This window comes from Brevibacillus laterosporus, assembly GCF_030489605.1.
GTDB lineage: Bacteria > Bacillota > Bacilli > Brevibacillales > Brevibacillaceae > Brevibacillus_B > Brevibacillus_B laterosporus_E.
Genome location: NZ_JAUKFY010000018.1, coordinates 1 through 98,599, shown reverse-complemented (window position 1 = coordinate 98,599; position 98,599 = coordinate 1). Strand labels below are relative to the sequence as shown.

The window sequence follows — 98,599 nt, the reverse complement described above, 5'->3', positions numbered from 1 at the left end:
TCGTTATCGTCAGTCACTTTCTCCTGCCGACAAGAATTAATTCTATCAGATTTTTTCGTTAAAGTCAACATGTTTTTTAAGAAGTTTTTTCTTAACTTCTTTAACATCTTGTCTTTATCACCCTCTCGTGAGGCGACAAGAAGTATCTTATCACGTTCAATACAGCTTTGCAACCCCTAATAATATATTCATATATTTCAAACTATAAAAGGAGTGAAAAGAGACTCTAATAGATTATCCATGCTTTCAGAATCTCTTTCCTATTAAAATAAACATCATTATATCTCTCTACTGAATCTATTATTTTTTTAATTGATTTATCATGTACACTTGTTCAATTCTTAAAGTAAAACCTAGATCAAGAAGTAGAGAATAAAGCCCTGTTTCTTCATATACAACCATATTCGTATTTCGTTCTATATGTTCTAATTCGGGACTTAGCACATAACTGAGCAATTCCTTCGTGATAACGTCCCTTTCCTCTCTGTCTAATTGAGGATTGATTTCACATTGCTGTAAAGTTATCCCCTCCATTTCACCCGACTGATTAAACATTCTTCGGTAAAGTGCATAGCCTACACATTGCCCTGCTTCATTATAAGCAATTACCGATTCGCCGTCCTGAATTCCCATAGCCTGAGCTTGATAAGGAGACCATATCTGATAAAAGGGAATAGTTAACGCCTCAAAAGCCATACCATGCTTCATGATATATGAACGGGAAGGCTTATCTGGAATAATCCCCTTCTGTAGTGCGCCGCGTTGTTTCATCAAGATAATTCTGCCTGCAATCTGATACCCCATTTTCTCATAAAGAGATATCGCACTTTTATTCTCAGCAATCGCTTCTAAGGTAGCAATATCTATATTTAGTTCCTCGTAGATGCTGAGTAATTCTTTCATCATCAGCTTTCCTATTCCACGTCCACGCCACTCAGGTTTGACTGCCGTTCCGCCATTCCAGGCCATCTTTTTCCCTTTGATCGTACGCCAGCCGGTTAGAATAAACCCAATAGGCTCCTCGTCCTTGCATGCTACAATAGATAAATCAGGAGAAAGCTCATCCTTACCTAAACGTTTCAAAAAAGAATCAGTATCAACCTGAATATCAACGAAATATTCAGAAAACCCTGCGTTCCAAAGCCGCACTGCTTCGTTAAAAGTCAGATGAGTCAATCGTTTAAAAGTAACCATCTTCATCCCCCTTTACTCAATAATAAGCTACTTCAAAAGAAACGATGCTTCTAAATTTGTAACTCTTGCACAAAACAAGTTTATTCTCTCATTGGATTCTTCTTCATTCAATAAAGGCCGGATAAAAAAACTTATTTATCAAAATAATCGCAATAAAATTCACCGTTTCACTTCATGCCTTCTGAACGACTCCACAGCCTCGGCTTACAAATTGATAAACACTATCGGTAAGCTCCATGAGATCGTAATTTTGATCGTTCATGACCCAGTTCGTCATCAAATCATCGACAACGCCAAAAACCATTCTACGAGTTACTTTAATATCTAGCTGTGGGTCAAATTCTCCATTCTCAATTCCCAGCTTTAATATCTTATCAATCATGAACAGATAATCCTTCAGAATCTTGTTAATTGTGCGCCGTACCTCTTTATTGGAATGCCTTAATTCTAATTGGGTTACCATTGCAAAATGAGGATTATTCGAGAATCGCGAAAAATGACCTTCTACAAATACGCGCAGCTTATCGGTCGCCTTGCTCGCCCGATCTATATCAGGAGACATTTCTTCTAAAAACTCCGTAATTTTATCTTCAAATAACGACAACAAAATGTCTTCTTTATTTTTAAAATATAAATAAACAGTACCGTCAGCAACACCGGCTCTTTTTGCAATCTTTGAAACGTGAGCCTGTTGAAACCCGTTTTCGGCAATAACGACAGTGGCAGCCTCTATAATCTTTTTATACTTCGGTTTTAATTTACGCACGTTAACCCCTCACCTATTGATAATGCTATATATCAATCTCCCATTATTTTAGCCTATCATAACAGGCCTATCCCAACAATGTTTATTACATGCAATGCCATAGGAAGAATGTACCCTAGTACCACCCTATTTTTACGCACTATGCAGCAAATGCTTGAAAGCAGACAAGGCTCTATACATTTATGTTGCCCTGTATTGTAAGAAAAGCTAGAAATACAATAAGTAAAAAGCCTTCTCCTAGATGCAGAGAAGACTTTTATACACCTATAGTAAAATGAAATAAATAACCCCAAACAAACTAATTATACCTAATCCAAACAGTAAAGCTATTTCTTGAACGTCCAGATTCTGTTCCTTCCACCAAAGCTGCGCATATCGCTGACACTGACAGCGAATCCACTCCATAGAAAGTCCCCCTTTCTCTTAACATATTCATTAGAGAAAAAGAAGGGCTAGACGTTTATCTGATAACGTAACACCTATCTTTCCTTATGCTTGCGGTTCCTTTGCATAATGCTCAACAATATGCTCACGTAACGCTCGTTTTAAGAATTTGCCTACAGATGTTTTGGGAATCTCCTTTACAAAGAGGACATCATCTGGCAGCCACCACTTGGCAAATTTAGGCTCCAAAAAGGCAAATAGCTCTTCCTTTGAAGCGCTTTGTCCCTCTTTTAATACAACGCACGCGATTGGTCGTTCTCCCCATTGCGGATGAGGTACACCCACGCAAGAAGCCTCTGCTATAGCCTCATGGCCCATCAGCGCATTTTCCACATCTACAGAAGAAATCCATTCTCCTCCACTCTTAATTAAATCCTTTGTGCGGTCAACTAGCTTCACAAATCCTTCTGCATCTACAGTCGCTACGTCTCCCGTATGTAGCCAGCCATCTTGGAATGTCTCTTCACTGCGCTCATCTTTATAATAGCTATCCGCAATCCATGGACCACGAATTAACAGTTCGCCCATCTCTTCTCCATCCGCCTTCACTTCTCCATTCGGTCCCACTATCTTCATCTGAAGGCAAGGAACCAATGTTCCCTGTTTGCAGAGGAAATCTAATTTTTCTTCCTCCGATAACTTTTCCTCCTGATAGCTTTTTAATTTAGAGCAAGTAACTAACGGGCTTGTTTCCGTCATCCCGTAGGCTACATAGAAGGGAATATTAAATTTTTTACGATACGTCTCCACTAAACTTCGAGGAGAAGCAGATCCACCGCAAACAACGGCTCGCAAACTGGAGGTTTCGTATCGGCCATTCTCCAATTCCTGTAAAAGACCTAACCAAATCGTTGGCACTCCGGCTGTAATGCTTACTTTTTCTGTTTCAATCAAATGAGCTAAAATCTGAGGCGTAAAGCGCGGTCCTGGCATCACTTGCGTACAACCAAACCAGGTGGCTGCAAAAGGAAAGCCCCACGCATTTACGTGAAACATCGGAACTACCGGCATTGCGACATCTTTTTCAGCCAATGCTAGTGTATCTGCTAGCCCTAGAGACATAGAGTGCAATACAATTCCGCGATGAGAATAGATAACGCCCTTTGGGTTCCCTGTAGTAGCAGACGTGTAACACATACCTGCTGGATCTCTCTCTTGGATGTCAGTTGGATATTGATAGGAAGGGTCTGCTTCTTTTAATAGCTGTTCATAGGAGTAAAGAGGTTGTAGATTTGAGGCAGGCAATTGATCGTGATCCGTCATCAGTACATATGCCTTTACAGTGCGTAAGTGATCTTTTATCTGCTCGATTAATGGAAGAATGTCATCGTCTATCAACAGAACCTGATCTTCTGCGTGATTAATGATATAGATGATATGCTCAGGAGATAAGCGGATATTAATGGTATGCAATACCGCCCCCATACTAGGGATAGCGAAGTAGGCTTCTAAATGTCGGTGATGATTCCATGCAAGGGTTCCTACTCGTTCCCCGCGTTTAATACCAAGGGCTTCAAGCGCACTGGCCAAACGTCTTGTTCTTTCTGCAATCTCTGTGTAGGTGAATCGATAGATACCAGTAGATGTACGTGATATTACCTGTTTTTTTCCAAACATTTTTTCTGCTCTTTCCATCATAGGCGCAAGTGTTAATTGTGCATTCATCAACGCAAACTCCCCCTCTTCTATTTACTTTTTGGGACCGGAGCTTTTCTAGTTGCACGAACCGCCTGCAAACGTTTGCTTCTGAATATTCATTCTTGCTCATTCTTGTTTTTCCTTTCCCAAGCCTTAAAGAAAGTTGTAGAATAGTACAGATAAACAATTGTATATTTCTACCACAAAGGAGAATGTCAGCTATGGATATGATCGTTAAAATCTCTACAGAACAGCAATGGAATACAGCCCAAAAGCAAGGTACATACCTTCATCCATCCCTAGACACAGAAGGATTTATACACTGCTCTACTCCGGAGCAATTCGAAGGTGTTGCTAATCGAATCTACAAAGGACAACAGCATCTGCTGCTCTTAGTGATTGATCCTACTCGTCTTAGCTCGGAATTAAAATATGAACTAGCGAAAGATGGACAATTGTATCCACATATTTACGGTCCTCTCAACCTGGATGCCGTCATTCGAGTAATATCGTTTTCATCTGACAAAAAAGGATATTTTTCCCTACCTGCCGAACTCTCTTCCTTGTAATGAAAGTAAAGTTATAAGAAGGGAAGTGTCAGGATGAACCCCGTTCAGCAATTTTTTGTCAAGCAAGTACCATTTGCCCAAACAATTGGAGTTACTATCACACACTCATCACCTGGTGAAGCATGTGCTCGGCTCCCCTATTCACCTTCTAATGTAAATCATGTCGGCACCATACATGCTGGTGCCCTCTTTACATTAGCTGAATCAGTCGCTGCTGCTTCCATTTTATCCACCTTTTCTGACTTAGTTCCTCATATACTGCTGCTGGTAACCAAAAGCTCTGTCGAATACTCTGCACCGGCTCAAGGTGATATTGCAGCGGTAGCTTCCATTTCCAAGGAGACAGAACAACTGGTTCGTAACACACTTAAACAGCCCGGCGATCGGATACGTTTTACAGTAAACGCGGAAATCAAGAAAGAAGGAGCCGATGAAATAAGTGCATTGGCTCAATTTGAGATGTATATGAAACGTAACGAAGAAGGTAGACAATAGGGCTATCAACGTTACTAACACTGGATGAGACAGGTCGTGAATGATATGAATTTATTTTCTTCCGGTAACGATACGTTATTTCAGTCACTTATTGCCGAAGCTCCGTTAGGCATCATTAGCGTAGCGGATACTGGTCACATCCTTAGCTGCAACCATGCAGCCAGTAGCACGTTTGGCTACCGGGAAGAAGAGATCATCGGCAAATCTTTTCCTATCTTATTTCCAACCATTCATGGATCTACCTTTCATTCTTTATTTCAGCAGGAAAACCAATCCATTCCCACATACAATCAGGAATGGATTGGTCTACACAAGAATGGAGCTAGCTTTTCCATAGATGTACACACAACAATAATCACAAATAATACTCCACGAATTCTTGCCATCTATATTAAACAGAATCAGGTCCAAAAATCTGACCTTTATCAATCCTTGTTTGAGCAGAATCCTTTCCTTGTATATTCCACAGATTTACAAGGCAGAATTTTCAGTTTAAATCATGCAAGCGAACAGATTTTAGGTTACTCCGCACATGAATTAATCGGCCGTTCTTATCAGGATTTAATGATGTTCGAGGAAGATCGCACCGCTGAGAGTATCCGATTCCGGCGGGTTCTCCAAGGCGGACATTACAAGCTGGAAATCCCCTTTTGCAATAAACAAGGACATCTTGTCTACATTTGCCTGATCAGCTTTCCTAAAGTATTTGAGTCACAGGTAGTAGGCGTCTATTTTATGGGGTTCGATATTACCGCTAGAAAACAAACAGAACGCGCTCTCATGATGGCTCAGGAAGACTTGAAAAATACGCTCCAGATGCAAAAAGGCATGACCTTTAAATTCATTAAGTCTGGCAAGGAATTTATTTATACAATGGCAGATGGAGAATTGCTGTATCGTCTGGGTCTAACACCAGAATATGTAGTAGGTCGACGCATGCAGGATGTCCTCCCTTATTTACAAAGTAAGCGCAGCTACTACGAGAGAGCTTGGCAGGGAGAGAGCGTTACCTACGAAGAAAATGTAGTAGGTGTCTGCTATGTAGCCTCCTTGCGTCCAATTATCCGCAATGATCGTGTCGTCGAGGTAATCGCTTCATGCATTGATATAACTGAACGAAAAAAAGCAGAAGAAGAGCTGCGCTCAACCAAGGACTTACTTGAATCTTTGTTTACCAACTCAACGGATGCGATCTATGTCTTAGATTTAGACGGTACTGTGCTACGAATTAATCGAGCCTTTGAAAAAATGTACGGTTGGAGTAGTGAAGAGGTAATAGGTCGCCCTTTGCATGAATTTTTGCCAAACGATTCACAGCAAATGATCTTTGTTTGCCGTGATAAGGAAGAGAAGAATTACATTACCAGTTATGAAACACATCAAGAGCGAAAAGACGGCAGCAAGCTCTATGTCAGCCTGAGCTTATCTCCTATCCATGATGTATCTGGAAAAATTGTGGGAACAGCAGCTATTTCCCGAGATATAACAGAACGAAAAGCAACCGAGCAACTACTGCTTAACTCTGAAAAATTATCTGCTATCGGTGAACTAGCGGCTGGGGTAGCCCATGAAATTCGCAATCCTTTGGCGGCGTTACGCGGATTCGTACAATTGCTCCGTTCATCCGTAAAGGATTATCAGCCTTATTTTCAAATCATGCTGACAGAATTAGATCGTATTAATATGATTGTTAGCGAACTATTAGTTCTTTCAAAGCCACAGGTATTACGTTTACAACGGAAGAGCCTGCAGCAACTGTTAACCAGCGTCGTATTGCTGTTACAAACACAAGCCATTATTAGCAACGTTCAGGTGCTATTGGATTTTGGTGATGATGATCCTTATGTAGAATGTGAGGAAAACCAATTAAAACAAGTTTTTATCAATTTACTTAAAAACTCATTGGAAGCAATGGATAGTGGCGGCATTATTAAAATTACGGTAAGTACAAAAGAAGAAAGTACTTATATTCAAGTAGTTGATCAAGGCTGTGGAATTCCTGACGAGCTTATCTCTCAGTTAGGTCAACCGTTCATCTCCACAAAAGAAAAAGGCACAGGGTTAGGATTAATGATTACACAAAAAATCATTAAAGAGCATCGGGGTAATTTGTCGATTAGTAGTGAAGTTGGCAAAGGTACAACCATCACAATCCGATTACCGCTCGCTCAATCCTCCAGCCTCTAAGAAAATAGCGGTCAGACCAACTCCCATTCATGCCAGTATTACAAGCTTTTTGGTGTTTCCTCTATGATCAATGAATTAGAGCCGATTTCGCCAATCTTGTAAGAGTAAGAGGAACGGCTCTTATTTTTAACATTCTTCTAACAATTAATTACGAACAAGTATTGAACAAAAGGCTTCCATGACTTAAAGTAAAGATAACGTTTTCCTTTTTTATACTTAAATGGAAGAGTGTGCTCCAGTTTTTGAGAAGGTAGGGTGGTTTTTTTACATGAGTAACTTGAAAGCTCTCCCGTTCTTTTCCTCTGTATCGCATCAGGATATTCTTGATCATCTGCCAACAGGAGTCATTCAGATCGATAGTAGAGGAATCATTGTTTATACAAACCATGTTTTACTCCAATGGATTGGGTATGCTGAAACAGAATTGATCGGTAGGCCTTTGCAAGAGTTTTTTCCTGCTTTTACATTAAGAGACTGCGAAGAAGAGTCATCTCCTATTGAACAGCATTATGAAATCAACACGATAGATAACGGCTCGCTTTATGTCAAAACGCTCATTCAATCCTACAGAAAACAGGGCCAAACGACTCATCTCCTCCTTATTAGAAAGTTGGGCAAAAAAACGAAATGGCGCATAATTTTCGAAAAGTTCAAACAAAGCAACTCACACCTTTCGCCTGACGATGCTTACATGACTCTAGATATTACAGGAACATTTCGGGATGTCAACACGAAATGTAGTGTAATAACCGGATACACTGAATCTGAGTTATTGCAAAAAAACGTCTATGACCTACTACATCCAGATTATTGGAATGAAGCAGATCATATCTATGAACACCTTCAAACGGGCACTCCTTTTGCAACTACTCTTTCCATCCGGCATAAAAAAGGACATCCCGTGTGGCTACAGGTTATGTTTCTTCCCTTGCTTGCCTTCGATCAAACCGTCGGGATGTACGGAATCGCAAAAGAGTTTTCAAACGAGCATATGTTGGAAGAAGCGTTATGGGAAAGTCAGCTTAAGTATCAAATTCTAGCTGATTATACTTCTAATCTCATCACTTTTCTAGATTCACGCGGTAAAGTAGTCTTTGTTTCCCCCTCTCATGAAACGATATTCGGGCATCCTCTGCAAGACTACTATCAACAACACCCATTTGACTATCTGCATCCTGATGATATCCCCAATTTGCGCAAATGGTTTCATCATATATATGAAACAAAGCAAGTAGATGCTGATCCAATAGAATTAAGGGTCAGGCATCATGATGGACACTTTCTCTTCATTCGAAATTCCTGTATTCCTATGTTTAGTAAAGACGGAGAAATTCTTGGCTTTGCCCTCATCGGAGAGAACATTCATCATCAAAAACAAACCGAGAACCTTTTACAACAATCTGAAAAACTATCTCTGATTGGAGAATTGGCTGCAGGCATAGCTCATGAAATTCGTAATCCGCTTACGGCTTTGCGCGGATTCACCCAGCTTTTGCAGACCCATCCTGAAGACAGCCATAAATATACAGACATCATGCTAAAAGAATTAGACCGCATCCATTTTATTGCAAACGAATTATTAATGCTAGCTAAACCGCAGGGATACCAATTAGCGCCAAATGATATCTGCTCCTTGTTGCAGGATGTAATTACATTATTAGAATCCCAAGCTATATTAGCTAATGTCACCATCTCTACTCACTGGGAACCGGATATTCCCTCTCTTCTCTGTGAACCCCGTCAGTTAAAGCAAGTATTTATCAATATCATCAAAAACAGTGTAGAAGCTATGCCCGCTGGAGGTTGCATTCATATTGAAGTAACAAAGCTAGAGCATCATGCAGTAATCCGCTTTTCTGATGAGGGCTGTGGCATACCTCTGTCTACATTAGAAAACGTAGGCAAACCATTCTATACAACCAAAGAAACCGGAACTGGGCTTGGTCTCATGGTTAGTTCCAAAATTATTCGCGATCACAATGGTACTCTTCAGCTGCGAAGTGAAATGAATCAAGGAACGACCATTGAGATTACATTACCCTACATGCCATAAGTATCAAGGGAATTGTAGTAAACCTGGTTTTATCCTTTTCAAAGATGGAGCCTTATCCCAGCCCTGACCCTTGTATCCTGTTATTATAAAAAAATCACTCCCTAGTCTATACAGTAGGGAGTGATTTCCTCTAAACGCCGTTTTACTTCTTCTCGTCTTCCTCGAAGACAGGTTGTTCAATTTTACTGATGTATTTGATATCTGCATTCTTCACTAAAGTATGGATCCATTGATCAAAAAACTCTTTCTTGTGTTCGCTCATTGCCTTTTCTTTTACTTTATCTTTTACATTTTCATAAACAGCGTTATCACCAAATTCGGATTTATGCTGTTCAAAATATTTTTTTATTTCTTCCTCTTTCAATGGAATAGATGTAGCAAAGGCCTTCTCTGACAGCTCGCTCATCTCCAAATCCTTACGCATGTCTGCTTCTGTAATTTTCTTGCGTTTTAAGAACTCCTCAAATTCCTCTTTCGTTCCCCAGCTTTTCTTAATCTGTTCTACCTCAGCATCTATTGCTTTCGGGTCAACTTGTACCCCAAGCTTTTTCGCTTCTTGTCTTATAACGATTTCTTTGATTGCATTTTCCATAACCTTTTGCTGACCTTTAGGGGTAAAGCCATTAATGACACGATCTTTTGTTATTGCCTCTCCGTTAACAATAGCTACTGCTGGTTCTTGTGTTTCCTGCTTACCTGTCACACCTAGTATAACTAAACCTACTACTAGAATTGCAATAGTAAGCATGGTTACGTCAAATTTTTTCATCATTCTACTCCTTTTGCCATTCTATACTTTCATTCCTAGTCTCCACCTAGTGTAACATAAAAGAAATAAGAACTTGTGTAAAAAATATGGAATCCTTGTAAGAAACTCAAACAAAAAACAACCTAACCGCGTCAGGTTGCGTAAACTTCTCCTGTTATGTTTTCTTAGGACATACCGTACTCCTATGAATGACGACGTAGCAGTTGAAGCTGAACAATGTAGGTATCTAGCTGCTGGCTGATATGTACTACCCGCGAATCGACAAAATTACCTTTTTCTTTATAAGCTTGAATCATGTCCGATCTTAAAATTTCGATTGTTGACTCTAACGTTACCTCTTCCATAACACCCTCCACACTTATACTTTCCTTACTAAGTATAGGTATGTTTCCAATTCTTTACTAGTAAAACCTTTCGACTTTCCTTGTAAAAACATGCGAGAGCTTGTCATAATTACTCGTATTTCACTTATCAAAAAAAGTTTATCGAGGTTCCTTACCTATTTTCGAGAGAAAGCGCCAGCATTTCCTAATAAACAGACACTTTCGACACTTTCCCTCTCGTAGCTTATTATCCCAATATATTCCAAATGAGTCAACCTAGCAATTGTTTTAAATGCTCGCTTCGCACCCACTCTTTTTGTAAAAGTTCCTCTACATCGCTAACAGAACCCTTTTTATACAGACCGTGCTTAACCATTCTTCTGACTCCATGCGGAAAAGCTAAGTCATGATACATAATCCACTGATCCGCTTGGGATAAAGGGTTATTAGATAAATATTGGTCTATTAAGGTAGTAAAAGCTTTTCTGCTCCATCTAGGCTGTTTTTTTACAAGCAAATTAACCAAACGTTCCAAATCCTTAGAAGGAAAATCATGACGTGTAAATTCCCAATCAATCACCCAAAATTGCCCTCGTCGCTTAAATACATTTCCCCGATGAAAATCCCCGTGACAAATCCACTGTTCAGCAACTGATCGGTATTTCAAATTAGCATAATAGCTAGACCTCTGTAATGCTTGGTAAATCTCATAACCGGCCACCTGAAAATAAGGGAGGTACTCGCACATCACCTGTTTTCGCTCTGAGGAGCTGTTTTTGTTTTTTTCATACCAGTGTTTCAAATAATACAGACCTGATTGATAGTGTTCATTCCAATTATCCAATCCCATGTATTTTGGGCTCATAGGGGTGCTAAAACCATATGATGCACGATGCAACTGTCCTAATAAAACACCGCGCTCCCATATATTTTCTACGTTGGTCTCCCCCATGTCCGGATCAGTAGATGGATCGCCATAAATGTATTGTTGCATTAAATAATATTGATTTTCCCAGATAAAATACCGATTTCCATCAACTGTAGGTAAAACAATTGGAATATAAATACCCGTACTCCGAATTTGATCCTCTACTGCCAAGATAAACTGTAAACGTTCCTCATCCAGAATGATCCTCTTCAGGACGTAGTCTCCCTTTGACGTTTTCAAATGGATTACGATCGTTCTTCCCGTATCATGCAAAATTTCCGTTTCCAGGATTTGCATACAATACGTATGTTCCACGGCTTTCCTTAACTCCGTGTTCAAAAGAATCACATCCCATCTGTTCATTCTCTTTCATCATACGCCGGGGGTATAAGAACGGATGGTGAAATGGACGGAAATAAGCACCCATTTTTTCTTCAAAAAAAATTCTCCATCACTTATCGTGACGGAGAGCTTAAAAATGTAAGATGTGTAGTTGGCATTGGCTTGGGTTGAAGCAGAGCTTGAAGGGAAGCTTTAGGATGGATCTCTATGCGATGAAGAGTATACATTCCTTGCTTTGGAGTTGTCTTACTCGGAACAGTGGTAAATGCCATCTTATATCCCACTTCACGTACCGTTGGCAGCATGGCACGATTAAATCCTCCGTATGGATAAGCAAGAATGTCTATATTTTTATGTAGCTCAGCTTCTAGCATGGCCTTGGACAGAGCTAATTCCTGATAAACATCATCAGGAGCTAGCTTATCTAGGTGAGCATGCGTCATTGTATGTGATTGAAAATCAATGAAACCACTGTTGTGCATTTCCTTTATGTGATCCCAAGTCATAAAGGAAGGTCTTCCTACTGAGCCAGCTGTAACAAAAATTGTCGCTTTTTGCTTATAAGCCAAAAAAATAGGATAAGCAATCAGATAATTGTCGTCGTATCCATCGTCAATTGTGATCACGACAGACTTATCCGGCACCGGTTTACCTTCATTATAGTATTGGAGTAATTCAGTTGCTGTCAAAGTCTGATACCCTTCGTCATGCAACCATTTCATTTGTTCTTCAAACTCTCTAGGAGGTACACAATAGGGATTATCCGGCTTATCCGCAATAGAATGGTAGATCAATACAGGAATCCCCTTCATTGAATATACTGCTCCCACAGAAGCTGGAAGCATTATTAATGCAATCATTTGCAAAAATAAAATGATTTTCTTCATCAAAACCTCTCCCATGGTTAAAAAATTTACTCTTTCTGTTTGGCTTTCGCTTTTGCTTTCCCCACTTTTAACCGTGCATGCATTCGTTCCAGTTCTCTCTCTGAACGAATGTAATTATGTTTGAGCAATAGATATTGTTCAATTTCACTTAACAAATAAAAGAGCGAGGCCCTTACTTCAAATTCTTCGCGCGTCACAGGCAAAGGCTCTTGACGTACACGTTCTCTAATTTCTCGAATGCCATCCAAATATACATATGACGTATTGCCCGGATGTATTTTTACGCTCAGCTCATCGAGAAAGTCGGCAATCTGTTTTCCCTGAGGAACCTGTAAAGAGAGGCCTGAAACAATAGGCAGCATTCTCTCTAAAATATCGAATTGCTTCTCCCGTATACCAAAATAACGATAAATGGTTGATTCAGGTCGCAACAAATTATTTTCAACAATCAGTAAAGAAAGCTCTTTTGCTTTTTTAATCAAGACAGGTGTTTCCACCATTTCTGATCCTGGCCATCCGTCTTCCCCATGGCGTAAATACCCTGCCAATTCCTTTAAAATTACAGAGAAGTTTTTTTCTACTTTTTGCTGAAGCTCCCGTAATTCCTTATCTTTGTTAGGCATATATAAATTCATAAGGAGCCCAATCCCTATACCGATCGTAACCAATTGTAATTCATTCCATAAGAAGCTCCAGCTTAAATCCTGCTTCAAATAGATATGTAGCATAATAACACAACTGGAAATAAAGCCCTCAATTACACGTAAGCGTACTAATGTCGGAATAAAGATCAGCATCATCATCGTGATAGTGAAAGCATGAAATCCAACCAGTTTAAAAAACAGAAGGCTGAAAACCATGGCGACTAAGCATGCGATAAATCGGTCAATGGAAACGCTAAGCGAACGCTTTCGCGTAATTTGAATGCATAGGATCGTTAATGTGCCCGCTGACGCATAGAACTCCAGTCCAAGTAATTGAGCAAGAAAAATAGATAATCCAGCACCAATTGCTGTTTTCAGTGTTCGGTAACCAATATACGGCATCTATTGCCCCCTTTCTTCCTCTTCTCCTCACTATACTATAAGCGTTTTTCCTTTATTTGAAAAAGGATTGAAAAATCTTTTTTGAGGAAATAAAAAAACGGAGTGACTTAAAGTCTCCTCCGTTTGGCATTTCGATTCGATCCTACTCAATTTCATACTGTACCGAAACCGTTGTTTCTACTTTAATTTGTCCAGGAGCGATTGAACTGCCTCTAGCTGCTGAGTCCTGCATCGCTAATTCATTTTTCGCCAGGATATAAGGACGTTCTGCAACATTGCTCTCTGAAATGGTCAGTACTTTTTTCACTGTCACTCCCGATGCCTTGGCTAGCGCCTCTGCTTTAGCTTTTGCATTTTGCACAGCTAGTGTTAAGGCTTGCCCTTCATATTTGGCTTGTTTATCTGTACTTAACTGAACGGAATCAATTCGATTGGCTCCTGCTGCTGAGAGCTTATCTAACAAATTACCAATCTTATTGAGATTTCGATATGTTACTTTTACGATATGCTGACTTTGGTAGCCTGTCAGGACAGGACCCGCTTTATCCTCGTAATTGTATTGTGGGCTAGTAGCAAATTGAATGGTTTGAATGTCTTTTTCAGATAAACCTTCCTGTTTCAACGCCTTTTCCACTGCAGCAAAAATTGTTGCATTCTTTTCCTGTGCTTCCTTTGCGGTTTTCGCATTCGTCTCTACTCCTACTTGGAGATAAGCCACATCCGGATCAATAGAGATACTACCTACTCCGGTAACATTAATGTTTCGGATTACCTGAGCCTCTTGGGCATATGCGGCAGGTACAGCAGCCAAAAAACTTCCACCTGTTAACAATCCAAGTGTCAGAAATGACGCTACTACTTTATTCATTGCTTTTTTTCTCATGATTATTGCCACCTTTCAATCATGCGCTTCACTATTTCAGCATTCTGCCAATATACGCATTATCTGAATACCTGCTTTGACGAACCTATTGTTGAATTCGTTTCAACAGAAAAGATCACGCACTGCCGCGAATGATAAACTTCAACGGAAGCTCTACTTTTTTAGTGACAATTTTTCTCTCCTTTAGCTTGTTTCCCCGCTCAGGAATCTGTTCGATAAAGAGCTGAAATGCTACCTTGCCTGCTTCAAAACTAGGTACATTCACCGTGGTTAAATCAAGAATGCCGGCCAACGGTAAATTATCAAAGCCAATAATAGCCAAGTCCTCAGGAACACGCCATCCTAGTTTTTTGGCTTCTGTTATCATGCCTGCTGCTGGCAAATCACCCGCGACCATAATCGCTTGGGGACGTTCCTTTAGCCGGGCTAATTGCTGCACAACCTGCGAACCATCCTCCATCTGATAGCAATTTTCAAAAATCCATTCTGGTCGAACAGGTTCTTTCAAATCGGCAATCCCTTCTAAATACGCCTGCATACGTTTTTTTCCGTTATGAGTGCCACTCGTTCCAAGAGAAAAGCCAATTTGTCGATAGCCTTTTTCCACTAAATAACGAAAGCATTCCTGCGTTCCCTTGTACCGATCAACATGTACATAAGAGATGACTTCACTGTCTACTTTTTCGCAGGCAACGATCAGTCCGTAGGAAGCATACGCCTCTACCATCTCCCAATTGCCTTTTCTGGAAACAATGATGACTCCATCTATTTGCTTAGATTTCAGCATATCCAATACGCGCTTTTCTTCATTTTGATCATAATTGGTCTGGCATAAAATTAATCGGTAATTATTCAGCAATGCTTGTTCGGCAATTCCCTCCAGCACCATTCCTGCAAAAGGATGATTGACAAACGGCAATAGGACCGCCACCATTCCTGTCCGCCCTTTTACTAGATGGACAGCGTTGCTATTCGGTGAGTAATTAAGCTTATGCACAGCATCCCATACTGCCTGCCGCTTAGCTTCCTGTACATAGGGATGATTGTTAAGAACGCGTGAAACAGTTGTAATAGATACACCTGCTAGCTCGGCTATCTGTTTTATATTAGCCATGTGTCATCCCCCCTCTCTCCATTTTAAAATAAGCTGTGAATAGTTGCCATGTTCACATAGCTTGAAGAGAATCTGAAGAATTCTCTTGACCTGAAATGCTTTTCATACTGTAAGGTTTACCTTGTTAGCACCATCTGGTGTCGGCGTGACCGTTGGGCGTTACGACACAGTGGTACCCCTTAGATCAACTAGAAAAAGCGGAGGAAATTTACGTGGAGAGAAAAATCGTATTTTTTGATGTAGACGGAACCTTACTTACTGAAGATAAGCAATTACTGACAAGCACTCGCGATGCGGTACGTCGATTGCGTGAAAATGGAATCTATACTGCTATCGCTTCTGGTCGTATGCCTAAACAGTTAGAAGACATATGTAGAGAATTAGACATTCATTCTTATGTTTCCATAAATGGTCAATATGTTGTATTTGAAGGTGAAGAAATCTATCGTAATCCAATAGCAATAGAGCACCTAACAGATTTAACCGATCTTGCCAACAAACACGGGCATGTCCTTACTTATGTAAATCATGAAATGCTATGTGCCAACCATCTTAACGATCCTCTTTTGGACGTAATTTATGGTGAACTGCAATTGGCTAAGCCTTCTCTTGATCCTGATTTTTACAAGCAAAACCCAATTTATCAAAGCATTATCTTCTGCTCACCTGAGTTTGCCAAGGAGTATATGGAACGCTTCCCTCAATTTGGCTTTATTCATTGGCATGATTATGCCTTAGATATTATTCCGTCGGGAAGCTCCAAAGCAGTCGGCATCCAAAAAATGCTGGAACACGGTGATTTTTCCCTTGAGCACACCTATGCCTTTGGTGACGGCTTAAACGATCTAGAAATGCTGGAAACCGTAGGACATGGTGTAGCCATGGGCAATGCCGTTTTGGAAGCAAAACAAAAAGCTCGTTATGTAACAGCAAGCTGCAATGAGGATGGGATTGCAAAGGGTCTCTCTATGTTAGGATTACTAGACTAATTGATTAAAAACAATTCTAAAAAAGCCGTTTTCTCTTCATACAGAAAACGGCTTTTTCCCCTATTATCTTGTTACCTGTTTTATTTTATCCATCATCTGATTCGGTGTTAGTCCGTTTAATTCAGAAATTCCATATCCCTCTAGAGCCACCGTTCTTCCATCAAAAACAGGGTAGATTCCTTGCCATTTTTCTACAGTTGTGTAGGTATTGGAATCCACTTTTTTTAGGAATAAAAAATATTCACCATCCCCAAGTGCTCCTGGATACTGTAAATTTAAAGGATCTCTGGCCTCAGGCTTAGGTTCCAATCCATAAAATACTAGCCGCACTTGTCTCCCTACGCTTCCCTTCAGTGTCGCTTTTACTTGAAAGGTTTGTGTATATTTGACGACTTTTCTTCCTTGTACGGCTTGCCCTGTCGTTTGTTCATTAACTGCTTCCAATGGTGTTGCACGAATGATTGCCTGGGAAGCATTGATTAGTTCCTTGACAGAACTAAATCTTGTTTCATTTTGGATCACTTGTACGTGCTGTGCCTCCTGAAGAGATCTTCCCGCATCCGAGCCCCATTCTGTGTATCCGATCATTAATACCGTAAGCATCCAACTGCTGTACCACATGTTGTGCCTCCTGAACTCTCATGTTTGCTGTTATTATGTGTTAAGACAGTATGAATATATACGATCGTCCTGTGTAACCGGTTACACCCTGGAAGCGTTTAACCATTGAACCTGCCACTCTTGATATTTATCTGCCCATTCCTCGGGTATTTCTCTATCACAAATAACTGTCTGAATGTCTTTTATATCTGCAATCTTATAAAAAGTCTGTAATTCCAATTTAGCCTGATCACACAGCACAATGCATTCCTTTGAATTCTCCATAAATTTGCGAACCAAAAAAGCTCGTTCGGCATCATGATGGCTCATTCCTTTTTGCAAGGATAATCCATCTACACACAGAAAAGCCTTATCTGCATGGAAATATTCCATCATTTTTTCTGTCATCAAGCCGCAAACACGTGCATGCTTTTGATGAACCTTCCCACCTAAAAAATAGATATCTCCAGTAAATTCGGCCTTTTTCTCCTGAAGAAAAAAGCTTTGCAGTAATCGTACAGAGCAAGTAATGATCGTCACGTCTTGTTTTTCTAATAAATAGGGCAACATATATAGTGAAATAATCCCATCATCCAGAGCTACACTCTCACCATGCTGCACCAAATTTGCTGCTGCCTGTGCAATATCCTTTGCGCTGCTATAACAAATTTCTGAGTCGTCTTTATAAGAAAGCAGCTCGACGTCTCCGCTTACTTTGACGGCTCCCCCATACACTCGCCTGAGCCTCTGCTCTTGTTCCAGCTCTTCTAAATACCGACGTACGGATTCTGAAGAGACTTGCAGCTTTTCTACTAGCTCAGTTGTTTTTACTTTTCCTTCTTGTTGCAGTAGTTCTAAGATGAGCTCCTTTCTTTCCTCTCCTACTAATGACACACAAACCGCCCCTTTTTCGCCTCTTTTTGTTATTGTAACTCAACTTTTGTTTTTCAGATAGACTTTTGCTTGCTTCATGGAAAAACTATTACGAAAAATAGCCGACAAGCATTTTTGTAAATGTTTTACCCTATCATACTTGATAAACAAATACTTTACAAACTTTTGTTTAAATGATAAACTTTTGTTTGAAAGGAGGAGTGTCACATGGATAAAGAACAACAAATCTTGCACTATATCCGTTTGAATCCCTTCATCAGCCAACAAGAATTAGCCAATAAAATGGGAATTTCCCGCTCAGCCGTAGCAGGGTATATTGCCACTATGATGAAACAAGGTCAAATCAAAGGAAGAGCCTACATTTTAAAAGAAGAAGCTTCCATCACTTGCCTTGGGGGAGCCAATCTGGATCGCAAAGCTCGCAGCAAACAACAAGTCAAACTGCACTCTTCCAATCCAGTTAGCATCTCTCAATCATGTGGAGGGGTAGCCCGAAACATTGCTGAAAATTTGGGACGCCTTGGTTGCGTTACGTCTCTTATTACAAGCGTAGGCAATGACAAAGAGGGGGAATGGGTTCTTGCAGAAACCAAACAGCATGGGGTAGATGTTAGTCAATCCTGGATGCTCTCCTCTGAACAAACAGGTACCTACACAGCGCTACTAGATGTAGATGGTGAAATGTTCGTTTCCCTGGCAAACATGGATATTTATGAAAAAGTAACAACTGAGATGATTGCAGAGAAATGGGCTCATATCGTCGCTTCCGACATTGTGCTTCTGGATACGAACCTCCCAGAGGACGTGTTGGCATATGTGATCAAACGCTGTCACGATGAGAACATTACTTTGTATATCGATCCAGTCTCTTCAGCAAAAGCTAAAAAATTACCCGAATCTCTCATGGGCGTCACAAGTATTTTGCCTAACCAGGAAGAAGCTGAAATTCTTTCTGGCATGAAGATTAACAATGTAGAGGATGTAAAAACAGCTTGCCGGTTCATTCGCAAGCGCGGCGCTCTCAATGTCATCGTAACCATGGGTGAACAAGGGATTTTTGTTTCTTCTCCTGAACACGAGGTTTTACTTCCACCATATCCAGTGGATGTTGTAGATGTCACCGGTGCCGGTGATGCCTTTGCCTCAGGTCTATTGCACGGTGTTCTACACGGTGAAGAGCTTTTAGACGCTTGTCGGTTAGGTCTTGCTGCATCAGCTCTGACATTGGTAACAGAACAATCTGTCTCTCCCGAATTACAGCCGGAAAAACTATATCAGTTCGTAAAGGAGAATGTACAATGAAAAACTACTTAACTTTTACTGAAGAGGTTGCCCATGCTCTAGAAAATAAATTGCCGATCGTCGCTTTAGAGACAACCATTATCTCTCATGGCATGCCGTATCCGCAGAACATTGAGATGGCGAAAAAAGTTGAGCAAATCATTCGCGATAACGGTGCTGTGCCAGCTACGATTGGTATCATGGATGGTAAAATTAAAATTGGTCTTACTGATCAAGAATTAGAAGAATTCGCTACGAACAAATCAGTCGAGAAAGTAAGCCGCCGTGATTTCCCTTATATCCTTGCATCAGGTAAAATTGGAGCGACCACTGTTGCCGGCACTATGATTGCTGCTGAACTAGCCGGAATCGAAATGTTTGCCACAGGCGGTATCGGTGGGGTTCACCGCGAAGGAGAGGTTACGTGGGACGTATCTGCTGACCTGACAGAATTGGCGAATACTAGCGTAGCCGTGGTATGCGCAGGTTGCAAATCAATTCTTGATATCGGACGTACGCTAGAATATTTAGAAACACAAGGGGTACCTGTTGTAGGTTACAAAACAGACGAATTCCCTTCCTTCTACTCCCGTAAGAGCGGCTACGGCGTTGACTTCAAATTGGACGCGCCTGATGCAGTAGCTTCCGTGATGGATACAAAATGGAAGCTAGGTATGCAGGGTGGAATGGTCATCTCCAACCCTGTGCCAGAAGAATCTGCTCTGCCATACGATCAAATTGAAGCAGCGATCCAGCAAGCACTTTCAGAAGCGAAGGAAAATAATATCGCTGGCAAAAAAGTAACACCGTTCCTACTTTCAAAAGTAAAAGAACTAACTACAGGCAAAAGCTTAGAAACTAACATCGCACTTGTATATCACAACGCAGAGGTAGCAGCTAAGATTGCCGTTGAATACAAAAAGAAACAAAAGCAATAAGTTATCCAAATCTAGTTAACATTGTTGTAAACCAGCTTGTTATAAACTCCTGACTATTTTAAAAAGGCAGCTCCAAAGTGATTTCTCTCTTGGAACTGCCTTCTTTTTATTTTAATAGCCTACCTGTCATTCATTAGTAAGGGCCATATCCAACGAACTGTGCAACAATAATAGCGATACCCCCAACGGCGATCTGCAAGCCAATTAGAGGCATAATCCATTTAAACCAGCGTATCCATGGAATTTTGGCCAAGGCTAGTCCAGCCATAAAATATCCAGAGGTAGGAGTCACAATATTAGTAAAGCCGTCTCCCAATTGAAAGGCCAATACTGCGGTTTGACGAGTGATGCCCACCAAGTCAGCCAAAGGAGTCATAATGGGCATTGTCAGTGCCGCTTGCCCACTCCCGGACGGGACAATCACGTTTAACAAGCATTGCAGAATAAACATGCCCGTAGCTGTTAAAGAGGAGGGGACTTGCTGAATAGCTTGAGCTGAATAGAACAGAAGCGTATCCATTACCTGCCCCTCTGTCAGAACCAGCAAGATCGCCCGGGCCATCCCAATGATTAGCGCCCCTTCTAATAAATCTGCTGCTCCTCTCGTAAAGCAAGTAACAAACTCATTGCCACTCATACGACAAATGAAACCAGATACCAACGCTAAACATAAAAAGATGGTGGCAATCTCCGAAATAAACCACCCTTGCTTGATGACACCAAAGGCAATTGTGCCTAATGTCAGCATAAAGCTAAGCAGAACAAGCTTGTGCTTCAAGAGAAACACGTTATGATCCACGGCCTTTTGATTTTTTGCAGCCTGCAAAGTAGAAGACGCAAAATGACTATACAGCATCTCTTTACCAAAGCTATTTTCCGCAAAGAAGCCTTTAGACGGATCCCTCTTCACTTTCATCGCATAACGATATACAAAGGTAGCACTAACGATGTAGAGAACCACGAATAGCCCAATTCGAAAGCTCATGCCAGAAAACAGCGGAAGCTCTGCTATCTTTTGAGCAACACCTATAGTAAAAGGATTAATAAGAGCGGTGCTAAAACCGATTTGGGCCCCTACTAGTACAATCGCAGCACCTGTAATGACATCAAAGCCTAATGCCAACGCCACCGGAATAAGCAATGCTAGATAGGGCAGGGTCTCCTCAGCCATCGCCATTAAAGAACCGCAGACACCAAAGAATAGCATCATCAGTGGAACTAGCCACTTTTCCTGATTCCCCAATCTACGTGCCATGACTGCTACCAAAGCTTCCATTGCTCCAGAATATGTAATGATTCCATATGTTCCTCCGACTATAAGGACAAAGAATATAATGTCGGCAGTCTCCACCATTCCTTTATGAATACTAATCAGCGTATCAAATGGATGGACAGGCTTGGACGGCAGAAAGTGAAAGCTAGCGGGATTGACCACATTTCGCCCATCAACTTCAACGCGGGCATATTCTCCAGCAGGTACTATATACGTAAGTACAGTTGCCAATAATAAAATGCCTAACAACAAGACGAAAACGTTTAGTTCTCCAGGAAGCTTGCGTCCCCTTTTCATCTTGAACAATCGTGCATTCATGTAAAACAAAATCCCCCTTTCGCATCAGTCTATTATAACGTGAAAAAAGAACTAACTTTTTTCAGTTCTATGACAGTTGAAAAAGGGGAACTGCTACCTATTTATTTTGCTTCTCCAAAAAGCTCTTCATGCATCGCTTCACGAGTTGTCTTTACTGCCAGCATGATTTCTTCTTTGCTGGCTTGCTCTATATGAATGCCTACAATAGCGGTAACTGTGCATTTTTTGTGTTCACAAGCTAGGCTCGCACATTCGATCGCCAGTTGATCTTCCTTATGACCAGGTAATGTGATAAGCTCCGCTTTTACCTGCTCATCCTGCCAATAAGCGGTCGCAACTGCACCAATATGTACCACTCCTCCGCCTATCAGATAGACGATATCATCCCCCATCATCTGTCGGCGTACTTCTATGTTAAACGGCCGTTTCTTCATATTTAATCCCTCCTCTGTCTTTATAGCTTCTATCCGTTTAGTTTATTCTTAACTAGCGTTACCAATTGGGTATCGACTGCTTTCAACGCTTGTCCACCCTGTCTTACTCCCGTGCCAAAATGAACCTCCCTGACACCTGTTTCTTTTACAAAATCAGACACAGTCTCAATGGTTAAGCCGGCGCCCGCTAGTAGGGTTATGTGCGTGGAAGCAGTTCGCTCTACCAACGCTTTCATCTGTTCTACAGCTTGCAGGGCACTTGACTTGCCTCCAGATGTTAGAATGCGGTCAATCTGTTTATAGTGGAGTAATTGTTCAAGCGCTTCTGTTTGATTCTCTACCTCGTCAAATGCCCGATGGAACGTAACATGCATGTGTCCTGTTTCTGTTAATAAAGTCTCTAATGCTCGAAAATCAATATGATGATCTGGCGTTAAAGCTCCCAGAACCACACCTGCTGCACCAAGTTCCCTGATGGCTTGTATATCTTTCAGCATCACATCTATATCGTCTGTCGTATAAACGAAGGATTGACTATGAGGACGCACCATTACATGTACGGGAATTTTCACCTGATGGACTACATTTTTTATGAGACCATAGCTAGGAGTAAGTCCTCCTTCCAAAATACCTGTGATCAATTCCAATCGATCCGCTCCGCCAGCTTCTGCTCGCTTCGCATCATCTAACGTAGTTGCAATTACTTCAAGCATCATGCTACCTTCACTCCCTTTGGTACGCTTATTGGTTATTCCTTCTACTTTAGCATGGTAATTGACTACTATGCATCAAAAAAGCAAGGGTTCAACCTACTTACCTTTTATCATGATTCAAGAGATGGCTTCGTTCCAATCATAAATGAACCAGTGTATAAAAATGCAAAAAGAGAAGGCAGGACCCTTATCGGATCATGCCCTCTTTGCAGTGTTATTTTTATGATGGGTGGTTATAGTTTTTTAATCTCATCTTTTAAAATCTCGGATTGTGTACCAAAAACAATTTGTACACTACCTTGACCTAAGCGCATAACACCTGCTGCACCCAGCTGCTTCAAGGCTGCATCATTTACCTTTTGGTCATCGTTTACTACTAAACGCAGACGAGTAATACATGCATCAATGTTCTTGATATTTTCTTTTCCACCGATATTTGATAATACTTTTTCTGCTTTATCTCTCATAGCATCATTGGTTTTAGCCGTATCCCCTTCGGCCGTTGCTGCGAAATCATCTTCGCGACCAGGCGTTTTCAGGTTCAGCTTCTTAATCATGATACGGAACAAGAAGTAGTAAAGGACGAAGGTAGCAAGACCAATCGGCCAAAGCAGAAGCGGTTTTTGGGACCATTTAAAGTTAACCAGGTAGTCGATAAAACCAGCCGAGAATCCAAAGCCTAGACGTACACCTAATTCAATAATTATAAAGGCAATCGCACCTGTTAAAACAGCGTGGATACCATATAGTAACGGAGCAGCAAACATGAATGCAAATTCTAACGGCTCAGTGATACCTGTCAAGAACGCCGCGATTGCTGTACTTAGGAAGATAGAAGCCACCGTTTTTCGGTTTTCCGGTTTCGCCGTGTGAACGATTGCTAGTGCAATTGCTGGCATAGCGAACATCATGATTGGGAAGAAGCCTGTCATAAATAGTCCGGCAGATGGATCTCCCGCAAAGAAGCGATTCAAGTCACCTTTTACGATTTCACCAGCCGCATTTGTAAACGTTCCAATTTCAAACCAAGCGATCGTGTTAATAACATGGTGCAAACCAAATGGAATAAGTACACGGTTCGCGATACCAAAGATACCGCTACCTACAGCCCCCATACTTACAACCGTATTACCAAATGAATTAAGCGCCTCTTGGACAGGACCCCATACAAGACCAAGTAGCAAACCTAACACTACCATGGTAGAAGATGTAATGATCGGAACAAATCGTTTACCACTAAAGAAGCCTAACCAATCTGGGAGCTTGATATTGTGGTACTTGTTGTAGAAGAAAGCCGCCAAACCACCGGACATAATACCGCCTAACACGCCCATGTCCAATTTCATTGCATCGTCGATAAAAGCAAATGCAGGTGGAACCGCTTTCAATACATTAAGTAAAACCAATTGTGCAATTACTGCTGCTAAAGCTGCAACTGCGTCTCCTGCCAAACCAATGGCTACCCCGACAGCAAATATTAAAGGTAAGTTATCAAAAATAGCAGAACCGCCTGCTTTCAGGAATGGAGCGATGTAATGATTTAAAAATTCGCCAGTGGTGCCCATGTTAAAATCTTTAACATAGTCGATTGCCCCAAAACGTAGCAATAAAGATGCAGCTGGCAAGGTTGCGACCGGAAGCATCAAAGCTTTACCAATCTTTTGAAGAAAAGCCAACATATCATTTCCTCCTTTTGAAGTTATATATGAGTAGTGAAACCTCATGGCGTTCATAAGGTTTCACATCATATCGCTTGTTGTATGCGTTAGCCTTGAAGAACAGCCTCTCTGGATTCGTCTTGCAAAGGCAACAGCTCAGCCGTTGCACGATCTACCAATACGGTCAAATTAGGATGCAGCTGTAAAATGGATACAGGCACCTGTGGATCAACTATGCCTGTGAATAAATGACGGACAGCTTCCGCCTTACTCTTGTCATTTACAAGTAACAGGACGTGGCGAGCCTTCATAATCCCACCAATCCCCATCGTCACAGCCTGCTTAGGCACCTCGGATACATCAGAGAAGAAGCGAGCATTTGCTTCAATGGTCTCAGACGCCAGTTCTACTACATGAGTAGATAATGTGAACGCTTGAGCTGGTTCATTAAAGCCAATGTGTCCATTATGACCAATACCCAATATTTGAATATCAATGCCGCCTGCCTCTTCCATTGCCTTCTCGTACCGAGAGCACTCTGCCTTCGCATCCGCAAATATACCTGATGGAATATTCGTTTGTTCTTTTTTAATATTTACATGAGAGAACAAGTTATCCCACATGAAATAGCTGTAGCTTTGATCGTGGTCAGCAGTCAGCCCCACATATTCATCTAGGTTAAACGTTGTGATTTGACTAAAATCAACGTTTCCTGCCTGATGCATGCTGATTAATTCTTTATACATCCCTATTGGCGTGCTTCCTGTAGCCAAGCCAAGCACAGACGCAGGCTTTTTTTTCAGTTGTTCTGCCATGATTTCAGCGGCTTTTTTGCTTAGCTCTTGATAGTTCTCTGATACAATTACCCTCATTACTTATCCCTCACTATCTACAAGATGTAATCATTTCTATCTACATGATGTATAGTTGTTTGAAAGGATTAAGCTTTAAGCGTTACTTCAAGAACTTTTTCCTGACCACGAGTCACAGAAGCACCTACAAATTGTTTCATGCTTTCTACAGCATCGCTGTTTGTAATAATAATTGGTGTGATTACAGGATAGCCTGCGTTTTTAATGATATCTAAATCAAATTCAATCAGGGTCTGACCCGCTTTTACATCTTGACCAGTCGTTACTTTCGCGGAGAAACCTTCGCCGTTTAAGTTAACAGTATCAATACCGATATGCATCAAGATTTCAGCACCATTAGCTGTCTGCAATCCGATTGCATGCCCTGTGTTAAACAAATGAACGACTTTCGCATCAACAGGTGCTACCAGAACACCTTCTGTTGGGTCGATAGCTAAGCCATCACCAGCAATTTTTTGAGAAAAAACAGGATCTGGTACTTCTTCTAAATGAACTGCCTTACCAGTAAGGGGAGCTAGCAGTTGAGTTGGCTGAACTTCTTTTTTACGAGAAAATAATTTGCTAAACATATAGGGCCTCCTTAGGTGTTCATTGACTTTATCAAATAGAAAAGGCATGAGCATAGAAAAATGGGTATGCCTAAACAAATTGATATCATTTAGGATACTCCATCCTCCACTGCTCATGCCTAGTCGAACCAGTAACACGCTGTGAAAAGACAATTATTCTTTTTTGTCCTTTACGAGTTGAAACAAGCGGAACAAATGCATAGCCATGTATCCCACTTCATCCTCAGGGACTTTAACATCTAACTTTCGTGAAATAAGCTCTCCTAACTGCAAGGCAAGCTCATATGCCTCAGGAAGCATTGTTTTCACGCGATCCAATAAAGGATTCTCTATTGTTTTGCCTTCCATCAATCGTTCTAGAACGAAGCGGAAATGCGTAATCATTCGAGTATAGTGCAAGCTTTCCTTTGTTACCTTCAATGTTAAACACTCTTCCACCATCTGAATCATCTCAAGGATGAGGTTCGTATGCTTCACTGTCTGCGCTACTGGAATGTAGCTAACAGCGGAGTGAATATGCAGAGCCAAGAATCCGATTTCACTTTCTGGAACCGTAATCGTGAAGGTGTCTTCGATTAAGGCCGCCGCTCGTTCAGCAAGAATGAATTCCTGCGGATACAGCGCCTGAATCTCGAATAGGAAAGGGTTTACAATTTCCATGCCGCTTGACAAGCGATGCACAGCAAACTGGATATGGTCAGGTAAAGCAACATGAATTAATTCATTGATCTCAGGCGTCATTTCATCACAAACCCATGAAATGATTTCTTCTGCAATTTCAATCACCGACTGATCAATTTGGGTCAGAAGAGATTGGAATTGATTTAAGTGAAGCTCATTTTCCATTCGAAAGCGCTTCTCAATACGTTCATCATTCTTTGCAATCGGGTTGCCTGCTTTTTGCCCAAATCCAAGACCTTTGCCAAGCAAGACCACTTCTGTATTCACAGTTGGATCGCTTACCAAGACGACGTTATTACTTAAAATTCGACTTATGTTATAATCTTGGCTTTTGTACACGCAGACACCACCATAGATCAGAATTACGAACTTGCATTGAGAATCCCTGCGTATCCTGGAACAGTCATAAAGTCAAAAAAGAGCCAACATCAGATTTTCTCCATGAAAAAACAAGAAAGAAAAATCCTTTGTGTGGCTCATGCCTGTCTGTAACAGTAACACGCCTGTAAACGCATTATTCGCTTTAAATTCATTTTACTATAAAGTTGATAAAAGTCAATCATAACTTATCATCTTTATAGGACATTCTAGCTCACTATATGCTTTAACGAAGCCTCATTTGCTCCCTGCCTCGTTTTTTATCCCAATATGGAAGTGCTAGTCGATCTAAACCAAAGTATCCTGCATTACGACCAGCAACTAAAATAAACGTAGTTAATAAAATGAAATATGGATTAATACTGACTGTACCACTAAATAAGAATGCGTAATTCATAGAAATGCCCATTAATCCAGCAAATGTGGTGAACAGCCCTAGTATTAACGCAAGTCCTACCAGGAATTCTCCCCAAGGAATTAAGAAATTGAAAAAGGAAGCGCCCGGCAATGCGAAATTTTCCAGGAAAGCAGCCCACCAGCCTTGAACAGATGGATGATCACCAGCCGCTTTTTCAATTGCTCCTTTTAAGAAGCCCTCTGTCGCAAAGCCTTCACCGCTTAACTTGCCCCAACCAGCGGTAATCCAAGTATACCCCAAATAAAGACGAATCAATAATAAAACGACTGAAGCACTTCGAGATTGTCGTAGCCAAGCTACCATACACACCACTCCTTTTTTCTCTGTAAAAAGCGTTTTGGTTTCTCCTATATTTCTCTCCCACACTGCGTAAACCAATTACATCCTTGCTATGTTATAACATTCCTTTCTGCCTTTATCATACCCATACTTCCTTATTTACACTGGACCTTTTTGGATATGTCGGCTGATTGTCATAGTTCCTTGAGCAACAAATGAACATTGCAAGATAGGGCTGTAATTCTTGTTTGTCATTACCGATAACCGCTATTTTATGTAGTCTTTTAGACTTAAACCTTCCGCGCCTATCAGTTCTCTTTTCCTATCAGTATGCTTTGCTGCCGATTGACTTATTTCTATTATTTGTAGCAAGAAATTGGTTTTGATGGTTATATTCTGCACAGCTAGAAATATTTCCTTTATTTCCCGATGTGCCTGTTGCAGCATTTCATATATTATTGTAGTCGTTACTCCATGTTGTAAAAATAGGTTCCTTGCTTCATTTTTCTTCGGTTCCATTGGTTCTACTAGAGTGCTGTATGTTTGTATGTTTAGGTGAATCTGATTAACTGCTTCCTTGCATTCATGCCAGATGACAGCAGATTTGTCCTTCAATTGCTTCACAGACTCTCTCATAGCCAAAGAAGATTCGTTGTCGTAATCATTTATTCGTTCACTATTCAACATGGTCTGCTTGGCTAAACGCTGTGTTTCATTTGTTATTGTAGAAATGTCCAGCAAGATTTTTTCTAGTGCCTGAATATCACAATCACATTTTTGACTATTTGCAGCATGCAATGGATTATTCTTTGTTTGACACTCCATTCGTGTAATAGTGTCTCCCTTCCTAACTTCTTGTATATACGTTATTTATCGAAATTTCTGCTGAACAAAAATAGGGTCATTTTACACAAAAATAAAAACACCAGGCAAAATTTACGTGTCGCCTGGTGTCCTATTCTATTAATCATCGAAAGCTACGTGAGTGGGCTAGCTATTTTTTGATTAATTCCAAATCAACCGGAATAAATTCCTCTACCTTTTCACCCTTGGATACTTTAATGGCAGTCTCTACCGCTTTTTTACCGATTTCAGATGGTTTTTGCGCTACAGTTGCCGCCAGTTTTCCATCCTTTACAGCAGCGACTGCATCCTCAGTAGCGTCAAAGCCTACTACCTTCACTTCTTTTAAACCTGCTGCCTCCAATGCTTGCAACGCGCCCAAAGCCATTTCATCATTGTGGGCAAACACAGCTTGGATGTTTTTATTTCCTTGCAAAATGTTTTCCATAACGCTCATGCCTTTTGCACGATTGAAATCTGCTGGTTGAGTAGCTGTGACTTTTAGACCATCTTTATTGTCTACCGCCTTGTGAAAGCCTGTACCCCGATCACGTGCTGCCGAGGAACCGGGAATACCCTCCAGCTCAACCACGTTCCCTTTACCACCTAGGGAGTCTAGAATGAATTGACCCGCCATTTCTCCGCCCTTCACGTTGTCGGAAGCGATGTGTGCGGTTACTTTCCCACCTTCTGCAGCACGGTCTACCGTAACTACCGGGATGTTCGCTGCGTTGGCTGATTCAACTGCTGTGGAAATAGCTGCGCTATCGGTTGGATTAACCAAGATGACATCTACTTTTTTCTGGATTAAATCCTCTACTCCACTAATTTGTTTAGCAGTATCATCCTGAGAATCCACGACAATCAGATTTACCCCTGCCTCCTTGGCTGCCTTTTCTGCACCTTCTTTTAACGTTACAAAGAAGGGGTTATTTAAAGTAGAGATAGAGAGCCCGATGGTGACACCTTCTTTTTTCGCATCAGGGGCTGGTGCCTTGTTGTCCTCTAAACTGGATTGGGTGGAACAGCCTGCTAGTACAGATAAAAGCATAGTGGATGCCAATGCTACTTTCATGTACTTTTTCATGTCGAAACCTCTCCTTTTTCTCATCCATTTATTTTTTAGAACGATCCAACAAAACGGCAATCAGAATGACTGCCCCTTTGGCCACCAGTTGATAGAATGATGATACATTCAACAGGTTCAGACCGTTGTTTAGCACACCGATAATCATGGCCCCGATTAAGGTACCCACAATCCAGCCTTTACCACCAGACAGACTGGTTCCCCCTAGAACAACTGCCGCAATGGCGTCTAGCTCATAAGATGTTCCCGCCGTTGGTTGAGCCGAGTTAAGACGGGAGGTCAAAATAATACCCGCTAAGGATGCGAACAAGCCGCTGATAGAATATACCCAAATTTTAACCTTCGCGGTGGAAACCCCTGATAATCTAGTTGCCTCCTCATTGCTTCCTAAAGCATAGACATGTCGGCCAAATGTTGTATGTTTTAAAATGAAATACAATGCGACAAAGGAAAGTAACATCCAGATAACCGGCATCGGAATTTGTAAAAAGAAACTTTTTCCCACCAATCCAAAGCTATCTGGCAGTCCTGTGATTGGTTTTCCCTCTGTATAAACTAGCGTCAATCCTCGAAAAACTGTCATGGTTGCCAAGGTCGCGATAAAAGGAGCTACATTTCCCTTTGCGACCAAAATTCCATTGAATGCACCCATTACCAAGCCTGCCAATAGTCCAACCACAATTGCCAGGAATGGATCGCCGCCACTAGCCATCAGCCCTGCTGACAATGCGCTTGATAAAGCTAGAGTGGAGCCTACGGACAGATCAATGCCCCCTGTTAAAATGACAAAGGTCATTCCAAATGCAATCAGCGCATTAATTGAAACCTGGCGCAGGACATTAAAAATATTGCTTACCGTTAAAAAATCAGAGCTGACGACGGACAGGATAATCACTAACAGAAACAGTCCCAGTAACGGTCCCATTTGTTGCAAAAAGTTGCTTTTAAACGTAAGAGTTGGTTTCGTTTGTGCTTGCAATGAAATGACCTCCTCCTGTTGCTGCGTGCATAATGCTTTCCTGAGTAGCTTCTTCTCTTGAGAATTCACCCGTTATTTTTCCTTCATGCATAACGATAATTCGATCGCTCATTCCTAAGACCTCAGGCAATTCTGAAGAAATCATGATGATCGCGACACCTTCCTGTGCCAAACGGTTCATCAAATCATAAATCTCTTTCTTGGCCCCAATGTCCACTCCGCGCGTTGGCTCATCTAAAATTAAAATTTTTGGAGCGGTAGCCAGCCATTTTCCAATCACAGCCTTTTGCTGATTGCCCCCGCTCAACGAACCAACCCGTTGCTCACTGCTGTGCGTTTTCACTCCTAATTTATCGATTGTCTCTCTTGCTAGTTGTTGTTCCTTTTGCTTATGAAGGACCCCAAAGGATGAGAGACTGGACAGATTAGGCAACGCTATGTTTTCACGAACCGATAAGGACAGAACCAATCCTTCTTCTTTTCGATCTTCTGTCACAAAGGCAATGCCTGCCGCAATCGCATCCTTGGGCTTGTTGATAGCTACAGGCCTGCCCTCTACTTTAATGCTTCCTGCCTCCAGCCGTTCGAGTCCAAAAATAGCTTTAGCAACCTCAGAACGGCCTGCTCCCATTAATCCGGCAAATCCCAATATTTCGCCAGCTTTTACTGCAAAGGAGATATCCGTCAGTTTTCCTTTAACAGATAGATGATCTACGCGCAGCTTCTCTTCGCCAAGGGACACCTTTACCTTTGGAAAGCGATCTGTAATTTCTCTGCCTACCATCATTTTGACCAGCTCGTCCATGTTTGTCTCAGCCGTTGCTTTCGTGCCAACATACTGACCGTCACGAAGAACTGTAATGCGATCGCTAACCTGAAAGATTTCCTCCATCCGATGCGAGATGTAAATCATGCCTACACCTTTATTTTTAAGGGCAAAAATTACCTCAAACAAAGCATCGATTTCACGATTGGTAAGAGCTGCGGTTGGTTCATCTAATACAAGGATGTCCGCCTGCAATGAAAGCGCTTTAGCAATCTCGATCATTTGTTGCTGACCAACCGATAAATCGCCCACCCTGGTATCGGGATCAACCTGAATGCCTAATTTGTCCAGATATACCTTTGCTTCCTGCCGCAGCTTTTTCCAATTTATAAATTTGGTTTTTCCATAGGTAAATTCGCGTCCCAAAAAAATATTTTCGGCAACTGATAAATGGGAAATCAGGTTCAATTCCTGATGGATGATTCCAATCCCCAGTTCAGCAGCTAATGCGGTGGTCATCTCCGGTACAGGCTGACCTTTAACTGTGATAGTACCGCTATCTTTGGTATAAATGCCACCCAGGATTTTCATAAGAGTAGATTTACCTGCACCATTCTCACCCATTAGCGCTACCAGCTCCCCTGGACGCACTGCCAATTCAACCTGATCGAGCACCTTGACACCCGGAAACGACTTACAGATTCCCTTCATTTCTACCAATAAATCTGTCATACATTCACACCGCCTTTAAAAAGTAACTCCAGCTTCTAAAATCACATTGGCATATGGCGTGCACTCTCCGGTACGTATGATCGCTTTCGCTTCATTCGTCCGTTTTTTAAATTCTTCATGACTGATGATGCTTTCTTCTACATGAGGAAGCTCCTGTTTCATTTTTTCATAAAGAGCAGGGCTAACCTCGATCATCTCGTTCGCATAGTGGATACGCTCCACCTGCATTTCTTCTAATATTACTTGCAGCACATCCAGAAAGCTTGGCAAGCCTGCTTTGAGAGCCACATCAATTCGCTTTACCCCGTCTGGGATCGGCAGGCCCGCATCGCAAATGACAATGCGGTCTGTATGTCCCAGCTTACTGATGATAGTGGATATTTCACTATTCATGATCCCGATTTTCTTCATGTTTTCTCACCCTTAGCTGTGCAAGAATTTCCCCGGCTTGTAGCTGTTGCGACCTTAACCTGTCGCGACTAGCATGAAGCTATTCTTTAGATTGAAACGCTAGGACCTCTTTCATCGTAGGCATTCCCTGCTGTGCCCCCAGCTTCGTTACAGCAAGTGCCGAGACAATGCTAGCAAACTCAACAGCTTCTGGAATGCTTTGTCCAGAGGCTAGTGCATAGGCAAGCCCTGCGTTATAAGAATCTCCGGCTCCTGTGGTATCGACAACCGGCACTTTATGACTAGCAATCGTCCCAAAGGTCTCGCCATTTATTAAGTAGGCAGAACCCGAAGCTCCAAGTGTGGTAACCACATGCTTCACTCCTTTTGCATGGAGCTCCTTCATTGCAGCAGACAGTGTTGTTGCTTTGTCTGTCGCTTGTTTTTGTTCCAGCCCTGTCAACAAATACAATTCTGATTCATTAGGTGTCATGACATCGATATAGCCAAATAATTCATCTGGAAGCTTCTGCGCTGGAGCTGGATTTAAGATGACCATTTTACCGGCTTCTTTAGCTAGCTTTGCCGTGTGAACAACCGTCTCGACGGGGATTTCCAACTGCAGTAGCACGATGTCTGCCGCCTTCACCGTATCAGCTTGCAGGTCAACATCCGCCATGGAGGTATGGGCATTGGCCCCTGCCACTACAATAATTTGGTTATCTCCTTCTGCTAATAAAATGGAGGCGATGCCGGTCGGAGCATTTTCAACACGTTTTATCGTACTTACTCGAATTCCTTCCTGCTTCATCGCTTGCTCCAAGGAATCTCCAAATGCATCTCTGCCCAAGGAACCAATCAGAGAAGTCTGGGCCCCTAGGCGGGCGCAAGCAACCGCTTGATTCGCTCCTTTTCCCCCGGGGATAAAATGAACATGATCTCCGCTGATTGTCTCTCCCATTTTGGGCTGACGAGGTGCTTCTACTACAACATCCATGTTAAGACTGCCAATAACAGCTATGCGTGGTGGTTTCATGCCAATGGCTCCCTTCTGGTTGAACTGCGCTCAATAAAAATGGGCTCTAGTTCAAATACACTCGGTAATGGCTTTGTGCTCTCTATTTGCTGAGTTAACGCAAGTGCAGCTAGCTCCCCCATCTCGTAGATCGGTTGAGCTACTGTTGTTAATTCTGGAATCGTCATCGAGGCCAGAGCAATGCCATCAAATCCGCATACAGCTACATCTTCTGGCACTCTTCTGCCAAGCTGATTCAAGCCCTTTAGCACCCCGATGGCCATTAAATCATTTCCGACAAAAATACCATCAATATCGGGATGCCTTCTCAGTAATTCCTTAACCGCTTCTTGACCGCCATTTAATTGAAAATATCCCGGTTCCATTAAGCTTGGCGAATACCAGGAAAATCCTTGAACGCTTTCTTCATAGGCAAGCATTCTCTCTCTGGCAGTAATTAATTCCTGCGGGCCGTAGATATGCCCAATTTTGCGACAGCCCTGCTCCACTAAATGAGCTACAGCTTCCCTTGCTCCCGCGTAGTTGTTGCATCTAATGACAGAACAATGTTGATTCTCGGGGGCACGGTCCATGACCACCAGGGGAATCTGATCCTGTTGCATCTTTTGAATGTCCTCGCTGCATAAGGTTTGGGAAGCGATAATGATGCCATCAATATATTTTTTCTTGAGAACTTCAATATATGTTTTTTCCTTATGCCCCTGATCATCAGAGTTACATAAGATCACCGTATAGCCTAATTCTCTGGCTTTGTCCTCCACACCGCGCGCCATCTCTGAAAAAAATGGGTTTGTGATATCCGGCAAGATAAAAGCAATCGTACTTGTGCGCTTACCCGCCAGACCTCGCGCGACCGAGTTGGGCTCATACTGGAGCTGTTGAATTGCTTTTTCAACCTTGCGACCCGTCTCTACATTTACATAGCCTGTTTTGTTAAGCACGCGAGAAACGGTTGCCACAGATACACCTGCCAGCTTTGCTACATCGCGAATCGTTGCCATCATGCGTCACTCCACATTCGTAACCATCTAATGTGTAACCGGTTTCATATAAACGATATACGACCAAATAAATCCAAAAAATAGATGCATAAACTCTCGTAATGTTCCGTTTCTCTGTAAATGTAACCGGTTTCATAATCTTACAACACAAATATACCCGGTCACAGATAGGGTGTCAAGCGAAAGTGATCACTGGTAAAAACTGCTTTTATAACGATCATTCTGTCCTGCAAATCAGGAACAATATAATAGAATCGCCTCTAAAATAAATGAAAAAGGGAGCATATTGGCTCCCTTTTCATTTTCATAAATATATTATATTCAGACTATTCGTTAATCCATGATAGCGCTATTGTTCCCTGCCCGGCATGTACGCCAATCGTGGAACTAATAGGTCCGATCATCACTTCTACATCCTGATACTTCTCTTTTATTCGCTTTTTGAGAGCCTGAGCTTTTTCCACTACATTCCCGTGTAGAATTTGTACATTCTTAATCTGTTGCTTCTGCATTGCTTGATCAAGCTGTCCTAGCATGCAGACAATCGCTTTGTTTTCCGTTCTAATTTTTTCATAGACTTCAAAAATACCATCCCTGATGCGCAGAATTGGTTTAATTTGGAGTAGATTGCCCATGAAGAACTGTACTCCATTCATCCGCCCCCCGCGATAAAATTGATCAAGACTTCCAAGCAGGATGTAGCTCTCTGTTTTCTCAGCGATAAGACGTAACGAGCTAGCGATCTTCTCTGGTGAAGCTCCCGTTTTTGCCATTTCCATTCCTTGCATAATCATATGTGTAATGGGATAGGACATCGTTTTAGAATCTACGGCCTCTGCCGGAAACTCCGCCAGCTTTGCCGCGCTTTGGCTGGCATTAAGTGTTCCACTTAGCTTGCTCGATACATGTACAGCAATCGCACAATCATATTTTTGTTTGAGAGTCTCATATAACTCCACAAAATTGCCCAGCGAAGGTTGAGAGGTCTTCGGAACTTCTTGCGTTTTCTCAATTTTTTCATACAGTTGCTCAGGCGTCATATCGAGGCCGTCTCGGTAGGTACCGTCGGAGAAAATAATTTCGAGTGGCACGACATAAATATCGTGTTTTTCCCGAAGGTCAGCTGGTATATAGGCCGTACTATCTGTTACCCAAGCAATTTGTTTTTTCACTGAAACGCTCCTTTATGTTGAAAAGATATAAGTAAAATTATATATCCTTCTCTATCTGTTTCCTATTGCCTATTTCATAAGAGGAGTGAACACTTTCTCTTAACATGTTCACAATTTGAGCTGTGCTTTTCTGAAATAAAAAATATATTTCGGCAATTTTGTAACCTTTGCTGATATTTGCCGACTATTACATAGAAAATAAGCAGACAGACAAGATAACGGAGGTAGAAACATGACATATCCAAATAAATTAATAGGTTCAATCTTGGCAGCAAGCTTGCTTGCAACTACTCCCATGTGGGCTGATCGGCTGGTGAGTACCGCTCATGCAGAAGGTCAAATCGCAGTAGCTACTTTGCCACCTGCAGGAGAAAAGACACTTGGCATCTTGTATACCCTTCAGCCAGAATTGAAAGGGATGACTAGAACAGTTGAAAAACCAAGAAATGGTGTCTACAATGTGTCTTTCTATCAGAAAATCGAAACAGATAAAAAACGATTATATGCCTCTGTAGAATTGGACGAGCATACAGGAGCCTTGCATTCCTATGATAACGATCAAGAAATGAGTGATGGAAAGAAGGGCACTTTGACCGAGGATTTTGCCAAACAAAAATCAGCAGCGTTTCTACAAGTACTATTAGGAAAGGATTTCAAAAAATATAAAGCTAGCAAGACCTCGAAGGATAATAACTGGGACGCTGTTACCTACACGCGCTATGAAAATGAAATGCCTGTTTTTCTAGACCGTTATGTGGTCGGGGTTAATGCGAAGGGTGTTACCTATGTCAATGCTGGAGACACAGCCCCGCTCCGTGCATCCTCCACCGTCTTTCATAAGCCTGAGAAAATATTATCAAAGGAAGAAATAACAAAAGAAGTAGCATCCCATATGGAACTCAGCTATCGCATAGATCCAGCTTCACGAAAGCCTAGGCTGGTCTATTCTCTTGAATCAACGGGTTATCTAGACGCTGGAACTGGAAAAGAAGTACAGGGAGTAGATTCAAACAAAACAACATACTCTGATCCCATTGCTGTTACACCAGGGGGAAAACGAGTTACAGCAAAAAATCCAGAGGAAGTAGCAAAGGCTTTAGCAGATCATTTTCATGTGGATGTACAAGGAGCCGCTTTTACGGTCGATACCAGAACCCCTGCTGACATGAAAAGCGCAAATGAGACGATCTACGAATCAAAATCGGGTGGCAGAAGAATTACCGTTTATGTCCACGACAATATCATAGCCGGATTCCAGATACGAAACAAAGTGGAGCTTGCCAGTGAAGCCCAGCATAACAATCAGCTAAAGAATGCCAAGCTTTCTTATCGTGAAGCACAGGAGAAGGCTGTCCAATATTTGCAGCCCTACCTGGATCAAAGTGTGAAGGTATTGAAAGTGGATCGTAATCAAGTACGAATGGCTAGTTCAACAGCTTATAGCTTTGTCTTCCTTCCCGTACATGATGGAGTACCCGTGACAAATCAGACCTATCTGGTAAATGTAGATGGGCAAACCGGAGAAATTGTTAACTTCATGGATGGTTTTGATAAGCTTCATGCACCTTTTCCAGATAAGAAACTTGCTATCTCAAAAAAAGCAGCCGCAGAAGCATTTTTGAAGCATTATCCCGTACAATTAGGTTATCTGTTCCCAATGAAGGATAATAAGCTGCTGGCAAAACCGGTCTTGGTCTATTCATTAGAGATGATCTTCTCTTCGTCACTAGATGGACAGACAGGAAAGCCACTTAAATAACATGATAAAAATCCCGCTTCTCAATGAGGCGGGATTCTATCATGTGGTTATTTTCTGTCAACAGAGCATAAGGAGGAAGATCCCTTGTTTGAACAAGAAGAGCAAGGAAGTCACGAAATACGTGAAATTTACAGGCTATATGCCAAAGAAGTCTATCAATATCTTTATTATTTTACGGGAAACAGAAATGATGCAGAGGATTTGACTCAAGAGGTTTTTCTGAGAGTTATTAAATCCTTATCCCGCTTTGAACAGCGTTCAAGCATGAAAACGTGGATCTTACATATTGCAAGGTATGTAGCAATTGATGAATATAGAAAAAATCGGCTTCAAACTGTTTTTGGCGGAACTCTACTAAAGCTCCTGCCATCCTCTGTCGGTTTACCTGAAAAGGAGCTACAGGATAAAGAACAACGTACTCATTTTGAACAAGCCATGCTATCGCTAAAACCTAAATATAGAAATGTCATTATTTTACGTGGAATCAGGGAATATAGTGTCAAAGAAACGGCTGATATTCTGGGGTGCTCAGAAGCTAAGGTAAAAGTAGACTTTCATCGAGCAATGAAAATGTTAAGAGAATCAGCTTCAAACCTGTATGAAAGGGGGATGGTGTGATGAGGTTTCCAAGCGATGAGGAGCTATTACAGGAATTTCGAAATAAACCAGATGCACAGCCTCGTGCAGAGTTTATGCACTCGCTAGAGCGTGCACTTTTGGCTGAAGGTAGTAAGCAACACAAACGTCAAAAAATCCGTCGGTTGACCATACGGATGGGAATCTCCGCCGTCTTTTTGTTTGCCATTCTTTGGGTTACCACCCCTTTTATCCAGACGATCATTAATCATGAAATGGAAGTAACGAAACCAACTGCGATTCCGCTTGTAACGAAAAATCAAAAGTTGAAGCTAGAAGACATATCCACTCCTTCTAAGAAGACATTAGCAAAGATACTCAGCTTAGTACCTGAATTAAAGGAATTGGAAGCCGATGTATACGGAAAAGAAGATGGGGTGTATGAGATTACCTTCGATCAAAAAGTAAATGGAAAAGAAAGAGTATATGCTTCCGTGGAGCTTCATGCAGGAACGGGTAGATTACTTGGATTTGATTGTGACACGCCATCTGGCGAACAAACAGATTCTACATCAGAAGAGGTTGCAAGACAAAAGTCAGCTGCTTTTTTACAAGAACTAATAGGTGATGAATTGGCTCGATATAAAGTAGGTCCAATCAGTAATAACGATTGGACATCTGTCAGATATGACCGCTATGTAAATAACATTCCAGTCATTAATGATTACTATGTTGTAGGCGTGAATAAATACGGAAACGTAACCTATGTTAATGTGGGCAAAGCAACTTTAAACAATATCGGCGATGAGGGCTTCCCCGCCCCTGCTCAAGCTATCCCAAAGGAAGAGATTGAAAAAAATCTAACTCCCTTTATGGAGCTTTTCTATGAAGTGGATCCTAAAAAAGCAAGAGAGTCTAAGCTCTATTATTCTCCCAATTTTTCATCCTATCTGGATGCGTTAACAGGCAGAGAGGTAGAAGATGAATTGCAGAGGACAAAGGATTACTATTCCCCCATTATTGATGTCACACCGGGCGGCAGACAGATTGTGGCCAAAAGTTCCGAACAGGTTGCTAAAGTGTTAACAGAAGAATTCCATATAGATGTGCAAGGAATGACTTTTACAGTTACTCAAGAAACGACTGACTCTCCCCAAAAAACATACCATGCAAGGCTCAATGAAAAGAATATCGAGGTATATACGGTTAATGATCTATTGAGCGGATTTCAGGTACGTAAAGAAATAGAAGTTTTAAATGAAATTCAGCATGACAATACCCCTGCCAATGCCAGGATTACTGTACAAGAAGCTGAGAAAAAAGCAATTACGTTCTTGCAGCCTTATCTGAATCAGCAAGTAAAGCAGCTTAAGATTAAGCGGGGAGAATATTTCATGACAAGTAAGTACGCCTATAGTTTTAGTTTTTATGTCATACATGACGGCATTCCAGCTATTGATCAACAATATCTGGTTAACGTGGACGGTCGAACAGGCGAGATCGTTAATTTTATGGATTATTTCAGTGAACCACTAACCAAATTACCGAATAAGCGTGAGGCTGTTTCGAAGGAAGCAGTAGCTAAAGAATATCTTACGTATAACCCCCTAGTGCTTCACTACTTATTTCCAACTAAAAATGGCCAAATGGCAAGCCGCCCTATGCTTGTTTATATGCCGAACGACGTTTTTGCGGGAAGATGGATTGATGCTTTTAGCGGGAAAATGATAGAAAGATAGAAAAAATAGTACACTTTATTCAGTTTAGTTGATGAGAATTTCAACGCCGTTCCCGGATCATAATGAATTTGGGGACGGTTTTTTCATGCATAGTATTAGAGGGCAGGATCATTCATTAGTATTTTTAATCGTTTCCTTCAGCTTATTCTTCTTCAATCAATGTAATGAATCTACTTTACGCATATTTTAATAATTTCTTCAGCTCCGGTTTATGACGTTCTCATCACTGTCACTAGCCCTTCCTTGAATCAAAACATTTCTAATGACAGTAATTTATCCTTCTTCATAAAAAAGACGCCGATCTCTAATTGAGAATTGACGTCTTCTATTCGAGCTTTGTACTTTTCGTTTTTACTCATAAGCCACTTTCCCATCTTGCACCACAATCTGCCCATTTTTCACAACGGTTTTGACATGATTGATGCCAAAATGATAAGGCAGATAAGCAAGATTATCCGCATCATAGATAACCAAATCCGCCTGTTTCCCCACTTCAAGGCTTCCAACCTGTTCTGCACGTCCAATCGCATGAGCTGCATTGATCGTCATGGCCGTCAATACCTCCTCTGGTGTCAGCCCCAGATTTAGGCAGCCTAGCGTCATCACAAGCTGCAATGATTCTGTCGGCGAACTGCCTGGATTGTAATCAGTGGAAAGGGCAACTGGAACACCTAACTCGATCATTTTTCTAGCCCGAGCATGCTTACTCAGTCGAAGATTAAAGGAGGTTGCTGGCAAGCAGACTGCTACCACTCTTGCTTCCTTCATCGCAAGTAATCCTTCATCACTTGCCGCTAACAAATGCTCAGCGGAAATGCAGCCTAGCTCGGCGGCTAACTCTGCTCCCCCCAACGGTTCAATTTCATCTGCATGAAGCTTTAATTTAAAGCCAAGCTTACGGGCAGCCTGCATAATAGCTCTCGATTGCTCTACACTAAACACCCCATGCTCACAAAATACGTCACAAAATTCCGCCAATCCAGCACGTTTTACCTCTGGCAACATCTCGTTTATAACCAAAGCAACATATTCATCTGTTCGTCCCTTATATTCGGTGGGGACTGCATGCGCCCCCATAAAAGTAGAGACTAAGTCGACTGGATGCGCTTTTTGTAATGCACTGGTTACCCGAAGCTGTTTTAGTTCTTCTTCTACGCTAAGGCCATAGCCGCTTTTGGCTTCAACAGTAGTTGCACCGAATTGCAGCATTTGATCCAGGCTCTTCTTTGCCTTTACAAACAGCTCCTCCTCAGTAGCGGCACGCGTATCTCGCACCGTGCTTAAGATTCCCCCGCCCTTTTCTAAAATTTCCAGATAGCTGGCCCCGTTTAATTTAAGGGATAATTCATGCTCACGAGAGCCTCCATGCACCAAATGCGTATGAGGCTCGACTAATCCAGGTGTAACTAGCTTTCCCTCAGCATCCCACTCTCTAGATATGCTAGAACCTTGGATTTGCTTCCGTACGTCCTCTTCCCGTCCAACTGCCACAATTCGTCCATCCACCACAGCTACTGCCCCGTCTTGAACCAATCCAATTTCTTTCATCTCAGACCCAGAACGTGCCCCGGCTGGCCCAGCCATTGTGACGAGTGCTTTGATATTATGAACAAGCAAATCGATTTGCGACATCGCGCTTTCCTCCTATTACCCTTTACTCCGTTCCTTATTACATATCTAGCATTGGTACTCGAACCCCACGCTCTTTTGCTGTTTTAACGGCTAATTCATAGCCTGCGTCAGCGTGGCGAATAACCCCCATGCCCGGATCAGTTGTAAGTACACGTTTCAGGCGTTCATCCGCTTCCAGCGAACCATCTGCCACAACTACCATTCCAGCGTGCAAGGAATACCCCATTCCTACACCGCCGCCATGATGTACGGAGACCCAGCTTGCACCCGCAGAGGTATTTACCAGCGCATTTAAAATAGCCCAATCAGCTACTGCATCACTGCCGTCCTTCATTGCTTCTGTCTCCCGATTTGGAGAAGCAACCGAACCGCAATCTAGGTGATCCCGTCCAATGACGATTGGTGCTGAAATCTCACCGCTTCGTACCATTTCATTGATAGCAAGCCCCATTTTGACACGCTCTCCATACCCTAACCAGCAGATACGGGCGGGCAAGCCTTGGAATGCTACTCTTTCCTTGGCCATCGTAATCCAACGGCGGAGATGCTCGTTCTCCGGGAACAGCTTTAAGACAAGCTCATCTGTCTTATAAATATCCTGTGGATCGCCTGACAAAGCAGCCCAACGAAACGGCCCTTTGCCCTCACAAAATAATGGGCGAATATAGGCTGGAACAAACCCAGGAAATTGAAAGGCATCCTCAATCCCTTCATCAAAAGCAACCTGACGAATGTTATTCCCATAATCAAATACGATCGACCCTGCCTTTTGCAAATCAAGCATGGCCCGGACATGGGTAGCCATTGAACGTTTTGCTAATTGAATGTATTGATTGGAATCGCTCTCTCTTAATGATTTTGCCTCTTCTAATCCATAGCCGATGGGGACATATCCATTTAAAGGATCATGTGCAGAGGTCTGGTCGGTGACGAATTCAGGCGTTAGCCCACGTGCAACCATTTCTGGAAAAATCTCTGCGGCATTACCGACCAAGCCAATGGACAATGCTCTGCCTTCGTTCTTCGCTTCTGTTGCCATCTGCCATGCTGCATCTAAATCATGCACCATCACATCGCAATAGCGAGTATCAATCCTGCGTTGGATGCGAGCAGCGTCAATATCAACTGCGATGACCACACCTTCATTCATCGTAACAGCCAATGGTTGAGCTCCCCCCATGCCGCCCATGCCTGCTGTTAGAGTAATGGTGCCTTTTAACGTGCCGTTATTATGCTGGCGTGCGGCTTCTGCAAAGGTTTCATACGTACCTTGCAAAATACCTTGTGTTCCAATATAAATCCAGCTACCCGCTGTCATTTGCCCGTACATCATCAAGCCTTTTTGATCTAATTCACGGAATGTCTCCCAATTTGCAAAAGCAGGAACCAACATCGAGTTAGATAACAACACACGTGGAGCTTGCGTATGTGTACGGAATATTCCTACTGGTTTACCCGATTGAATTAACAATGTCTCGTCTGATTCTAATTCTTTTAAGCATTCAACGATTTTGTCAAAACTAGCCCAGTTGCGTGCAGCTTTACCAATCCCTCCATACACAACCAAATCCTCAGGGCATTCTGCAACCTCTGGGTCCAAGTTATTCATCAGCATTCGCAAAGCCGCTTCCTGTTCCCAGCCTTTCGCGTTTAATTCATTGCCGCGTGGAGCTCGCACTACTCTTTTATTGGTTGTTGTCATACTACATTCCCCTTTCGTATAGGCAAACATTGGCTTACAAACACAACGGGCTGGCTGTCGATTCGATCGGCGCATCCTGCTCAAAAGGACAAATTTTGATTTCGGAAAGCTCGTACCCTCGCTCTCCATGAACCTTTGAGCGGAACAAAGCAGATGATATCAAAGCCCCTTCCCCTAGAATGGTTGCCTAGCATCACCTATAATTATGTGACTTTTCCTAAAAAACTGTTTATTTCTTTCAGTTTATCGGAAAGCACTTACGTTGCATCTAGCGTAATTTGCGAAAAACTAGCACAATCTTGCTGTACGATATTCACGCGGACTCATATTCATTTGCTTTTTAAATAGGCGACTGAAGTAATTAGCATCTTCAAATCCTAGTTCAAAGGCAATCTCCTTAATAGATAAATCTGTTGTTTCCAAATAGATAACAGCTTTTTGCAGCTTCATGCGATGAACGTATTCAACAAAGCTGTATCCCGTTTCTCGTTGAAAAAGATGGCTAAAATGATAGACACTCAAACAGCAATTTTGTGCTACTTCTTTCAATCCAACCTTTTCGCCCAGATGCTCCTTTAAATACGTGATAGCGCTGCTAATCACAGGGGAATATTTTTTCATGCCTAGCTGTTCTACCTGCCGAACCAAATGTATGCCGTACCGCTCGACTTTTTTCAGGAAAGTATCATAGCGTATGGTTTGATAGAGATCCTGAATAAATCGCGCATTCTCCGCCAAAATAGTGGAAGCATCTGCCCCTAGCTCCAGAACCGTTCTCGACATAGCTGTGATTACCTCAACGACCTCCGATTGAAAGCTCTCCACATCCTGCTGATCGACCAACGTCATATCATGAAGCAACTTGTGCAAGGCTTCTAGCGTAGCGCGTTCATCTCCAATTCTCACACTTGCGATCACATCTGCTCGATTTTTGCTAGGTATGGAGGAATTTCTTCTGCCTTTGCTATCCCCGTCTTGCTTCGTTCTTATGGGCAAAATTAACTGATTTCCTTGAAAAAAACGATCTTTCAAAGCCATTTGTGCCTCTTCATAGGAATGCTGCATATACAGCGGATTTTCATAGACGCCCCCAATGCCAATGGAAACCGATATCCTTTTCGCATCAGCATGCTGAACAATCTGAGAGGCAATCAGACGAGCCTTCTGATCAGCAAAAGTCCTGTGCGTATTCTTTGTCTCGTCAAGTAGCTCCAGTAATACGGCAATAACCCCTTCTGAGACCCAGCACCACACAAAAGGAACAGATAAAGCCTGATGCAATACCCCGAGTAATTTTTGTCCAACTTCTTGGCGCCAGCCAGCAGGCTGATTCGCTGCTAAATCAGGATAACGATCGAGTGATACCACCAGTGCAAGCTCAGGACGAATTGTCATTTGAAGCTGTTGCTGTCGCATCGAAAACTCTGCCTCATGCGCCATTGTTCCTGTTATCAGTTCGTGAGCAAATGTTGCCTGTATTGCTGCTGCTTGCTGCAAAGTAAGCATCTGGCCTCGCTCCTTGTCCTTTTATTCTCACGCCTGTACAAAAATAGACGATCATTTTCCGTGTATGTAATCGGAATTGACCGCCCATTCATTGTTACATTGTTGCTTTTATTATATTGCTTTATCGCTTTATTCGCGATCTAAAAGGGATGCCCCGGCTATTCCCGGATGTGTCATCTCATACGGGTCTAAAATAATGTCGAGCTCCTCTTCCGTCAATACATTATAATCTAGGCACAGCTCACGTACCGATCTGCCAGTCAGAGTTGCCTCTCTGGCGATACGTGCTGCTGGTTCATAACCTAAATGCGGATTAAGTGCGGTAATAATGCCCACGCTATTTTCCACGTACTGGCGGCAACGCTCTATATTTGCTTCAATACCTTCCAGACAGTTTTTCTGGAATACGGTAAATACATTATTCATAATGGTCAAGGATTGGATCAGATTAAATACAAGTACAGGCCCCATCACGTTTAGCTCTAATTGACCCGCTTCAGAAGCTAAGCAAATCGTATGATCATTCCCAATCACTTGGAATGCTACCTGATTCACTACCTCTGCCATTACTGGATTTACTTTCCCCGGCATGATGGAAGAGCCCGGTTGACGAGCAGGCAGGCTAATCTCACCTAATCCAGCACGAGGACCGGAAGCCAGTAAGCGCAGGTCATTAGCGATTTTAGACATATTGATCATACAAACCTTCAGAGCCGCAGATACCTCTGTATAAGCATCAGTATTTTGCGTTGCATCGACTAAATTTTCTGCGCTAACCAATGGCAATTCGGTCAGCTCTGCAAGAATTTTAACGACCCGCTCAATATAAATTGGATCGGCATTTAGACCTGTGCCTACTGCTGTTGCCCCCATGTTTACTTCATACAGGTGCTGACGAGTTTGTCCAATTCGTTTAATATCTCGATCTAATACTCTGCTGTATGCTTCGAATTCCTGACCCATCCGAATTGGAACAGCATCCTGCAAATGAGTGCGCCCCATTTTAATTATATGATCAAATTGCTTTGCCTTGTCTATGAATGCATCTCGCAACGCTTCCATAGTGCCTAGTAGCTGATTAATCAAACGCAGAACCGCAATATGTACGGCTGTAGGGATCGCATCATTTGTAGATTGCGCTTTGTTTACATGCGTATTTGGGCTTAGGGTAAAATAATCGCCTTTCACCGCACCCATGATTTCCAATGCGCGGTTCGCAATTACTTCGTTAGCGTTCATATTGATAGAGGTGCCGGCACCACCCTGAATGGGATCAACGATAAATTGCTCATGCCATTTGCCGTCAATCAATTCCTGAGAAGCTTGTACGATTGGATCGCCTAACTTGGAAGAAAGCTGCTTTACTTCCATATTGGCTAGAGCCGCGGCTTTTTTTACATAGCCGAGTGCTTTAATCAGCTCCCCATCAATACGATAGCCTGTGATCGGAAAATTCTCTACAGCACGTAACGTTTGAATGCCATAATAAGCATGCAATGGTACCTCTTTTGTTCCAAGAAAATCTTTTTCCTGACGTGTTTCTTGACTGATACTCATGGTTAGTCCCCCGCCTATGATCGCTCTAGCTAGAGCCGTATTGATTGTCAGTTCACTTACGTATCTATCATATACCAGTTTGCCCCATTCCAACAGGTCTGACCACCTGAAATTGTACAAAAAGGTAAAAAGGCAAAAAACCGATAAGCCTTTGCTCACCGGTTTCTTTGAAAGTAACATTCATTTAAAGCGCAAACATTTTTCGTAGAGCTTCTTCATTTACATAGTTACCGACCAAGAAGTTCCCGAACTCGCCATAACGAGCACTTACTTCATCGAATCTCATTTCATATACAATGTGTTTCAATTCAATTGGGTCATGAGCAAATAAGGTAACGCCCCATTCCCAATCGTCATAGCCCACAGAACCGCCAATGATTTGCTTGATCTTACCAGCATATTTACGGCCGGTCAAACCGTGAGTCTGCATCAATTCACGGCGCTCGTCCATTGTCATGGAATACCAATTGTCTTTTTCTCCACGTTTTTTGTTCATCGGATAGAAGCAGAAGTGATCCCATTTTGGCAGAATTGGATACAAACGCTCGCGTACATGCGGATTCGCTTTCGGGTCTTGGCCAGGATTGTTTACATAGTTGCTTAACTCTACCACGGAAATGTAAGAGTAATCCGTCTCTGTATAATCTGCAAAGCGAGTTTTATTGATCGCTGTTTTTAATTCATCAAGTTCACCCATTGTAGGGCGCAAGAAGATAAAGCATAGATCAGCTTTATGCCCAAGTACAGAATACACAGCCGTGCTACCACCAGTCTCGGATTCTGCATCATTCCATACACGCATGAGGGAAGTTAGTTCGTCAAGAGCCGCTAGGCGTTCTTCGCTAGATGCTTTTTTCCATTTTTCCCAGTTAATCTTACGGAAGTCATGATAGGTAAACCATCCTTCCAACGTGAGCAATGCTTCATTGGCTGACATGTGACACAACTCCTTCTTATGGTTTAGCGTGAGCCTTTGCTCCGCCTATGTACATACACAAAAAGTCCCTGTTTCTTGTAAGAGACCTGTCCCTCTTTTATCTTACTGATAACTTTTGGAAAAGACAATGATTAGTAAGGCCTTGTCGTACAGTTGTATATTCTGTGACAAAACCTGCGTCAGCTCACAGCTTTCGCAGCATCACCTGTTTAATGGCATGTTGTTTTCCCTTCGTCAAAATCAAATCAGCGCGATAACGAGTAGGTAAAATGTTTTTATGTAAATTAACTGCATTGATTTCCCGCCAGATGTTATTTGCTACATCCAGGGCCTCTTCATCCGATAACTGCGCATATCGATGGAAATAAGAAGCCGGCTTCTGAAAGGCCGTCTGTCTTAGCAATAAAAAGCGATTCAAGTACCACTCGCGTATGTCTTTTTCATCAGCATCCACATAGATGGAGAAGTCAAAGAAATCAGAGACAAACACCTGAGGCATACTTTCATTATCCATAATACGTCCTACCTGCAAGACATTTAATCCTTCCACAATCAAGATATCGGGCTGCGAAACGATTTGCTCCTGATCATGCAAAATATTGTAGGTCAAGTGGGAGTAAAGTGGACAACTCACTTCTTTCACGCCAGATTTTACATCTGCTAAAAAATTGATCAGCCTTGTTGTATCATAGCTTTCCGGAAAGCCCTTACGTTTCATCAGACCGCGTTCTTCCAGAATCTCATTTGGATAAAGGAAGCCATCCGTAGTAACCAGCTCCACCTTTGGATGATTAGGCCAGCGTTTCAACAAGGATAACAACACCCGTGCTGCCGTGCTTTTTCCAACGGCGACACTGCCAGCAATTCCAATGATAAACGGTACCTTTTCTGAACGATTCCCCAGAAAAGTATCAGCCGCTTTGTACAACTCTTGTGATGCTGCTACGTATAAATTTAACAGCCTGGAGAGAGGCAGATAGATTTCACTGATTTCCTCTAGTGATAGTTTCTCATTAAGCCCTTCTAGATCAGCTAAATCCTCTTCACAGATGGATAAGGGCGTTTCATTTCGCAAGCCCCTCCACTCTTCCCTTGAAAAAATCATATAAGGGGAATAAATTCGTCTGTCGGCATAATTCGCCACGGTAAGTCCTCCTTCTCAGGCACTGCCTCAAAAACAATGTCCACTCCATAATACCTTCCTAGCCTCCATGCTTCCACTTCGAATTCTACAAAAAACGATCTTTTTCGCATTTTCCTATCAACCCCAAGGAAAAAACTGTTAAAATATTCATAAAAGCAATGAGACTAGGAGGTTCCCTCATGGAAGATAAATTAATCAAAAGTGCAAAATACGGCTTTCTTGTTGGTTTAGCTATCATGATTCTCTTTGTGCCAGAAAAGCGCGAAATCCCGCTATATTCTGGTCGGATGACAACTCAAGATCTGACTTGGATGGAATACATCCTTCGTGTGTTGAGATATACCATTATTTTTACCAGCGCTGTCGTTCTCATGACATTTTTCCGACAGAAAAGAGGTTGCCAAAACTCTGGACTGCCTTGGGTGGTAGAAAAAATATTATATATTGCGCTAGGCTTCCTAGTTGTCACAGCAGTTGGTATTATGCTGGCACTTTTCATTCCTTTTCTGTATCACCTATTCTCTTAACTCCTATGCTTGTACCACAATGTCCGATAATCCACATGTCCCTGACGATTTATTCTGATTCCGTGCAGACGCGGGTCAACCATTAACCCTATCCGATTGCGGTAAAGGGGCAGATAAGCGATCTGCTGCTGTAGCATTTGCTCTATTTCGGTAATCGCATTCTGTCGATCTACCCCTGATTGAAGGCTTTGCAGGTGAGTAATCGCCCTGTCAATGCTTTGCCGATCCTCATCCTTAATATGAGAATAAATAAAACTATTATGTGATAAAAAAACTTCTAATATAGACAGCTCGGTATCATCGCCCACTGTAGCGCTATCATGAATCAAATCGGCCTGCTCAATAGCGGTGGGCCGCAATAACTCACTTACCGCATAATAATGAACTTCAATGCTTATGCCATACATCGCACACTGCTGTTTAATCCATTCGCAATCTTCCACATGATCTCGATCGGTAAAAGTATGTAAACGCAGGGATTCTCCTTGATAATTGCTTTGTTGTAGTAACAAACGCACATGCTCAAAAAGACATAGCTTGGATTCTTGTTGGCTCTCTTTCCCCGGAAAACTATCTCGTTTCCAAGAGGCAAGGCAGGCAGCTATTTCATGGCGTGCCCCTCCCAGTTCGTGCAGCATCTGTTTGGGGGATAAAATCAGTTGCAACGCTCGACGAAAGGAAAGATTCTCGATCGGTCCTGTTTTTCGTTGATTGCAGCTTAGATACTGAACACACCAATCATTGCTCGTTACCCTTTGCCACTTTCCGCTGTACCCCTCTCCTGTTTGCTCTGCATCATCTACTTCATCCATTTCATACCACATGCCATACGCTGTTGTCTTTTCTTTTTCATCAGTCTTGTTTTGCATCGCAATAAATTGCACACGATCCAGATGGGGTCTAAAACCGAAGTAACTTTCAAAGGCTTCAAGTATGACCAGACCATCATCGTTGCGAATAAGTTTATACGGCCCCGTTCCTACCGGCATCCTAACAAAATCGGCACCTACCTGCTCTACATAATCCCTAGGAACAATGGCAAGATGCTCATTTCCTAGATAACGATCAAACAAATGATGGGGCCCTGTAAGCCTTATTTCAATCACTCGATCGTCACGCTCGATCATCTCACTTATTTCTCGCGTAAGCCATTGATAAGGAGAATTCTCTCTTGCTAAGCGATGAAAGCTATAAATGACATCGCTTGCTAGCATTTCCCGCCCGTGGTGAAATAAGATTCCTTTGCGCAAAAAAATCGTCCAGCAATCCCCAGAGTCATTCTTTTCGATATGGTAGGCCAAGTGGGATTCCATTCTTCCAGATGTCTTATTATAGCGAAGCAACGTCTCACAAATATGCTGACTGATATGGCACTCGGAGCGTAAATAAGCATGGATAGGGTCAACTACAGCTAATGGTTCACCTAGAGGAAGACGCAGTGTCTCGATCCTTTTGCCCTGCTCCCGTTCCCATTGTAATCCAAATTGTCCTCGAAACCATCGCTGGAACCGCTCATTAGCTCTTGGCAGAGTAACCGTATATTTTTGCATAAGGGTCAGTGCCTCTGCTACCTGTCCTGAATAAATCATCTGTTGCGCATTGCTGACTACTATTTCATCTGGCTCAACTAGAAAGGAAAGCTGTGAACGATTTCCCCTTCCTCTGCCAGGTATCCATACAATCCATTGAAGAGCAATCCATTTTTGCAAAATAAACCTACTATTCCGGGTAGTGCAGCACAACAGAGTAGAAATTTGCTCAAGAGAAATCGAAATAGGCTCTTTTAATGGAATATGAATCAATTCCGTTCGAAATCGAATAAAATCATCTATGATATACATCCCGACTCTTCCTTTTCCCTTGTTCAACTACCACTACAACCTCTATTTCTCATCCATTGACTCCTGATATAAATGGTTCGGGGTCTCCCCCTTACTAAAAGAGGAAAAAGTAGAGCTTTCTCTTCTTCTCTTTTTCTTGTCTCCCCGATGCCATACAATCAGCAAAACAAAGGGGGATCAAGTTATGAAATTTCGTCATCCATTGAAAAAAAATTGGACTCATCGCTATCATATCACCATCTGGATCAGAATGTTTGGAGCATTCATAACCAGCCTATCCAGCTCAATGCTTGCCCCATTTTTCTTATTATACCTGCATGATAAATTAAATGGTGCTGTGCTAGTACCTATGCTTATTGTCGGATTACAGCCGTTAACCGACATTGTTGTTACACTGCTCGGAGGCGGCATTACCGATCGATTAGGCCGTAAACCCGTGATGTTACTTGCCCTGACCATGCAAAGTCTAGCAATGGCAGGTTTTATGTTGGCTGACTCGATACTTAGCTTTTCCCTTCTGTACATGCTGCATGGAGCAGGACAATCATTGTTTGTTCCTGCCCAACGTGCCCAAATTGCTGATGTAACAGCAGAGAGTCAACGCGTGGAGGTGTTCGGGTTACTAAATACCATTAGCTATACTGGTCTTGCATTAGGTCCTGTTGGGGGAATGCTGCTATACCAGTACGATCCTACTTGGCTATTTGGTATAGAAGCTTTATCCATATTTCTTTACATGCTTGTATGCTGGCGGAAATTACCCGAAACAGCTCCTGTCTCAGCTCCTGCTCTCTCTTCCTCGTCTGATCAGGTAGAAGCATCGGAAACAGCGAAAAAAGAAATCACATCGTCCAAGCAAATTGAAGTAAGCCATGCTCTTGCAGGAACGGGTAAGCATCTCTACTTGTCATTCCATCGAATGACTGCCCTGGTCACGAGATACAAACATGTACTCATGCTGATGATCTACACTCTACCAATCAGTTTTTTCTATGCTCAAACGGAGACTAGCTTCCGTATCTATTTGCAAGAAAGCTTTGTTAACTACGTATCTATTATTGCAACTCTCTCAACCATTAAAGCCATTTTAGCTGTGATATTACAGCTCCCGTTAGTCAAGCTAACAGAACGATTATCCTTTCAGCGTGTGATGCTGTTATCCTGCTCATGCTTTATGGTAACCGCTGCCGCCTATGGATTTTCTAAAAGCATGCTCGTCCTCATCCTCGTTCAATTATCTTGGACCGTGGGAGAAACCATCGGATTAACACGCTTGCATACGTACATTTCAGATATTGCTCCTCCAGAGGAACGCGGCCGTTACTTCTCCTTGCACGGCATTCACTGGGATATTTCACGCACATTTGGTCCTTTCTTAGGCGGAGTTGTGTTGCTGACCTTTGGTGGTGAAACCTTATTTAGCATGTGCCTTATCCTGTTGCTCTTATCGGGAATCCTATTTTTCCGATCACCAAATTTTCACAAATTGACCGAACTAGACGTGGAATTTCGAAAGTAAACTGTAATAAAATAGTGTTAATTATCGTAAGTCATAGCTATTTTCTTATATTTATGAAAGAGAGGGTCGAATCCATCTATGCTAAAAACCGTTTTGGGACGTGTTCGTGTGGTTGGCTTTTTAGAAGGGCTTTCCTTCTTAATCCTGCTGTTTATCGCGATGCCGCTAAAGTATTATGCTGATCTGCCAATTGGTGTACAAGTGATCGGGCCCTTGCATGGTGTTCTGTTTGTTCTCTATCTATTCGTTATCGCTCATGCTGCTTTTGCGTTAAGATGGTCATTCATCCGTGTGATTGGTGCTGTGCTAGCATCCGTTATCCCATTTGGAACCTTTGTTTTAGATGCCAGATTAAAAAAGGATGCCTAGCTAAAAAAATACTAGTAAGAATGCATGATTTAGCATGCTTGAGAAGAGGCTACCGATAAGCCTCTTTTTTCATGTTCAGATAAGGATTTTGTAAGATATTTGTAACCTTTCAGGATAAATATTTTCTTAGAATAAGGTTTTAGTGCCCCAAATCTATTCTCCATCCTAAATTTGTCACTTTTTCTTAGGTGCATCGTCTTATAAATTGATAAATCTAGTTTTTGAGGTGAATAATGGTTCAACAAAAACCGAGTCGTCTTCAAATCAGACGTAACAAAAAGAAGCAGGAACAGCGTAAGCGGCTCCGCCTGCTTATCTTGGCAAACACTGTTCTGTTAACAGTCGGCCTGCTTATCGTCGCTTGTATCTATCTTCCCGAAAAAATTGACAACTTCTTCTCCTCTCAATACGGCGCATCTACGGACTTAACTAAACCTACACCTGACAATGTTCGTCTTACCTTTGCAGGTGATATCATGATGTCTGGACATGTGGAGACTTTATTAAAGGATAAAGGATATGATTATGCCTTTAGGCATGTAAAAGACATATTCCTAGCCGACGATTACACCATCGGCAACTTAGAGACTCCTATCACCGAAAAAGGATCTCCGGCCGCAAACAAGCAATTTGTCTATAAATCATCGCCTGAGGCAGTCACGGCTATGAAGAAATCAGGGATTGATCTCGTGAATCTAGCCAACAATCACTCGATGGATCAAGGAGAAAACGGATTATTAGATACGATGTACACGCTGGACAAGGAAAAAATCGCGTATGTAGGAGCTGGGGTTAATGCCGATCGTGCCTATTCCCCTGTTTTTGTAGAACGTAATGGGATTAAAATGGCATTCTTCGGCTTTAGTCGCGTCGTTCCTGAAATTAGTTGGTACGCTGGCAAAAATAAGACAGGCCTAGCGGTAATGTATGATCCAAAACGGGCAGCGGAAGCCGTACAAGCTGCCAAAAAGGAAGCTGATCTAGTCATTGTCATCGCTCATTGGGGAAAGGAAAAGGTAGATTTTCCTGTAGAGCACCAAAAAGAATTGGCCAAAGCTCTTGTGAGAGCAGGGGCCGATCTTATTGTCGGTGGTCATCCTCATGTTCTGCAAGGCTTTGAGCAGCTTGATGGAAAATGGATTGCATACAGTATGGGAAATTTCATCTTTACCCGCGCCACACAGCCGAAAACCTGGGAAACCATGGTACTACAAGCTACCCTGACGAAGGAGGGCGTTAAGGAGTTGAAAATGATCCCATACCATGCCGAGCTTGGTCAGGCTGTTCCGATGAATGAAGAAAATTCCCGTCAATTGATTAAGCGAATCGAGTCAATTTCTTCAGGTGTTACCATTACAGAGGATGGCACCATTACAGCTTCAGAGGAACGGGCAAACACCATGAATAATCAGAGTGAATAGTCTGTTCAGGGATTATAGGTAAAAAGCAGAAGCCTTTCAGCTTGACGCAGGAATGGAGGCAACAGTACAAAAGTTCACAGCTATTATCATTACATCTTTTCTATTAGAAAAAGGGCAGCTCCTCAAATAAACAATCTGAGCGAGCAAGGCCCTTTTTTATTGAAAGCTATAAAATTATGTTTGTTCCAGATTAGATGCATGCTCTGCTCAGATATGTAACGAGATCATTATCTGAAAAGCGCTCAACCGACATCACCTTTCCTATATAAGCAAGTTCTTGATGATGCCCTTAAACATAATAGGAATGAAAACATGTGAAAAGTCTTTAGTGATTTTTTAACTGATCAATAGCATACGTGGTAGTTATCGTAATGTTATCCGGTAATTGGTCGATTGGGAACCACTCTACTTTCTCTAAAGCGTGCGGCTCCAGATTTTGAACCTCTCCGCTGCTGATCCGGGCGATAAAAGTAGGGGCAACCCAATGGACATTTTCTGCCTGAACAATATGATTGGTCACACACAATAGGCTGTCAATGGCGATATCTATATTAAGCTCCTCTTTTATTTCACGTATCACAGCATCTTCAATTGTTTCCATGTAGTCCACCTTGCCTCCAGGCAGACTCCAGCACCCGGCTTCCGGTGCTTTTTTGCGCAAGACAAGCAAAATGCGATTCTTGTCATCTATGATGGCGGCTCCTACACCCACTCTTGGAATATTGTTATTTATCATAAAAGAACTCCCTTTAGTTGAAATATTCTTTATTTTACACAAGAAAGTGGGGACTATTCAGCCTCCCACTTTAAATTAGTCCCACGCGTATCTTTGCTCTCGGAAGGGGTCCCCGTACATATGATAGCCATTCTTCTCCCAAAACCCTGGCTTATCCTTCTCCAAAAACTCAATCCCACGAACCCATTTTGCGCTTTTCCAAAAGTAAAGATGCGGAATAACAAACCGAAGCGGATATCCGTGGTCAGGTGTCAAATCCTCACCATTATGCTTAAACCCAAATAAATTCCCTTTTGCCATAAAATCCTCCAACGGCATATTGGTTGTCCAGCCCTCTTCTGCATGGAGCATCACATATTTGGCTTCTGGCTTAATGGTAACCAGCTTCACTACTTCCTCTACCCGGACACCCTCCCAGACATTATCCAGCTTAGACCAGCCTGTCACGCAGTGGATGTCATTGTGCACTTCCCCTACTGGGAGCCCTTTAAATTCAGAAAAGCTTAGCGTCTTCTCTTCCTCTACTGCTCCAAAAATTCGAAAATCCCACTGACTCAAGTCTTTGTACTCTGGCACATTACCATAATGAAGCACGGGAAAGCCTGTCGTTACCTTTTGATTAGGTGGAACGCGATCATCTTTTGATCCGCGGCTTGATCCATAGAACACATCTCATCGCTCCTTTATTTGCGTACCAAAATGGCATGGTCTACCTTGATGCAATGGTCCATAACCGCTGTTATCCCTTGCTCTTCTACTAGCTGAGCTGCCTCTTCGTTATAAATTCCTTGCTGTAGCCAAAAGACCTTAGGCTTATGAGCCATCTTGATGGTATCTTCTGCAACAGGCAGAGTATCTTCACTGCGGCGGAACACATTTACAATGTCAACCGGAGTTTTAATATCGGTAAGGGACGCAATCACTTTCTCACCCAACACGGTTTCCCCGGCAATAATCGGGTTAACGGGGATTACGTGATATCCTGCATGTTGCAAAGCCTCGGCAATCATATAGCTCGTACGGTCTGGCCGATTAGAGCAGCCTACTACTGCAATCGTTTTTGCCTCTTCTAAAATTGTTCTGCGTTCGTCATTTGTTGGATTAGTAAATGCCATCTTTTTTCACCTCGTTTATATTTTGAACACCTTAGTTGGCGCGTTGCAGCAAAAATTGGGCAATAGAGCGAACCATTGCACCCGTAGCACCTACTGGGCCTAACGGAGTCGTTTTGCTCTGAGCAGCAGTCCCGGCAATATCTAAATGCACCCATGGAGTCTCTTCAGCAAACTCTTGTAAAAATACGCCAGCAATAATGGCATGACCATATCTTCCACCCGAATTTTTTAAATCAGCTACATGGCTTTTATTTAATTCACGATACTCTGGGAATGTTGGTAATTGCCACAAACGCTCTCCGCAGCATTCAGCAGCTTGGAACATTTCATTAGCTAATTGCTGATTATTCGTCATCAAACCTGTCGTAACGTGCCCTAGCGCAACTACAATTCCACCTGTTAACGTAGCGCAATCCACTAGGCAGGATACCCCTTGCTGCTTGGCATACGTGATACAATCTGCTAATACCAAACGCCCTTCAGCATCCGTGGTGATAATCTCTACAGTTTTACCGCTCATCGTGGTTATGACATCGCCAGGCTTATATGCCGTTCCAGAAGGCATATTTTCCACGCAGCCAATGACCATCATGATATTAACGGCTGGTTGCAGGCGACCGATTGCTTCCATAGCACCAATCATCGCTGCGCTTCCACCCATATCCGTTTTCATTTCTTCCATTCCAGCTACCGGCTTTATCGAAATACCGCCTGTGTCAAAGGTTACGCCTTTTCCAATTAGACCAATGACATCCTCCCACTGCTCTTTCCCTTGGTATTTAATGACAACCACATACGGCAATTCGGCACTGCCCTGCGCGACAGATAAGACACCGCCCATGTTCAGCTCTTCCAGCTTATCTTTTGCCAGAAGCTCATAGCTCATTCCATAACGTTTTGCTACCTCAATCGCTCTATTTGCTAATTCATGTGGAGGCAAATAATTTCCAGGCTCATTCACTAGCGTACGCGCTAGATTCGTTCCTGTACTAAATGCTTGAGCCAGTTGCAATCCTGTTTCTGCTTTCGCTTCCTGCTCCTCATCGACTACAATTTCCACTGTTTGGAAAGAAGGCTTGTTTTTCGGAATCGCTCGATAGCCCTCATATGCATAGGTTCCAAGTAAAAATGCTTCGCCTACTGCTTGAATCAAGCGCTCCATGCCTAGATTGGTTTGCTCTGTCAAGAGAATGGCAAGGCTTTTCTCAGATGCTTCCGTTTTGAGCTGTTGTACGGCTTTGGCAAACGCATCTCTTGCGGAGATAAAATCTAATTCAGCCATTTCTCCCATCCCGACAAATACTAGTCGAGTGGCTGTCAATTGTCCTAGTGTATGCAGGATGGTTACTTTGCCCTTCTGATCACTAATCTCGCCGGTTTGTAGCATATGTGACAGTTGCTGATGGAATGTTGCATCTAGTTCGCTCCATTCCTGGGTATGTAGAGTTTGATTCTGATATACGGGCAGGATGAAATAATCTATTCGTTTTTCCAAATAAGAAGGATTTTTTGCTTCAATATGTATCAACGCTGTTCCCTCGTTTCTTGAATGTACACCCTATATCTTCCTAATTACTTAGACTTGATATACGCGCCATTTTATTTTCTATTTCTACTGTCCTGCGTCTGTATTCCCCTTCGCAATCAATTGCAATGACTGATAGGGAAAGTCCAGTTTTTCTACTTCATCATACGGAATCTTTTCAGAAGATGGCAAGGCTTGCAGACACTTCTCTAAATAGAGAAGCACCTCGTCCACCGATAAATCCCAATATTGCGGCGAATAAGCACTTAGATATTTGTGAGCATTTGTAAACATCCACCGTGCCCCTTTTATATTTCCACATTCCAAATGATACAAGCCTACAGCCATTTGGAGCAAACCCTGTAAAAACTTATTGGTTTTTTGCTCCATCCAAATGTCCTCAAGAAGATCATGACAATCGTAAAATTCTCGTTGGTTAAATTTTTTAAAGAACTGAAGATATTGCTCGGGATATCGCTCTTGCATCATGCTCCCTCCCGTACCTTTTCCTTAAATCATATCATACATCGAGATATCGACATGGCTTTTCCTTATTGAGCAAGAATCTTCCTCTTGTTAGAGGTTATTAAGCTGTAAATAATATTTACAGGATAAATGCGCAATCTTTATCATCTATAAGAAAAAGTTAAGGAAGTATATATTCAGTTTCTGTTACAATAACATGTAGGATTAAGTCTATACGAAAGGAACGGAATATCTGCATGACCATCTTAGACAATTTCCCTTTGTGGTCGGCGCTTTTGGCGATTGGGTTGGCCCAATTCATCAAAATCCCCCTGAATTATTTGGCGACCCGCGAATGGAGTTGGCCACTGATGTTCAGCACGGGGGGCATGCCCAGTTCCCATTCCGCCGCCGTCACTGCACTTTCTACTGCTGTAGCCCTTCAAGAGGGGTTATCCAGCAATGCCTTTGCTATTTCAGCAATCATCGGCGTCATCGTGATGTTCGATGCAACTGGTGTTCGTCGCCATGCTGGTATGCAAGCTGTTGTGTTAAATAAGCTAGTAGAGGAATTTAACCATTTGCTTGAGGGTATGAAAACCTTCAAAGTACATCCACGCACAGAAAAAACGAAAAAGCTAAAAGAGCTTCTGGGTCATCAGCCAATCGAAGTGTTTATGGGTGGTTGGCTAGGCATTATTGTCTCGCTGTGCCTACGTCCATTCTGGTAAACATACTCACATGGGGAGGAAGTAGATGTGAGAATCATCTCGATTTGCCCAAGTAATACCGAAATTTTGTATGCTTTGGATGCAGGTGAACACGTTATCGCACTTGATGATCATTCCGATTGGCCTTTGGAATGGCAACACCTTCCGAAAGTCGGTCCAGACCTGAGCATTGATATGGATAAAGTCGAAGCTCTGCAACCTGATCTTGTAATAGCATCACTCAGTGTCCCCGGTATGGAGAAAAATATCGAAGAGTTAAAGAAACGCAATCTTCCTTTTATTATCCTTAATCCTGCTCACATCTTGGATATCGCAGATAATATTCGTGAGGTGGGCAGATCAATTCATCGGGTAGAAAAAGCAGAGCAGGTAGCTGCACATTTTATGGATCGTATCGAGCAAATCCGCTTGCTAACCCAAAATGTAAGCAAGCGTCCCAGACTATATTGGGAATGGTGGCCCAATCCGATTTATACACCTGGCCGTACAAACTGGCTAACCGATGTAAGTGAATTAGCAGGAGCCACAAATGTGTTCGCTGATTACAATACTGATAATGTAAAATCCACCCGTGAACAAGTAGCAGAGAGAAACCCTGATCATGTCATGGTGGTATGGTGCGGGATTGAAATCAAAAGAATAAAGGCTTCTATGATAACAGATCGTCCAGAGTGGCAACAAATGACAGCCATCCGTCATAATAACGTACATATTTTAGAAGAAGGACTATATTGTCGCCCCTCTCCGCGATTATTGGAAGGATTGGAACAGCTAGTAAACATCCTCCATCCTTCTCTAGGCGCTTTCTTAGACTCACAGATAGCTGCATCTTCTGCTCCGCCAAAGCCATAGCTATCTCAATACGAATTCTTCAACATAATACAGGCTTTATTACATGAGAAAAAGACCTGGGCACAATAAATGCCTCAGGTCTTTTTCTTGTTAATTCGTAATTCTTGCAAATGCTTCTACACCATCTTTATTCAAGGCCTTCATCATTTCTTCGTTTACAAATCCTTTTCCACGATGGATAACAAAGACCTCCACTTCACGCTTACCCCACTGGCTGTACACGTCGTTTTTTGTATTGAAATACAAATCGAGCTTCTTACCACGGATCGCTCCACCCTTATCTGCAACTACACCATACCCATAACCGGGAACGTACAATACCGTCCCGAGCGGGAAAACTTGCAAATCAGCAGCAATCGTGGAGTATGTCCCGCGGTGCACCTTTATACCGGAATACGTGATGCCATACGAGGGATGTCCCGGGCTTTTTCCAGTTGATTCTACACCTGCATAATAACCAGTAGCCACGACCCGTACCTTAGGATATTGGTTTAAAATAGCTGTTTCATCTGATTTATTTATTCTGTTTCCTAATTTTCTGTTCTGCGATTGATCGTTCTTTTGGGTGTCCATATTTGTTTCTGTCATGGAGCTAGAAAGCACATATCTTTTTTTTATCATTTTATAGCCTTCTTTTTTCTCGTGCAAACCAAGTGAACTGGTGGTGCCTCCTGCATCAATGATGGTGGAAGAATAGCCGTATGACGTAAGACCAAGCAGGAATGCCATACTAATCGTGAGTAAACTCACAAAACGTACCCATTTCATCTTCTATTTGCCTCCTCTCATCATCTAGTCATTTCCAATAGTGAGAGAGGATATACATTATTTACTAGGACACACAAAAACACCCCCTGATTACTCAAGGAGTGCTACCAATTAAAACATCCGATATCCTTTTCTACGTAAGGTTTGAATCGTCCAGCCACTGGCAAAAGTCCCTACGATTCCGGCATACAACACGACATAATCCCAAATAGATGGGGGTGTATCTTTTACAATAAGGGAAATGACTACATAACCAATTAGTCCAATCGTAAGAGCAAAAGGAAGCCATGTCGTTCTTAAAAGCATATTTAAAATAAAACCGATGCCAAAGCCTAAAATACTAAATAACACAACAGAAATAATAAGTGTTATTGGATTTAATGCCATAAACATAGCAGGAGATACCTCCGAATTTGGTTTATATTCTGACTTTAGTGTATCCAAAAGTGCTTTAGCGGTCAATTGAACAACTTCCAAAGAAAATGCTTATCAAAACTCACAGCTTCTTAATGTCCCGAAGAGGTATAAAAAGGATAGAAACGAAAAAAGCAGCCCTGCATCCTCTGATGTCGTGGGCTACTTCAAAATATGTTCCATTGAAATTCCATGAATACTCTCTTCCATTCTGCCTCTTATTTTTTTCTCTTCTGCTCTTATGATTGGAGCGGTTGAAGTTCCTTACACAATTCATTATTCATCCCATTGCCCTTGCAGCTTGGACAATTCTCTGTTCCGCCAACCGCTACATGAAAGTAGCCCTGACCGTTACAATATGGACATGCTTCTTCAGTATGTTTCCTCATTGTTCCTCTCTCCATTTCGCGTTCTTTTATTTTCAGATAATTTAGTTTTTCAAATAATAACAGCATTTCTGCTTGATTTCCACCTTTATTTCCTTGGAAAAAGAATCAAAAAACCTGATGTAAGCGGAATCATCAGGTTTTTTCTGATTATTTCAGAGCGTATTTCAATAAAGCTCGGCATCTTGTACAGCATTTAGGTAAAAATTTTATAACTTGAATAACCAAATATAGGATCTGGTACATATGATTCTCCCACTAGATAGGAAGACATCGTAGGAACATGAGGCAAGATAATCTGAATATACTCTGTCGCAAGCGGGTCTGCAAGCAAGTCATTAATGGGCATAAAGGCAGCGACCTCAATCTCGCCTTCCTGAGGCTGTGGATCACCTTCAACATAATCCATCAGAAATACAATCATGTTATCGCTAATTTCCTCACGAATTACGCCTGTGCGCAAGGCTGCAACCTGACGTACACGTCCAACTATGCCTGTCTCCTCCAACACTTCTCGCACCGCTGCTTCGTCCACGGTTTCATTCGGTTCTACAAAACCAGCAGGAAAAGACCATTTCCCCTTTAATCCACCATATGTTTTCTTCACAACCAAAACTTCATCGCCTTTAACTACGATGCCGCCAGCAGCAAGCCATACCTTAGATTCTCGCATTGTATCCTCCTATCTACTTCTTTCATGTAGTATACGCTATCCGCACAGCACAAAAAAACCCTCCTATCTCTATCAAATTCCTAGAGACAGGAGGGCTTACCGTCTTTTATTACGAGCTATGCTTATTCTTCCTCATGAATATCCAATAAACCATGGTCAATCATGTACCGCAAATTCTCCTGATCACGCTCGCGACCTTTTTCTTTTAAGCGTTCAATGGCCGGCATTATCAGACGATCCACTTCACTTTGAATGTGGCAGGACAAATCATAACGTTCTTGTTGTTCCAGATATGCCCCAATTTCCAAAAGCGCATTATATCGGTCTAACTCTTCGCGTGTAAGAAGTCCTCTTACCTGTACACTAGCATGGCGCATTCGCTACTCTCCTAGAGACGAATTTTTTTCAAGACCATTCCAAGACCGCCGATTTTGTAAAGGTAACGAACGTCGCTACCTTTTTTCATCAACGCGGCAGATAAACCAAATAATTTTTTCTTATTAAAGATGATACCCATTCCCTCACCTTTACCAAGTGAAGCAAGAGTACCTTGTAAATTCGGTACAAAAGGCACCATAGTTAGTTTTTCACCACGAACCAAAGCTTTTAGGTTGCGGGCTACGTTTTCGCCCTCTTGAATTGAAATTTGAGCTGTTGGAGGATATGGACGACCTTCAGCATTAAATATCAATGCGCAGTCACCAACGACAAATACATTCTCATAACCAGGAGCACGCATGAATTCATCTACTTTAACACGTCCGCGCATTACTTCAAAACCAGATTTTTCAACTACAGCATTTCCGCGAACTCCACCTGTCCAAATGACAGTTTTCGATTTAATTTCTTCACCTGTAGCCAAGATTACACCGTCTGGCGTGCATTGTTTGATAGGTGTATTGATCTTGAATTCTACACCTTTGCTGCTCAATAGATTCATTGCATAGTCAACTAGATCCTTATCAAAACCAGGCAATGCGGTTGGAGCTGCTTCAATGCTATATACTTTCACCAATGATGGGTCAATGTTATATTCACGGCAAAGCTCAGGGATGCGGTTTACCAATTCACCTGAGAACTCAATTCCAGTGAACCCTGCTCCGCCAACGACAAATGTCAAATAGTCTGTGCGTTCCGGTTCACTATTATAAGAAGCAAACATATATTCAATGTGTTCTTTAATCTTTTGAACCGCATTGATGCTGCGGATTGTAAGTGCATTTTCTTTAAGGCCTTCGATACCAAATGTTTCTGGATCGCTACCAAGGCCAATAACCAAATAGTCGTATTCCAGCTCTGTTCCGTCTTCAAGCGTTACTTTTTGTTGTTCGCCAGAAATGTTAGAAACGGTACCTTTAATTACATTTACTTTATTTTTATCAATGATTTCATTTAGGAAAATTTGAGCGCGACTAGCTGGCATTGTGCCTGCTGCTGGCTCATGAAGCCATGTAGTTAAATAGTGATAATCATGCTTGCTGACTAGAGTCACTTCTGCTTCGTTATGATTTAATTTTTTTTGCAATTCACAAGCGGTAGTAACGCCGCCATAACCTGCCCCCAGGATTAGAATCTTTGGTGTGCTCATGGATAAACTCCTTCCATCTCTCATTACAAATTTTAAATAATCATCTTGCATCATGTGTTTTTTTTCACGATAAAAGATAGTATTTATACTGTTCCCTGCATCATAAAAAAATAATTGCAATAGTGGGTATCTAAAATAATTACAGTGAAAAGTAAGCATGTCACAGTGAAAAAGATCAACTATCTGTGAAAAATTGCACATATTTCACCAATACAAACTAATAATAGAGACATTTTTCATGGTTTGCAAGTAGTTTTTGACACAAAATTGCCGAATTTGACTCTAAATTGTTGTTGATTCATACTTTCTCTTTTTTTTCAGGTGTTCGGCTGTATATAATAGGAAGTGGCTTAGCATTTTTATAGTGAATATGGAGGTGTATGGGACTTTGAGTTCATTAAAAAGAGATGAGCAGGTATACGATCTAACAATTATTGGTGGGGGTCCCGCTGGTTTGTTTACGGCTTTTTACGGCGGTATGCGTCAAGCGAGCGTGAAAATCATCGAAAGCATGCCGCAATTAGGCGGACAATTAAGTGCGCTATATCCTGAAAAGTATATTTATGATGTAGCAGGATTTCCAAAAGTGCGCGCACAAGAATTGGTAGATGGCCTTAAGCAACAAATCTCTCATTTTAACCCTACCATTTGCTTAGAGGAAAAGGTTGAAGATGTAGCAAAGCAAGCAGATGGAAGCTTACAAATTACTACAGACAAAGGGGTGCATTACTCAAAAGCTGTTATTATTACAGCTGGAGTCGGTGCGTTTGAACCTCGTCGTCTGGAGCATCCCGACTCCATGAGCTTTGAGAAAACAAATCTACATTATTTTGTTACTGATTTAAACGCCTTTAAAGATAAACGCGTTGTTCTATTTGGCGGTGGAGATTCCGCTGTTGATTGGGCAATGATGCTGGAGCCGATTGCGAAAGAAGTACATATCGTTCATCGGCGCGATAAATTCCGCGCACATGAGCATAGTGTAGAGAAAATGATGGCTTCTCGGGTGAACGTACTCACTCCTTATGAACTATCCTCCATTAAATCAGACCAAGGCAGAATCACGAGCCTTACGATTGAGCATAACATCAGCAAAGAGGTAACTGAAATCGAAGTGGATGATGTCATTGTGAACTTCGGCTTCATTTCATCCTTAGGACCAATTAAAAATTGGGGAATTCAGCTAGAGAAGAATTCCATTGTTGTAAACTCAAAAATGGAGACAAGTGTTCCGGGCATTTACGCGGCAGGCGATATTGCTACGTACCCAGGCAAAGTCAAGCTGATTGCAGTTGGGTTTGGTGAAGCCCCTACGGCTGTTAACAATGCGATTGCTTATATCAATCCAAATGCCAAGCTACAACCGGGTCACTCCTCTAGCATGAATTTATAAACACTCCAAAAACCGATTACCGATATAGACAGAACATTGTAAATTCACAAACTTCTTTTCAACCCCCTTTCCTTTTCATTAAGAAGGGGGTTTTTTGCATAACGTTTCTTCAGCTCGTACACTCTATTTCTAGGAGGTGCGATATGAACAGCTCCATATGCCCCATTTGCAATGGATTTCGGGAATTATTAGAACGCTGTCCCAACTGCCGTAGTTATTTTCAAGACAAAGGGAAACTGTCCGATTATCAAGGCGATTACAGTCCGTATGTCTCCATTGATGGTAGTAAGAAATCAAACGGCTATGCCGATTTAATTCCTCAGCTCTGTTTACATATATGTAGCTGTACAGAGTGTGGATGCTCCAAAATAGTACCCGTACAGGAGCAAAGCTTAGCTTCGATTCACTTAGAGTAGGCACACTCATATGAGTTTGTGCCTTTTTTTATGTTCTGCACTTCTTTTTTACCTTCCATTTCGAGTAAAATAAGAAAGGAACAGCGTGTAGGGGCTTCTTGTAAACGTCTCATCAGCTTTGAGCAAATGAGAAACAAATTCTTTTTTCCTAAATGAAACTTCTCTCGACTACAGACGTAATACAGAGTATAAGCGCTAAAATGCTAGGGCCTATAGGCCTAACTAATATGTTTGCCACTAACAAGGAGGAATGCTTTGTGTCATTCTTTAAACGTCTTCGTGATTTAACCATGTCTAATTTGTATGCTCTAATTGAAAAAGCGGAAGATCCAATTAAAATGACTGATCAATATCTGCGTGATATGCAGCAGGATTTAGAGGATGCTGAGAAAGCTGTAGCTGCTCAAATCGCTCTTGAAAAAAAATTCAAGCTGCTGTATGAGGAACAAGAAGCATTGGTTCAAAAGCGTGAGGAGCAAGCACACATTGCCGCTCAAGCTCAAAATATCGATCTTGCTCGTCGTGCATTAGAAGAGAAAAAATCAGCTACTGCAAAAATGGAAGAATACAAAGCGAGCTATGCAAAAAATAAAGAAGCCGCCGACAACCTGCGCTTGAAGCTAGAAGAAATGCGTAAGCAAGTGGTGGAATTGAAAAATAAACGCGAAACATTAGTGGCTCGCGTGAATGCAGCAAATGCACAAAAAAATATCAACAAAAGCATGGCTGGATTTAACAGTGATACAGCGATGGCTGGCCTTAAGCGCATGGAAGATCGTGCCCTTCAACTAGAAGCTGAAGCAGAGGCAAGCGGTGAAATTTACAAAAAACAAACCTCGTTAGATGATGAAATTGCCCAATTGCATAAGGATAAAGCAGTCGAGGACGAACTAGCTGCGCTACTAAAAAAATATCAGGGGTAAACCGCTTTATGCGGCCCCCCTTTCTTCTTTCTGTTACTTATTCCACGTTTTTTCACTGGATATTACACGCATCATGCGTCAAAATGATTAAGGAGGTTTCGTATGCTCGGAGATTTGAATATTTTACGAATGATCGTCTGGACTGCCTCAGGCGCTCTCTTGCTATGCCTCTTGATGTGGATCGATACTCTATTCACCAAGTATAAAGACATGGAAGAGATTAAGCGAGGAAATGTAGCTGTCTCCACTCGCTTTATTATGAAACTGCTTGCTCAGGGCTATATATTATCGCAATCATTATCTTTATCTAACGATTTAATTCAGGGACTGCTCGTTTCAGTCGTATCTTTCGTGTTATTGTTTGTTCTCGAAAAAGTCGTTCAATTTGGCGTATACCAGATAGCAGGTCTTGACTTAAATAAAGGAACACAGGAAGGAAAAGTAGCCCATGCGCTCTTTTCCGGCTCTCTTCATGTTACCGGCGCCTTTATTATTACCGCTTGCCTGGTGTAGGAGGAAATGCATATGAGTTTTTTTCAACGTGTTAAAAATATCCTAAAAAAGCCTGAGCCTCCTCTTGTTGAAAAAAGTATCCTGACCGTGGGACCAGGCGATATTGTAGAAGTCTCATTCGTTACCTACCAAGTTGTAGGACGCACTCGTAATCCGAAACGAAACGCAATTATGCTAACCTTACAGGATGGCAATACCCTGCGTTATTTGAAAATTGAAGAACGCGAGAAAACCAGCTATGAATTGTATACTCCAATTGATGGGCGGCTCGACTCTCCTGATGAGGTTCCTACTATTATCGAGTTAGATGACATTGAATATCATTTGGAAGAGCAATACGATGGAAGAATGACTTCACAAGGAAAAACACCATTTTCTTCAGATGGTGAACAATATGTCTGGGAATTCCAATCCGATAACCGCAAGCTATTGCGCATTGAATGGCAAGACGGACGCTTTATGTTGTATGAAGGAGAATTTATCATCCCCGCTGATGTAAAAGTACTCCGGGGAGTGTAGGAGGGAGGCCTCATGTGGCAAGCATTGTCAAAATTCTTAAAGACAACCCTCGTCCTCTCTCTGGTCGCCGGACTCTTAGCTGGTTGCGCCGATCAGTCAGTTGGATCATCTTATCCACTAGAGAAGATTACGAAAAACGGGGCCGAATCATCGCGCATTTATCGCGCGACAGACAAAACGGTTCCTGAGGTTGCCAAGGAGCTGGCTGAAAAACGACAGCCCAAGGAAATTTCCAAGGAAGATCTAGACCACATGTTTCTTATCTATTCCGATGAATGGTATCATCTGCAAAAGGATGAAGCTAATCCGAGCGATACCATCATTGAAGTGGATAGTAAGGAATTCGTTCAAAAAAATTATAATATGTCTTTCCTAGAAGGTTACTTTTTAGCCTCTGTATTAGGTGACCTGTTTGATTCGATGAAATACAAAGGTCAAGGTAACTATCGTGGTTATTCTAGTCGAGATATCTATAAATCAGGGACCGATTACCATACTCCCACAAAAGAAGACAAAAAGACCTTTGCTCCTATTACTACCGAAGGCAAGGGTTCTATCCTACGCCGTTCTTCTGATAATAGTGGAAAATCGTCTTCCTCTGACGGCAGTATTTTTAAGAAATCCGATGCTGACACAACGAAATCTAAGGGTAAAATCATCCGAGATTCTCAAAGCGACAGCGGAGGTAGTTCATGGTTTGGCAGCTCTTCGTCCTCCAAAAAGGACTCCTCCATGTTTGACCGACCGCGCACCAATTCTCCACCAAAGGTTAAAAAGGGATTTGGCAGCATTAAGCGGCGTCGATGATTTGTCATCGCGGACCATAGATAGCTATAGTTTAAAAGGACCCAAAGAGACATCCTCTCCTGGGTCCTTTTGTTATTCATCCGGTAATCCTCTGTAACGTGCGGTGCGCAATTCTTTTTTATAAGCAGCTAGTTCACCTGCTGGAAGACCCTCATCAATCGCTACTTGAATAGCGATTTCTACATCATACGGAACACGTACAATTGACATCGAGAAACTGCTTGGTTGTCGCTTATGTAGCTCACCCTCCAATATCATATAAGAAGGCTGTGTCATATCCAAAGGATTTCCAACACTCCCCGCATTGCATAACGATTTTGCTTTTAATCCTTGAATAAATGCATGATGCACATCTCCGTAGATGACTACATCAGGTGTATGTTCTCCTTTTCCCGTTGCTTCCGTGTTGTCGAACATAGCCAGACGCTCCTCCACCGGGGCAGTGAAACGAACACGATGAAAGACACTATCGGCAGAAGCGTGAAACAAGCGAATCAATCTGCCACTCATCCAAAAATCATAGGAAAAAGGCAGGGTATTCAGATAACGAATCCGTTCTTCTCCTAAGCGGCGTTGCTGCCAGACAAACGCCTCATCCTCTGTAGGATTTCCAATGAAGTCATCCCAGTTGCCGCGCACTGTAACGGAACACTTTTCTCTTATCAAGTCAACCGCTTTTTCAGGTTCAGGTCCTTTTCCAGCCAAATCTCCTAAGCAATAAATCTCTTTAATTCCGCGCTTCTCTATGTCGTTTAGCACAGCTTCCAATGCTGGTATGTTTCCATGAATATCAGAGATTACGGCTATCCTTTCCACGTATTCTCCTCCCTCTCTCACTCAAGTAACAGCTTCTTGATTCCATTCCCTTGTGTAGTAAAAAAATAAAGAGAAGCCTCTTGCTCATGTATGAATTCCCCTACATAAGGCAAGAAGGCCTTCTCTCTGATTGCGGAGCTCGCTTATTAGAAAGCACTTACTCGCATTTTTCAGCTTTTCCCGCGTAATCACGCGTACGGAATGAAGCACCACATCCACAAGAAGCGACAGCATTCGGATTCTCCATCGTAAATCCGCCGCCCATCATGGATTCCTTATAATCAATTACGAGTCCTTCAATATATTTATAGCTTTCGGCATCAACCGCTACTTTAAAACCCTCATACGTAAAAATCTGATCGGTTTCGCTCGTTGATTCATCCGTTCCCATGCCATACGAGAAGCCGCTGCATCCGCCTTCTTTCACGCCAACGCGCAAAAAGATATTGGGATTATTCTCCGCTTCCAGCAATTCACGAATTTTAGCACTTGCTTGAGGTGTGAAGTTGATCATGCTATTCCCTCCTCGATCAACAATGATAACATCCTGTTTTTTATTATAAAACAGCTTCCCTTAAGTATACAAAGAATTAGATAGTGCAACAAGGTAACGATGCACTTCTCCAAGTAAGAATTTTCGAAAACAAAGTGAAATAAAAAGACAACGCCTGTAAGACGCCGTCCATGAAGTGTATAGTGTAAACCTCAAGCGAAATAGGTTCGATTCTCAAATATATGAAGGTGGAAAGGCTTATCATTGCAGAAGGTTACTTCTTTTTCCATTTGTAAAAGCTGGTTGTGTAACAAATCAATTTCCCGGCTACAACGTAATACCTCTGGGTGATGTAACCCATATTGAGTCCCAATTTCTACCATCTGTTGGCGAAGGAGTTCCATTTTCTCGAGTAATTGTTCCCGCATTTTCTCTCCCCCCTCATGTAGCTATATCTCACATTTTACTTTAGAATAAAACCCTCTGCAAACAAAAGTCACTATTTGTTCTGTATATTTTGTACAATTTTGTGTGTTCTTGTCAAGTTTTTAACTTGTCACAGTAAAAACTTAGAAGGTTGTTGCATTTATCAAAGAAGCTTATAATAGAGATACTTTAATTGATGGAACGATCATTGGATTGTGTATTATATAATTATTCAGGAGTTGAAAATATGTCCTTGCTAACAATAGCTTCGCAAGATAAAACGCTGCAATCGATTGCTGAAAAAGTCTTACATCGAGAGCGTCTTACCATAGAAGATGGTCTAGCCCTTTACGAATCAGACGATGTGTTTAGTATTGCTCAACTGGCTAATTTGGTGAACGAGCGTATAAATGGAAATAGAGTTTACTTTGTTCAAAATATGTATATTAATCCGACCAATGTATGTGAAGCTAAATGCCGCTTTTGTGGTTTCCGCCGCGATCAGGATCAAGAGGGCGCTTACACGATGAGTTCAGAAGAATTGCTTCACTATGTAGGAACTCGTTTTAATGATGGCATTCGTGAGTTCCACATCGTTGGTGGTCATAACAATCATGTTCCTTTTGACTACTATGTCGACACACTTCGCACCTTAAAGAAGGCATATCCAGATGTTGCACTCAAAGCCTATACCGGAGCAGAAATTGAATTTTTTAGCCGTATAGCTGGCATCAGCATGGAAGAAGTGCTGAAAGAATTGATGAATGCAGGTCTTGAGAGTTTGACAGGTGGCGGGGCCGAAATTTTAACGGAGCGATACCGTCTTAAAATGAGTCCTGATAAAGCAAGCACAGACGATTGGTTGCTTGCACACCGTACAGCCCATGGACTCGGTATGCTGACCCCATGTACAATGCTATACGGCTCCATTGAAACGAAAGAAGAGCGTTTAATTCACATGTCGCGTATCCGTGAATTACAGGACGAGACAAATGGATTCCAGGTCTTCATTCCTTTAGCGGTCCAACCAATGAAAGCTACAGCGGGTATTAGACGCCGTACTTCTGCGATGGACGACATCAAAACGATTGCGATTAGCCGTCTTATGGTAGATAATGTAGATCATATTAAAGCCTACTTTATTAATATCGGTACACAATTAACCCAGCTAGCTTTACGTGCTGGTGCCTCAGACGCCCACGGCACCCTGGTAGAAGAACGTATCAGCCATGCTGCTGGTGCTTTATCTGACCAAGGGATCACCAAGGAAGACCTGATCTGGTTAATTAAAGGTGCAGGTAAAATTGCTGTAGAACGCGACACGCACTATAACGTGATTAAAGAGTACTAATAAAGAAGAACGCTTGATTGAAGGTGGCCACTGAAGTGGACTTCTCAACAAGCGTTCTTCTTTTTAATGGACTTTCCTCGCCCGATTATTGCCATTCCTGAACAAATTCCTGTATTTTTTCTTTAATTAATGTCAAAAGCGAATCCGTCGTTTCCGCTGTGACGAAATCTCCATTAACTAGTGCAAATGGTTGCATGTAGCATTCGCCACAGTGTCCTAAACAGCCATATTCCACCACATCCACATCCAAATCAGGATCATTTTCTAGTGCATCCATGACTGTTTTGGTATAAGAAATGACATTGCTTGAACAAAATTCGACTAAAGCTTTCATGGGCCCCTCCTATTCAAAAATTATTGCAGTTATGTGAATATTGGAACTCGACCTAATCAGACGGTAGAGTTATAATGATTGGGGACGACTTCAAATTATATCATTTTCCTTATGCGTTTAAAAGTTTCTGTTGCACTTCCATTGTCTGAAATGGAACCGTTTTAAATATGGCATAGAAAGGATAAGACTTCCTATGAGACGACTAGTTATCTTAGGTGGTGGCTATGGGGGCCTACGCATCATCGAACACATACTTACCCCTGACTTGCCGGCAGACGTTTCGGTAACGCTAGTAGATCGTATGCCTTTTCACGGTTTAAAAACCGAATACTACGCGTTAGCAGCCGGAACAGAACCAGAAAGTAAAGTACGAGTGCCCTTTCCAAGCGACCCACGCTTACAGATTAAACACGGAGAAGTTATTGACATCAACCTAACTGAGCGCTTGATCCATTTTGAAAATGAAGAAGAATTAGAATACGATTGGCTCATTCTTGGATTGGGCTGTGAGGATCGTTATCATAATATTCCGGGAGCCGATCTATACACACACTCTATTCAAACATTGGGCTCTACTCGTCGCGCTTATGCAGCGATCAATAATATTAACCCTTATGGTTCAGTTACTGTTGTCGGCGGTGGTTTAAGCGGTGTAGAAATTGCTGCTGAATTACGTGAGAGCCGTCCGGATCTGACCATTCGTTTATTGGATCGCGGGCCAAGCATTTTAAGCCCTTTTCCGAAAAAATTGCAGGATTATGCTTCTGAATGGTTTATTAAAAATGGCGTTGAACTCATTAATATGGCTAATGTAACCTGTGTTGAGGATGGTGTGGTTTATAACAACAATCAACCTATAGAGAGCAATGTTATCGTCTGGACAGCAGGTATTCAAGCAAATCGCATTGTACGTAATCTGCCGATTGAGCATGATAACAGCGGACGGGCAATCCTCAACCCTTATCATCAGATACCTGATTATACCAATGTGTACGTCGTGGGTGACAGCGCCAGCTTACCTTATGCCCCAAGCGCCCAGCTTGCTGAGATGCAAGGTGAGCAAATCGCCATGGTATTAAAACGTGAGATCAAGGGCGAGGGTTATCCTAGCGTAATGCCCGCTATTAAGCTTAAAGGAACACTAGGCTCTCTTGGCAAAAAAGAAGGTTTTGGCGTAATGGGCAAAATGTCGCTTGTAGGTCAAATGCCGCGTGTAATGAAAAGCGGTGTCCTTTGGATGTATAAAAACCATTTAGGTTAACTTAATTGAATGAATTTTGATACAACGACCGTTCTGACTTTTTGAAGGAGCGGTTGTTTATTTCTCTTCTCAGCATTTCACTCCATCCTATAATATCAAAACATTTACACTATTACATATATTAAATCGGCAATTTGCATCTAGAAAAAGTGAAAAAGAAAACCCGGATGATATACCGGGTTTTTTGTCTATGATGATCTGCCTTGTTACTTGCTTAGGTTCTCTAATAAGTTAGCAAATTCATTTGTATGAAGCGGAGGGCTAAAATAAAATCCCTGCATCTCATAGCATTGCTTTTCCGTTAAAAAGCTCTTCTGTTCTTCTGTCTCTACTCCTTCTGCAATTACATTCAGCTTTAAACTCCTAGCTAATGCAATGATATAGGAAACGATCTCTGCATCATCAGGATCAACTGTAATATCACGAATAAAGGAACGATCTATTTTAAGAGTATCCACCGGAAATTTTTTCAGATAGCTAAGGGAGGAATACCCCGTCCCAAAATCATCAATAGATAAATGAATGCCTAATTCCTTAAGCTCATGCAAGGTAGTAATGGCTGTCTCTACCTTATGCATAGTAACACCCTCTGTAATCTCCACCTCTAAATATTCCGGAGCAAGATTGGTTTCTTGCAAAACTTTGGCGATGGTTGCAACGAGGTTACGCTGTTGAAACTCAACAGGAGAAATGTTAACAGCTACGCGTACTGGCTTTAATCCAGCTTGTTGCCATTTTTTATTCTGAATACATGCTGCTTTGAGAACATATTCATCCAACGTGACGATGAACCCCATCTCTTCGGCTAATGGAATAAAATCACCTGGTGAGATCAATCCTAGCTTAGGATGCTGCCATCGCACCAATGCCTCCATCCCAATTAACTCTCCTGAGCTTAGATCAAAACGGGGCTGGTATTGTAAAAAAAGCTCATTACGATCGATTGCATGTCGTAAATCCTGCATAAGAGTGAGCTTCTGAAAAGCACTTTGCGTCATAGCAGGCGTATACAATTGATAAATATTTCCGCCCTTTTCTTTTGATCGGTATAAAGCTGCCTTAGCATTTTTCACTAATTCTAGCTGTGTAGTTCCGTCATTTGGATACAAGCTAATGCCAATGCTGCAAGTCATTGTTAAACTTTGACCTTCCATCTCAAAAGGAAGCGCAATCTTATCTAGTAGCTCTTGTGAGAGTTGAGCCACATCCTGAAGGCTAGATATATCCGGGAAAATGAATTGGAACTCGTCTCCTACCAAGCGGCAAACGGTATCACCCTCACGCATATGATCAGCCAAACGAGCTGCGACTAATTGCAATAGACGATCTCCTGCTGCATGCCCCAATGTATCATTAAATACCTTAAAGCAATCCAAATCTAAAATGACTACAGCCAGCATACTCTCCGTCCGCTTTGCCTGAGAAATAGCTAGGAGTAGACGATCATCAAACAATACCCGATTTGGCAACCCTGTCAGCGAATCATAAAAAAGTTTTTGGCTCATCATCTCTTCGTGTTTTTTCCGATCTGTTAAATCCTTGAATATCCAAATTCTCCCGTAATAATGCTGCTGAGATGAATCGATCGGTCCCGAGTAGACCTCGTAGACTCGTCCATCATGAAAGCTTATTTCTACTGTGTCAGATTGCGGCTTGTTCACTTGGGTAAGATCAAAAAGGGCTGTTGCCTGATGATTATTCTTAATTTGCGACAACATGTACATAAGCCAATGATTGGCATTGTTTTGTTGCTCCACATTTTCAGGTATCTTCCACATTTCCCTGCATTTTCGATTGTAATGTACGATTTGATCCCATTCATTAACAATTAGCATGCCGTCCATCATCGATTCGTGTGTCGCTCGCAATATAGCATTATTTTTAATGAGCTGCTCTTCTGCCAATTTGCGTTCTAGCTCAGCAGAAGCTCTGGACGCAAATAAATGTAACATGGAATCAATTAATCCTGGATTGGTGATTGGCTTGCGGCTCATAACGGCAAGAACCCCCATCGGCCTGCCATTAGAGTCATATAAAAGCTGTCCCATTTGGGCTTCCACTTGAAAGAAACGAAGAGATTGATCGAGGGGATATATCTGCTGCACGCCTTCTTTCACACAGATTTTTCCAGATCTGATCACCTCTTCAGTAGGAGAATGAGCAATATCGTACTCGATGTTCTCTAAATAAGCTTGCTTACCTCTTATGGATATCGTAACTGCACGACCTGGTTTACCCTTATGTAATGCTGCAATAAATGCGTAATCCACTTCCAAAGCATCCACCAATGAGCGACTTAGATAATGAAAAAACTCTTCCCCCATCTTATTCGTAATCCCTTGGGTCACTACGTGCAGCATTTCTTCGACTTGTTTTTGTTCAGTTACATCGGTTAAAAAACCAACAATTTCTGTCACTTTTGGATTGTTTGTATCACAATTCTGAATGATTACTGGTTTCATATGTCCATGATACAGCCTGTTATCAAGTGAAACCTGAAAATCAACTGTTTCTTGCAAAAAGGCGCGCTCTACATGACTTTTCATTATTTTTACCATGTTCGGTAGCATTACATCTTCAAGGGACCCCTCTTTTATGCCCACTCCAAAACGCTTAGTAAGTGCCCCCTCAAATAATGTAACGGTAATTTGGTTATCTTCTCGTTTTTCAAAGGAAAACAGGACGTGAGGCAGAATCGACAAACTGGTTTTACATTTTTGTGCATACAGTTTCTTTTTCTGCTCCGCACGCTTTGACTGCGTAATATCTAACACTGTACCGACAATCTCGGTTACTTTATCGCCTTCCAAAAGGGGGGAGATTTGCGTAATATAAAAGCGTCTATTCTGCTCAAATTCAAACCACACACAGCATCCGGAGAATGCTTCTTCGAATTTTTGCTGAACAAAGGAAGCTATATCAGGACGAAAAATTTCGGTAATCGTTTTCCCCTCTACATCCCTTGTTGTAACTCCTAAATCCTCTGCAACTTTACCTTCCGAAAAGGTGAGAACAAAAGAACCATCCTCTTGTCGTTTACCTGCAAAGATTTGAGTTTGCAGTTTTTCAAAGATTCTTTTATGCTGCTGTGTTAGTTCCTGTAGTTTATTTTCCATTTGAGCTATACTTCTTTGTAAATTAGCAATTTGACTCTCCTGCTCTCCAATGGTGTGAAGACGCTCGTTGTTCCTCAATTGTTGCGGGGAATAAAAATCTCTGTCAGACATGAGCTACCTCCTACCCTTACACCTTTTCCTACGAATGTGGATGTTATTCTATCCACTCAAATACTCCTCATTACCATTCAAACTATCTGTTTAATCTAGAGTAGACTTGCTTTATACATGCTGAAGGCTAGTAAAGATCGCATCAATAGCACTTTGGTATTCGACTTTTTTCATATTAATTCCTGCCTTATGCCCCAAAAAAACGGGTTTTTCTTCCTGTATTTTTATAAGTAAATGATATATTATCCACCACGTATATATTCCGACACAATGTTTCTTTTAGTAATATTTTATCCTTATGCCTATTTATTTAGCAGACAAGATTTTTGCTATCTCTGTCATCTTTACAACTTAAACAAAGCTACAGATGCCACCTACTGTTCTCACAATAAGTAGACTCCTGTAGCTAACTTGGCTCCTTGAACAGTTATTCCGTTCCTTTGCATTCTGGCTTCTAGGTTGGTTTTGCTTCCAGTAACGTATTTCTTACTTACTTATTTCTTAAAATTTTTTTCTCCGTGTCAACAAGCCACATGGCATAGGCTAAAGGATTACGGACTGCTTTCTTATACAGCTTAGCTTTTCCCATTCCTAAAAAGATATCACGGCCCGGTTTTGGATTCACCTCTATTAGCCAAATTTGCCCTGCCGTATCTATCCCGATATCCAAACCAAGTTCTAACATTCGACCATACTTTTCCTCTAATTTCTGAACGGTATAATAAGCTAATTCATGACACTCCTGTAAAATTTTTCTACTTTTATCTTCACCAAATCTGTTGTTCATGAAGCTGGTAAAGTCAGTGGCCTTGCCACCGTTATGCAGATTCGAGGTAGCGCTGTTCAACAATCCAACCCTTACTCCTAAACCCGTAATACTCCATTGTCCCTGTTGGTTTTTCTGAATCAATAAGCGTGTATCACTTGGCCTGTTGGGCAGTAATTCTAAATCTAGACCTTGTTGAACCATAAAATAACCGTTACGAATTCGCTCCTGACCCACCCACAGATTGACCCGCTCTAGCAAAGCATCTCTAGATGCTACCTGCCATGTTTTACGCTGCAAATTCCTATTCCTTCCAACCAGTAAAAAACCACCGTTTACCTTAGAAATTTTAAGAACGCTGCGGCCACCTGTTCCGTTACCGGGTTTTACATAAACAATCGAATAATTCTCTACGTAGTCCTGCAAGGCCTCTTCTGAATAAATTTCAGTTCGCGGCATCCATTTTCTCATGGTTTTGTCTGTCCATAGATATTTCGTTATATTCCATTTGTTAGAGAAAATGCTATTTGCATATAAAAAATGCTGCTTACGGCGAAAGGGTAAGTATCCTGGTTGTCTAGTTCGGCAGCGATCTATGACTACGTCTGGCCATCTAAACCATTTGCTTCTCCAGCCACCATGTTTACCCGGTACATATCCCCTGACTCGTCGCTTTTTGACCAATACATCACGATGCGAAAATAGAAATACTGATGCTCCTAGCTTTTCCCCCTGATGGATCAAATTCCGAAAGTATTTAGGTTCCTTAAACGTCGCTTTTTCTCTGCTTGTTAAAATTCCAATCAGTTTTTTATTAGCCATTCTCATCCACCTTTTTTATCCTTGCTTATCCTTGCTATCTTCAGATTATGAATAGGCCAGCACTGAAGTGAATTGAAACGTAACACGATTTTGTCCACTAGCAAAAGCACGTAAATACAAAAAACCTACCTTTGTTCCCAAAAGCAGACGGGCAAGGCAGGTTTTCTGGTGTTCATTCATTTAACAATTCTTTAACGAGCAGGAAAGATGTAAATCTCCGTATAGGTGTCAAAATACTGTAGGTCAAATGTTGCCGTTTCGGTTTTCCAATGCGCAGAGTACGAGGAAGGAGCACCAATTTCTTTACGTTGTTCCCCCTCACCTAAGAGACTAGATATCTGTTTAATTAGATCATGCACCTTTGTACTTTTCTCATAGGTTAAGGTAATTTGCATTACTTTGTTATTATTGATAATATATTGAGCTCTCGCTGGCTCCTTCCATTGAAACCACGTTTCCTTGTATTCAATAGCCGATAGGAATTTTCCATCCGCATTATAACCATATTCCTTTTTCCCTTCACCTTTTTCTGCAAATAATTGCTGTACTGTCATTCCAATAACTTTACCAGGATCGATTGGCATTATATTTTTTTCCCATTGTTTTCCGATACCTTCTTGTTTCACAATAGGCGAGGACTTACTTATGGATTGCGGTTTATCAGACTGCTCTGGCTTTGCAGGATCATTTGGTATTTGGTTCGACATCTCTAAAGTTGTATCCTCTGCACTAACATTCGATAGTAACGCGGGATTGGTTAACGACCGATCACTACATCCGGCGACAAGTAAAAGGCCGAGGGTTAAAAGCCCTATCCATTTATGGTATTTCATTCATCATCTTCTCTTTCTGTTATGATTGCATCTTTATCATAACGTTTTCCCTGTAAGGAAGTCTTTACAAAAAGGTTACACCTTATTTTTTCCATTTCCTAAAAGCTTTCGATCGGTTGAACGCCTGCTTTTTCTAAAGCATCATACACCTGCTTTAGCTTTGGATTTCCTTCTCCGACAATTTCCCCGGAAATTACGACAAGTGGGTACCACAAATCTTCCTCTTCAATTCTTTTTGCCCATAATTGATCCGATTCTGTCGCGGGATGTAAGAAATCACAGTAACGTACGACAAATTGATCCTGTACAAACTTTCTTCCGGCAGCCGCTTCCAGCCATACTGCTGTTTCTTTAGCTGAAGGTAGATTCACACAGCTTGCGCATAATTGCTCCGTTCCATATACCAGGATTTCTACTTTCATTTGAACCCCTCCGCTTCCCTATTTGACTTCATTATATTGTTTTTGGTTTGCAGCCGTCTATACCGATTGAACATTCAAATCTTTCTCAAAAAATAACATTTCTTAGTTAATAAAAGCATGTATGACAGGGTGTACGATTTACATTCAGGTATTTTTGTATATCTCTTGTTAGAGTCTACTCTAGCAAATACGATGCCATGCATCTAGCCAAAGTAAGAGTGCTTGCTGTGTATGTAAAAAAGCCAACCCAACATGATTTCGCTGTTTGGGTCGGCTTCTTACTTTTACACTTACAAATATAATTTTTTAAGATAAAGCTTGTTCCAGATCTTCCATTAAATCCTCTACATCCTCAATACCTACAGAGATACGAAGCAATCCATCTGTTATTCCTAGCTCTGCACGTCGTTCGGCAGGAATCGAGGCATGCGTCATACGAGCAGGTAATCCGATTAAGCTTTCAACAGCTCCTAAGGATTCAGCAAGAGTGAAGTACTTTAATTTAGATAAAACTTCTTCTGCGCGTTTATCGCTGCCTACATCAAAAGAAATCATGCCGCCAAAGCCTCGCGCTTGTTTCTTCATTTGCTCATGACCCGGGTGAGATGCAAGACCTGGATAAAGCACACGGCTGATCGAAGCTTGTTCTTGGAGCCACTTAGCTAATTGATTTGCGTTCTTTTCATGCTCCTCCATGCGGAGTCCCAGAGTCTTAGCTCCACGCAGCAATAACCATGAATCCTGAGGGCCTAAAATCGCCCCAATGGCATTTTGCTGGAAGTGCAACTGTTCACCAAGCTCGGCTTCCTTCGTAACAACGATACCAGCTACTACGTCACTATGCCCACCTAAATATTTCGTTGCGCTATGGAAGACAATATCGGCACCTAAATCCAATGGGTTCTGCCAATAAGGAGTCATAAAGGTATTATCTACTACGAGTAAAATCCCTTTAGATTTCGCAATAGCGGCCACCGCTCTTATGTCTGTTACGTTTAGCAGTGGATTAGTAGGCGTTTCCATAATAATCATTCGGGTATTAGGACGTAATGCTTTTTCGACAGCAGCAAGGTCAGTCGTATCGACGTAGGTAGCCTCCAAGCCCAATTTTGAGAAAACGCGAGTAATTACGCGATAAGTACCACCGTAGACATCATCTCCTACAACAAGATGATCACCTTGACTGCACAGGGACAGAATAGTGGATAGGGCTGCCATTCCCGAACCAAACGCTAATCCGCGTGCCCCGCCTTCTAAGTCAGCCATGTAGGTTTCAAGTGCGTGGCGTGTCGGATTACCTGTACGCGAATATTCATAGCCTTTATGAACGCCAATTCCTTCTTGTTTATAGGTACTCACCTGATAAATCGGTGTGGATACTGCTCCTGTATGAATATCTCCCTCAATACCACCGTGTATTAATCGAGTTTTCATTCTCATATCATAGACCCCCCTGATAGATTTGCTTCGATAGATATCGCTCACTACTATCTGCAAATAGTACAACAATATTCGTTCCTGGAACAGATTTTTCTGCTTCTTGCAGAGCCGCATGTAAAGCCGCACCCGCTGAGCTACCAGCCAAAATACCTTCTTTACGCGCTAATTCTTTTACAAGAGAAAAGGCTTCCTCGTCCAAAACGGTATATACAGCATCAAAATAAGAAGTATCCATAAAGTCTGGGATAAACTCCATCCCAATTCCTTCTGTTTTATGTGGACCGGATTCTCCTCCGTTTAAGATAGAGCCCTCTGGTTCAACTATAACAGTTCTGATCGATGCACGCTGTTCTTTTAAATAACGTGCTACTCCCATAAAGGTACCACCAGACCCTGCACCAGCCACAAAGGTGTGCACCTGGCCGTCCATTTGATCCCAAATCTCAGGACCTGTTGTTTTATAGTGAGCCTCTGGGTTTGCTGGGTTGGCAAATTGCTGCGGCACAAATGCTCCTGGAATGCTCTCGGCTAATTCCTTCGCCTTAGCTATTGCTCCCTTGATTCCTAATTCCGTTGGTGTATTTATCACTTCCGCCCCCAAGGCACGCATAAGCTCTTGCTTTTCCATTGAAAATTTTTCAGGTACGCAAAAGATTACACGATAAGAAGTATTAACGGCGGCCAGCGCTACACCAACCCCTGTGTTCCCTGCTGTTGGTTCAATAATAGTCCCGCCAGGCTGCAAGAGACCGCGTTCTTCTGCATCTCGTATTAATTCTACTCCGAGACGATCTTTTACACTACCCCCTGGATTATAGGACTCCAATTTAGCAAACAGACGAACTCCTTTTGGTAAAGCAAATTGCGTCAGTTCAACAATAGGTGTATTTCCAATTAATTCCTTTATGTTGCGATAAACCTTCACGTAGATCTTCCTCCGATCCAATGTTTATATGCAGGAATATATAAGTACAAGTAGGAACGCCATTAGTATAACATGCTTTCAGCTAACTTTTTGCATTTATCTTAATATTGTCCGCTCAGGAAGGACTTTCTCATGAATCAGCACCAATTCTGCATTTCTCCCCTATTTTTGATAAAAGAATGATAATAAGTATAGAAACTCATGGATTTTCGCAAATAGGGAGATTATAATAGAATGGAGTTGAAAAGGAGTGATTATCCATGAAAGAACAAGTACAAGAAGTACTAGAAAAGCTTCGTCCGTACCTTCAACGCGATGGCGGTGACGTTGAACTTGTTGACGTTGAAGATGGCATCGTTAAACTACGTCTGATGGGTGCATGCGGTAGCTGCCCTTCTTCTACCATCACCCTAAAAGCCGGTATTGAACGCGCATTAGTTGAAGAAGTACCTGGTGTTGTAGAAGTTCAACAAGTATTTTAAGATTATTATACGATTGAAAGCATTCATGCGCCTATGCCTTGAATGCTTTTTTTGTGTAAAAACCGATGCAGCATATAGGAAAAGTCCGATTTTACTTACTCGGACTTTTCCCCACAAAGCGATCAAAAAACTGAATAACCCGACGAGAATACAATGCTCTATCTCTTGTATAACACCGTACATGATCGGCTTCTGGAACCAGCCATAATTCTGCTTCGGGATGCATGGCTGCTTCATATAATTTTTCACTTTCCTTATGAGGAATCGTCTTATCCTCTCTGCCATGAATAAGGAGCAACGGTCTAGAGCCGTATCGTTTCACAGCCTCGATAGGCTTCACCTGCTTTGGGCTTGCCCCCACCAGGATCGGTATGACGGTTAGGATAATCGATGTGAACGGAAAGGAAGGAAGTCTTGTCCACACTGGCAAATTGTTAGAAAGATAATCAGATAATAAAGCAAAGGGACAATCTGCAACCACCGCATTCACGCGTTCATCTTCCCCTGCAGCCAGCAAAGCGGTAGCCGCCCCCATAGAAAAACCAATCAAACCAATAGAATGATCTGGAGCGTAGTTTTTGGCAAAATCAATTGCTCCTAACAAATCCTTCTGCTCTTCTAACCCAATTGTAGTCAAATTTCCTTCTGATTCCCCAGCATTTCGAAAATCAAAAAGGATTGTATCATATCCGGCTTCCACGAAGGATTTAGCAAGCGTTAACGCCGGTAAATGCTGTTCTAAGCGATTTTGACTGTAGCCATGGGCAACAATAATCGTAGCATGCTTAAGTGGTTGTACAGAATTGCTATCCTGTTTAGCCTCTGCGGTTCCTTTATCTATTTGATTCAAGAGCGCTTCTCGGTGCTTCGCAGCAGAGAAATACCAGCCCTTCATCTGCAACTGATCACGGCTTGGAAATGTAATGCAGTCGTATACAGGTAAACCGTAATCCTCAGGATGAACATTAATCGGCTTACGTCTTGGATGCAGTAATTTTTGACCAACATACAAGCTAATCACTACTAGCAACGCGATCACTACGAAGACGAAACAGACCAAAGACATCAAAAAGGTTTGGTTCATATAGGAGTAATCGCCTCGTCTTTCGAAAGTACAGCCACTAGATTTTCAGATACAAGCATCGCCATACGATCTCGCGTTTCATAAGTAGCACTGCCGATATGCGGAAGAGCCACTACATTTGGAAGTGACAGGAGGGGGTGATTTGTTGGAATCGGCTCCTGCTGGAAAACATCTAAACCAGCCGCCCAAATCGTTCCTTGTTTCAAAGCTTGGTATAGAGCCTCTTCATCTACTGTAGCTCCACGCGAGGCATTAATGAAGACTGCCGTAGACTTCATCATGGCAAATTCCTCTGCACCCATTAGACCTTTTGTTTCTTCCGTCAATGGAGTTAATAGCACCACATAATCAGATTCACACAATAAATCAGGTAATGAGCAATATGTAGCCCCATAGGTCTGTTCTGCCTCTACTCTGCGGCTCCGATTATGGTATAAGATACGCATATCAAAGCCGGCCGCCCTTTTGGCAACAGCTTCACCAATCCGCCCCATCCCTATGATTCCAATCGTTGCACCGTGAATGCGCTGGCCCGCCATGAAATAAGGACTCCATGTTTTCCATTCTCCATTCATCAGCACTCTGTTTGCTTCTATAAAACGTCTCCCAGCCGCCATTAACAGTCCAAAAGTCAGATCCGCAGTAGCATCCGTTAGCACATCCGGTGTATTCGTTACAACAATACCTCTCTCTTTGCAAGCTTCTAAATCAATATTGTCATATCCAACAGCGAGGGTAGAGATTACTTTTAAATGAGGAGCAGCATCAATGATTTCGCGATCAATCCGGTCGGACAGCATAACATATAAGCCGTCCGAGCGTTTTGCTTTTTCTAATAAAATGTCGCGGGGGACAGGGTATTCCTGATCCCATACCTCAACAGTCGCTATAGTCGCTAAAAGGCTCATAGCTTCCTCCGCTACTTTCCGTGTCACATATACAAATGGTTTTGTTGTCATCTTCAGGTAACCTCCATAGCCAATGTATCTCGGGAATCTCAACGCCGAAGTACTGACGAATTGCTTCTGGATATTGCCCAAGCACTTGTTCCATGGTAGCAAGCTCTGCATCAAGCGGGGTTTGCCAATCCTCTCCCACTATTGCGCGCTCCTCGTCGCCCATGAGGCTATAAATCTCCACTGTTTTTAAAAAGCGAGAGGGATACAAAAGCATCGCAAAAATAAAGCAATATTCCTCAGGGTAAAGCTGTGCTATACATTGATAACCCACTAAAAATTCTATTACTTTATCTTCTTGCCATCCATTTTTGCGAACAATCCATTTTATACCTTGCCCAATATCACGCGTACGCATATCCAGTACCCAGCTATATTGTCCCGCAATGTATCTTTTTCCACTTTCATGAAACAATATATGACCATCTTGAAAATTCTGAAAAGCTATCTTTCCTTGCTTACTGATAGCATTGGTCAATCGTTTGTAACCATTGCCATTTAAATAATCAATAGCGGTGGATGCAGATACTTGTATATACGTAAACATTGTAAATAAATAAACCTCAAAGGGGTTGAATGCTTTCGACTTTTCCAGACTATCGAGTAAACTTTCATAGGTTTTACATTTCTTTTCCCACATCTCTGGCCATGTACCTAAGGAACGGTACGGTAAATAGAGCTTATCCCATGAAAGCGTGCGAGTCGCTTGGTGAAACTCCGCCAGTGACCTACCCAGATTAAAATAATGGCGTTCCCATGTCGTCTCCCTCATGCCCTCTTGCAGATAATACAGAACTTCTCCATCTTTCATATGATAATTATCATCATTTGCTTTACAAATTGGCAGGACTTTTAGATCACAATTTTTATGGATCACATCCATTGCCTTCTCGACTAAAAAGCCCTTTGCCCGGTACGATGGGGGACAAGTGTGGATGTAGTGCAACCCTCGATCCGTATACAACAGCTTGCGTCCATTCTCCTCTTTCCACTCTACATCAACAAAAGAGTACTCCTCACAAAACTTGCCCAATAGTTCTTCCATTGCCTAACCCTCCTGCCCTGACTCTGTTGAAATAGCTTATGACATTTCATGGGCATAGGTGAGTGCATAGCCTTCCGAAAAAAGACAAATGCTAGCTGTATCTAGGCTAGAAAGAGGCGATTATTCGTTGAATCAACAACAGCATATTTGGAGTGAACAAGTTTACTCTAAAGCAATTGAACTTTTGCATGAGCGAGGAGTGCGTCTTGAAGATATTGGGGAAATCGTAAAGTTTCTCCAAGAAAAATATATACCCGATCTTCAAATGGAACAATGTCTAGAAAGCGTAAATGCCGTCCTGCAAAAGCGTGAGGTACAAAATGCTCTATTAACAGGCATTCAGTTAGACATGCTAGCTGAACAGAACAAGCTACTATCTCCTTTGCAAGAGATGCTTGCGACTGATGAATCTCTATTTGGAGTAGACGAGGTTCTGGCGCTCGCGATCGTCAATATTTACGGAAGTATTGGATTTACCAATTATGGGTATGCCGACAAGCTAAAATACGGTGTGCTAGAGAAATTAAACGATAAAAAGTATGGTGTACATACCTTTTTAGACGACCTAGTAGGCGCAATTGCAGCCGCAGCATCCAGCCGATTGGCCCACCGTCGCCGTCATCAGGAAGAAGAGCTTAAAGCTAAGAACGTATCTTATCCATCCAAGTAAGTAGACTTTGTTCTACATACGTAGGTGGTTCATCATGTTTATCTGCATCCTCTTGCGTGGAATATCCTGAGAGCACAAGCAGGGTGTCAATGCCGCTGTTGATGCCCGCTTGAATATCTGTGTGTAGGTTATCCCCCACGATGATGGTCTCCTCTGGTTTGGTTCCGATCTTTTCTAATGCGTACTTTATAATAATGGATTCTGGTTTGCCAATAATGGTAGGACGCTCGGCTGATGCAGTCGCTACAGCAGCTACTAATGCTCCGTTTCCAGGCATGAGACCGTGTTCTGTTGGTAGAGCAGGATCTGCATTGGTAGCAATAAATGTGGCTCCATTTCGAATGGCGCGCATAGCTGTTGTTAATTTTCCATAGGTAAAGTCGCGGTCAATACCGATGATGACATAGGAGGGATTTTCTTCTGTAAATGAAAATCCTGCCTCCTCCATGGCTGTCTTTAGACCCTCTTCTCCTAAAGCAAAATACGTTTTGGGCCGTTCCTTTTGTTCATTTAAATATTTTGCTGTAGCCATGCTGGTTGTATAAACCTGATCGGGCGTGGTAGGTAAGCCCATGCTGCTTAGACGTTCTGCCACCTTTTCCGGGCTGGTCGATGAATTGTTTGTAACATACAGATAGGGAGTATTTGTTTCCTGAAGATAGGTTATAAAAGTGACAGCTTCAGGTATAACCCGATTCCCATGATAGACGGTGCCATCTAAATCAAGCAGATATCCTTTATATGTTTTCATGTTGTCTCTCCCTTCTCCTTAGCCTTTCTCTATTGTACTTGCTTGGTTTGAGCATGACAAATGACATCCTCTTGGATAAAACAAAAAACCACCCGCAGATGAGTGGTTTGTTAGCTCTTTATTCAGCCTTTTGTTTAATTTTGTACAGGCATTTGTCTCCACCTTTGGCCATACAGGAGGCCTGTTCCACCTCTGTACCTAAAACGCGTTTAAATAATGACAATTCACAACTACATGCCTGATTAAACTGGCGAGCTACCTGAGAGATTGGACAGTTAAACTCTTTAATAAAATAGTCCCCTGTCTCCTCGTCTCTACCCCATTCCACCATGTAGCCCTTCTGATTTTGTATATCCGCTAATGCAGCTACCTTTTCTTCCAATTCGCCTTGAATATAGGGACGATACGTTTCTTCGAGTCGATCTTCTCGTCTACGAAACAAGGTTGCTACCTTGTCCGCTCCGTCTATATCAACTAAATCTTGAAGGAAGTCTAGCGTAAGATCATGATAGTTACGCGGAAATAGTTCATCCGCTTGCTGTGATAAGGAGTATACATTAGTCGGACGACCCATCGCTTGACGTACCAGCGAGGACTTGATCAGATTGTCACGCTCCAACGTGTTCAAATGGCGGCGTACTGCCATCTCCGTGATGCCCAAATCCAACGCAATATCGCTAACTGAAAGGGAACCTTTAACTTTTAACATATGCAGAATTTGATCACGTGTGGAAGTCTGTTCCTTTGACATAACAATCACCGTCCTTTCTCTCCTATTCTACAGGAAGGAATAACATTAGTAAACTAATGAAAGGTTTTTGTTTAAAAAATCCACTTTTGTTAATAGCCTATTTTCCTTGTTTATTCCTAAAATAATTCCTTTTGAATGTATGTCCGAACAGAAGGTGCAAATGTTGTTAATATAGGCAGAGCCTCTCTAACTAATGCACTCATTTCCAAGACAGAAATCTCTGAATAGGTAACAAGTGGTTTGCGAAATTCCATAACACGATGCAGAACAGTAGCCTGCTCGTTTGTAAGAACAGTTTCGTCACGAAGGATTTCTACGATATCAGTATAGCTGCCGGGATCCCGCATGATAAATCCATCTATAAGAGCGTTTCCTACATCAGCAATTCCTTCTATACATATATGCAAAGCGCGTTCGATTGCTAATTGTTTGATTGGGTTACAAGCCAGTTCTTCATCAGAATAAGTAATATTTTGAGATAGAAGCGTTAGCATGCGCTCCATATAAGTAAGAACCTGCTCGACCTTTGCTGTATTTACATCGTACATGTTGTCTTCCCCCGCTTAATCATCTATTTTTTGCGTTTTTTAGAAGCAAGCTTTGCCCAAAGTACAGTTCCAAAAAACGTGAATACAACCATCAGCAATACAAGTAAGCTCATCCCAAGGTCTTCCGTCAACAACCTCACCTCATTTCCTTGTCCCATTATAACAAAAATACTGAATGAAATAACTTATCTAACAGATCAGAGGTGATTTCCGTACATTATATTCCCTATCCAAACATTTCTTTCGCTTTTCATCAGGAGAACACCTGTTGTTTTTCGGATGATGTGATAAAATGAAGTCGATAAAACACGTTTTAGAGAAAACGATAACAACGATTGTAACAGGAGGATCAGATGGAAAGAGAATTAGCGTTAGAGGTTGTTCGTGTTACAGAGGCAGCAGCGCTCTCTTCTGCACGCTGGATGGGGCGTGGCAAAAAAAATGAAGCTGACGATGCTGCGACATCAGCTATGCGCGCCGTATTTGACACAATTTCCATTCGCGGTACGGTTGTCATCGGTGAAGGAGAGCTTGATGAAGCACCGATGCTATATATTGGAGAAAAACTAGGTAATCAATCAGAGGATTCTCCAGAGGTTGACGTTGCCGTAGATCCTTTGGAAGGAACAACGATTCTTGCGAAAGGCCACAATAACGCCATGGCAGTTCTTGCAATTGGAGATCGTGGCACTATGCTGCATGCACCAGATATGTACATGCAAAAATTAGTAGTAGGACCTGCTGCAGCCGGTTTAATCAATCTAGATGATCCAATCGAAAAAATGATAGAAACAGTTGCAAAAGCAAATCAAAAACGCATAGAAGATGTCACTGTGATTGTACAGGAAAGAGAGCGCCATCAGGATATCATAAACGCGATTCTAGATACTGGGGCTCGTGTCAAGCTGTTTGGAGATGGTGACGTAGGCGCTGCTATTGCTGCTTCTATGCCAGAAGAGTCGGGAATTGATTTGTTTGTAGGCATAGGCGGTGCTCCTGAGGGCGTCATTAGTGCTGCTGCTATCAAATGCTTAGGCGGAGATATGCAGGCACGGCTAAAGCCACAAAACGATGAAGAACGCGAACGTTGCCGTCAAATGGGACTCGATGATCCTGAGCAGCTCCTGACAATTAACGATTTAGTTTCTGGTGATGATGCTATTTTTGCCGCAACTGGAGTTTCAGACGGTGAACTATTGCAAGGGGTTAAGTTTCTAAGCAATAATATAGCTAAGACTCATTCCCTGGTCATGAGAGCAAAGACTAGAACGATTCGTTTCGTAGAGGCTAGACACAGTCTAGATCATAAACCAAACTTAGTATGGAAGTAGGGTAATACAATGTCCCACGAGCCTTTTTATCTGTATGATGAAACGGAAGAAACAACGACTCGATTTGTCAGCTTTATGGGCGATTCCACACGTTTTGATCTGGCCATTATCAAAACAAGTCGTTTTTATGGAAAAAAGTTGGTTGTCAATATTCAGAACGGCCGCAGTGCGATTATCGGCCCAGATGATTTAGAAGAAGAAGGATACCTAGAGTATGCCTATCAAATCACTGAGGCAGAAGCGGAAGAATTAAAAGAGTTTTTAGTTCGAGTCATTGGATAACAATTCTTAGTCCTCTGCATTGCCAGGGGGCTTTTTTCTTTGCCTTTGGTGCCCATTTTACACAAGGACATACGCCAAATGCCTATTTTCCTCGTATACTGCTCCCATAAATACAAAATAGAAAAATGTGAGGAGTGTATCGTCGATTATGGAAAGTCAATTCGAAAGCCAATCAATTCAAGAGCATTCTTTCAAACAACCTGAGGTTAGAGATCAGATTCAGCATACAGATTACAATGTAGGAAATTCTTATAACTATGCAGATAGTTATCCTCACTATTATTCACCAGCTAACACACCTTATGTTGCCCCTGAGTATTCTCCTTATCAATTCGTTCCTGTACAAAGAGGTAGAGATTGGCGTAGGCATCATCGCTACCCCTATCCGCCTTTTTTCAGCCCATATCCACCCTTTTATCCGCCCTTCTACCCACCATTTTTTCCACCATTTTTCTACCGCAGTGTCGATGGACCAGTATATGGAGAAGAAGGATATGGATATGAGACCGTATAACTAATCAAAAAAACACCTGTTGAGAATCCTTTCGTCTCATCAGGTGTTTTTTGTATCGTTATTTTTTTGTTTGAATTATTTTTTTAGTAGATGTAGCCGCTGGTTTGACCCGTGGTCCTTTTGGCGATTGATTGTTAGTACGCTTCTCTTTGCTTATTTGTTCAGTACGATTGGCTTTCGGATTCCCTCGATCCTTCCCATCTTTTCCCTCTTTATTCGGACGATCCCGATCTTGTCGAGGAAAACGAGACGGCTTATCATTCTTGTCCGATCGACGTTTAAAGGGACGTTCATAATTTCGAGGTCGGGTAGGAGTTTGGGTCGCTTGAGAAGATGATTCTTTATCTAGGCTTTCCAAATCAATCAGGGTTTGGTCTGTTTCGTCTTCCAGCTCACATTCATTCAAACGTTTGGTGCGCTTTAGAACAAAATAAGCACAGCCAAAATTGCAATATTCCTGAAGATACTCATCTAAGGCAGCAATTTTTTGCTCAAAAGGCACTTTGCGATTTGTATTTTCAAAGAATCCGCGTAAACGAAGCTGGCCATAGCCCCAGTCACCTACGATGTAATCGTATTTATCCAATACATCGCTGTAGCGTTCTTTGCAGACCTCCAGATTCCAGCCATCACGATTTTCTTCCACTAATTCATAAACACCTGCTTGCAAGCGAATCAAGAGTGCTTCCTCCTCTTCTTAAACCTCAAACATGACCATCTTCTCCAATCTTACCACATTTTTTACGGAAAAACATATCCTTAAAGAGGGCAATCTATTCTCAGGAGGTGTCCATCTATGCAAAAGAAATGGATTTTTGCTACTGTAGCCAGCTTAGCATTACTTACATCTGCTTGTGGAACCACCCCTGGTGGCGGAACAGCTCAAACAAAATCCTATACCAACTCTGCATATACAAACCGTAATGATGGTACAAGCATTAATAACTATGATTACGAAGGGTTTGGTTATCGTAACAATGTTGGACGTCCATCTTTTTTCTATGGCAGCGAGCCTAATTACAATGATTACCTAAGAGATGGCGGAACCTTTGCATATCGAACAACCCCATATGGTACAACTGCTCCGAATTCTATGTATCGTGCCAACACCTATAACAGGAGTGGGTACCCCTATTCCGGTCGTACTTTGACTAAAGGAGCCAGCCTATACTCCAATGAAAGCTATGGACAAAGCTATCGGATGAATGGGGTAGGAACCTACAATGCATATGGCAGCCCTAACGGTACGCATTCATATCCGTATTACAATGCAATGAGTGGGACAGGTGCACCAAGTATATATAGCACCTATAACACCTCCTATGGCCAAAATGCAAATACAACAGGATATGCTGTTGTACATCGCAATCAATTGCGCGGGTACGAAAAAACATCGCGCGTCTATATTGACCGTGATGCATTGGCACAAGCAGTAGGTCAAGTTGTTTGTAGTGTTCCAGGGATTGATAATGCTACCGTTCTAGTAACGGATGAAGAAATTTTTGTCGGTGTCAAAACATCTGATAAAGATGATCGCTCTGCTACCGTAAAGGCTCGGAATAGCGCTTTGTCCATTGCGCCACGGTATTACAAGGTGTATTTAACCGATGATCCAAATATGACTAAGGAATTGTCTCATGTAGCGAACTCCTCGGCAAAAACAGCAAGTACGCAAAGCACGACGGGGACAGCTCATGCTCAAACAGTCGATCGTCTTGTGAAAAGCTTTGGGGGCATGACCGATTACGAAAAAACCAAAAGCATGTTGAACAAGACACCAAGCATGACGCGTTAAAAGACAACAAAGCACCCTTTGCCATAAAGCTTATGGCATGAGGGTGCTTTTCCATTAAAATGATAGGTTTGTAGGAAACGTATTATTGCTTATCTAATTTATTACGAATTACGCGTTAGCAGCCGCAATCGTGTTCTTTGCTGCATTCGCTTGCTCGTGTGCGTGATAAGAGCTTCGTACCAACGGACCTGATTCTACGTGACTAAAACCGCGCTTCATTCCTTCTTCTTTCATCATACGGAATTCGTCTGGATGGTAATACTTAGTTACTGCAATGTGTTTTTTCGTTGGTTGCAGGTATTGTCCTATCGTCATGATGTTAACGTCAACCGCACGCAAGTCATCCATGGTTTCCAAAATATCCTCAATTTCTTCACCCACACCAATCATCAGACTTGATTTGGTTGGAATGGTTGGTTGCATCTCTTTTGCACGACGTAACAATTCTAACGTACGATCATATTTAGCACGAGCACGTACACGATCGGATAAGCGGCGCACTGCTTCAATATTATGATTCAATACATCAGGGCGCGCATCCATAACTAATTTCAATGCATCCCAGTTCCCCATAAAGTCTGGGATAAGAACCTCGATCGTAGCAAGAGGAAGTCGCTTGCGGATTGCCTTGATCGTAGCTGCAAAGATACTTGCTCCCCCATCTGCTAAATCGTCACGGGCTACAGAAGTTACAACGACATGCTTCAAGCCCATTTGTTCAGATGCTTCTGCTACACGTTCTGGCTCTGCCAAATCCAACTCGGTTGGAAGACCCGTTTTTACTGCACAAAAACGACAAGCACGTGTGCAAATATCGCCTAAAATCATAAAAGTGGCGGTTCGATTCACCCAGCATTCATGTATATTGGGACATTTTGCTTCCTCGCAAACCGTATGCAGGGTTTTCCCACGCATCATCTGCTTAATTTCACGGAAGTTGTCCAAATCTTGTCCAGATGCGAGATTTATTTTTAGCCAATCTGGTTTGCGTTGTGCCATCTACCGTCACACTCCTAACATTTTTCAGTGTCTCAATTATAATTAGAATGATTATTATCTGCAACCTATTAGGTGTTACTGCTTGCTTCTTTATTGTACCAGTTATGAAGCTGATGACGCGGATGATTTTTTATTTGTTCACTTAATAATAACATTTCTCGTTGTTGACAAGAAAATAAAAAAATTTGATGGGTTTGGGCTAATGTAAGCAAGTATGCTAATGTACTCTGCAAACGTTGATCATCGTAATGGACAAAGTGATCGTCTAAAAAAATGGGCAGAGGCTCTTTGGCCTTACTAATTTGCAAAATGAAGGCGATTCGTTGGGCAAAGTATAACTGATCCTGCATGCCATTAGACAGCTTCTCCTGGGGAATAACCCTGTGCAAATTAGGTTCTATTACTTTTATCGAAAATTGATTGGTAGGATCAATTCGCACATCTTGATATCGTCCCTCTGTTATCTGACTGGTCACCTCTGAAGCAATCTGACTAACATCTGGGGAAACCTCTCTATGCCATACCCTCATGGCTTCCTGAAGTGTATCCCTCGCAAGCTGTAAGCTATCTCGTCGTAATTGCACCTCTTCTAATGCTAGCTCAGCCTCCTCAAAGGCCGTTTTGGCTCTGGCCAAAGAGCTTTGATCTTGCTGTCCAAGCTCTCCCCTTGCCCTCGCAATACGCTCCCTTACATGGGCAAGCTGCTGCTCCAGCTTCTTTGCCTCCTCCAGGCCTTCAGCCTGTTCATGCTCCTTTTTCTCTTTAGAGATCAGCATTGCGTTTCGTGTTTTTTCTGCCCAATTCAACAGAAGTGCTTGTCGATCCTTTTCTTTTTGTTCTATAAATGCTGACTGCTCTGCTCGTAATCTTTCCACTTGCAATTCTTCCTCTAATCGTTCGATCGCTTGTAATTGTCCTTGATTAGCGGATAACACATGGAGCTCTACCAATAAGGCTTCCCGTTTATCAGTAAATTCTTCCCAATTATCTACCTGATGGACAGAAAAAATAACTGTAAGCCGCTCGCTCTGAATTTGTTCCTGCTCAATTAACTGCTGTAGTGTTTGTTGCGCTTGCCCGATTTCTTGCTGCAGCTCGCTTATTTCTACATGTAGCTTACTTATTAGGGTAGCTTGCTCTTCATTCTCCTGTGTAACAGTCTCCAGCTCCTGCTTGCAATGCTGTAATCTGACATATTTCTCGCGTAACGTCCGCACTTGCTCTGCCGAGTCAATATTCATCCGAGAAATCCACTGCGAAACAGACTCAGGAATCTGTGACACTTGTGCTGTCTGAATGTTGGCTTCTTTTCTTTTTCTGCTTAGCTTGTTTTTATACAGAAAATAAAAAATAAAGCAGAGTAAGCCTGCAATCATGGTTATTACGCTGCCAATCCTCACTAAATCCCAGCGCTGTTCAATTATCATCCACGTACTCCAAATGGCAGTTACCAGTGCGGTCTCACCGCTTACCCAGACATGCAGAGGAATTTTGGAAGCTGCTCGTGTCTCTTGCTTTGATTGTTCCAGCTTTTGCTTTCTGGTCTTGGCTCTGCGACTGCTCATTGAGACAAACAGATCTACCTCATCCACCCTATTTTGCCGCAGATAATTTTCTGTTTGCATAGCCACAACCTCATCGTAATAAGCCAGTTGAGGTACTTCTTGTAAAAGATGAGTAAGCTCCTTACTTGCCGCATCAACACTTTTCTTATTTTGTAGCGCGGCCTTTAGTTGAGCCAGCAAGACCTCCTGCTGATAGCGCTGTTGGCGTGTATCCTCTAGACTCTTATATATCGTACGTGCTATTTGGTAATCATGGTTTACTTGCTCTAGCTCAGCATCCTTGTGTAACTCGTTTTGTTTGTTCCATTCTTCAAGAGGATTTGCTGCTTTCTCTAGCTCTTCCCGTACCCCTGCTTCTTTTGGAGTTTGTCCAATAACACCGCCAGCTTCCGGATACTGTCCTATCTCCAGCTCTAGCCGAGCAAGCCGCTGCTGGGTCGATTGGTGGCATTCGACGAGCTCTGGCACCTCACTGTAAATGATAGGCAGTGCACGTATAGCTTCAGTTAACCAGCGAGCTACATGGTCACTGTGAGTGGTTTCATACGTGTAAGTCCACCAGTGTTGCCAAACCTCCATAAATTGCTGATGCTCGGTAAGCAGTTTAGCTTGCATGTCGTATTTTTTCTGGATTTGTTCTTCTTCCTTTTGCCACTCCGTCAAGGATTGGTGGAGATGCTTGTTTACCTGCCAGATTTCTTCTGCTTGTTGGAGAGCCTGACGAGCCTGCTGCCATTGTCGGTTAGCTTTGCCCCACCGTGTGTTCTCAGCATTGTCTTTTTTCCCTATCGCACTATACTCTTGTTCCAACGCAGCTAATACACCTTGAACAGCAGGATCAATCACACCTTCTTGGGCAAGGCTTGGTAATAAATGCTCCGGGGCCTGTAATCCCTCTCTCTTGATCCAGGTTATATCAGTAAATAAACTGCGGTTGAGTCCCAGATGCTTCTCGATAAAATTGTATTCCCGCCGGCGGTCTTCTTTATATAAGGCTAAAGCCTCTGTCAGCTCCGGCTCTAAAAACAACTTTATTTGCTCGCGCTCTTTATCAAGAACCCGATGTAAGCGAAATTGTTGATTCGCCAGCGTATACCGTACGATGGTTTCATAGGAGGAATGGTGCCAAGGGTAATAGCGATCGTATTCGTCTAAATAACGAGATACTTTGATAAAATCCTTCTTCATCCCATACAAGCTAGCCAACAGTGCCTGTAATAAGGTAGACTTTCCAGCCTCATTTGGGGCATAAAACAGGTTTAAGCCCGGTGCAAAGGTAAAGGTTCTTTCCTGCCATTTACCAAAACCTTTCATATGTATATCCTCAATGATCAACGAAATACACTCCCAATCTGCTGTAAAGCCTCTCGTTTCGCAAGTTGGATTACTGCTTTCTCTCGTTCATTTATTGCAGCCTGTTCCAGATCATCTAGCTTTTCAAGCCATTTTCCTAAAACGCCGCCCTTTTCTTTCACCTGCTGTTCATCTATGTCTGGGTAGGTTTCATCTGTAAACTGAATAAAGAAATGCTTCTTGCATCGTGATTTGATTATCTCTACAGGAACCTGCAAATGGCTAGCTCGTTCTCCCTCAAACGTCACATAGAGCAGATCCTCCTTATTCACTTGAGAGAGTTCCTGCTCGACTCGCTCTGCGATTGCATCAATTGTCTCCAAGCCTTTCAGTGAGATAGTCAGTTTTCTGCTGATTCTGCTTTGTACAGATATAGGCTCTACTGTTACCTCCCCATTGCCAGAAATAGTTCCTAGAATGGCATAGCGCTCTCCATTTTCCTTCATTGACAACCCTTCAGGAGAACCTGGATATGCTGCAAAAACCTGTTGAGTCTGCGGATGCAGAAATTGCATCGGCTTATGGATATGTCCAAGTGCCACATAATTTACCCCTGTATCAGCAAGTCCGCCAATCGTCATCGGGGCATAGACAGAATGCTCGGTATGCTCACCGGTAATCACAGAACCATGAATCACCATGACATGATAACGATAATCAGGCAATGTTCCTGGAAAGGAATCTAGTGGAGATGCAGCAACATGCGCTTGGGGGAACCCCCATCCATATAACACACACGATTTTTCCGGATATTCATAAACGCCCCATTCATCTGTGAAAATATGAACATGCGCAGGCCATTCCATTGTTTGATAAAAGGAGCCTTCCTGCCAAGGATCATGATTGCCTGGCGAGATAAAAATAGGTACGGGCGCTACGCTGTCAAATAACTCTCGTAAAAATAAAGCAGTAGCCCTTGTGCCCCCATGGTATTCTAATAAATCGCCAGCAATCAGCCAAAAGTCGACTTGATTGTCTATTGCTACATCGCGTATTCGGCGCATCGTACGTCGGAAATCTTCCTGTCTGATTTCATAGATGGAAGATAAGTTTGTCAAAGGTGCGTCCAGATGGACATCAGCAGTATGAATAAATCTGATCATGTTCGCCCTCCTTCGTCTATGGCTAATTTCTTCATATTACCGCTATGTTCCTGCTAAGATTGCGAACATATCTTCCCTTTGTTAGCTACCAATTAAGAAAGCACGCCTATAAGCGTGCCTTAGCCAGCATCATTGCCTTTTGATAAATTTTCCGCAAAGGAACATCGTGATCTTCTGCTAGCCTGGAGCATATCTCAAAATCAGGAGCAATCTGCACGCAATCTCCATGATAAAATCCCAGCTTTACTTGTACTTCCCCCCACTTTGTTTTTACATTCAAAATTTGTTCTGTTAAACGATGACACGCAACGGGAAAATAACGTATGCCAAAGGTAGTCGTCTCCTGAAACATGATACTTTTCATGATCTCCTGTTGGCTCTCGTAGCACATCACCTGTAGCATGAGACCCGGCCGATTCTTCTTCATCGTGAGTGAAAAATAGGAAACATCTTTGGCTCCAGCCGCATACAAGCTTTGCATGGTATATCCCAGCCACTCCTGAGGGGTATCTTCTAAAGTGGCTTGTAAAAGAATCATCGGCTCATTTATATAAGAAGCATGCTTATTGTCCACACTGTTGTCTTGAGGTTTTTCTACACCTTCCTTTTCAGGATTGATAAATGCTATATATATTCCCTTGCCGCTCCACACCCTTTGGATTTTGCCAGGAGGTGGACTTGCGGCCGAAAGCACCCCCATCTTTTGCAGCCAGCTAAGAAATGAGGTGCTACAAGCTCCTCCCTCCTCTTTTTTCCTCCATTTTTTAATATATTGACCTACTGCTTGTTGGAGAAGGGAGTCCTTCATCATCTCCTCCTCAGGAAGAATCAAATGACTCACCATAACCTGACAATTCTCAGGCCTTCCTATTTCAAGCAGAGAATTCCAAGCCTCTGCTTCCCCTATATCCCATTCACTTGTATCAATGGATGAATCCACCACCTGGGAAAAAAACAGGCCTTCCTCTCTGTGAAGCTGCTGCCAAAGCGGCAATAACGCCGTCAATTGATAAGCTCCTTCTCCCCCGATAAAAACGTATGATTTGCTCATATATAACACCCCCTTTTCTTTTATTTTTAAAAGCTCTTGAGCCATTTACCTTTTTACCTAAAATTTGTAAGCATAGTTTATAAGCGTATCGGTCATTCTACTATAAGGAGACTAATGGCTGGAGGGAGACGTATGCGTTTTCTACGCCTTTATTCATGTTGGATTATCGCTATTATCCTAATGGCTCCATCTCAGGGATTAGCGGCATCAATATCAACTAAGGCACCATCAACTTCCCCTGCTAAATCAGAGTGGGATGAGCGTATGGAATTATTCATTGAATACGAAGCATTATATGGAATTCCGTGGAAATATGTAGCAGCTATTGATCAGTATGAACGATCCATTAAAAAGAAATCTAAAAACAAGGAAGCAGAGTCTGCGAACAAACGACTCACTGCTATCAAGGTTCCCACTGAATTGTGGTGCGGCGTTTTTAATCCTGATTCAGAAGACAATAATCTAACATCTATTACCTTCTTTAACGGAATTGGATTGGATGGTTCCGGAGATGGTGTAGCCGATCAGGATAATGATCGTGACGTATTAACTAGTCTTGTTCGTTTTTTAGGTACTTATGGTTTTAATTCCGATGATTTCAAGATTGGTCTATGGAACTATTATAAGCGTGATTCAGCAGTAAGAACCATCATGCACTTCTCACGAATCTATGAGAAATTCCAAACACTTGATTTAAATGAGCATGCTTTTCCTATTCCCAAACGATTTTCTTATAGTTACCGCAGTACGTGGGGAGATCCGCGCGGCTGGGGAGGACGGCGCATTCATGAAGGAGTCGATATTTTTGCAGGATACTCTACCCCGGTGATGAGCACAGGCTATGGCGTGGTTGAGGTATTAGGCTGGAACCGCTATGGTGGGTGGCGTGTAGGCATCCGCGATATCGACAACATTTATCATTACTTTGCTCATCTGTCCTCCTTTAAAAAGGGATTAAAAGAGGGGGATATCGTTGTCCCTGGTGAAGTAATTGGCTATGTAGGCAGCTCTGGCTATGGAAAGCCTGGTACCTCAGGGAAGTTCCCGCCTCATCTTCATTACGGAACATATCGGGACACCGGAAATAATGAATGGGCATTTGATCCCTATCCGCTGTTAAAGCGCTGGGAAAATCAGAAAAAGCAACCTAAGCCTATTTACAAATAATCTTTTGTAACATCTTACGTAAAAAAAAGCTCCTGCTTCATGTA

Annotated in this window: 100 protein-coding genes; 31 read left to right on the top strand and 69 right to left on the bottom strand. The window is 42.1% G+C overall.

From position 1 onward, the window contains the following. Positions 1–300: 300 nt before the first annotated feature. From QZ995_RS17705 to QZ995_RS17690, 4 genes are all read right to left on the bottom strand, one after another. Positions 301–1,194 (bottom strand): GNAT family N-acetyltransferase, encoded by an 894-nt coding sequence (locus tag QZ995_RS17705; protein ID WP_301809438.1) that lies wholly within the window; start codon positions 1,192–1,194, stop codon positions 301–303. Between the two features lie 172 nt (positions 1,195–1,366). Then, the gene (locus QZ995_RS17700; protein ID WP_301809436.1) at positions 1,367–1,960 is read right to left on the bottom strand and encodes a TetR/AcrR family transcriptional regulator; all 594 of its coding nucleotides are present in this window, start codon (positions 1,958–1,960) and stop codon (positions 1,367–1,369) included. Positions 1,961–2,224: 264 nt separating this feature from the next. After that, entirely contained in the window at positions 2,225–2,365 is a 141-nt protein-coding gene (locus QZ995_RS17695; RefSeq protein WP_301809433.1) for a hypothetical protein, read from the bottom strand. 84 nt (positions 2,366–2,449) lie between these two features. Continuing rightward, the gene (locus tag QZ995_RS17690) at positions 2,450–4,072 is read right to left on the bottom strand and encodes a long-chain fatty acid--CoA ligase (protein WP_301809431.1); all 1,623 of its coding nucleotides are present in this window, start codon (positions 4,070–4,072) and stop codon (positions 2,450–2,452) included. A 191-nt stretch (positions 4,073–4,263) separates the two neighbouring features. Here QZ995_RS17690 and QZ995_RS17685 point away from each other — a divergent pair, with 191 nt between their 5' ends. The 4 genes from QZ995_RS17685 (at position 4,264) to QZ995_RS17670 (ending at position 9,346) form a co-directional block, all read left to right on the top strand. Then, complete coding sequence (locus QZ995_RS17685) at positions 4,264–4,611, top strand: DUF952 domain-containing protein (protein ID WP_301809428.1); 348 nt, start codon at positions 4,264–4,266, stop codon at positions 4,609–4,611. Positions 4,612–4,644: 33 nt separating this feature from the next. Continuing rightward, positions 4,645–5,106: a YiiD C-terminal domain-containing protein gene (locus QZ995_RS17680; protein ID WP_301809425.1), complete on the top strand. Its 462-nt coding sequence runs from the start codon at positions 4,645–4,647 to the stop codon at positions 5,104–5,106. Positions 5,107–5,151: 45 nt separating this feature from the next. After that, positions 5,152–7,293, top strand: a complete 2,142-nt coding sequence (locus tag QZ995_RS17675; protein WP_301809454.1) for a PAS domain S-box protein — start codon at positions 5,152–5,154, stop codon at positions 7,291–7,293. Positions 7,294–7,561: 268 nt separating this feature from the next. Further along, on the top strand, positions 7,562–9,346 hold the full coding sequence (locus tag QZ995_RS17670) for a PAS domain-containing sensor histidine kinase (RefSeq protein ID WP_301809422.1): 1,785 nt from the start codon (positions 7,562–7,564) through the stop codon (positions 9,344–9,346). Between the two features lie 142 nt (positions 9,347–9,488). Here QZ995_RS17670 and QZ995_RS17665 read toward each other — a convergent pair whose 3' ends face one another. The 7 genes from QZ995_RS17665 to QZ995_RS17635 form a co-directional block, all read right to left on the bottom strand. Continuing rightward, the gene (locus QZ995_RS17665; protein WP_301809421.1) at positions 9,489–10,115 is read right to left on the bottom strand and encodes a SurA N-terminal domain-containing protein; all 627 of its coding nucleotides are present in this window, start codon (positions 10,113–10,115) and stop codon (positions 9,489–9,491) included. Positions 10,116–10,297: 182 nt separating this feature from the next. Continuing rightward, a complete protein-coding gene (locus QZ995_RS17660; RefSeq protein WP_003340731.1) occupies positions 10,298–10,459 on the bottom strand; it encodes an aspartyl-phosphate phosphatase Spo0E family protein in 162 nt (53 codons plus the stop codon). Positions 10,460–10,709: 250 nt separating this feature from the next. After that, positions 10,710–11,714: a phosphotransferase gene (locus QZ995_RS17655; protein ID WP_301809452.1), complete on the bottom strand. Its 1,005-nt coding sequence runs from the start codon at positions 11,712–11,714 to the stop codon at positions 10,710–10,712. 107 nt (positions 11,715–11,821) lie between these two features. Next, positions 11,822–12,595: a polysaccharide deacetylase family protein gene (locus tag QZ995_RS17650; protein ID WP_301809416.1), complete on the bottom strand. Its 774-nt coding sequence runs from the start codon at positions 12,593–12,595 to the stop codon at positions 11,822–11,824. A gap of 26 nt (positions 12,596–12,621) precedes the next feature. Next, positions 12,622–13,641: an aromatic acid exporter family protein gene (locus QZ995_RS17645; protein WP_301809413.1), complete on the bottom strand. Its 1,020-nt coding sequence runs from the start codon at positions 13,639–13,641 to the stop codon at positions 12,622–12,624. 142 nt (positions 13,642–13,783) lie between these two features. Then, positions 13,784–14,524: an SIMPL domain-containing protein gene (locus tag QZ995_RS17640; RefSeq protein WP_301809411.1), complete on the bottom strand. Its 741-nt coding sequence runs from the start codon at positions 14,522–14,524 to the stop codon at positions 13,784–13,786. 115 nt (positions 14,525–14,639) lie between these two features. Continuing rightward, positions 14,640–15,638, bottom strand: a complete 999-nt coding sequence (locus QZ995_RS17635; protein WP_301809409.1) for a LacI family DNA-binding transcriptional regulator — start codon at positions 15,636–15,638, stop codon at positions 14,640–14,642. Positions 15,639–15,850: 212 nt separating this feature from the next. Between QZ995_RS17635 and QZ995_RS17630 the strand changes: the two genes are divergently transcribed. Beyond that, positions 15,851–16,627 carry a Cof-type HAD-IIB family hydrolase gene (locus QZ995_RS17630; RefSeq protein ID WP_301809406.1) on the top strand — a complete coding sequence of 259 codons (777 nt, stop codon included), beginning with the start codon at positions 15,851–15,853 and terminating at the stop codon, positions 16,625–16,627. 63 nt (positions 16,628–16,690) lie between these two features. Here QZ995_RS17630 and QZ995_RS17625 read toward each other — a convergent pair whose 3' ends face one another. Both QZ995_RS17625 and QZ995_RS17620 read right to left on the bottom strand, forming a co-directional pair. Then, a complete protein-coding gene (locus tag QZ995_RS17625; RefSeq protein ID WP_301809403.1) occupies positions 16,691–17,248 on the bottom strand; it encodes a hypothetical protein in 558 nt (185 codons plus the stop codon). Between the two features lie 81 nt (positions 17,249–17,329). Beyond that, complete coding sequence (locus QZ995_RS17620) at positions 17,330–18,121, bottom strand: DeoR/GlpR family DNA-binding transcription regulator (RefSeq protein WP_301809402.1); 792 nt, start codon at positions 18,119–18,121, stop codon at positions 17,330–17,332. Positions 18,122–18,328: 207 nt separating this feature from the next. Between QZ995_RS17620 and QZ995_RS17615 the strand changes: the two genes are divergently transcribed. Next, positions 18,329–19,423 (top strand): carbohydrate kinase, encoded by a 1,095-nt coding sequence (locus QZ995_RS17615; RefSeq protein WP_301809401.1) that lies wholly within the window; start codon positions 18,329–18,331, stop codon positions 19,421–19,423. Continuing rightward, a complete protein-coding gene (locus QZ995_RS17610; protein ID WP_301809399.1) occupies positions 19,420–20,340 on the top strand; it encodes a pseudouridine-5'-phosphate glycosidase in 921 nt (306 codons plus the stop codon). Before QZ995_RS17615 ends, QZ995_RS17610 begins: the two co-directional genes overlap by 4 nt. Before the next feature lie 133 nt (positions 20,341–20,473). Here QZ995_RS17610 and QZ995_RS17605 read toward each other — a convergent pair whose 3' ends face one another. From QZ995_RS17605 to QZ995_RS17530, 16 genes are all read right to left on the bottom strand, one after another. Then, entirely contained in the window at positions 20,474–21,931 is a 1,458-nt protein-coding gene (locus tag QZ995_RS17605; protein WP_301809396.1) for a YfcC family protein, read from the bottom strand. A gap of 101 nt (positions 21,932–22,032) precedes the next feature. Next, entirely contained in the window at positions 22,033–22,365 is a 333-nt protein-coding gene (locus QZ995_RS17600) for a hypothetical protein (protein WP_301809393.1), read from the bottom strand. 29 nt (positions 22,366–22,394) lie between these two features. Beyond that, a complete protein-coding gene (locus QZ995_RS17595) occupies positions 22,395–23,081 on the bottom strand; it encodes a copper homeostasis protein CutC (protein ID WP_301809391.1) in 687 nt (228 codons plus the stop codon). A 230-nt stretch (positions 23,082–23,311) separates the two neighbouring features. After that, complete coding sequence (locus QZ995_RS17590) at positions 23,312–24,757, bottom strand: PTS transporter subunit EIIC (protein ID WP_301809389.1); 1,446 nt, start codon at positions 24,755–24,757, stop codon at positions 23,312–23,314. An 86-nt stretch (positions 24,758–24,843) separates the two neighbouring features. Next, positions 24,844–25,608, bottom strand: coding sequence for a glucosamine-6-phosphate deaminase (gene nagB / locus QZ995_RS17585; RefSeq protein ID WP_301809387.1), 765 nt, complete (start codon positions 25,606–25,608; stop codon positions 24,844–24,846). A gap of 68 nt (positions 25,609–25,676) precedes the next feature. After that, positions 25,677–26,177, bottom strand: a complete 501-nt coding sequence (locus QZ995_RS17580; RefSeq protein ID WP_301809385.1) for a PTS sugar transporter subunit IIA — start codon at positions 26,175–26,177, stop codon at positions 25,677–25,679. 153 nt (positions 26,178–26,330) lie between these two features. Next, on the bottom strand, positions 26,331–27,197 hold the full coding sequence (gene glcT, locus QZ995_RS17575; protein WP_301809383.1) for a glucose PTS transporter transcription antiterminator GlcT: 867 nt from the start codon (positions 27,195–27,197) through the stop codon (positions 26,331–26,333). 265 nt (positions 27,198–27,462) lie between these two features. Then, positions 27,463–27,957 (bottom strand): DoxX family protein, encoded by a 495-nt coding sequence (locus QZ995_RS17570; protein WP_301809380.1) that lies wholly within the window; start codon positions 27,955–27,957, stop codon positions 27,463–27,465. Between the two features lie 243 nt (positions 27,958–28,200). Then, complete coding sequence (locus tag QZ995_RS17565) at positions 28,201–28,758, bottom strand: hypothetical protein (protein WP_301809377.1); 558 nt, start codon at positions 28,756–28,758, stop codon at positions 28,201–28,203. Positions 28,759–28,927: 169 nt separating this feature from the next. Further along, positions 28,928–29,863, bottom strand: a complete 936-nt coding sequence (rbsB, locus tag QZ995_RS17560; protein ID WP_301809374.1) for a ribose ABC transporter substrate-binding protein RbsB — start codon at positions 29,861–29,863, stop codon at positions 28,928–28,930. A 28-nt stretch (positions 29,864–29,891) separates the two neighbouring features. Then, positions 29,892–30,788, bottom strand: coding sequence for an ABC transporter permease subunit (locus tag QZ995_RS17555; RefSeq protein WP_301809450.1), 897 nt, complete (start codon positions 30,786–30,788; stop codon positions 29,892–29,894). Between the two features lie 19 nt (positions 30,789–30,807). Next, on the bottom strand, positions 30,808–32,340 hold the full coding sequence (locus QZ995_RS17550; RefSeq protein WP_301809372.1) for a sugar ABC transporter ATP-binding protein: 1,533 nt from the start codon (positions 32,338–32,340) through the stop codon (positions 30,808–30,810). 15 nt (positions 32,341–32,355) lie between these two features. Beyond that, on the bottom strand, positions 32,356–32,751 hold the full coding sequence (gene rbsD / locus QZ995_RS17545) for a D-ribose pyranase (RefSeq protein ID WP_022585733.1): 396 nt from the start codon (positions 32,749–32,751) through the stop codon (positions 32,356–32,358). A gap of 79 nt (positions 32,752–32,830) precedes the next feature. Next, entirely contained in the window at positions 32,831–33,766 is a 936-nt protein-coding gene (gene rbsK, locus QZ995_RS17540; protein WP_301809368.1) for a ribokinase, read from the bottom strand. Then, positions 33,763–34,767, bottom strand: a complete 1,005-nt coding sequence (locus QZ995_RS17535; protein ID WP_301809448.1) for a LacI family DNA-binding transcriptional regulator — start codon at positions 34,765–34,767, stop codon at positions 33,763–33,765. The genes rbsK and QZ995_RS17535 overlap by 4 nt, the downstream gene beginning before the upstream one ends. A gap of 326 nt (positions 34,768–35,093) precedes the next feature. Then, complete coding sequence (locus QZ995_RS17530; RefSeq protein ID WP_301809365.1) at positions 35,094–35,939, bottom strand: DegV family protein; 846 nt, start codon at positions 35,937–35,939, stop codon at positions 35,094–35,096. A 232-nt stretch (positions 35,940–36,171) separates the two neighbouring features. On the opposite strand from QZ995_RS17530, the gene QZ995_RS17525 reads away from it, so the two are divergent. The 3 genes from QZ995_RS17525 to QZ995_RS17515 all read left to right on the top strand — a co-directional run bounded on the left by QZ995_RS17525 (position 36,172) and on the right by QZ995_RS17515 (position 40,013). Next, positions 36,172–37,698 (top strand): YcdB/YcdC domain-containing protein, encoded by a 1,527-nt coding sequence (locus tag QZ995_RS17525; protein ID WP_301809363.1) that lies wholly within the window; start codon positions 36,172–36,174, stop codon positions 37,696–37,698. Between the two features lie 84 nt (positions 37,699–37,782). Continuing rightward, positions 37,783–38,316 (top strand): RNA polymerase sigma factor, encoded by a 534-nt coding sequence (locus QZ995_RS17520; protein WP_031411443.1) that lies wholly within the window; start codon positions 37,783–37,785, stop codon positions 38,314–38,316. Continuing rightward, positions 38,316–40,013, top strand: a complete 1,698-nt coding sequence (locus QZ995_RS17515; protein ID WP_301809357.1) for a YcdB/YcdC domain-containing protein — start codon at positions 38,316–38,318, stop codon at positions 40,011–40,013. The genes QZ995_RS17520 and QZ995_RS17515 overlap by 1 nt, the downstream gene beginning before the upstream one ends. Before the next feature lie 351 nt (positions 40,014–40,364). Here the strand turns inward: QZ995_RS17515 and hutI are convergent, their stop codons facing one another. The 6 genes from hutI to coaA form a co-directional block, all read right to left on the bottom strand. Continuing rightward, positions 40,365–41,645 (bottom strand): imidazolonepropionase, encoded by a 1,281-nt coding sequence (gene hutI, locus QZ995_RS17510; protein ID WP_301809355.1) that lies wholly within the window; start codon positions 41,643–41,645, stop codon positions 40,365–40,367. 37 nt (positions 41,646–41,682) lie between these two features. Continuing rightward, positions 41,683–43,347 (bottom strand): urocanate hydratase, encoded by a 1,665-nt coding sequence (hutU, locus tag QZ995_RS17505; protein ID WP_301809353.1) that lies wholly within the window; start codon positions 43,345–43,347, stop codon positions 41,683–41,685. Between the two features lie 288 nt (positions 43,348–43,635). Next, a complete protein-coding gene (locus QZ995_RS17500) occupies positions 43,636–44,853 on the bottom strand; it encodes a helix-turn-helix domain-containing protein (RefSeq protein ID WP_301809350.1) in 1,218 nt (405 codons plus the stop codon). 129 nt (positions 44,854–44,982) lie between these two features. Further along, positions 44,983–46,410, bottom strand: a complete 1,428-nt coding sequence (gene aspA / locus QZ995_RS17495; RefSeq protein ID WP_301809446.1) for an aspartate ammonia-lyase — start codon at positions 46,408–46,410, stop codon at positions 44,983–44,985. Positions 46,411–46,594: 184 nt separating this feature from the next. After that, positions 46,595–47,347 (bottom strand): hydrogen peroxide-dependent heme synthase, encoded by a 753-nt coding sequence (hemQ, locus tag QZ995_RS17490; RefSeq protein ID WP_301809347.1) that lies wholly within the window; start codon positions 47,345–47,347, stop codon positions 46,595–46,597. Positions 47,348–47,531: 184 nt separating this feature from the next. Next, positions 47,532–48,491 (bottom strand): type I pantothenate kinase, encoded by a 960-nt coding sequence (coaA, locus tag QZ995_RS17485; protein ID WP_301809345.1) that lies wholly within the window; start codon positions 48,489–48,491, stop codon positions 47,532–47,534. Positions 48,492–48,670: 179 nt separating this feature from the next. Here coaA and QZ995_RS17480 point away from each other — a divergent pair, with 179 nt between their 5' ends. Next, a complete protein-coding gene (locus QZ995_RS17480; protein ID WP_301809342.1) occupies positions 48,671–49,018 on the top strand; it encodes a hypothetical protein in 348 nt (115 codons plus the stop codon). Here QZ995_RS17480 and QZ995_RS17475 read toward each other — a convergent pair. After that, the gene (locus QZ995_RS17475) at positions 49,015–50,859 is read right to left on the bottom strand and encodes an ABC transporter substrate-binding protein (RefSeq protein WP_301809339.1); all 1,845 of its coding nucleotides are present in this window, start codon (positions 50,857–50,859) and stop codon (positions 49,015–49,017) included. The two genes, QZ995_RS17480 and QZ995_RS17475, sit on opposite strands and share 4 nt — an antisense overlap. Positions 50,860–51,043: 184 nt before the next feature. Here QZ995_RS17475 and QZ995_RS17470 point away from each other — a divergent pair, with 184 nt between their 5' ends. The 3 genes from QZ995_RS17470 (at position 51,044) to QZ995_RS17460 (ending at position 54,168) form a co-directional block, all read left to right on the top strand. Next, the gene (locus QZ995_RS17470; RefSeq protein WP_301809338.1) at positions 51,044–52,378 is read left to right on the top strand and encodes an MDR family MFS transporter; all 1,335 of its coding nucleotides are present in this window, start codon (positions 51,044–51,046) and stop codon (positions 52,376–52,378) included. Between the two features lie 78 nt (positions 52,379–52,456). Next, a complete protein-coding gene (locus QZ995_RS17465) occupies positions 52,457–52,747 on the top strand; it encodes a DUF3817 domain-containing protein (protein ID WP_301809337.1) in 291 nt (96 codons plus the stop codon). Positions 52,748–52,980: 233 nt separating this feature from the next. Next, positions 52,981–54,168, top strand: a complete 1,188-nt coding sequence (locus tag QZ995_RS17460) for a CapA family protein (protein WP_301809335.1) — start codon at positions 52,981–52,983, stop codon at positions 54,166–54,168. A 325-nt stretch (positions 54,169–54,493) separates the two neighbouring features. Here QZ995_RS17460 and QZ995_RS17455 read toward each other — a convergent pair whose 3' ends face one another. The 6 genes from QZ995_RS17455 to QZ995_RS17430 all read right to left on the bottom strand — a co-directional run bounded on the left by QZ995_RS17455 (position 54,494) and on the right by QZ995_RS17430 (position 58,331). Then, positions 54,494–54,904: an NUDIX hydrolase gene (locus tag QZ995_RS17455; protein WP_301809332.1), complete on the bottom strand. Its 411-nt coding sequence runs from the start codon at positions 54,902–54,904 to the stop codon at positions 54,494–54,496. 75 nt (positions 54,905–54,979) lie between these two features. Then, positions 54,980–55,573, bottom strand: a complete 594-nt coding sequence (locus QZ995_RS17450; RefSeq protein WP_301809330.1) for a sulfite oxidase-like oxidoreductase — start codon at positions 55,571–55,573, stop codon at positions 54,980–54,982. Positions 55,574–55,587: 14 nt separating this feature from the next. Further along, positions 55,588–56,019, bottom strand: a complete 432-nt coding sequence (locus QZ995_RS17445) for a CoA-binding protein (protein WP_301809328.1) — start codon at positions 56,017–56,019, stop codon at positions 55,588–55,590. A 31-nt stretch (positions 56,020–56,050) separates the two neighbouring features. After that, complete coding sequence (locus QZ995_RS17440) at positions 56,051–57,547, bottom strand: leucyl aminopeptidase (protein ID WP_301809325.1); 1,497 nt, start codon at positions 57,545–57,547, stop codon at positions 56,051–56,053. Positions 57,548–57,631: 84 nt separating this feature from the next. Then, on the bottom strand, positions 57,632–58,030 hold the full coding sequence (locus tag QZ995_RS17435; protein ID WP_301809444.1) for a DUF309 domain-containing protein: 399 nt from the start codon (positions 58,028–58,030) through the stop codon (positions 57,632–57,634). 160 nt (positions 58,031–58,190) lie between these two features. Then, positions 58,191–58,331, bottom strand: a complete 141-nt coding sequence (locus tag QZ995_RS17430) for a hypothetical protein (protein ID WP_018673480.1) — start codon at positions 58,329–58,331, stop codon at positions 58,191–58,193. Between QZ995_RS17430 and QZ995_RS17425 the strand changes: the two genes are divergently transcribed. Together QZ995_RS17425 and QZ995_RS17420 are read left to right on the top strand one after the other, a co-directional pair. Next, positions 58,267–58,740 carry a divergent PAP2 family protein gene (locus QZ995_RS17425; protein WP_301809322.1) on the top strand — a complete coding sequence of 158 codons (474 nt, stop codon included), beginning with the start codon at positions 58,267–58,269 and terminating at the stop codon, positions 58,738–58,740. The two genes, QZ995_RS17430 and QZ995_RS17425, sit on opposite strands and share 65 nt — an antisense overlap. 27 nt (positions 58,741–58,767) lie before the next feature. After that, complete coding sequence (locus tag QZ995_RS17420) at positions 58,768–59,592, top strand: ABC transporter substrate-binding protein (RefSeq protein ID WP_301809320.1); 825 nt, start codon at positions 58,768–58,770, stop codon at positions 59,590–59,592. A gap of 90 nt (positions 59,593–59,682) precedes the next feature. Here QZ995_RS17420 and QZ995_RS17415 read toward each other — a convergent pair whose 3' ends face one another. The 6 genes from QZ995_RS17415 to QZ995_RS17390 form a co-directional block, all read right to left on the bottom strand. Next, positions 59,683–60,360 carry a 3D domain-containing protein gene (locus tag QZ995_RS17415; protein ID WP_301809318.1) on the bottom strand — a complete coding sequence of 226 codons (678 nt, stop codon included), beginning with the start codon at positions 60,358–60,360 and terminating at the stop codon, positions 59,683–59,685. Positions 60,361–60,471: 111 nt separating this feature from the next. Then, complete coding sequence (locus tag QZ995_RS17410) at positions 60,472–60,753, bottom strand: YuiB family protein (protein ID WP_301809315.1); 282 nt, start codon at positions 60,751–60,753, stop codon at positions 60,472–60,474. 260 nt (positions 60,754–61,013) lie between these two features. Beyond that, positions 61,014–61,163, bottom strand: coding sequence for a YuiA family protein (locus QZ995_RS17405; RefSeq protein WP_301809313.1), 150 nt, complete (start codon positions 61,161–61,163; stop codon positions 61,014–61,016). A 193-nt stretch (positions 61,164–61,356) separates the two neighbouring features. Beyond that, on the bottom strand, positions 61,357–61,833 hold the full coding sequence (locus QZ995_RS17400) for an NUDIX domain-containing protein (protein ID WP_301809311.1): 477 nt from the start codon (positions 61,831–61,833) through the stop codon (positions 61,357–61,359). A 122-nt stretch (positions 61,834–61,955) separates the two neighbouring features. Beyond that, positions 61,956–62,210: a hypothetical protein gene (locus tag QZ995_RS17395; RefSeq protein ID WP_301809309.1), complete on the bottom strand. Its 255-nt coding sequence runs from the start codon at positions 62,208–62,210 to the stop codon at positions 61,956–61,958. 11 nt (positions 62,211–62,221) lie between these two features. Next, on the bottom strand, positions 62,222–63,421 hold the full coding sequence (locus QZ995_RS17390) for an NAD(P)/FAD-dependent oxidoreductase (RefSeq protein ID WP_301809306.1): 1,200 nt from the start codon (positions 63,419–63,421) through the stop codon (positions 62,222–62,224). Between the two features lie 388 nt (positions 63,422–63,809). On the opposite strand from QZ995_RS17390, the gene QZ995_RS17385 reads away from it, so the two are divergent. The 6 genes from QZ995_RS17385 (at position 63,810) to QZ995_RS17360 (ending at position 67,992) form a co-directional block, all read left to right on the top strand. Beyond that, positions 63,810–64,814 carry an NAD(P)/FAD-dependent oxidoreductase gene (locus tag QZ995_RS17385; RefSeq protein WP_437124750.1) on the top strand — a complete coding sequence of 335 codons (1,005 nt, stop codon included), beginning with the start codon at positions 63,810–63,812 and terminating at the stop codon, positions 64,812–64,814. Positions 64,815–64,957: 143 nt separating this feature from the next. Then, complete coding sequence (locus tag QZ995_RS17380) at positions 64,958–65,230, top strand: hypothetical protein (RefSeq protein WP_301809303.1); 273 nt, start codon at positions 64,958–64,960, stop codon at positions 65,228–65,230. 257 nt (positions 65,231–65,487) lie between these two features. Further along, complete coding sequence (locus QZ995_RS17375) at positions 65,488–66,153, top strand: PspA/IM30 family protein (protein ID WP_064019416.1); 666 nt, start codon at positions 65,488–65,490, stop codon at positions 66,151–66,153. A 102-nt stretch (positions 66,154–66,255) separates the two neighbouring features. Next, complete coding sequence (locus QZ995_RS17370) at positions 66,256–66,666, top strand: DUF350 domain-containing protein (RefSeq protein ID WP_301809299.1); 411 nt, start codon at positions 66,256–66,258, stop codon at positions 66,664–66,666. Between the two features lie 12 nt (positions 66,667–66,678). After that, positions 66,679–67,185, top strand: a complete 507-nt coding sequence (locus tag QZ995_RS17365) for a DUF4178 domain-containing protein (protein WP_301809298.1) — start codon at positions 66,679–66,681, stop codon at positions 67,183–67,185. Between the two features lie 12 nt (positions 67,186–67,197). Next, complete coding sequence (locus QZ995_RS17360; protein ID WP_301809295.1) at positions 67,198–67,992, top strand: DUF4247 domain-containing protein; 795 nt, start codon at positions 67,198–67,200, stop codon at positions 67,990–67,992. A 72-nt stretch (positions 67,993–68,064) separates the two neighbouring features. On the opposite strand, the gene QZ995_RS17355 is transcribed toward QZ995_RS17360, so the two are convergent. From QZ995_RS17355 to QZ995_RS17345, 3 genes are all read right to left on the bottom strand, one after another. Next, entirely contained in the window at positions 68,065–68,808 is a 744-nt protein-coding gene (locus QZ995_RS17355) for a metallophosphoesterase family protein (protein ID WP_301809292.1), read from the bottom strand. A gap of 157 nt (positions 68,809–68,965) precedes the next feature. After that, positions 68,966–69,322, bottom strand: coding sequence for a HesB/IscA family protein (locus tag QZ995_RS17350; RefSeq protein ID WP_301809290.1), 357 nt, complete (start codon positions 69,320–69,322; stop codon positions 68,966–68,968). Positions 69,323–69,513: 191 nt separating this feature from the next. Next, a complete protein-coding gene (locus QZ995_RS17345; RefSeq protein ID WP_301809287.1) occupies positions 69,514–69,729 on the bottom strand; it encodes an aspartyl-phosphate phosphatase Spo0E family protein in 216 nt (71 codons plus the stop codon). A gap of 245 nt (positions 69,730–69,974) precedes the next feature. On the opposite strand from QZ995_RS17345, the gene mqnE reads away from it, so the two are divergent. Next, positions 69,975–71,078 (top strand): aminofutalosine synthase MqnE, encoded by a 1,104-nt coding sequence (gene mqnE, locus QZ995_RS17340; RefSeq protein WP_301809286.1) that lies wholly within the window; start codon positions 69,975–69,977, stop codon positions 71,076–71,078. Positions 71,079–71,163: 85 nt separating this feature from the next. Here the strand turns inward: mqnE and QZ995_RS17335 are convergent, their stop codons facing one another. After that, a complete protein-coding gene (locus tag QZ995_RS17335) occupies positions 71,164–71,412 on the bottom strand; it encodes a YuzB family protein (protein WP_301809283.1) in 249 nt (82 codons plus the stop codon). Positions 71,413–71,605: 193 nt separating this feature from the next. On the opposite strand from QZ995_RS17335, the gene QZ995_RS17330 reads away from it, so the two are divergent. Further along, a complete protein-coding gene (locus QZ995_RS17330) occupies positions 71,606–72,673 on the top strand; it encodes an NAD(P)/FAD-dependent oxidoreductase (protein WP_301809281.1) in 1,068 nt (355 codons plus the stop codon). A gap of 206 nt (positions 72,674–72,879) precedes the next feature. Here the strand turns inward: QZ995_RS17330 and QZ995_RS17325 are convergent, their stop codons facing one another. The 6 genes from QZ995_RS17325 to cysK form a co-directional block, all read right to left on the bottom strand. Then, entirely contained in the window at positions 72,880–75,900 is a 3,021-nt protein-coding gene (locus QZ995_RS17325; RefSeq protein WP_301809279.1) for a sensor domain-containing protein, read from the bottom strand. 490 nt (positions 75,901–76,390) lie between these two features. Next, a complete protein-coding gene (locus QZ995_RS17320) occupies positions 76,391–77,488 on the bottom strand; it encodes a YheC/YheD family protein (protein ID WP_301809276.1) in 1,098 nt (365 codons plus the stop codon). Between the two features lie 191 nt (positions 77,489–77,679). Further along, a complete protein-coding gene (locus QZ995_RS17315) occupies positions 77,680–78,321 on the bottom strand; it encodes a hypothetical protein (RefSeq protein ID WP_301809274.1) in 642 nt (213 codons plus the stop codon). A 98-nt stretch (positions 78,322–78,419) separates the two neighbouring features. Further along, on the bottom strand, positions 78,420–78,743 hold the full coding sequence (locus QZ995_RS17310) for a YuzD family protein (protein WP_301809271.1): 324 nt from the start codon (positions 78,741–78,743) through the stop codon (positions 78,420–78,422). A gap of 306 nt (positions 78,744–79,049) precedes the next feature. Further along, positions 79,050–80,183, bottom strand: a complete 1,134-nt coding sequence (locus QZ995_RS17305; protein WP_031411495.1) for a bifunctional cystathionine gamma-lyase/homocysteine desulfhydrase — start codon at positions 80,181–80,183, stop codon at positions 79,050–79,052. 1 nt (position 80,184) lies between these two features. Beyond that, complete coding sequence (gene cysK / locus QZ995_RS17300) at positions 80,185–81,108, bottom strand: cysteine synthase A (protein WP_301809266.1); 924 nt, start codon at positions 81,106–81,108, stop codon at positions 80,185–80,187. A 260-nt stretch (positions 81,109–81,368) separates the two neighbouring features. Between cysK and QZ995_RS17295 the strand changes: the two genes are divergently transcribed. Further along, positions 81,369–81,590, top strand: coding sequence for a NifU family protein (locus tag QZ995_RS17295; RefSeq protein WP_003334633.1), 222 nt, complete (start codon positions 81,369–81,371; stop codon positions 81,588–81,590). Positions 81,591–81,681: 91 nt separating this feature from the next. Here QZ995_RS17295 and QZ995_RS17290 read toward each other — a convergent pair whose 3' ends face one another. Genes QZ995_RS17290 through QZ995_RS17280 form a run of 3 tightly spaced genes read right to left on the bottom strand, consistent with a single transcriptional unit; the run spans position 81,682 to position 84,675 of the window. Further along, complete coding sequence (locus QZ995_RS17290; protein WP_301809259.1) at positions 81,682–82,674, bottom strand: alpha/beta hydrolase; 993 nt, start codon at positions 82,672–82,674, stop codon at positions 81,682–81,684. Further along, positions 82,671–83,633, bottom strand: coding sequence for a 2-hydroxyacid dehydrogenase (locus QZ995_RS17285; protein ID WP_301809256.1), 963 nt, complete (start codon positions 83,631–83,633; stop codon positions 82,671–82,673). Before QZ995_RS17285 ends, QZ995_RS17290 begins: the two co-directional genes overlap by 4 nt. After that, entirely contained in the window at positions 83,551–84,675 is a 1,125-nt protein-coding gene (locus QZ995_RS17280; protein ID WP_301809252.1) for a hypothetical protein, read from the bottom strand. The genes QZ995_RS17285 and QZ995_RS17280 overlap by 83 nt, the downstream gene beginning before the upstream one ends. Before the next feature lie 88 nt (positions 84,676–84,763). On the opposite strand from QZ995_RS17280, the gene QZ995_RS17275 reads away from it, so the two are divergent. Then, entirely contained in the window at positions 84,764–85,345 is a 582-nt protein-coding gene (locus tag QZ995_RS17275; RefSeq protein ID WP_301994270.1) for a phosphatidylglycerophosphatase A family protein, read from the top strand. On the opposite strand, the gene QZ995_RS17270 is transcribed toward QZ995_RS17275, so the two are convergent. The 3 genes from QZ995_RS17270 to QZ995_RS17260 form a co-directional block, all read right to left on the bottom strand. Continuing rightward, positions 85,317–86,096, bottom strand: a complete 780-nt coding sequence (locus QZ995_RS17270) for a TIGR01457 family HAD-type hydrolase (RefSeq protein WP_301809248.1) — start codon at positions 86,094–86,096, stop codon at positions 85,317–85,319. The two genes, QZ995_RS17275 and QZ995_RS17270, sit on opposite strands and share 29 nt — an antisense overlap. A 118-nt stretch (positions 86,097–86,214) precedes the next feature. After that, the gene (locus QZ995_RS17265) at positions 86,215–86,847 is read right to left on the bottom strand and encodes a helix-turn-helix transcriptional regulator (RefSeq protein WP_003340871.1); all 633 of its coding nucleotides are present in this window, start codon (positions 86,845–86,847) and stop codon (positions 86,215–86,217) included. 116 nt (positions 86,848–86,963) lie between these two features. Then, a complete protein-coding gene (locus tag QZ995_RS17260) occupies positions 86,964–87,395 on the bottom strand; it encodes a DUF86 domain-containing protein (protein WP_301809246.1) in 432 nt (143 codons plus the stop codon). Positions 87,396–87,748: 353 nt separating this feature from the next. On the opposite strand from QZ995_RS17260, the gene glpX reads away from it, so the two are divergent. From glpX to QZ995_RS17245, 3 genes are all read left to right on the top strand, one after another. Continuing rightward, the gene (glpX, locus tag QZ995_RS17255) at positions 87,749–88,726 is read left to right on the top strand and encodes a class II fructose-bisphosphatase (protein ID WP_301809244.1); all 978 of its coding nucleotides are present in this window, start codon (positions 87,749–87,751) and stop codon (positions 88,724–88,726) included. Positions 88,727–88,735: 9 nt separating this feature from the next. Continuing rightward, positions 88,736–89,008, top strand: a complete 273-nt coding sequence (locus tag QZ995_RS17250; RefSeq protein ID WP_003334622.1) for a DUF3055 domain-containing protein — start codon at positions 88,736–88,738, stop codon at positions 89,006–89,008. Positions 89,009–89,156: 148 nt separating this feature from the next. Next, positions 89,157–89,522, top strand: a complete 366-nt coding sequence (locus QZ995_RS17245) for a hypothetical protein (RefSeq protein ID WP_301809238.1) — start codon at positions 89,157–89,159, stop codon at positions 89,520–89,522. Between the two features lie 58 nt (positions 89,523–89,580). On the opposite strand, the gene QZ995_RS17240 is transcribed toward QZ995_RS17245, so the two are convergent. After that, positions 89,581–90,201 (bottom strand): YutD family protein, encoded by a 621-nt coding sequence (locus QZ995_RS17240; protein WP_301809237.1) that lies wholly within the window; start codon positions 90,199–90,201, stop codon positions 89,581–89,583. Positions 90,202–90,318: 117 nt separating this feature from the next. Here QZ995_RS17240 and QZ995_RS17235 point away from each other — a divergent pair, with 117 nt between their 5' ends. Then, the gene (locus tag QZ995_RS17235) at positions 90,319–91,317 is read left to right on the top strand and encodes a YhcN/YlaJ family sporulation lipoprotein (protein ID WP_301809235.1); all 999 of its coding nucleotides are present in this window, start codon (positions 90,319–90,321) and stop codon (positions 91,315–91,317) included. A gap of 108 nt (positions 91,318–91,425) precedes the next feature. Here the strand turns inward: QZ995_RS17235 and lipA are convergent, their stop codons facing one another. The 4 genes from lipA to larC form a co-directional block, all read right to left on the bottom strand. Beyond that, entirely contained in the window at positions 91,426–92,316 is an 891-nt protein-coding gene (lipA, locus tag QZ995_RS17230; protein WP_301809230.1) for a lipoyl synthase, read from the bottom strand. A gap of 68 nt (positions 92,317–92,384) precedes the next feature. Further along, complete coding sequence (locus QZ995_RS17225; protein ID WP_301809227.1) at positions 92,385–95,216, bottom strand: AAA family ATPase; 2,832 nt, start codon at positions 95,214–95,216, stop codon at positions 92,385–92,387. After that, the gene (locus tag QZ995_RS17220; RefSeq protein ID WP_301809225.1) at positions 95,213–96,337 is read right to left on the bottom strand and encodes a metallophosphoesterase family protein; all 1,125 of its coding nucleotides are present in this window, start codon (positions 96,335–96,337) and stop codon (positions 95,213–95,215) included. The genes QZ995_RS17225 and QZ995_RS17220 overlap by 4 nt, the downstream gene beginning before the upstream one ends. A 106-nt stretch (positions 96,338–96,443) precedes the next feature. Then, on the bottom strand, positions 96,444–97,388 hold the full coding sequence (larC, locus tag QZ995_RS17215; protein WP_301809222.1) for a nickel insertion protein: 945 nt from the start codon (positions 97,386–97,388) through the stop codon (positions 96,444–96,446). Positions 97,389–97,520: 132 nt separating this feature from the next. Between larC and QZ995_RS17210 the strand changes: the two genes are divergently transcribed. Then, a complete protein-coding gene (locus tag QZ995_RS17210; RefSeq protein ID WP_301809220.1) occupies positions 97,521–98,555 on the top strand; it encodes a M23 family metallopeptidase in 1,035 nt (344 codons plus the stop codon). Positions 98,556–98,599 lie beyond the last annotated feature (44 nt).

Coding starts and splice junctions, on each gene's coding strand:
- QZ995_RS17705 (WP_301809438.1), bottom strand. CDS start 1,194: ATGGTTACTTTTAAACGATTGACTCATCTGACTTTTAACGAAGCAGTG.
- QZ995_RS17695 (WP_301809433.1), bottom strand. CDS start 2,365: ATGGAGTGGATTCGCTGTCAGTGTCAGCGATATGCGCAGCTTTGGTGG.
- QZ995_RS17685 (WP_301809428.1), top strand. CDS start 4,264: ATGGATATGATCGTTAAAATCTCTACAGAACAGCAATGGAATACAGCC.
- QZ995_RS17680 (WP_301809425.1), top strand. CDS start 4,645: ATGAACCCCGTTCAGCAATTTTTTGTCAAGCAAGTACCATTTGCCCAA.
- QZ995_RS17675 (WP_301809454.1), top strand. CDS start 5,152: ATGAATTTATTTTCTTCCGGTAACGATACGTTATTTCAGTCACTTATT.
- QZ995_RS17670 (WP_301809422.1), top strand. CDS start 7,562: ATGAGTAACTTGAAAGCTCTCCCGTTCTTTTCCTCTGTATCGCATCAG.
- QZ995_RS17665 (WP_301809421.1), bottom strand. CDS start 10,115: ATGAAAAAATTTGACGTAACCATGCTTACTATTGCAATTCTAGTAGTA.
- QZ995_RS17660 (WP_003340731.1), bottom strand. CDS start 10,459: ATGGAAGAGGTAACGTTAGAGTCAACAATCGAAATTTTAAGATCGGAC.
- QZ995_RS17650 (WP_301809416.1), bottom strand. CDS start 12,595: ATGAAGAAAATCATTTTATTTTTGCAAATGATTGCATTAATAATGCTT.
- QZ995_RS17645 (WP_301809413.1), bottom strand. CDS start 13,641: ATGCCGTATATTGGTTACCGAACACTGAAAACAGCAATTGGTGCTGGA.
- QZ995_RS17640 (WP_301809411.1), bottom strand. CDS start 14,524: ATGAGAAAAAAAGCAATGAATAAAGTAGTAGCGTCATTTCTGACACTT.
- QZ995_RS17635 (WP_301809409.1), bottom strand. CDS start 15,638: ATGGCTAATATAAAACAGATAGCCGAGCTAGCAGGTGTATCTATTACA.
- QZ995_RS17625 (WP_301809403.1), bottom strand. CDS start 17,248: ATGTGGTACAGCAGTTGGATGCTTACGGTATTAATGATCGGATACACA.
- QZ995_RS17615 (WP_301809401.1), top strand. CDS start 18,329: ATGGATAAAGAACAACAAATCTTGCACTATATCCGTTTGAATCCCTTC.
- QZ995_RS17610 (WP_301809399.1), top strand. CDS start 19,420: ATGAAAAACTACTTAACTTTTACTGAAGAGGTTGCCCATGCTCTAGAA.
- QZ995_RS17605 (WP_301809396.1), bottom strand. CDS start 21,931: ATGAATGCACGATTGTTCAAGATGAAAAGGGGACGCAAGCTTCCTGGA.
- QZ995_RS17600 (WP_301809393.1), bottom strand. CDS start 22,365: ATGAAGAAACGGCCGTTTAACATAGAAGTACGCCGACAGATGATGGGG.
- QZ995_RS17595 (WP_301809391.1), bottom strand. CDS start 23,081: ATGATGCTTGAAGTAATTGCAACTACGTTAGATGATGCGAAGCGAGCA.
- QZ995_RS17590 (WP_301809389.1), bottom strand. CDS start 24,757: ATGTTGGCTTTTCTTCAAAAGATTGGTAAAGCTTTGATGCTTCCGGTC.
- nagB (WP_301809387.1), bottom strand. CDS start 25,608: ATGAGGGTAATTGTATCAGAGAACTATCAAGAGCTAAGCAAAAAAGCC.
- QZ995_RS17580 (WP_301809385.1), bottom strand. CDS start 26,177: ATGTTTAGCAAATTATTTTCTCGTAAAAAAGAAGTTCAGCCAACTCAA.
- QZ995_RS17570 (WP_301809380.1), bottom strand. CDS start 27,957: ATGGTAGCTTGGCTACGACAATCTCGAAGTGCTTCAGTCGTTTTATTA.
- QZ995_RS17565 (WP_301809377.1), bottom strand. CDS start 28,758: ATGGAGTGTCAAACAAAGAATAATCCATTGCATGCTGCAAATAGTCAA.
- rbsB (WP_301809374.1), bottom strand. CDS start 29,863: ATGAAAAAGTACATGAAAGTAGCATTGGCATCCACTATGCTTTTATCT.
- QZ995_RS17555 (WP_301809450.1), bottom strand. CDS start 30,788: ATGGGACCGTTACTGGGACTGTTTCTGTTAGTGATTATCCTGTCCGTC.
- QZ995_RS17550 (WP_301809372.1), bottom strand. CDS start 32,340: ATGACAGATTTATTGGTAGAAATGAAGGGAATCTGTAAGTCGTTTCCG.
- rbsD (WP_022585733.1), bottom strand. CDS start 32,751: ATGAAGAAAATCGGGATCATGAATAGTGAAATATCCACTATCATCAGT.
- rbsK (WP_301809368.1), bottom strand. CDS start 33,766: ATGAAACCACCACGCATAGCTGTTATTGGCAGTCTTAACATGGATGTT.
- QZ995_RS17535 (WP_301809448.1), bottom strand. CDS start 34,767: ATGGCAACGATTCGCGATGTAGCAAAGCTGGCAGGTGTATCTGTGGCA.
- QZ995_RS17525 (WP_301809363.1), top strand. CDS start 36,172: ATGACATATCCAAATAAATTAATAGGTTCAATCTTGGCAGCAAGCTTG.
- QZ995_RS17515 (WP_301809357.1), top strand. CDS start 38,316: ATGAGGTTTCCAAGCGATGAGGAGCTATTACAGGAATTTCGAAATAAA.
- hutI (WP_301809355.1), bottom strand. CDS start 41,645: ATGTCGCAAATCGATTTGCTTGTTCATAATATCAAAGCACTCGTCACA.
- hutU (WP_301809353.1), bottom strand. CDS start 43,347: ATGACAACAACCAATAAAAGAGTAGTGCGAGCTCCACGCGGCAATGAA.
- QZ995_RS17500 (WP_301809350.1), bottom strand. CDS start 44,853: ATGCTTACTTTGCAGCAAGCAGCAGCAATACAGGCAACATTTGCTCAC.
- aspA (WP_301809446.1), bottom strand. CDS start 46,410: ATGAGTATCAGTCAAGAAACACGTCAGGAAAAAGATTTTCTTGGAACA.
- hemQ (WP_301809347.1), bottom strand. CDS start 47,347: ATGTCAGCCAATGAAGCATTGCTCACGTTGGAAGGATGGTTTACCTAT.
- QZ995_RS17480 (WP_301809342.1), top strand. CDS start 48,671: ATGGAAGATAAATTAATCAAAAGTGCAAAATACGGCTTTCTTGTTGGT.
- QZ995_RS17475 (WP_301809339.1), bottom strand. CDS start 50,859: ATGTATATCATAGATGATTTTATTCGATTTCGAACGGAATTGATTCAT.
- QZ995_RS17470 (WP_301809338.1), top strand. CDS start 51,044: ATGAAATTTCGTCATCCATTGAAAAAAAATTGGACTCATCGCTATCAT.
- QZ995_RS17465 (WP_301809337.1), top strand. CDS start 52,457: ATGCTAAAAACCGTTTTGGGACGTGTTCGTGTGGTTGGCTTTTTAGAA.
- QZ995_RS17460 (WP_301809335.1), top strand. CDS start 52,981: ATGGTTCAACAAAAACCGAGTCGTCTTCAAATCAGACGTAACAAAAAG.
- QZ995_RS17455 (WP_301809332.1), bottom strand. CDS start 54,904: ATGATAAATAACAATATTCCAAGAGTGGGTGTAGGAGCCGCCATCATA.
- QZ995_RS17445 (WP_301809328.1), bottom strand. CDS start 56,019: ATGGCATTTACTAATCCAACAAATGACGAACGCAGAACAATTTTAGAA.
- QZ995_RS17435 (WP_301809444.1), bottom strand. CDS start 58,030: ATGCAAGAGCGATATCCCGAGCAATATCTTCAGTTCTTTAAAAAATTT.
- QZ995_RS17425 (WP_301809322.1), top strand. CDS start 58,267: ATGACCATCTTAGACAATTTCCCTTTGTGGTCGGCGCTTTTGGCGATT.
- QZ995_RS17430 (WP_018673480.1), bottom strand. CDS start 58,331: ATGAATTGGGCCAACCCAATCGCCAAAAGCGCCGACCACAAAGGGAAA.
- QZ995_RS17415 (WP_301809318.1), bottom strand. CDS start 60,360: ATGAAATGGGTACGTTTTGTGAGTTTACTCACGATTAGTATGGCATTC.
- QZ995_RS17410 (WP_301809315.1), bottom strand. CDS start 60,753: ATGTTTATGGCATTAAATCCAATAACACTTATTATTTCTGTTGTGTTA.
- QZ995_RS17405 (WP_301809313.1), bottom strand. CDS start 61,163: ATGAGGAAACATACTGAAGAAGCATGTCCATATTGTAACGGTCAGGGC.
- QZ995_RS17400 (WP_301809311.1), bottom strand. CDS start 61,833: ATGCGAGAATCTAAGGTATGGCTTGCTGCTGGCGGCATCGTAGTTAAA.
- QZ995_RS17395 (WP_301809309.1), bottom strand. CDS start 62,210: ATGCGCCATGCTAGTGTACAGGTAAGAGGACTTCTTACACGCGAAGAG.
- QZ995_RS17390 (WP_301809306.1), bottom strand. CDS start 63,421: ATGAGCACACCAAAGATTCTAATCCTGGGGGCAGGTTATGGCGGCGTT.
- QZ995_RS17380 (WP_301809303.1), top strand. CDS start 64,958: ATGAACAGCTCCATATGCCCCATTTGCAATGGATTTCGGGAATTATTA.
- QZ995_RS17370 (WP_301809299.1), top strand. CDS start 66,256: ATGCTCGGAGATTTGAATATTTTACGAATGATCGTCTGGACTGCCTCA.
- QZ995_RS17365 (WP_301809298.1), top strand. CDS start 66,679: ATGAGTTTTTTTCAACGTGTTAAAAATATCCTAAAAAAGCCTGAGCCT.
- QZ995_RS17360 (WP_301809295.1), top strand. CDS start 67,198: ATGTGGCAAGCATTGTCAAAATTCTTAAAGACAACCCTCGTCCTCTCT.
- QZ995_RS17350 (WP_301809290.1), bottom strand. CDS start 69,322: ATGATCAACTTCACACCTCAAGCAAGTGCTAAAATTCGTGAATTGCTG.
- QZ995_RS17345 (WP_301809287.1), bottom strand. CDS start 69,729: ATGCGGGAACAATTACTCGAGAAAATGGAACTCCTTCGCCAACAGATG.
- mqnE (WP_301809286.1), top strand. CDS start 69,975: ATGTCCTTGCTAACAATAGCTTCGCAAGATAAAACGCTGCAATCGATT.
- QZ995_RS17335 (WP_301809283.1), bottom strand. CDS start 71,412: ATGAAAGCTTTAGTCGAATTTTGTTCAAGCAATGTCATTTCTTATACC.
- QZ995_RS17330 (WP_301809281.1), top strand. CDS start 71,606: ATGAGACGACTAGTTATCTTAGGTGGTGGCTATGGGGGCCTACGCATC.
- QZ995_RS17325 (WP_301809279.1), bottom strand. CDS start 75,900: ATGTCTGACAGAGATTTTTATTCCCCGCAACAATTGAGGAACAACGAG.
- QZ995_RS17320 (WP_301809276.1), bottom strand. CDS start 77,488: ATGGCTAATAAAAAACTGATTGGAATTTTAACAAGCAGAGAAAAAGCG.
- QZ995_RS17315 (WP_301809274.1), bottom strand. CDS start 78,321: ATGAAATACCATAAATGGATAGGGCTTTTAACCCTCGGCCTTTTACTT.
- QZ995_RS17310 (WP_301809271.1), bottom strand. CDS start 78,743: ATGAAAGTAGAAATCCTGGTATATGGAACGGAGCAATTATGCGCAAGC.
- QZ995_RS17305 (WP_031411495.1), bottom strand. CDS start 80,183: ATGAGAATGAAAACTCGATTAATACACGGTGGTATTGAGGGAGATATT.
- QZ995_RS17295 (WP_003334633.1), top strand. CDS start 81,369: ATGAAAGAACAAGTACAAGAAGTACTAGAAAAGCTTCGTCCGTACCTT.
- QZ995_RS17290 (WP_301809259.1), bottom strand. CDS start 82,674: ATGAACCAAACCTTTTTGATGTCTTTGGTCTGTTTCGTCTTCGTAGTG.
- QZ995_RS17285 (WP_301809256.1), bottom strand. CDS start 83,633: ATGACAACAAAACCATTTGTATATGTGACACGGAAAGTAGCGGAGGAA.
- QZ995_RS17280 (WP_301809252.1), bottom strand. CDS start 84,675: ATGGAAGAACTATTGGGCAAGTTTTGTGAGGAGTACTCTTTTGTTGAT.
- QZ995_RS17275 (WP_301994270.1), top strand. CDS start 84,764: ATGCTAGCTGTATCTAGGCTAGAAAGAGGCGATTATTCGTTGAATCAA.
- QZ995_RS17270 (WP_301809248.1), bottom strand. CDS start 86,096: ATGAAAACATATAAAGGATATCTGCTTGATTTAGATGGCACCGTCTAT.
- QZ995_RS17265 (WP_003340871.1), bottom strand. CDS start 86,847: ATGTCAAAGGAACAGACTTCCACACGTGATCAAATTCTGCATATGTTA.
- QZ995_RS17260 (WP_301809246.1), bottom strand. CDS start 87,395: ATGTACGATGTAAATACAGCAAAGGTCGAGCAGGTTCTTACTTATATG.
- glpX (WP_301809244.1), top strand. CDS start 87,749: ATGGAAAGAGAATTAGCGTTAGAGGTTGTTCGTGTTACAGAGGCAGCA.
- QZ995_RS17250 (WP_003334622.1), top strand. CDS start 88,736: ATGTCCCACGAGCCTTTTTATCTGTATGATGAAACGGAAGAAACAACG.
- QZ995_RS17245 (WP_301809238.1), top strand. CDS start 89,157: ATGGAAAGTCAATTCGAAAGCCAATCAATTCAAGAGCATTCTTTCAAA.
- QZ995_RS17235 (WP_301809235.1), top strand. CDS start 90,319: ATGCAAAAGAAATGGATTTTTGCTACTGTAGCCAGCTTAGCATTACTT.
- lipA (WP_301809230.1), bottom strand. CDS start 92,316: ATGGCACAACGCAAACCAGATTGGCTAAAAATAAATCTCGCATCTGGA.
- QZ995_RS17220 (WP_301809225.1), bottom strand. CDS start 96,337: ATGATCAGATTTATTCATACTGCTGATGTCCATCTGGACGCACCTTTG.
- larC (WP_301809222.1), bottom strand. CDS start 97,388: ATGAGCAAATCATACGTTTTTATCGGGGGAGAAGGAGCTTATCAATTG.
- QZ995_RS17210 (WP_301809220.1), top strand. CDS start 97,521: ATGCGTTTTCTACGCCTTTATTCATGTTGGATTATCGCTATTATCCTA.